89 protein-coding genes, 2 tRNA genes and 3 rRNA genes (2 of these 94 cut by a window edge) are annotated in these 115,343 nt (G+C 43.4%); 42 read left to right on the forward strand and 52 right to left on the reverse strand.

Annotated elements, in window-relative coordinates; genetic code table 11:
• On the reverse strand, positions 1–6,647 hold the 5' portion of the coding sequence (locus SNE25_RS31340; protein WP_321562946.1) for a gliding motility-associated C-terminal domain-containing protein. It extends 5,338 nt beyond the left edge of the window; the window shows 6,647 of its 11,985 coding nt (coding positions 1–6,647); it begins with the start codon at positions 6,645–6,647; the stop codon falls past the left edge of the window.
• A gap of 347 nt (positions 6,648–6,994) precedes the next feature.
• Between SNE25_RS31340 and SNE25_RS31345 the strand changes: the two genes are divergently transcribed.
• Positions 6,995–9,565: an NACHT domain-containing protein gene (locus SNE25_RS31345; protein WP_321562947.1), complete on the forward strand. Its 2,571-nt coding sequence runs from the start codon at positions 6,995–6,997 to the stop codon at positions 9,563–9,565.
• A gap of 17 nt (positions 9,566–9,582) precedes the next feature.
• Here SNE25_RS31345 and SNE25_RS31350 read toward each other — a convergent pair whose 3' ends face one another.
• Positions 9,583–11,331, reverse strand: coding sequence for a c-type cytochrome (locus SNE25_RS31350; RefSeq protein ID WP_321562948.1), 1,749 nt, complete (start codon positions 11,329–11,331; stop codon positions 9,583–9,585).
• Positions 11,332–11,548: 217 nt separating this feature from the next.
• Here SNE25_RS31350 and SNE25_RS31355 point away from each other — a divergent pair, with 217 nt between their 5' ends.
• Positions 11,549–12,868, forward strand: coding sequence for an amino acid permease (locus tag SNE25_RS31355; RefSeq protein WP_321562949.1), 1,320 nt, complete (start codon positions 11,549–11,551; stop codon positions 12,866–12,868).
• Between the two features lie 242 nt (positions 12,869–13,110).
• On the opposite strand, the gene SNE25_RS31360 is transcribed toward SNE25_RS31355, so the two are convergent.
• From SNE25_RS31360 to SNE25_RS31385, 6 genes are all read right to left on the reverse strand, one after another.
• Positions 13,111–15,387: a GH92 family glycosyl hydrolase gene (locus SNE25_RS31360; protein ID WP_321562950.1), complete on the reverse strand. Its 2,277-nt coding sequence runs from the start codon at positions 15,385–15,387 to the stop codon at positions 13,111–13,113.
• A 237-nt stretch (positions 15,388–15,624) separates the two neighbouring features.
• A complete protein-coding gene (locus SNE25_RS31365; RefSeq protein ID WP_321562951.1) occupies positions 15,625–17,805 on the reverse strand; it encodes a hypothetical protein in 2,181 nt (726 codons plus the stop codon).
• A gap of 91 nt (positions 17,806–17,896) precedes the next feature.
• On the reverse strand, positions 17,897–18,652 hold the full coding sequence (locus tag SNE25_RS31370) for a DUF3823 domain-containing protein (protein ID WP_321562952.1): 756 nt from the start codon (positions 18,650–18,652) through the stop codon (positions 17,897–17,899).
• An 11-nt stretch (positions 18,653–18,663) separates the two neighbouring features.
• Positions 18,664–20,589, reverse strand: a complete 1,926-nt coding sequence (locus SNE25_RS31375) for a RagB/SusD family nutrient uptake outer membrane protein (RefSeq protein WP_321562953.1) — start codon at positions 20,587–20,589, stop codon at positions 18,664–18,666.
• 14 nt (positions 20,590–20,603) lie between these two features.
• Positions 20,604–23,777, reverse strand: a complete 3,174-nt coding sequence (locus SNE25_RS31380; protein ID WP_321562954.1) for a SusC/RagA family TonB-linked outer membrane protein — start codon at positions 23,775–23,777, stop codon at positions 20,604–20,606.
• Positions 23,778–24,227: 450 nt separating this feature from the next.
• Positions 24,228–26,813 (reverse strand): Kelch repeat-containing protein, encoded by a 2,586-nt coding sequence (locus tag SNE25_RS31385; protein ID WP_321562955.1) that lies wholly within the window; start codon positions 26,811–26,813, stop codon positions 24,228–24,230.
• A gap of 352 nt (positions 26,814–27,165) precedes the next feature.
• On the opposite strand from SNE25_RS31385, the gene SNE25_RS31390 reads away from it, so the two are divergent.
• From SNE25_RS31390 to SNE25_RS31415, 6 genes are all read left to right on the forward strand, one after another.
• Positions 27,166–28,512 carry a TolC family protein gene (locus SNE25_RS31390; RefSeq protein ID WP_321562956.1) on the forward strand — a complete coding sequence of 449 codons (1,347 nt, stop codon included), beginning with the start codon at positions 27,166–27,168 and terminating at the stop codon, positions 28,510–28,512.
• A 12-nt stretch (positions 28,513–28,524) separates the two neighbouring features.
• Complete coding sequence (locus SNE25_RS31395; protein WP_321562957.1) at positions 28,525–29,811, forward strand: efflux RND transporter periplasmic adaptor subunit; 1,287 nt, start codon at positions 28,525–28,527, stop codon at positions 29,809–29,811.
• A complete protein-coding gene (locus SNE25_RS31400) occupies positions 29,808–30,557 on the forward strand; it encodes an ABC transporter ATP-binding protein (RefSeq protein ID WP_321562958.1) in 750 nt (249 codons plus the stop codon). The genes SNE25_RS31395 and SNE25_RS31400 overlap by 4 nt, the downstream gene beginning before the upstream one ends.
• A gap of 9 nt (positions 30,558–30,566) precedes the next feature.
• On the forward strand, positions 30,567–31,787 hold the full coding sequence (locus tag SNE25_RS31405) for an ABC transporter permease (RefSeq protein ID WP_321562959.1): 1,221 nt from the start codon (positions 30,567–30,569) through the stop codon (positions 31,785–31,787).
• 139 nt (positions 31,788–31,926) lie between these two features.
• The gene (locus SNE25_RS31410; protein ID WP_321562960.1) at positions 31,927–34,722 is read left to right on the forward strand and encodes an outer membrane beta-barrel family protein; all 2,796 of its coding nucleotides are present in this window, start codon (positions 31,927–31,929) and stop codon (positions 34,720–34,722) included.
• A gap of 5 nt (positions 34,723–34,727) precedes the next feature.
• Entirely contained in the window at positions 34,728–35,498 is a 771-nt protein-coding gene (locus tag SNE25_RS31415; RefSeq protein WP_321562961.1) for a GLPGLI family protein, read from the forward strand.
• Positions 35,499–35,607: 109 nt separating this feature from the next.
• Here the strand turns inward: SNE25_RS31415 and SNE25_RS31420 are convergent, their stop codons facing one another.
• From SNE25_RS31420 to SNE25_RS31440, 5 genes are read right to left on the reverse strand one after another with little or no spacing between them, the layout of a single operon-like run.
• Positions 35,608–36,396, reverse strand: a complete 789-nt coding sequence (locus tag SNE25_RS31420) for an SDR family oxidoreductase (RefSeq protein ID WP_321562962.1) — start codon at positions 36,394–36,396, stop codon at positions 35,608–35,610.
• Between the two features lie 29 nt (positions 36,397–36,425).
• Positions 36,426–37,703, reverse strand: a complete 1,278-nt coding sequence (fucP, locus tag SNE25_RS31425; RefSeq protein WP_321562963.1) for an L-fucose:H+ symporter permease — start codon at positions 37,701–37,703, stop codon at positions 36,426–36,428.
• Between the two features lie 39 nt (positions 37,704–37,742).
• A complete protein-coding gene (locus SNE25_RS31430) occupies positions 37,743–38,963 on the reverse strand; it encodes a DUF6786 family protein (RefSeq protein WP_321562964.1) in 1,221 nt (406 codons plus the stop codon).
• 7 nt (positions 38,964–38,970) lie between these two features.
• A complete protein-coding gene (locus SNE25_RS31435) occupies positions 38,971–39,828 on the reverse strand; it encodes a fumarylacetoacetate hydrolase family protein (protein WP_321562965.1) in 858 nt (285 codons plus the stop codon).
• 21 nt (positions 39,829–39,849) lie between these two features.
• Positions 39,850–41,022, reverse strand: coding sequence for a glycoside hydrolase family 172 protein (locus SNE25_RS31440; RefSeq protein WP_321562966.1), 1,173 nt, complete (start codon positions 41,020–41,022; stop codon positions 39,850–39,852).
• A 297-nt stretch (positions 41,023–41,319) separates the two neighbouring features.
• On the opposite strand from SNE25_RS31440, the gene SNE25_RS31445 reads away from it, so the two are divergent.
• From SNE25_RS31445 to SNE25_RS31455, 3 genes are all read left to right on the forward strand, one after another.
• A complete protein-coding gene (locus SNE25_RS31445) occupies positions 41,320–41,904 on the forward strand; it encodes a Crp/Fnr family transcriptional regulator (RefSeq protein ID WP_321562967.1) in 585 nt (194 codons plus the stop codon).
• A 99-nt stretch (positions 41,905–42,003) separates the two neighbouring features.
• Entirely contained in the window at positions 42,004–42,720 is a 717-nt protein-coding gene (locus SNE25_RS31450; RefSeq protein WP_321562968.1) for a pirin family protein, read from the forward strand.
• Between the two features lie 94 nt (positions 42,721–42,814).
• Positions 42,815–43,114: a response regulator gene (locus SNE25_RS31455; RefSeq protein WP_321562969.1), complete on the forward strand. Its 300-nt coding sequence runs from the start codon at positions 42,815–42,817 to the stop codon at positions 43,112–43,114.
• A 1-nt stretch (position 43,115) separates the two neighbouring features.
• Here the strand turns inward: SNE25_RS31455 and SNE25_RS31460 are convergent, their stop codons facing one another.
• Positions 43,116–43,757 carry an HAD family hydrolase gene (locus tag SNE25_RS31460; protein ID WP_321562970.1) on the reverse strand — a complete coding sequence of 214 codons (642 nt, stop codon included), beginning with the start codon at positions 43,755–43,757 and terminating at the stop codon, positions 43,116–43,118.
• 51 nt (positions 43,758–43,808) lie between these two features.
• Between SNE25_RS31460 and SNE25_RS31465 the strand changes: the two genes are divergently transcribed.
• Both SNE25_RS31465 and SNE25_RS31470 read left to right on the forward strand, forming a co-directional pair.
• Complete coding sequence (locus SNE25_RS31465; RefSeq protein ID WP_321562971.1) at positions 43,809–44,558, forward strand: DeoR/GlpR family DNA-binding transcription regulator; 750 nt, start codon at positions 43,809–43,811, stop codon at positions 44,556–44,558.
• A 67-nt stretch (positions 44,559–44,625) separates the two neighbouring features.
• Positions 44,626–45,249 (forward strand): NUDIX hydrolase, encoded by a 624-nt coding sequence (locus SNE25_RS31470; protein WP_321562972.1) that lies wholly within the window; start codon positions 44,626–44,628, stop codon positions 45,247–45,249.
• A 234-nt stretch (positions 45,250–45,483) separates the two neighbouring features.
• On the opposite strand, the gene rrf is transcribed toward SNE25_RS31470, so the two are convergent.
• The 6 genes from rrf to SNE25_RS31500 all read right to left on the reverse strand — a co-directional run bounded on the left by rrf (position 45,484) and on the right by SNE25_RS31500 (position 51,470).
• Positions 45,484–45,595, reverse strand: a 5S ribosomal RNA gene (gene rrf / locus SNE25_RS31475).
• Between the two features lie 197 nt (positions 45,596–45,792).
• Positions 45,793–48,673: ribosomal RNA gene (locus SNE25_RS31480) — 23S ribosomal RNA — on the reverse strand.
• 267 nt (positions 48,674–48,940) lie between these two features.
• Positions 48,941–49,014 (reverse strand) — tRNA-Ala (locus SNE25_RS31485).
• Positions 49,015–49,029: 15 nt separating this feature from the next.
• Positions 49,030–49,104: transfer RNA gene (locus SNE25_RS31490), tRNA-Ile, on the reverse strand.
• Positions 49,105–49,330: 226 nt separating this feature from the next.
• Positions 49,331–50,852 (reverse strand): 16S ribosomal RNA (locus tag SNE25_RS31495).
• Together the 16S, 23S and 5S rRNA genes with 2 tRNA genes alongside form the textbook arrangement of a ribosomal RNA operon.
• A 360-nt stretch (positions 50,853–51,212) precedes the next feature.
• Entirely contained in the window at positions 51,213–51,470 is a 258-nt protein-coding gene (locus SNE25_RS31500; protein ID WP_321562973.1) for a hypothetical protein, read from the reverse strand.
• Between the two features lie 156 nt (positions 51,471–51,626).
• Between SNE25_RS31500 and SNE25_RS31505 the strand changes: the two genes are divergently transcribed.
• Entirely contained in the window at positions 51,627–53,018 is a 1,392-nt protein-coding gene (locus tag SNE25_RS31505; protein WP_321562974.1) for a methyltransferase RsmF C-terminal domain-like protein, read from the forward strand.
• 91 nt (positions 53,019–53,109) lie between these two features.
• Here the strand turns inward: SNE25_RS31505 and SNE25_RS31510 are convergent, their stop codons facing one another.
• From SNE25_RS31510 to SNE25_RS31520, 3 genes are read right to left on the reverse strand one after another with little or no spacing between them, the layout of a single operon-like run.
• On the reverse strand, positions 53,110–53,475 hold the full coding sequence (locus SNE25_RS31510; protein ID WP_321562975.1) for a CoA-binding protein: 366 nt from the start codon (positions 53,473–53,475) through the stop codon (positions 53,110–53,112).
• The gene (locus SNE25_RS31515; protein WP_321562976.1) at positions 53,468–53,953 is read right to left on the reverse strand and encodes a DinB family protein; all 486 of its coding nucleotides are present in this window, start codon (positions 53,951–53,953) and stop codon (positions 53,468–53,470) included. Before SNE25_RS31515 ends, SNE25_RS31510 begins: the two co-directional genes overlap by 8 nt.
• A complete protein-coding gene (locus tag SNE25_RS31520; protein ID WP_321562977.1) occupies positions 53,950–55,500 on the reverse strand; it encodes an NAD(P)/FAD-dependent oxidoreductase in 1,551 nt (516 codons plus the stop codon). The genes SNE25_RS31515 and SNE25_RS31520 overlap by 4 nt, the downstream gene beginning before the upstream one ends.
• 502 nt (positions 55,501–56,002) lie before the next feature.
• Here SNE25_RS31520 and SNE25_RS31525 point away from each other — a divergent pair.
• From SNE25_RS31525 to SNE25_RS31545, 5 genes are all read left to right on the forward strand, one after another.
• Positions 56,003–56,572: an RNA polymerase sigma factor gene (locus tag SNE25_RS31525; RefSeq protein WP_321562978.1), complete on the forward strand. Its 570-nt coding sequence runs from the start codon at positions 56,003–56,005 to the stop codon at positions 56,570–56,572.
• 297 nt (positions 56,573–56,869) lie between these two features.
• Complete coding sequence (locus tag SNE25_RS31530; protein WP_321562979.1) at positions 56,870–57,448, forward strand: LemA family protein; 579 nt, start codon at positions 56,870–56,872, stop codon at positions 57,446–57,448.
• Positions 57,449–57,565: 117 nt separating this feature from the next.
• Positions 57,566–58,000 carry a TPM domain-containing protein gene (locus tag SNE25_RS31535; protein WP_321562980.1) on the forward strand — a complete coding sequence of 145 codons (435 nt, stop codon included), beginning with the start codon at positions 57,566–57,568 and terminating at the stop codon, positions 57,998–58,000.
• A gap of 11 nt (positions 58,001–58,011) precedes the next feature.
• Entirely contained in the window at positions 58,012–58,812 is an 801-nt protein-coding gene (locus SNE25_RS31540) for a TPM domain-containing protein (protein ID WP_321562981.1), read from the forward strand.
• A gap of 155 nt (positions 58,813–58,967) precedes the next feature.
• Complete coding sequence (locus tag SNE25_RS31545) at positions 58,968–59,513, forward strand: NUDIX hydrolase (protein ID WP_321562982.1); 546 nt, start codon at positions 58,968–58,970, stop codon at positions 59,511–59,513.
• Here the strand turns inward: SNE25_RS31545 and SNE25_RS31550 are convergent, their stop codons facing one another.
• Together SNE25_RS31550 and folP are read right to left on the reverse strand one after the other, a co-directional pair.
• On the reverse strand, positions 59,514–59,972 hold the full coding sequence (locus SNE25_RS31550; protein WP_321562983.1) for a nuclear transport factor 2 family protein: 459 nt from the start codon (positions 59,970–59,972) through the stop codon (positions 59,514–59,516). It abuts the gene before it with no gap.
• Positions 59,973–60,149: 177 nt separating this feature from the next.
• Positions 60,150–61,019 carry a dihydropteroate synthase gene (gene folP, locus SNE25_RS31555; RefSeq protein ID WP_321562984.1) on the reverse strand — a complete coding sequence of 290 codons (870 nt, stop codon included), beginning with the start codon at positions 61,017–61,019 and terminating at the stop codon, positions 60,150–60,152.
• Between the two features lie 163 nt (positions 61,020–61,182).
• Between folP and SNE25_RS31560 the strand changes: the two genes are divergently transcribed.
• Genes SNE25_RS31560 through SNE25_RS31575 form a run of 4 tightly spaced genes read left to right on the forward strand, consistent with a single transcriptional unit; the run spans position 61,183 to position 64,403 of the window.
• The gene (locus SNE25_RS31560; RefSeq protein ID WP_321562985.1) at positions 61,183–61,665 is read left to right on the forward strand and encodes a DUF1599 domain-containing protein; all 483 of its coding nucleotides are present in this window, start codon (positions 61,183–61,185) and stop codon (positions 61,663–61,665) included.
• 9 nt (positions 61,666–61,674) lie between these two features.
• Positions 61,675–62,826, forward strand: coding sequence for a BT_3928 family protein (locus SNE25_RS31565; protein ID WP_321562986.1), 1,152 nt, complete (start codon positions 61,675–61,677; stop codon positions 62,824–62,826).
• 1 nt (position 62,827) lies between these two features.
• Positions 62,828–63,886 carry an ABC transporter permease gene (locus SNE25_RS31570; RefSeq protein WP_321562987.1) on the forward strand — a complete coding sequence of 353 codons (1,059 nt, stop codon included), beginning with the start codon at positions 62,828–62,830 and terminating at the stop codon, positions 63,884–63,886.
• Positions 63,887–63,893: 7 nt separating this feature from the next.
• Positions 63,894–64,403, forward strand: a complete 510-nt coding sequence (locus SNE25_RS31575) for a shikimate kinase (RefSeq protein WP_321562988.1) — start codon at positions 63,894–63,896, stop codon at positions 64,401–64,403.
• Here SNE25_RS31575 and SNE25_RS31580 read toward each other — a convergent pair.
• The 10 genes from SNE25_RS31580 to kbl form a co-directional block, all read right to left on the reverse strand.
• Positions 64,390–64,695 (reverse strand): type II toxin-antitoxin system RelE/ParE family toxin, encoded by a 306-nt coding sequence (locus SNE25_RS31580; protein ID WP_321562989.1) that lies wholly within the window; start codon positions 64,693–64,695, stop codon positions 64,390–64,392. The genes SNE25_RS31575 and SNE25_RS31580 overlap by 14 nt on opposite strands.
• Positions 64,688–64,924 carry a hypothetical protein gene (locus tag SNE25_RS31585; protein WP_321562990.1) on the reverse strand — a complete coding sequence of 79 codons (237 nt, stop codon included), beginning with the start codon at positions 64,922–64,924 and terminating at the stop codon, positions 64,688–64,690. The genes SNE25_RS31580 and SNE25_RS31585 overlap by 8 nt, the downstream gene beginning before the upstream one ends.
• Positions 64,925–64,955: 31 nt before the next feature.
• Positions 64,956–65,465 carry a phosphoribosyltransferase family protein gene (locus SNE25_RS31590; protein WP_321562991.1) on the reverse strand — a complete coding sequence of 170 codons (510 nt, stop codon included), beginning with the start codon at positions 65,463–65,465 and terminating at the stop codon, positions 64,956–64,958.
• A 112-nt stretch (positions 65,466–65,577) separates the two neighbouring features.
• On the reverse strand, positions 65,578–65,973 hold the full coding sequence (locus SNE25_RS31595; protein ID WP_321562992.1) for a hypothetical protein: 396 nt from the start codon (positions 65,971–65,973) through the stop codon (positions 65,578–65,580).
• A 122-nt stretch (positions 65,974–66,095) separates the two neighbouring features.
• A complete protein-coding gene (gene rlmD / locus SNE25_RS31600) occupies positions 66,096–67,508 on the reverse strand; it encodes a 23S rRNA (uracil(1939)-C(5))-methyltransferase RlmD (RefSeq protein WP_321562993.1) in 1,413 nt (470 codons plus the stop codon).
• Between the two features lie 494 nt (positions 67,509–68,002).
• On the reverse strand, positions 68,003–69,352 hold the full coding sequence (gene creD, locus SNE25_RS31605) for a cell envelope integrity protein CreD (RefSeq protein ID WP_321562994.1): 1,350 nt from the start codon (positions 69,350–69,352) through the stop codon (positions 68,003–68,005).
• Positions 69,353–69,502: 150 nt separating this feature from the next.
• Positions 69,503–70,084 (reverse strand): TetR/AcrR family transcriptional regulator, encoded by a 582-nt coding sequence (locus SNE25_RS31610; protein WP_321562995.1) that lies wholly within the window; start codon positions 70,082–70,084, stop codon positions 69,503–69,505.
• Between the two features lie 3 nt (positions 70,085–70,087).
• Positions 70,088–70,501, reverse strand: a complete 414-nt coding sequence (locus SNE25_RS31615) for a Rieske (2Fe-2S) protein (RefSeq protein ID WP_321562996.1) — start codon at positions 70,499–70,501, stop codon at positions 70,088–70,090.
• Entirely contained in the window at positions 70,498–71,532 is a 1,035-nt protein-coding gene (pheS, locus tag SNE25_RS31620) for a phenylalanine--tRNA ligase subunit alpha (protein ID WP_321562997.1), read from the reverse strand. The genes SNE25_RS31615 and pheS overlap by 4 nt, the downstream gene beginning before the upstream one ends.
• Positions 71,533–71,651: 119 nt before the next feature.
• The gene (gene kbl / locus SNE25_RS31625) at positions 71,652–72,842 is read right to left on the reverse strand and encodes a glycine C-acetyltransferase (protein WP_321562998.1); all 1,191 of its coding nucleotides are present in this window, start codon (positions 72,840–72,842) and stop codon (positions 71,652–71,654) included.
• A 131-nt stretch (positions 72,843–72,973) separates the two neighbouring features.
• On the opposite strand from kbl, the gene SNE25_RS31630 reads away from it, so the two are divergent.
• The 7 genes from SNE25_RS31630 (at position 72,974) to SNE25_RS31660 (ending at position 86,965) form a co-directional block, all read left to right on the forward strand.
• Positions 72,974–75,454 carry a DUF5686 family protein gene (locus tag SNE25_RS31630; protein WP_321562999.1) on the forward strand — a complete coding sequence of 827 codons (2,481 nt, stop codon included), beginning with the start codon at positions 72,974–72,976 and terminating at the stop codon, positions 75,452–75,454.
• A gap of 282 nt (positions 75,455–75,736) precedes the next feature.
• Entirely contained in the window at positions 75,737–76,696 is a 960-nt protein-coding gene (gene trhO, locus SNE25_RS31635; protein WP_321563000.1) for an oxygen-dependent tRNA uridine(34) hydroxylase TrhO, read from the forward strand.
• Between the two features lie 121 nt (positions 76,697–76,817).
• Entirely contained in the window at positions 76,818–79,706 is a 2,889-nt protein-coding gene (locus tag SNE25_RS31640; RefSeq protein WP_321563001.1) for a triple tyrosine motif-containing protein, read from the forward strand.
• 258 nt (positions 79,707–79,964) lie between these two features.
• Entirely contained in the window at positions 79,965–82,967 is a 3,003-nt protein-coding gene (locus tag SNE25_RS31645) for a SusC/RagA family TonB-linked outer membrane protein (RefSeq protein WP_321563002.1), read from the forward strand.
• 11 nt (positions 82,968–82,978) lie between these two features.
• On the forward strand, positions 82,979–84,514 hold the full coding sequence (locus SNE25_RS31650; protein ID WP_321563003.1) for a RagB/SusD family nutrient uptake outer membrane protein: 1,536 nt from the start codon (positions 82,979–82,981) through the stop codon (positions 84,512–84,514).
• Positions 84,515–84,612: 98 nt separating this feature from the next.
• Positions 84,613–85,965, forward strand: a complete 1,353-nt coding sequence (locus SNE25_RS31655; protein WP_321563004.1) for a glucoamylase family protein — start codon at positions 84,613–84,615, stop codon at positions 85,963–85,965.
• A gap of 202 nt (positions 85,966–86,167) precedes the next feature.
• Positions 86,168–86,965 carry a carboxylesterase family protein gene (locus SNE25_RS31660; protein WP_321563005.1) on the forward strand — a complete coding sequence of 266 codons (798 nt, stop codon included), beginning with the start codon at positions 86,168–86,170 and terminating at the stop codon, positions 86,963–86,965.
• 105 nt (positions 86,966–87,070) lie between these two features.
• On the opposite strand, the gene SNE25_RS31665 is transcribed toward SNE25_RS31660, so the two are convergent.
• The 4 genes from SNE25_RS31665 to SNE25_RS31680 all read right to left on the reverse strand — a co-directional run bounded on the left by SNE25_RS31665 (position 87,071) and on the right by SNE25_RS31680 (position 90,329).
• Positions 87,071–88,060, reverse strand: a complete 990-nt coding sequence (locus tag SNE25_RS31665; RefSeq protein WP_321563006.1) for a hypothetical protein — start codon at positions 88,058–88,060, stop codon at positions 87,071–87,073.
• Positions 88,061–88,146: 86 nt separating this feature from the next.
• Positions 88,147–88,362 carry a DUF2442 domain-containing protein gene (locus tag SNE25_RS31670; RefSeq protein ID WP_321563007.1) on the reverse strand — a complete coding sequence of 72 codons (216 nt, stop codon included), beginning with the start codon at positions 88,360–88,362 and terminating at the stop codon, positions 88,147–88,149.
• Positions 88,363–88,498: 136 nt separating this feature from the next.
• Positions 88,499–89,224, reverse strand: coding sequence for a YebC/PmpR family DNA-binding transcriptional regulator (locus SNE25_RS31675; protein WP_321563008.1), 726 nt, complete (start codon positions 89,222–89,224; stop codon positions 88,499–88,501).
• 154 nt (positions 89,225–89,378) lie between these two features.
• Entirely contained in the window at positions 89,379–90,329 is a 951-nt protein-coding gene (locus tag SNE25_RS31680) for an NAD-dependent epimerase/dehydratase family protein (RefSeq protein ID WP_321563009.1), read from the reverse strand.
• A 209-nt stretch (positions 90,330–90,538) separates the two neighbouring features.
• Here SNE25_RS31680 and SNE25_RS31685 point away from each other — a divergent pair, with 209 nt between their 5' ends.
• From SNE25_RS31685 to SNE25_RS31710, 6 genes are all read left to right on the forward strand, one after another.
• Positions 90,539–91,546, forward strand: coding sequence for an aspartate-semialdehyde dehydrogenase (locus SNE25_RS31685; protein WP_321563010.1), 1,008 nt, complete (start codon positions 90,539–90,541; stop codon positions 91,544–91,546).
• Between the two features lie 176 nt (positions 91,547–91,722).
• Positions 91,723–92,505, forward strand: a complete 783-nt coding sequence (locus SNE25_RS31690; RefSeq protein WP_321563011.1) for a hypothetical protein — start codon at positions 91,723–91,725, stop codon at positions 92,503–92,505.
• 12 nt (positions 92,506–92,517) lie between these two features.
• Positions 92,518–93,432, forward strand: a complete 915-nt coding sequence (locus SNE25_RS31695; RefSeq protein ID WP_321563012.1) for a LysR substrate-binding domain-containing protein — start codon at positions 92,518–92,520, stop codon at positions 93,430–93,432.
• A 336-nt stretch (positions 93,433–93,768) separates the two neighbouring features.
• On the forward strand, positions 93,769–94,323 hold the full coding sequence (locus tag SNE25_RS31700) for a type 1 glutamine amidotransferase domain-containing protein (RefSeq protein ID WP_321563013.1): 555 nt from the start codon (positions 93,769–93,771) through the stop codon (positions 94,321–94,323).
• A 113-nt stretch (positions 94,324–94,436) separates the two neighbouring features.
• Positions 94,437–95,918: a 1-hydroxycarotenoid 3,4-desaturase CrtD gene (crtD, locus tag SNE25_RS31705; RefSeq protein ID WP_321563014.1), complete on the forward strand. Its 1,482-nt coding sequence runs from the start codon at positions 94,437–94,439 to the stop codon at positions 95,916–95,918.
• Between the two features lie 58 nt (positions 95,919–95,976).
• On the forward strand, positions 95,977–97,377 hold the full coding sequence (locus tag SNE25_RS31710; protein WP_321563015.1) for an aminopeptidase P family protein: 1,401 nt from the start codon (positions 95,977–95,979) through the stop codon (positions 97,375–97,377).
• 117 nt (positions 97,378–97,494) lie between these two features.
• On the opposite strand, the gene hemH is transcribed toward SNE25_RS31710, so the two are convergent.
• The 10 genes from hemH to SNE25_RS31760 all read right to left on the reverse strand — a co-directional run bounded on the left by hemH (position 97,495) and on the right by SNE25_RS31760 (position 107,193).
• Positions 97,495–98,514 (reverse strand): ferrochelatase, encoded by a 1,020-nt coding sequence (hemH, locus tag SNE25_RS31715; RefSeq protein ID WP_321563016.1) that lies wholly within the window; start codon positions 98,512–98,514, stop codon positions 97,495–97,497.
• 209 nt (positions 98,515–98,723) lie between these two features.
• Entirely contained in the window at positions 98,724–99,731 is a 1,008-nt protein-coding gene (locus SNE25_RS31720) for an IS110 family RNA-guided transposase (RefSeq protein ID WP_321563017.1), read from the reverse strand.
• A 600-nt stretch (positions 99,732–100,331) separates the two neighbouring features.
• On the reverse strand, positions 100,332–101,033 hold the full coding sequence (locus tag SNE25_RS31725) for a fatty acid desaturase (RefSeq protein WP_321563018.1): 702 nt from the start codon (positions 101,031–101,033) through the stop codon (positions 100,332–100,334).
• Between the two features lie 30 nt (positions 101,034–101,063).
• Positions 101,064–101,915, reverse strand: a complete 852-nt coding sequence (locus SNE25_RS31730; RefSeq protein ID WP_321563019.1) for a 4-hydroxy-3-methylbut-2-enyl diphosphate reductase — start codon at positions 101,913–101,915, stop codon at positions 101,064–101,066.
• A gap of 63 nt (positions 101,916–101,978) precedes the next feature.
• Complete coding sequence (locus SNE25_RS31735; protein WP_321563020.1) at positions 101,979–102,635, reverse strand: carotenoid biosynthesis protein; 657 nt, start codon at positions 102,633–102,635, stop codon at positions 101,979–101,981.
• Positions 102,632–103,720 carry a glycosyltransferase gene (locus SNE25_RS31740; protein ID WP_321563021.1) on the reverse strand — a complete coding sequence of 363 codons (1,089 nt, stop codon included), beginning with the start codon at positions 103,718–103,720 and terminating at the stop codon, positions 102,632–102,634. The genes SNE25_RS31735 and SNE25_RS31740 overlap by 4 nt, the downstream gene beginning before the upstream one ends.
• 3 nt (positions 103,721–103,723) lie before the next feature.
• Complete coding sequence (locus SNE25_RS31745) at positions 103,724–104,350, reverse strand: lysophospholipid acyltransferase family protein (RefSeq protein ID WP_321563022.1); 627 nt, start codon at positions 104,348–104,350, stop codon at positions 103,724–103,726.
• Between the two features lie 36 nt (positions 104,351–104,386).
• The gene (locus SNE25_RS31750) at positions 104,387–105,010 is read right to left on the reverse strand and encodes a lysophospholipid acyltransferase family protein (RefSeq protein ID WP_321563023.1); all 624 of its coding nucleotides are present in this window, start codon (positions 105,008–105,010) and stop codon (positions 104,387–104,389) included.
• Between the two features lie 3 nt (positions 105,011–105,013).
• A complete protein-coding gene (locus tag SNE25_RS31755) occupies positions 105,014–105,823 on the reverse strand; it encodes an alpha/beta fold hydrolase (RefSeq protein ID WP_321563024.1) in 810 nt (269 codons plus the stop codon).
• 119 nt (positions 105,824–105,942) lie between these two features.
• Entirely contained in the window at positions 105,943–107,193 is a 1,251-nt protein-coding gene (locus SNE25_RS31760) for a 3-deoxy-D-manno-octulosonic acid transferase (RefSeq protein WP_321563025.1), read from the reverse strand.
• Positions 107,194–107,434: 241 nt separating this feature from the next.
• Here SNE25_RS31760 and SNE25_RS31765 point away from each other — a divergent pair, with 241 nt between their 5' ends.
• The 4 genes from SNE25_RS31765 to SNE25_RS31780 are packed head-to-tail and all read left to right on the forward strand — an operon-like array spanning position 107,435 to position 111,267.
• Complete coding sequence (locus SNE25_RS31765; RefSeq protein WP_321563026.1) at positions 107,435–108,421, forward strand: UDP-glucuronic acid decarboxylase family protein; 987 nt, start codon at positions 107,435–107,437, stop codon at positions 108,419–108,421.
• Between the two features lie 15 nt (positions 108,422–108,436).
• Complete coding sequence (galE, locus tag SNE25_RS31770) at positions 108,437–109,456, forward strand: UDP-glucose 4-epimerase GalE (RefSeq protein ID WP_321563027.1); 1,020 nt, start codon at positions 108,437–108,439, stop codon at positions 109,454–109,456.
• Between the two features lie 15 nt (positions 109,457–109,471).
• Positions 109,472–110,524, forward strand: coding sequence for a dTDP-glucose 4,6-dehydratase (rfbB, locus tag SNE25_RS31775; protein WP_321563028.1), 1,053 nt, complete (start codon positions 109,472–109,474; stop codon positions 110,522–110,524).
• A gap of 2 nt (positions 110,525–110,526) precedes the next feature.
• Complete coding sequence (locus SNE25_RS31780) at positions 110,527–111,267, forward strand: tyrosine-protein phosphatase (RefSeq protein ID WP_321563029.1); 741 nt, start codon at positions 110,527–110,529, stop codon at positions 111,265–111,267.
• 76 nt (positions 111,268–111,343) lie between these two features.
• Here SNE25_RS31780 and SNE25_RS31785 read toward each other — a convergent pair whose 3' ends face one another.
• The 3 genes from SNE25_RS31785 to SNE25_RS31795 form a co-directional block, all read right to left on the reverse strand.
• Positions 111,344–112,582 (reverse strand): ABC transporter permease, encoded by a 1,239-nt coding sequence (locus SNE25_RS31785; protein WP_321563030.1) that lies wholly within the window; start codon positions 112,580–112,582, stop codon positions 111,344–111,346.
• Between the two features lie 189 nt (positions 112,583–112,771).
• Positions 112,772–113,551, reverse strand: coding sequence for a hypothetical protein (locus tag SNE25_RS31790; RefSeq protein ID WP_321563031.1), 780 nt, complete (start codon positions 113,549–113,551; stop codon positions 112,772–112,774).
• A gap of 318 nt (positions 113,552–113,869) precedes the next feature.
• Complete coding sequence (locus SNE25_RS31795) at positions 113,870–114,217, reverse strand: HesB/IscA family protein (protein ID WP_321563032.1); 348 nt, start codon at positions 114,215–114,217, stop codon at positions 113,870–113,872.
• 92 nt (positions 114,218–114,309) lie between these two features.
• Here SNE25_RS31795 and SNE25_RS31800 point away from each other — a divergent pair, with 92 nt between their 5' ends.
• Positions 114,310–114,840 carry a DUF7935 family protein gene (locus tag SNE25_RS31800; RefSeq protein WP_321563033.1) on the forward strand — a complete coding sequence of 177 codons (531 nt, stop codon included), beginning with the start codon at positions 114,310–114,312 and terminating at the stop codon, positions 114,838–114,840.
• A 5-nt stretch (positions 114,841–114,845) separates the two neighbouring features.
• Positions 114,846–115,343 carry the start of an acyl-CoA mutase large subunit family protein gene (locus SNE25_RS31805; RefSeq protein ID WP_321563034.1) on the forward strand. The gene runs 1,050 nt beyond the window's last position, so the window shows 498 of its 1,548 coding nt (coding positions 1–498); the start codon lies at positions 114,846–114,848; the stop codon falls past the right edge of the window.

Here is a 115,343-nt window from a genome sequence, read left to right on the forward strand (position 1 = left end):
AAGCGGTCGCCATTATAAGTTGTTCCATTATAGGTGGCTACCTGAATTTGTGATAGCAAGCCTACATCGGCCAGTGAGCCCGGGATACCTAACTCAACGGTTACACTGTCACCAGGTATGCCTGTGTTGGCAAAACGCAATGTTTGCTGAGCCGAACCACCCAGTAAGCCTACCGGTACATGTATCTGTGAAAAGCTATTGCTGTTGTTATCTATAGAACCAGCTGCATTGCTGATACCGCATAATAAGCATATACCATTAACCGAGTTCGACTGATCGATAGCCGCGTCGCACGGAACAGGGTTAGGACCAACAACGTTTACATTAATTACACCTGATGCCCTTGAAGTTGATGTAACCCCTGTTGCCGGAATGCTTGATTCGGCATAATAAGTTGTCTGGCTAAATACCGACGGGCTTACAAATGTCGCCCCGGTAAATATGCTGGCGCCACCGGTTGGTGTAGTGTACCATTTAAATACTGCACCCGGGGTAGTTGATGATGCCGTTAAAGTACCGGAAGTACCAGGGTTAACAGTTTGGGTTGGCGGATTAACGGCCACATCAGGTATAATGATCGGCTGTGTAACGGTAATTATTACAGGTGTACGCTGAGCGCTCACGCAACCTGATGCTAATGAACTTTCGGCATAATAAGTTGTGGTAGCTATTAAGGCCGGGGTTGTAAATACAGCGCCGGTGAATATGGCTGTTCCGCCGGTTGGTGTGGTGTACCATTTAAATATGGCGCCAGCGGTGGTTGAACTTGCTGTTAAGGTAGCATTTCCGCCTGTGGTAACCTGGCCACCTGCCGGATTTACGGCAACGGTTGGTGCAACAGGTATCGGATTAACTACCGCGTCGGCTTTTGTACGTGCCGGACTAACGCAGCCGTTAGCCGATGCTTCTACATAATAAGAAGTATTTGCAGTAAGTGTTGTAGTAGTAAACTGTGCGCCTGTAAATATTGGCGAACCACCTGTAGCGGCAGCATACCAGTTATAAACAACACCGCTTTGGGTTGGCGATACGGTAAATGTTGCAGGCGAACCTGAACATACCTGCACCGATGCCTGTGCCAGAACCGGGTTAACCGGCGATGGTGTAACATTTGCAGTTGCGGCTACCCGGTTAGGGTTAGCACATCCGCTTGATGCACGGCTGCTTTCTACATAATAAGTAGTGGTTGCGGTTAATGCCGCGGTAGTAAAGTTTGTACCGGTATGCACGGCAGCTCCGCCGGTTGCCGATGTGTACCATTTATATACTATGCCCGCACGTGCATTGCTTACAGTAAATGTAGCGGTGCTGCCCGAGCAAATATTTACGGTATTGGCAGCCAGTGTTGGTGCCTCAACTTGTTTGGTAGCATAATAAATGTTCAGTGTATTGAAGACTGAAGCTAAAGCCCCGTTAAACCTGATTTCTACCCTGTCAAATGCCGATTTTGGCGCAAACTTCACTAAGGCAGTTTGATTGCCTGCCAGCAGTGTAAGTTTCAGCAGACTGCTGCTTAAGTTAATACGGTCGTTATTATAGGTATTACCATTGTACGATGCTATTTGCAATTGGTTTAAAACACCAACCGTAGCCAGGCTTGCAGGTACAGCTACCTTCACCGTTACAGTATCCCCAACAACTCCGGCATCGCCGAATATTAATTTTTGTGATGCGTTTGAGCCTACCAAACCAATTGGCACACTCAGCTGACTAAAGTTAGTAGTGTCGCTATCGACCGAATTATTCGGGAAATTCACTGCACAACCAACGCAAAGCAGACCGCCGTTCACGTCGTTGGTTTGGGTCGATGCAAAATCGCATGAGGTTGAAAATATCGGATTTACAGTAATCGTTACTGATGTACGGGTAGCGCTTGTACAACCTGCAGTGGTTGAAGCTTCAACATAATACGTTGTGCTTGATGTTAAGGCAGGTGTAGTAAATACAGCGCCTGTATAAATCACAGTACCGCCAGTTGCAGCGGCATACCATTTAAAGGTAACACCTGCTGTAGTTGATGAAGCGGTTAAAGTAGCTGTTTGCCCGGAGGTGATCTGTTTGCCTGCCGGGTTTACAGCAATAGTGGGCGCAACGGGTGTCGGATTAACCGACACATCCGCTTTTGCCCGCGTTGAACTGGTACAGCCCCCTGTTGACGCAGCCTCAACGTAATATGATGTACTGGCAGTTAATGCCGGAGTAGTAAACTGGGCTCCTGTAGATACAGGGGTGCCGCCCGTTGCAGTAGTGTACCAATTAAAGATAACTCCTGCCTGGGTTGATGTTGCCGACAATACAGCAGGCGAGCCTGAACAGGTTTGCACGGTAGGCTGCGTTACCACAGGTGCCGTTGGTGCAGCGGTTACGTTGGCAGTTACTTTGGTACGGGTTGAGTTACCACAAGAGCCCGCGGTAGCTTCTACATAGTAAGACTTAGTAGCGGTTAATGCCGGGGTAACAAAGGTTGCACCGGTAAACAATGCTGTGCCTCCTGTTGCAGCCGCATACCATTTAAAGGTAACACCGCTAACAGCCTGAGCCGTAAATGTAGCAGGCTCTCCCGAACAAACCGTTACTGTTGATGCGTTAACCAGCGGGTTAGCCGGTGCCGGAGTAACCGTAACGGTTGCCGGTGTGCGTATGCTTTGTGCGCAGCCATCGGCGGTGCGGCTGGCTTCGGCATAATAAGTTGAGTTGTTGGTTAAGTTTGGCGTAACAAACGTTGGGCCGGTAGCCAGCAGTGTGCCACCTGTTGCCGATGAATACCATTTTACGGTTACATTAGCCGGAACGGTTGCTGTTAAAGTAGCAGACGAACCCTGACAGGTAATAACGTTTGGCACGCTGATAACCGGTGACGCTACCGATTGATAAGCATCATAAACGTTCACCGCGTTAAGCAAGCCCGCAACACCTGAATTAAAGGTAACCTGTACACCATTAAAGGTATGGGTTGATTTAAATGCTACCCTGAAACGGCTCGTACCGTTCAGCAAAGTAACATTTAGCAGTGAGCCGTTCACCGTAAAGCGGTCGCCGTTATAAGTGGCGCCATTATAGGTGGCTATTTGTATCTGTGATAATAAACCAACGTCAGCCAGTGAACCAGGGATACCTAATTCAACAATTATACTGTCGCCAACAATACCGGTATTAACAAAGTGCAATGTTTGCTGAGCCGAGCCTCCCAGTAAACCTATCGGAACGTGTATTTGAGAAAACGAATTACGGTTGTTATCAACAGAACCTCCCGCGTTACTGATTCCGCATAGTAAACATACGCCGTTAACTGAGTTGGTTTGTGTGGTAGCAGCATCGCAGGCTACAGGGTCAGAACCAATGGCGTTTACATTAACTATACCTGCTGCCCTGGTGGCCGATTTGGCGCCGGTAGCTGTTACCACAGCTTCGGCATAATAAGTTGTATTGGCAAATATGGCCGGCGATTCAAAAGTAGCGCCGGTAAATATTGGTGTTCCGCCCGTTGGCGTGGTGTACCAGTTAAATACCGTTCCAGGAGTAGTTGAACTTGCGGTTATAGTTGCTGTTGTGCCCGCGTTTACCGATTGTGTTGGCGGGGTAACTGCTACATCAGGTATTACTATCGGGTTTACGGTTACCGGAACAGCGGTCCTGTCTGGAGATACGCAGCTGCCCAAAGTAGCTTCTGCATAATAAGTTGTATTGGCCGATAAAGCCGGAGTTGTAAATGTACTGCCTGTAAATACCGGCGTGCCCCCTGTTGGTGCTGTATACCATTTTATAGTAGCATTATTTACAACAGTGGCTTTAAATGTAGCAGTTTGTCCCGCTAAAATGGTTGCACTTGAAGGCGTTACCGCTGGTTTTGCCGGTGGATCGTCAACTATTATTTGCACAGGGGTACGTACAGGGCTTACGCAGCTGCCGTTACGGCTGTACTCTACATAATATGTTGTATTGGCGTTTAGCGCTGGTGTAGTATAAGTTGTACCTGTAGCTAAGGCTGCTCCGCCGGTTGGTGCGGAATACCATTTAAAGGTGCCGTTTGCCGGGTTAGGCGATGTGATGCTCAGTGTTGCCGGGCTGCCTTTGCAAATTTCAGGGGCAGCCGGATTAAATACAGGTTTAGGGTATTGCTGGATGGCATAATAAATCTGTAAAGATGTTAACAACGTTGCCGCGCCCGAGTTCAGGGTAACCTGCACCCGGTCATAATTGCCAACCGCTGGTACATATACCGCATATCGGTTGGTGCCCGACAATAATCTTAAAGTAAGCAACGAATTGTTAAGTGGATAGCTGGCTACCTGGGTAGTGCCATTATAAACAGCGACTGTTATACCGCCCAGTAAGCTAACATCGGCCAAGCCTCCTGGGGTCTGGAATACCATTTTAATGGTATCGCCCTTAAAGCCAGGTTGCTGAAACTGTAGTGTTTGTGAAGCCGATCCGCCTAAAAGGCCAACCGGTACAACTATGTTTGACGCGGTAGTGGTGTCTGCATCCGCGGCAAGGACATCATTATTAATATCACATAACACACATAGCCCGTTAATAACATGTGTTTGCTGGTTGGCAAACGTACATGGCGAATTGTTATCAATAGTAACATTGATGGTTATTGGCGTACGGGCAGCCGACTGGCAACCCGTAGCGTTAACCGCGGCTACATAATAAGTAGTAGTACTAAACAGAGCTGGAGTTTTAAAGGAAGTGCCCGTAAAAACCGCGGTACTTGCCGCGGCCGAGGTATACCAGTTATAAGTAATACCTGTTTGCGCGTTGGTTACATTGATCGTAGCAGTTTGGCCCGCGCCGATAGTTGCGTTATTTACAGCCAGAACCGGTGCTGCAGGTTTGGGCTGTACGGTAACTATTGCTTTAACACGGGTACCGCTTACACAGCCAGTGGCGTTTACAGCCTCGGCATAATAATTTGTATTGGCATGCAGTGCCGGGCTGGTGAAGTTAGTACCTGTGAATAAAACGGTACCGCCCGTTGCAGCGCTGTACCAGTTATAAGTTTGGCCGGCCACAGGGTTAGCAATTTCCAGTACAGCTACATCGCCATCGCAAATAGCTGCGTTTGACGCGGTAAGCGTTGGCACCGCGGGTAACGGACTTATAGTCGCTGTTACTTTGGTACGTGTAGTGCTTACACAGGTACCGCCTGTTGAAGCTTCGGCATAAAAGCTGGTGGTTGCAGTTAATTCTCCAGAATCAAAAGTATTACCGGTAAATAAAGCTGTACCGCCTGTTGCGGCAGCGTACCATTTAACAGTTACACCTGTAACAGGAGTAGCTGCAAATACCGCCGATGATCCGGGACATACGGTAACGCTGGCATTAGCAACCACCGGTGCCGCCGGAATTTGATTAACATTGATTGTTACAGGAGCCCGGTCAGATGCCGTTGCACAGCCCGCGCGGGTAGCCGATACATAATAAGTAGTATTGGCAGTTAAAGCAGGTGTAGTAAAAGTAGCACCCGTTGCTACTACAGAGCCGCCGGTTGCCTGGGAGTACCAGGTAAAAGTAGTGCCGGGAGCATTTGAAGTAGCCGTTAATGCAATAGTACTACCGGCGCATAGTTGTGCGTCGGTTACTGCTACGTTATTAATTCTTATGATAGGTTTAGGAATAATTACTTCAGCCTCATTTAAATTTAAGGTTGATAATACACTGGCAATCCCGCCAAGGCGCAGCTGAACACGGTCAAATACTTTGGTGGGGGCATAGGTAACGGTAAACGTTTGCCTGTTGTTACTCAGGTCAAGTAAACGCAAACGGAGCAGCGAACCGCTTAACTGCTGTGTATCATTATTATCCGTATTACCATTAAAGGTTGATACGGCTATGTTTGTTAAGATCCCGGCATCAAGCAATGCTTTGGGCAGGGATAACGTGAGGCGTACAGAATCGCCTACAACAGATTGGGTTTGAAATATAATGGTTTGCTGTGCAAAGGCACCTAATGCGCCAACACCAGCGTTTAAGGTTGATGCCGTATTAATATTACCATCTATTGCATTTTGAGGATTTACTACCCCGCCTACATTTAAACCCAGGCCAAGCAACGCCGAAGAAATACCATGTAACTCATCATAAGCGGTATTACAAACCGGAGGGCCCGGCGTGGAATAAAAAGCATCGTATACGTATATTGTGCTTAAAGCACCTAAAAGGCCGCCGTTAAGCGTAACCCTTATCCTGTCATAGGCCGTTGCCGGCGAAAAGATAAACTCCAACTGGTTATTGCTGCTGGCAACACTCGCGAGCGTTGGCGCCGTTACCGGCGTACCTGCTACATTACCGTTATAAGGAGTGATGATTACACCTCCAAGCGCGGTTACATCAAGCAGGTTATCACCGGTTCCCAGCTTAATGGTTAACGGTGTATTAGCCGCAACTGCCCCACCCGGAAATATAAGCTCCTGGTATGTAGCGGCCAAAAGACCCACCGGTACGTTTAACGTGGAATGGGATTGCAAATTTGCATCAACAGCATTTGCCTGTTCAGTAACTACACAGCCTATACAAAGCAAACCTGTTGCCCCGCTCTTTTGGGTAGTTGCAAAATGGCGTTGTCCAAAGATTTGGCTTGTAGCACATAATAACAGGCATAACACTATTATGTACCTGCTATAAAAGGTAAAGGTTCTCATGCAAATGTAGTTAAGGTAGGCGTAATTATTATTACACGTTCAAAACTACATAGCACTTTAAGAATATTATTAATACATCTTATTCACTTATTCGGCACTATATAAATTATGTTCATTAATATAATTAATGTTCATTTTGTTCATTAAATATTATTTTAAAACCTATAGCTCTACATTACACGTAAACACACAAAACTATAGCGAAAACCAAGGATTTCGCCAAAATATGATTGCAACATTATCTGATATTAACACCGTATAATAATAATGACCATTATTAATTGTGCAATTAACAACAAAGTATTTGGATTAATTGTGTACAAAAAACAACCTAATTTCTTGAGCCTATGATCTCCTTTTCACCAGTCCAATTTGAAACATTGAAAGCCCGTGTACTTGCCAATGCCAATATCAGAAGCATTACCCCGGGCGACTGCAAGGCTCTTGCACTACAGATCTACAGTAAGACAAAACTAACGGTTAGCGAAACCACTTTAAAACGGGTATACGGATTTGCATATAGTAAATTTAAACCCTCTTTATTCACCATTGATGTTTTAGCCAAATTCTGCGGCTTTGAAGGCTGGGATAATTTTTGTGCCCAGGAGAATGTACCTTCTGCGAAGTCACAAAATGAACATGTTGATTGGAAAACCCTTAGTCATAATGCGGCTAAAATCACGCATTTTACTTTACAGGCTTTAAAAAATCGCTCGGGCATTCCGTTTCATCAAACTATACGCAGAAAATTTATTGATGATCATTTTGATGAGTTTCTGAGGGGTGACTACACCGCCACCGTATTTACCGCGCCTTCGGGCTATGGAAAAACAATTGGACTTTGCCATTGGATAGATGAAAAATTAGAATCAGATACCAATGACATCATCTTATTCTTTAGCAGCAGCGCCCTGATGAACGTTTTTTTAAGCGGTCGTGACCTTAACGACTGGCTGCTGGCCCTGCTGGGCTATTCGCACGAGGAAGATATTGAAGCCTTGTTTGATATCAATAAACGCAATGGCGGTAAGTTTTACCTTATTATTGACGGGTTTGATGAACACATGTTTAAAAACGACCAGTTTGAACTGGTGCTTACCCAGTTAATGGATATTTTCTCCTTTTATCAGTCGCACGAATGGTTTAAGCTGGTTTTAACCATGCGATCGGCCAACTGGATCAATAACAAACATAACATGGAGTTTGGCTTAAAAAACTGGTTCACCGGATTTATAACAGACCATGACTTAACCACCAATGTACCTTTATTTAATATTCAGGAAATCAAACAGTTGTGTCGAAACATCAATCCACTCATTCAGAGTTTTATAGCTATTGATGTAGTTAATAACTTTAACCACCCGTTATACTTTCAATTTTATTACAAACAGCATAAGAATAATTTTTCGCTCAACAATATCGATCATATCTGTATATATGAACTGATTTCCATATTTATACTCAATAAAGTTTATCTGGGGCACTATGCTACCGAAAAGATCTTGTTACTGAAAGGGTTGGTTGATGAAATGGATTTCAAGAGCGGCGTTTATGAGCTCGATAAATTTAAATGCAACGATCTGCTTAAACAATATAGTCATGCCTATAACGAATTATTAAGCATCGGTTTTTTAAGAGAAGTTAATTCAAGCAATGGTTTTCAGTTTAAAACCCTGGTACAATTTGGTAACAATAATTTTTTAGAATTCACGGTAGCCAGAAAGCTCCTTTTAGATAATAACCAGCGGTTTGACCTGCAACTGATCAAATTACTCAATAACGCGTTTAGTGAAAGCAAACATAAATTACCGGTGATAAAATGGTGCGTAATACATGCCATTAAGAACGGGCAGCAGGAAAGTTTTGAGCTTTTGGCACAAACCGGCCTTAACCCCAAAGAAAAATCTGAACTCATCGTTTTTTTAGGCGACCTGCTTCAAAAGATATGCTTCGCGTCAAATAACTCCGAAACCACGGCCAACTATTTTAAACAGGATTGCGGCGATGGCCTGTTTTATTATTTCTTTGGCATGGAACTGATCCATGTTGATTACAAAAAGGCCCTACAAGTTTTATTAAAGTTTGAGCTTTCTGACCACAAAAAGATACTTACCTACACCGCCCTGGCAACTATAGCCATACTTCAGCTGGATGTTAAACAACTGGAAGATTATCTTGCAAAACTCAAAAACTTCCCGCGGCATGATTTTCAGCAGTTTGCTATAAATCCGCTGCACTGCTTAAATGCAATTTATCAGTACTTGAAATATGGCATAATAAGGAAAGATTTTTTTGCCGAGGCAACGCGGTTCTACTTCAATCCACCAAAACAGATTGAAGGTGTGTATGATAAAAAAGCGAATGATCTTACTTACCTGCTGGCTGCTTACTCTACGCTCATTTGTCAGAAGCCATTTAAAACATTACGATTTGTTAACACACTGAATAAGATAGACAAACCTGGCGCCGAAACATCATTTGCCTATAATTTCTTTTTGAAAATAGTCGCGTCTGATGCTTCTTTCGTGCTTGACCGCAAAGCCGTGCTAACAGATAACAGCAATTCTATTTCAATATCCTACAAACAGGAAGAATACCTGTTCACCCCTTTTATGAAGGCGTTGTTTTACAGCCTCAAAATAAAAAACGCCATTATAAATAATGATTATTCATCCATCAGCGGGTATTTGAATTGTTTAAACCAGGTGTCGGACGAGTCTGGAAACAAGCTCCCTAAATTATTTATATATTTTACTATTCTTAACAATGAACAATTGACAAACCTCGATCCTCAACTATACAAACAGGTATCTTATAACCATACCAAATTACTGCGCGAATGCGGCTTAAGCCCCGATATATTTGTAAAGTCAAAAGACGCTCATCCCCTGGAGCTGAAAGTAAAAGTTAACAACTGAACGCGAAATCCGTAAAGCTATTTCCCCCCTGATTCCGCACGGACCTTTTTCACTTCTGACGCCGTAACCAAACTACTGTTATTTCCGAAATTGTTGCGGATATAGGTAAGCACTTTGGCAATTTGATCATCGCTCAGGAAATTATGTTTGGGCATTACACTATTATAGGGTTTATTTTTCACCTTAACCGGACCTTCAAGGCCATTAAGTATAACTCTTATGGCCAGGTCCTTTTCCATGTATTTACCGCCCGTAACCCACTCCGAGCCGCTTAGCGGCGGAAAGAGGTTACCGTCGCCTTTACCATTTTTTTGATGGCAGTTAGCGCAATAGGTAGCATATAACTTTGCACCGCTGCCCAGCATACCGCTCATGAGGTTATTGCGCATTACATCTGGTATTTTAAAGCCGGGCAGTTTTTTCCTTAATTCCATTTTGGACAACTGGGCAGCGGTAAATTTGGTTCTGTCGCCCTGGTAAAATATCCGCCATACCTTCCCTTTTTCTGTTTCGCTTATATATAACGAACCATCGGGACCCATGGAAAGCCCCATGGGCCGGTAAACGGCATCACTTACACTTACTACTGTATTGCGGCCGGCAAAGCCGTCGGCAAAAATTTCCCACTTGCCGGTGGGTACGCCATTTTTAAAAGGCACAAAACAAACAAAAAAGCCAGCCTGCGGATAAGGTGAACGGTTAGTGGACCCGTGAAAGGCTATGAAGGCGCCATTTTTATACCGTTCCGGGAACTGGTTACCGGTATAAAAAAGCAGATCATTAGGCGCCCAATGCGCTTGGAAAGCCATAATGGGCTGCGCATACTTTGCGCCATTCCCAACTTTTTTACCGTCGCCGCCATATTCGGGATTTAACAATTTCTTCTTTTTAAAAGGGTCATAATAATAATAGGGCCAGCCTACATCTGTACCCTGCTTCACCTTTATAAATTCTTCGGCAGGTAGTATGGCACTTTGCCACCCGCTGAATTTTTTAGGAAACTGCAGCCGCAGATCGTCGCGTCCGTGCGCCACAACGTATAAACAACTGTCGGCAGTGTTCCAGTCCATAGCTACCACACTACGCAAGCCGGTGGCGTAACGTATACCATCTTTTTGCTGCTGATTTGGTTTTGCCTCATCAAACTGCCATATACCTCCATAATTTTTAAGCAGCGGACAACCTTTAACACCCATAGAACCAGGTACCCGGTTTTGCACCTGGCAAGCATTTGAAGGGGCGCCGAAAGCCACATACATATGGCCCTTATTGTCAAAAGCAAGCGGTTTGGCATCATGTTCATGGGGTGAGTTTGTATCATGCAGGATCAGCTCCAGCGGCCCGTCCGGAACCAGCGTTTTAGGATTTAGTTTGGTGCGATAAACGTTAACCTCCGAACTGAAATACAGATATCCTTTATGTACACGCATGCCTGTGCCATAACTTCCTTTATCCTCGTAGTCGGCAAACTTTTTTATAATATCGGCCTTGCCATCGTGATTGGTATCGCGCAAGGCGACATTACCCCCTGTAGAATCCGGAAACCGCAGCTTTACATAAACATCGCCATTGCTGTTAACCGCCAGGTGACGGGCACGCCCCTCCAAGCTATCAACCACTGCTACGGCCCTGAAATTGCCGGGCAGAAATAACCCGCCGTTGTTTTTGTCAGCTACCGGGAGCGGGTGTTTTTTTGGGGGAATTGTAAAACCAATAATAAAAAGGGCGGCAACAGCTATCAGAAATATAGGGGTGTATTTTTTCATTACAATCTTAAAAGATGATGTTTTTGAGCAACGATATATCCTGCTATAAAGGATTTTACGCCTTAAATGTTTAAATAAAGACTCTTATTTTTACCAGAAATTGTACCCTGGTAAATTTTGCAAGCTTTTATCCGGCAACTTAAACCCCCGTTTAATTTTGTTTTAATGTGCTTATCCTATAAATATTCTATCTTTCCTGTAAAAATTACTCCATGTTATGCCCGCACCATCCCCAGAAAAAAACAAATTAGGCTTATGGACAAGCACCTCCCTTGTGGTTGGTAACATGATTGGCGCCGGGGTATTTTTAATGCCTGCGGCAATGGCATCTTTTGGCAGCATTGGTTTGCTGGGCTGGGTGTTTTCGGCAATAGGTTCTTATTTTCTGGCAAAAGTTTTCAGTAACCTGAGCAAATTGCTGCCACACGCAACCGGTGGCCCCTACGCCTATACCCGTAGCGGCCTTGGCGATTTTGCCGGTTTCCTGGTAGCCTGGGGATACTATCTGGCGGTTTCATGCGCTAATGCAGCTATTACTATTTCGTTTGTAAGCGCACTGAGCACATTTTTTCCGGTACTGGCGTCAAGCGCTGTTACGGCTATAGCTACAGGTTTGTGTACCATATGGCTGCTTACCTATATTAATACACGTGGGGTGGTTACCGGGGGTAAAGTACAGCTCATTACTACCATATTAAAAATAACCCCGCTGGTGCTGGTAGCTATAGGTGGCTTATTTTTTATACAGGTTAAAAACTTTACACCTTTTAACGGAAGCGGAACGTCTGTGTATGCAGCCTTAACAGCTACTGCTACCATGACCATGTTTGCCTTTATTGGCATTGAGAGCGCCACGGTGCCCGCAGGCAGCGTGGCCGATCCGGAAAAAACCATTCCGCGCGCTACTTTGCTGGGCTTATTGATAGCAACGCTGGTATATGTTTTAAGCAGTTTTAGCGTGATGGGCATTATCCCGGCCGCTTCGCTGCAGCGCTCGGTTACCCCCTTTGCCGATGCCGCCGTGGTAATATATGGCAGCAGTGCGCGCTATTGGGTGAGCGCCGGTATAGCTATTGCCGCGTTTGGTTCCCTAAACGGCTGGACATTATTACAGGGCCAGATGCCCTTTGCCATTGCCAACGATAAATTATTCCCGGCGGCATTTGCCCGGCAAAATAAAAAAGGAGTGCCCTATGTAGGTATTTTGGTGAGCAGCGTTATGGTATCCCTGTTCATGAGCATGAATTATACCAAAGGCCTGGTAGAGCAGTTTAAGTTTCTGCTGTTGTTGTCTTTATTATCCATACTTATCCCCTATCTCTTGTCGGCTGCGGCTTATCTCATTATCAGGGTAAAGCAGAAACAGGTAAACGGTTTAACCGGCGCGGTTACACTGGCAATTTTAGCATTTGGCTATGCCTTATGGACCATCGCCGGCACGGGTAAGGAAGCCGTGTACTACGGTTTTTTACTGCTGATGGGCGGTATCCCGTTTTATGTTTGGCTGGCTTATAAGAAGAATAGCGAAGCGGAGTAAGCGGGTTGCTGGGTCTTATGGGTGCAAAGGAAAACTATGTCATTGCGAGCGCAGCGTGGCGATCTCACAAGATAAGTAACAAACTTTGCCTATGCAACCTGCATGATGAGATTGCTGCGCTCGCAATGACATGATTTTTAAATCAAGAAGCCCGTAAAGTTTAAACTTTACGGGCTTCTTTTTACTCTGTACAGCATAGAGATTGCTTCGTACCTCGCAATGACGCGTGGTATTAACCTCTTCTATTTCTCGTTCGACATAGAATAAGGAACATCAGCAGGGCTGGTGCCGCGTTGTTTGTTTGGCGTGGCCGACATATCAAAATTCAGCTCACCGCCGTTCAGCAATGCTTTGTGACTAAGCCAGTTAAAATCGTATGCTTTACCGTCAACTGTCAGGCTGTTCACATATTTATTGTCGGCACTGTTGTTTGGCGCGTTGATTACTATGGTTTTACCGTTCTCCAGGTTAACAGTTAACTTTTTAAACAGGGGCGCGCCCAATACATACTGATCGCTGGCCGGGGTTACCGGGTAAAAGCCCATGGCCGAAAATATATACCAGGCCGATGTCTGTCCGTTATCTTCATCACCACAATAACCATCCGGAGTGGCTTTGTATAATTTGTTCATGGCTTCACGTGCCCAGTATTGTGTTTTCCAGGGTTCGCCGGCATAATTATACAGGTATATCATGTGCTGAATTGGCTGGTTACCATGCGCATACTGCCCCATGTTGGCTATCTGCATTTCGCGGATCTCGTGAATCACGGTGCCATAATAGCTGTCGTCAAAAACCGGCGGCATCGTAAATACAGAATCAAGTTTGGCTACAAACTGCGGCTTGCCGCCAACCAGGTTTATCAAACCCTGAATATCATGGAATACGCTCCAGCTATAGTGCCAGCTGTTACCTTCGGTAAAGGCATCACCCCATTTGAATGGATTAAAAGGTGTTTCAAATGATCCGTCCTTGTTTTTACCGCGCATCAGTTTGGTTTGCGGATCGAACAGGTTACGGTAGTTCTGGCTGCGTTTTTTATAAACTTCAATTTCTTTTTTGGGCTTACCAAGCGCTTTACCTAACTGGTATATAGCAAAATCGTCATAAGCATATTCCAGTGTACGGGCAGCATTTTCGTTGATCTTAACATCATAAGGTACATAACCCAGTGTATTATAATATTGTACCCCGCGACGACCGGTAGCGTTTGGCCCCTCGTTGTTGGCACCATGTTTCAGTGCTTCATACAATAAGTTAATATCATAACCACGCAGACCTTTCAGATATGCTTCGGACACTACCGATGCAGAGTTATTACCTATCATACAATCGGCATAACCCGGGCTCGACCATTCAGGCAGCCAGCCACCCTCTTTGTATGAATTGATCAGGCCTTCCTGCATCTCTTTGTTCATAGATGGATAAACCAGGTTTAGGAAAGGGTACAGCGCCCGAAAAGTATCCCAGAAACCAGTACCCGCAAAGTAGTAGCCCGGCATTGTTTTACCATTAATAGGGCTGTAATGTACATTCTGTCCGTTAGCGTCAACCTCATACATTCTGTTGGGGAAGAAAAGCATACGGTAAAGACTGGAGTAAAAAGTGCGGGTTTGGTCAATAGTACCGCCTTCGGGGTTTAAACGGCTCAGCGTTTTGTTCCAGGTATCTTTTGCCTTTTGGCAAACCACATCAAAATTGTCATTAGCCAGTTCGCGCTTTAAATTAAGCTCGGCTTGTTCTGTGCTGATGAATGACGAAGCTACACGCAGGTGTACCTGCTCGCCTTTTTTGGTTTTAAAGCTGATAACCGCCCCGGCATGGTCGCCGGTATATTCCAGTGAACCATCGGTTTTCCAGTCGTGCCAGGCCGATGCCAGTTCAAAAGGCTTATCAACATAAATAACAAAATAGTTTTTAAAATTGGCAGGTACCGCGCCACTATTACGGGTGCTGTAGCCAATGATCTTTTGCTCGCCCGGAATTATTTTCACGTATGATCCCTTGTTGAAAGCATCTATCACAATATGTGAGCTGTCGCTTTGCGGGAAAGTAAACCTGAAACTGGCCGCACGTTCGGTTGGCGTAATTTCGGTAGTTACATCATAATCGGCCAGGTAAACGCTGTAATAATAAGGTTTGGCGATCTCGGCTTTATGCGAAAACCAGCTGCCGCGCTGAAGCTCGTTCAGTTTAAGGCTGCCTGTTTCTGGAAATATGGAAAACATGCCATAATCATTCATCCAGGGCGAAGGCTGGTGGGTTTGTTTAAAGCCCACTAATTTATCGGCCTCATAAGTATATTGCCAGCCGTTGCCCATTTTGCCGGTTTGCGGCGTCCAGAAGTTCATGCCCCAGGGCAGTGCCACGGCCGGGTAAGTGTTACCATTTGAAAGGGCAGGTTTTGATGACGTGCCCATCAGCGGGTTAATATAATCAACAGGGCTGGTGGTTTTTTCAACCTGGGCCGATGCGATTAACGGTAAAAAGGCAAATGCCCAAAGAAATACTTTTTTCATTATTACTTATTTGTGTGCTTTTTCTGAACGCTGCTAAAACGTTTCATCAACGATGCAATATACAGGCTGTATGTCAGATTTTATACTTATACCAATTATTTTTACAATCAATTTTCAGAACGCTATTTAATGTGTTTATTATACACGTCGTACAATAAAAAATAACGATCTGTGCAGCCGGAACAGGCACAGATCATTACTAATTTTAATTGCACAAGGGTGCTTCTTTTATACGGCTTACCATTTCAGATCAACCTTTATACCATCGGGGCTATTAGCAAAACCCAGGTACAGCGTATTTGACGATGCATCCCATGATGTTTTCAAGTCGCTTACTGTTTGGCCTGTGCTGTCAGTCACCTTGGTTTCCTTCGGTTGCCCAGGTAATAGCACACGCACACTGTTCAGTGTTTTTGCAGGGCTCTTCGCCACAAACGAATAGCTGCCGTTTTGCGCATGCTCATCATATATCCTTGATGCCGAAGTAAGTACCTGCGGTTGTTTTTTGTTAGGAACACGGTTCACTACATATAATAATGATTGCTCACCGGGGTTTACTACTTTTTCAGCAAGCACAGGTAGTTGCGGATCGAACAGGTCGATAACCGGGCCTTTGATAGTGTATGGCTTACTGTCGGCATTCTCGTCCATCACCGAAACCACGTCATAAGGACCGCGCTCCAGGTACAGGCTGTTCTTGAATGTTAACTCGCCAGCTTTGGCATCCTTTTCATAAGCTTGTTTTACGGTGCTGATATAACTACTGTCCTTATCAGCTTCCAATACATATTCTTTAGGGTTTTGTCTTAACACATAAACAGCGCCTTTGCCTACCTTAAATTTCTGATCGTCGCCGGTTGGGTTGATGCCAAGCAGTTTAAACAGATGCTGCGACGGGGCAGTGAATTTATTGCCCTTGGTGTTCCACCATTCCATTACCGATTGGTACGGATCATCATCGCGACCGCAATAAACCAATATGCCTCCCTGTTTTACCCAGTTGGTCAAATAGGTGTGCACCGCTGCCGATACTGGCTTCATGTTGGAGTAGCTTACCACCAGTACTTTTATATTTTTTAATGATGCTGCATATTCCAGGTTTTCCATGTGTACGGTTTGTACAGGAACGCCGCGTTTTAACAAAGGCAGGGTTTGTCCGTAAAAATTGGAGAATTGAGGATCTTCAAATCCATTATGCGTAGGGAAGCGCTGGAACATCAGCGTATTGCTCATTAATACGCCTACTCCGTTTTCTCCCGATACCTTGTTGGCCGATACCGGCATGCTGTTCAGGGCATTTACCATGATCTGCATCTGGGTAGAGTAGTATTGCGGTATCAATACCTTGGTATCGCTATTGGCTACCTTATATGGATGGGTATAGATACGCTCGGGCCATGGCATTACCTCATAATCGGCAACCATTGGGTATAATAATTTGGCGGTGAAGGTAGCCTGGTAATTGCGTTTATAGTCGCTCCAGTCGCGGGGCCAGTCTTCAATCGGGTCGGTCAGGAAAAATACCTTACGACCGGTTGGGGCAGTCATGGAAACTACAGACCCATATTCAAGGAAAGCGTTTTCAAATACGCGCTCTTTCCTTTGGCCGTTAAAAAATGTAGGTTCACGTGAAGTGCCTGTCCATACCTGGGCTATGTAACCATCAATACCGGGTAACGAAGCCAGACTGGCCTCAGGACTCACAATTTGCCATGACGAATAGTTTACCAGTGAGTGCGTTGCTATAAAAACCTTAATATCCAAACCCTTGCTTTTGCCATAGGCTTTGGCATAGTTGGATACTTCTTTAATGGTTTCGTAATACAGGTGGTATTTTAACTTGCTCGACAGGTAAGTATTCTCTGCCGAAGCATCCTGCGGTTTCCAGGGGAAGCCGTAATATTTTTGCCATTGCGCTTTAAAGCCAGCGCTGTAACCTGCACGCGCCCAAAATTCAGGCTCTTCTAAAAAGATGGTAGTAATACCCGCATTGATCACTTTTTTTACAACCGCGGTTTTCATGTACTCGATAAACGATTTATCGGGCACTACATAAGGCATGTCTCTGCCGTGAAAAATGGTATCGCCTTTCATGGTCACCTGACCTACGCCCAGGTGGTTTATGCCATCCCATTTACCCAAAAAGTAATCTTTGTAATCGCCCCAGGCAATACCGGTCATGAAGTTTACCTGGTATCCGTGGTCGCGCCATGATTGCACGCGTTGCTCGAAGGTTAACCCCGGGCGGTCATTGGCGCCGTAAACTATGGCAATGTCCGATCGTACGTCAATCTCCGGGATCCAGGGACTGCTGGTTTGGAATGCGGTTTTTTCGGGCAGCTTTGCCGGTTTGCCGGTTTGGGCATATCCAGTTAATGATATTGCTGCCAGGCAACAGGAAAATAAAATGTTTTTCATTCGTATATAATTGTGTTTTTAGGCGATGTATTATTTAAACCAGGTGTGCAGCTGACCATGACGGCCCTCTGCACACAGGTATATTAATTTTCTAAGGTACGTTTACTGTTTTAACGTCGGTGTAGTTATAATAGTTAAGGCCGTATGCTACCCTTGCGCCTACACGTAAAAAGTAACTCCTTTTGCCCGGCAACGCACCACCGGTTGTGGTAAGCGTAATAGTTTGGCCAACCAGGTCATTGCCTGCAGTACCATCATAATTAGCTTTTGGCGTATAACGGTTATCATAATTATTGTTGCCTACATATTTGTTTGAATTTACAAACAAGGCCGCATCAGTAATATTTAGCTGGAAGTTAGGGTCACTGGTACCGCGTGTAAATTTAAATTTAGCGGTGATGGTTCCATCGGCATTAATAACCGGTTCGCCTATCCACTGTATCCTTAAAAATGGTTCAACCGAAAAGTTAACGGTGGTCACATCTTTCAGATCAACGGTCTGGCTTTTGTCAACAATGGTTTTACCCGCATCGTCAACCTGAACCAGTGGTACAAAAGGACCTTCGGCCGATATTACATCTTTACCTGCAAACAGTTTGGTATTGGTAAAGGTACCATCCTGGTAGGAGGAAACATAATACGGAGTTGGAGTGCTGCTCCAGCTTATTTCCATCAATTTGATCCTGGTACCCGATCCCTGTTCGGTTTGTATATTCTCGCCTGTGGATGCATCTTTCACCACGCCTTTTAGTGTTACGTTTGGCGCGGTGTAATTATCAACCTTTTTGCATGAGCTGCCCGCGGCAACCAATACACATAATGCTATACTATAAAATAGTTTTTTCATCTCTCTTAAAATTAATAACCCGGATTTTGAATTAAATTCTGACTCTTCTGTATCTCACCCTGCGGGATTTGCTCGTAGTACCAGCGAACATCGAAAGTATAGCGTGAGTTACGCTCATCTAAACGGGCATCAAAAAAGTACTTACCATCATTTGCTGAATAAAATGGCATCAGCGTGCGGTAAATGGTGCTGTTTTGTTCTTTATCAGCAACCCTCCATCTTCTCATATCCCACCAGGTTTTGTTTTCAAAACCAAGCTCTTTTTTCCGTTCGGTGCGTATTACGTTGATATTATTCAGATCGGATGTACCGGCAAGCATAGTAGCGCCAGCCCTTTCCCTGACCAGGTTAATATCGGTAAATGCGTCTTGGATATAGTTTTTGTCATTCTGGCCCAATGAATTTAATTCATAGGCAGCTTCGGCGCGGTTAAGCAAAATCTCAGCATAACGCATCTCAATCCAGGTTTGATCAGAGCGGTTTTCCAGTACTTCGGATGTTGGCTTATCTGGTACCAGGTTTTTACGGATAGAGAAACCAGATACAGAGCAGGTACCATCGCCGGTGAAATAACCGCTTAAGCCGGCAGGGTTCATAGTTGAGCCGTTTGGCAATTTATGAGGCGTTTGGCTTGCATTTGCCGATTGCACAATGTTATCGGTAGGGTAATGCGCGGTTGAACCGGCCGGTAAAAGCGGGCTGATGCCACCTGCTGAACTACCGGTATAAATACCACGGCGTATTTCAACACTTATGCCTTTAAACACATCGCCCGGTAAAATTACGGTTGCCCTTAAGCGTGGCTCGGCATTGGCAAACAGATCCATAGTGTTGGTATACAGATCATATTTACCACCTGTTGTAGTTTTAATGGTACCATCGGCATTTTTAGGGATCCCGTCAAACATCTCCACAAAGTTTAATGTAGGGTTAACTTCAGAAGAATAACCGTTGGCTCCCATCAGCTGGCGTGGTACGTTGTAAGCATCATAACCATGTACCGACTCAGGGTAGTGGTACTGACGCACAAATACATTCTCTGGGCTTGTAGCATCAAAAAACAGGTTAACATAGTTTTGATATTGCGCGGTTTTATCACCTGCAGCCCATGTTTTTTTATACAGGCTGTATTTGCTTTCAAGCAATACGGCAGCATCATAAGCGGCTTTAAAATAAGTAACCGCTTTGGCGGCCGGAATACCGCAAAGCCTGTTACCATTGCCATCAACAAAGCTAATGTTATTGTATTTGGCAATTGAACCGGCATAAAGCATAGCCCTTGATTTAAAACCTGCCGCTACGTATTTGTTGGCACGACCAACCTGGTTAGTTTCGGGCAAATTCGTATAAGCATAGTCAAGATCGGTACCAATAAAGTCATAAATCTTTTCTTCAGATGTACGCGGAATTTTCAGCTCATCAATGCTTTGCTGCGGATATTGTAGTACTTTATCAACAAGGGGCACACCACCGTAGCGTTTTACCAAAGCAAAATAGCTGGCGGCACGCATAAAGCGAGCTTCGCCCAACCAGGCGTTAATCTGTGCCGGTGTAAAGTTAGACGCGTATTTAGGCAATGTTTCTGCAAAATAGTTAGCATCCCTGATAAGCCCATAACAAAGCGACCAGGTTGTAGGTCTGTTATCAAAGGTCAGGCTTTCCTGCATGGCATTATTCTGATCGCGGCTTAAAGCCTCGCCGCTTACGGCGCTGAACGGACTAATGATCCAAAAAAAGTTTAAACCCCGTTGCGGTGAATATCTGAAATCCTCAATAGGCAGTGTACTGTACATACGGGCCATATAGGCCTGTATACCCGCTGCGTTCGAGAAAACATCGTTATCATTAACAATATTTGGCGGCAGCGTATCCAGCTTTTTACATGCCGTTGTCCAGCAAAGTAAAGTAGCTAATATGATATATGTGTATTTTTTCATGATCTGTAGTATTATTATAGTTTAACATTTACACCAATAGAATATATTTTATCCAATGGATATAAATAACCGTAGTTGGCTGATGGATGCTCAGGATCAAGATATTTTAAACCTGTAATGGTTAAAATATTATAACCGTTTGCGAAGATCCTTGCGCCTTTAATGCCTAATCTTTTCGCAATTCCATCAGGCAGGGTATAACCCAGTTCGGCTGATTTTAGCCTTACATAAGCTGCGCTGTGAATGTTTGAAAGCGAGTTGGTATTGGCTGTTGAACCGGTAAGCGCGAAATTACCAGGTGTCCAAACGGTGTTAGGATCATAAGGATCGGCTTTAGGATCAGTAGGGTGGTACCTGTCCAGGAACATGTCCAGCGCGCTGCCACCACCCCATAGCGGAATGTTAAGCTGCTCAATATATGATACGCTGATACCTGCGGCACCCTGCCATACGGTGTTGATATCAAACCCTTTGTATGAACCGCCAAGCGTTAAACCAAAAGTTGTTGTCGGGTTAGAATAGTTATTATTACTTACGTTTTTTGAAATAGGGTGTACATCCTGATCATTAATCACCCCGTCGCCGTTCCAGTCCTGCAAAATATAATCGCCTACAACCGCGTTACGTGATACAAACTGCGGACTGTTCAAGATCTGCTGGTAATTCTGGAACTGCCCGTCGGCCCCGTATCCCCAAAAAATATCGCTGTAACGGTTATCGTTGTTACCGTGCCAGTTATCCTGTGAGTTACCGTACACAGAATGTACTTTGCTGATCCATTTGGTACGGGTGTATCCAAAAGTGCCCTTAACAAAATAATTAAAGCTACCTATATGGTTGCGGTGGTTCAGCTCAATATCAAAACCCTGAGTTTGGTCGCTGTTCAGGTTTTCTTGTGGTAAACCTGCTCCTACCACACCCGGCAAGTTATCAGCCCTGGTATCAAGCAAACCGCTCCTGTCGCGTCTGAAAACATCTACGGTTACGCCCAGTAATCCATTCCATGCTGCAAGGTCAATACCGGCATTGTATGTTTTGGCCACATACCAGAATATATCAGGATTTGGAATACCACGGTTTTGCGCGCCGTTAACAAAGGTGCCGTCAAACACCGAACCCGGAGGGGTTTGGTTGTTATCACCATTAGCTGGATAAGTATAACCGCTTAGGTACTGGTAAGCACTTAGCCCGGCATCATCGCCGAGTTTGGCATAAGATAACCGGAGTTTCAAATCGTCAATAAAGGAAAGTGCCGATGAATTTTTCCAGAAACCTTCCTGCGATATCCTCCATCCTGCTGAAGCGCCAGGGAAAAAGCCCCATCTTTTAGATGGAGAGTTTCGGGAACTGGCGTCATCCCTGAAACTAAACTCAAACAGGTATTTTGATTTGTAATCGTAATTAACACGACCAACGAACGACTTGGTTACATAATCATAAGGCCAGTCGTCATCTACGGTAGCTGTTTGGTTAAGCGCATTACCCGCTCCCAATTGGTCAACCGGTAATGATAGCTGGCGTTGCGCATTAAAGTTATCTCCTTTTTGCTCACCTTCTTCATAAAGGGCCAAAGCGGTAACATTATGCCCGCCCTTGAAAGCCCTGTTATAGTTTAACGACAGCTGCATTAGGCTGGTTGGTTTTTCATAAAACTGCCTGGTTATTGAGCCTGGAGTTTGATTGGCTATAGCGCTATAGGTATTGGAGTTGGCATCATAATTATACTGGTTATATGACCGTTGGTATAATTTATTGCTCGACATGTAGTAGTCATAATTGTACAAACCTTTGGCGCTTAATCCTTGTACAAATGGCACGTTATACGTTGCCGATACCGAAGATTGCAGCCATTTGTTGGCAATAAGTTTATAACCATTAATATCGGCATCTGACATGGCCACCGGGTTTGAGCCGTCAACCTCGCCATTGTTCAGGTAAGCCGGGTTATTATTGGCGTAGATGCTTTGAGTTGGCACCTGGCGCCAGAACGAGCGGATGATCCACCAGGCATCCTGGTAAGGCTGGTTCTTGTCTTCCAGCGTTCCGCTCAGGTTAGCCTCCACAGTAAGGTTTTTATTTACTTTGGTGCTGATGTTTGTACGCAGGTTATATTTTTTGTAGTTCAGGTCGCCGCTTTTAAAAAAACCGTCCTGATCTGTAATACCCATACTCACAAAATAGCTGGTGTTTTCAGTACCGCCAATGGCATTTAGGTTATGCTGTTGTTGCGGGGCGCTGTTAGCAAAAACCGGGGCATACCAGTCGGTACTCTTTTTTGTGCCGTTTCTGTAAGCTTCAAAATCGGCATCGGTATATTTTACCTGTCCACCGTTTACGTTATGCAGCAATTGCTCGTTAACCAGGGTCATGTAATCAAGCGCGCCAACAGGTTTTGGCATGTACGATGGTATTTGCCAGCCGTAGGTGCCAGAGTAATTCAATTCTACTGAGCCTTTTTTACCTTTTTTAGTTGTTACGATAACCACACCATTAGCTGCACGTACACCATAAATGGCCGCTGACGCATCCTTCAGTACAGATATACTTTCAATATCATTAGGGTCAAGGCGCGAAATGTTATCACGGGGTACACCATCAATAACCACCAGCGGGTTACCAAAACCACGGATATCGAAAGTATTGCTGAAAGAGCCAGGCTCAGATGTGTTTTGGGTAATACGTACACCCGCAACTTTACCCGTTAGCATGTTCAGCACGTTCTCGTTTTTGGTGGTTACAATTTCGCTGTTGGTAACTGAGGCAATTGAACCGGTAACGGTTGCCTTTTTTTGCGTACCATAACCTACTACCACCACCTCATTCATGTTGGTTGCGTTGGGCACAAGCGATATCTTGAAGCTTGTTTGGTTACCAACGGCTACCTCCTGCGGCGTATAACCCAGAAAGCTGAACGCAAGGGTTTGGCCGCTCTCTGCATTAAGAGTAAATTTTCCGTTAACATCGGTCACGGTGCCGATGGTGGTGTTTTTGATTTTTACACTTACGCCGGGCAGTGGTTGTCCCTTTTCGTCATTAACCACACCGGTACGGTTACTGCCCTGTGCAATAGCCGAAGTGCATACCAGCAAAAACAAAAGGGCCATGACACCTTGCCGTATCAGCCCCTTAATTTTTGCCGCATAATGGGTACCATGGCACCCACCATAATTGGTAAAAATTTCGTTCATAAATAAAATGATTAAAAAATGGTTTATAATAATTTGCCCAAATGAGTGTTATAATTAAGGAGGCTGGTTAAACCTCTTGCTACAACCTACGCCCCATTTGGCGCAACAATTATAGAGCGGGTGGTATTAAAAGATGGGTTAATAAATGGATTAATACAGTTAAAATTTCATTAACCATAGCTAATTAACCCTGTTTGGCTGCTTTCACCCAAAGCTTATCTACTGACGGTGGAGAACGAAGGATGGTAGTAAACAAAAATGGTTGGCTGTCATGCTGAGTTGTTAATCTGAGGGCTCTGAGGGGGAAATGACGTTGCCAAAGGGGGCTGTCATGCTGAGCTTGTCGAAGTATAGCGGGCGTGTTCGCACCCGCTTGTGGGCGTTCGCACTTTCAAAATGTGGACACTCTGCAAAAAGGAATATCAATTACATTATAGGGAATAAGGACACTTAACGCTGATCTGTTTTATTTGAGCAGATCTTATCAAACGGAACGGCATATTCAATACCCAGAGACTTTTCGTACTCGGCTGTAAACTCGTCATAAGTTTTGCGGGCATACTCAATACCCTTTATGCGCCTCAGGGCTTTGAGCTTATACTTTATAGCCACATCATTAAACGGGTCGATATTTAAAACAACACGCGATATATCAAGCGCTTTCCGGAAATCGCCGCTTTCATATACCTTTTTAACTTCAGGTAATATTATCGGCATCAGCGCCTCTTCATACACCAGCTTAATATCATCGAGCCAGTTTTCGGAGATATACTGCAGCAAACCGCCCCGGGCAATAAGGTCAAAGTGGGTTAATATAGAAACATCGGCCGGTTTATCAGAGATACCGCCTATTTGCTTAATATCATCGGTTACAATAAAATAATCACAAAAAACATTGTCGGCTATCTTAAAACTGTAGGTATCATTTAAAAAGGCAAGCTCAATACCATCTATATCGGCAATAATGTTGCGCAGGTGGTTAATGGTAACCCCCTTAATGTTCTTAGTTTTCGCGACATCCTTATCTGGCCATAAAACAGCCGATATTTTTTTGGACACCACGCCACTCTCATCCTTGCTGTTAAGCAATATCAGGATAAACAATTGCTTTATTTTAGGACTAAACAGGTAAGTAATATCGCGGCTGTTTTTATCGTACACAGTAAACTCGCCCAGCAGATATATGGCATTCGCTTTTTTCTCATCTTCCTTCACCATAACAGGTACAGCAGACGCATCTTCTTCGGCAGGTTGCTGTTCGGGCCCACGGAATTTTCTTCTGAAAACAAAAATGAGCACACCTGCCGAAAGTAAGGACGCCACTACTCCCCATACCAAATATTTATTAACGGCACGTGCTGGTGTAACCGCCTTTTGGGCTTGTTCATACTCTTGCTGGCTCACCGGCGGAAACTCCAGTGCCAGTATCCTGATGGTGGAGTTGGACGGATTTGTAAATTCCTGAATGGTGCAAAAAAACTCCTCCTGCTTAGGGTTGAAAAACAGGTTGATATCGCTCTCTATACGCTCGGATGTAACCGGGATTTTGCCGCTCACTACCTGGTATGAGCCGTCTTTGATAGAAAACTTATATAAACGCAATTGAGTCTTCGGCCTTTCATGCGGGTAGCACAATGCGTAAAAGTGCTTTCCGTCTTTAGAAATGATCAGGTTATTGGTGGGTACAAAGTCCTCCTCATTGGGTTTTATTTCCCAGCATTTTTTTACGGTATGGTTGGTAAGGTTTACCCGGTACAGATCATAAAAATGCTTGCCCCCTACTATCTGGTTGCCCGACTGGTTACCATACCCGCCAAATATATACACCTCATTGTGATCATTGGCCTGGCTGCTCGCCGAAAAGAACCGGGGAGATATCCTGTCGCCGGTAAATGCGACTTTATCCCAGTTATCGGCCTGCCTGTTATACCTGAAAAAGTCATTATGATAAGCAAATGATCCATATCCCCCAAAAAGATAAAAATCAAGCTGATCTTTGTCATAAAATATATTGTGATGGTGCCTTTGTTCTTTAATATTGGCATTCCCAATTACATCCCATTTTAACGTATTCAGATCAAACGATGCAATACAGGGTGATGGTTTCGAGGCCCGTAGTACTTCATACGCATAGCATTTATTCTCCCGGGTATTCACAATGCTTTTACCCAACAGCAATGGTACAGGTACGGTGTTTTGAAAGGCTTTCGCCGATGTATTACCTGTCTTCATATCATAAAGCAATAACGTATCGCTTTTAAATATGAACACTGTCTGATTGTTTGGGTTATAATTAACTCCCGCTACCTGGTTAAAGCTAAATGCCGCTCTTTTTTCCCAAAAGTAAGATCCGTTGATAAGCCAAACCGGGTTATCTACATGTCCGCGTACTTCGCGGGTACTATTATCATGCACAGCGCTGCCCGCCCATTCATTAAGGGCAAAGTGGTAGGTTTTGTAGCCATCGCCAACAGTTAAATTTTTAACCGCCATTTTGGGCACGTCAGAGTAATGCGGGTTTTTGCCAAAAGTAATAATGGGTTTTATTTTAGCATCAAACCCAAAATCACGAGCCTTGTACCATTTACCATTTACAAAAAAACCAACCGTATTGGCTTTAAGGTCAATATCAACTTTTATGTTTATCCAGTTCCGCTTGTTCAGCTGCGACAAACTAAGCGGTATCTTGATCTTATTGCTTTTACTGTCAATATTAAAGTTCAGTGTGGGCGAGCCGTTGTAATTATAAATGTAGGTTAAGCTATAAGAGTTATTCTTCCCATCAATAATATTAAACACATAACCAAGATGTTCATTGTCCCATAACGACAAATCAAAACTCATCAGTAGGTGATCATAAAACGTTGGGACATCCGAACTGAATACCGTATAGGAAGTCCGTTCGCTCATAAGGCTGTCGTTGGAGTTAAACATGAGCCCCTGGGCTTTAACTGTAAGCGCGGGCAGCATAATAAAAAGCAATACAATCTTATATACCTTTAAATTCAGCAATAAAATTCTTCCATTTTTTATCATTGCGGGTGTAAGTTTACAGAAAAACCAACCAGGGGACCGGCAGTTTAAATAACATTGCTAAAATATACTTTTTTTAAGTAACAGCTGGCTAAAGAATTTGCCTGAGCCTGGTTTTTAGTTACAGGTTTCCTGGTTAAATCGTGCTCCATCCTTAATTTGCTGCCCAACTTATACTGACTTCTGTTAGCTCCCTTTCGTTACAGAAATTTTCATCCCGCAAAAATAACGGTAATACAATTATTACAAAGATTGAATGCTTATTAGGGTACTTATTAAAACATTTTCAACGTTCATCATATTTACACTATCAACACAAAGATACACAAGCCATTAGCTGGTATAATATTACGCTATGCGGTTATTTAAAAAACATATTATCCTTTTAACCTTGCTTTTATCAGGTTATTTGAGCCTTTACGGGCAGGATAGCACACTGGTTGGTACCAGCATTAACTGGGACCTGGCAAAATGTATAGATTACGCCAAAAAGAACAATATACAAATTAACGCCCTCCGGCTTTCGCAGCAAACCAGTCAGCAGGAGTATCTATTAGCTAAAGCCGCCCGCCTGCCCGATCTTTCGGGCTCAGCCTCACAAACCGTTGCTCACGGCAATAATTTCAGTAATGGCGATAATGGGAGGCACTCGGGCTTTAACGCTTCGGGTTCGTATGGATTGAGCTCATCGGTAACTTTATACAATGGAAATTTTATCAATAATAATATCCAGCAAAAAAACCTTTCGGTACAATCGGCCAACCTGAGCATCATACAGCAGGAAAATGATATTACTCTGCAAATAACACAGGCGTACCTGTCCGTGCTGCTTGATAAGGAAACCATTGTTTACAATACCGACCTGCTCAATACTACCAAAGCACAGGTAGATCTGCAGCAAAAAAGATATAATGTGGGCAGTGTGGCCCGCAAAGACCTTATACAGTTACAAGCCCAACAGGCCACAGACCAATATTCATTGGTTAGCGCCACCAATACCGAGCGCGGCGACCTTATTACCCTTAAACAATTACTGCTGTTACCCACAGATGTGAAATTCGATATTGCTAAGCCGGATACCATCATTGCACCAACAGATAGCATCTCGGCGTTCCGTGATGCGGAGCAAACTGCCCTGCAAACCCGTCCCGAAGTGAAGAACAGTGAGTTGGGCGTCAAAATAGCTCAATACGATGTGGATAAGGCAAGAGCAGGCTATAAGCCATCTATCACAGCGGGGGCATCGGTTAATTCGGGCTATGCCAATGGGCAAAACAGTTCTTTCGGCAGCCAGATCAATAATAACTTTTACCAGCAGCTGGCGGTTACCCTGGCTATACCCATTTTTACCAAACGTGTGGTAAAAACGCAAGTTGAAGAAGCCAAAATAGCCGTTAAACAGGCACAGCTTGATTTAAAGGATACCCGCGTAACCCTTTCGCAAACGGTTGAACGGGCTTATATTAATGTACAAAATGCCCGCAGCCAATATGATGCCGCAGCCGAAGAATACAAATACAGTAAAGAAAGCTATCGTATTGCCAGTGAGCAGCTAAAGGTAGGTGTGGCCAACACCGTTGATTTTTTATTACAAAAAAACCTGTTTGTACAAGCGCAGCAGTCTTTTGTACAGGCCAAATACAACACACTGTTAACCTTAAAGATCTATGATTTTTACAGAGGGGTACCTATTAAATTATAATCGCCCGATATCATGAAAAAAAGTTATAAAAAGATCGGAATTATTTTAGCCATACTGATAGTATTGGTGCTCATCTGGTTTTTCTTTATCCGGAAGCCCGAACAACCCCTGGCGCTTACTACACAAAAACCCGCCAAAGGCTATATAGCCCAAAGTGTAACCGCCACCGGCAAAATAGAACCAGTGGATACCGTTACGGTGGGTACGCAGGTATCGGGCATCATTAAATTTATATATGCCGATTTTAATTCAAAAGTTAAAAAAGGGCAGCTTATAGCCGAGCTTGATAAATCACTGCTACAAGCTACGCTTGATCAGTATAAAGGCAACCTGCAAAATGCCCAAAGCCAGCTCGTTTTTGCAAAAAATAACTTTAACCGGCAAGATCTGTTATACAAAACAGATGCGATAAGCAAAGCCGATTTTGATACGGCCCTTAATACCCTGAATGCAGCGCAGGCTTCAGTAGCAAGTGCCGCCGCACAGGTACGGTCGGCTACCAAGAATTTATCATACGCCGATATTTATTCGCCTATTGATGGTGTTGTATTAAATCGCAGTATCAGTACCGGGCAAACCGTGGCTGCCAGTTTCAGTACACCTACCCTTTTTGTAATAGCTAAAGACATTACCAAAATGGAAGTAGAAGCAAATGTGGATGAGGCCGATATTGGCGATGTAAAATCCGGGGAACGGGCATCATTTACCGTGGATGCTTTTATAAACGACCAGTTTGCGGGCACTGTTGAAGATATCAGGCTGCATCCATCGGTATCGGCAAATGTGGTTACCTATACTACTATTATTAATGCGCCAAATGATGATATGAAGTTGAAACCGGGTATGACCGCCAATATTATTATTTATACCAAAGAGGTAAATAATGCATTGCTGATACCGGCAAAGGCGTTGAGCTTTGTTCCTGACTCTTCATTAATGAAGCAATATGAAATTGTTGGCAAAATAGGTCGCAAAGGTGCCAGGCAAAAAGCGGCTACAACTGGCGCTACTGATGATAATGCAAAAGCGGCGCACACGGGTAAAAGCCGAAAGGATAGTACAGGCGTAGCCAAACAAACGGCATTTGTTTGGCTGTTACAGGGTAAAAAAATAACCAGAAAAAAAATACAGACCGGCCTGAACGATAATACGCAGGTAGAGGTTTTAGGAGGATTAACTGCTGACGACATGGTAGTTACCGGCGTTACGGGTGGTGACGCCAACACCCAAACAGCGGCTAAACCGGGCGGCAGTCCGTTTATGCCGCAACGAAGAGGAGGAGGCGGAAGAGGGCGATGAGCAAGCGAATATTGGAAATACATGAGCTGAAACGCGAGTTTCAGATGGGCAGTGAAACCGTACGCGCGCTGAAGGGCATATCATTTAATGTAGAAGCCGGTGAATTTGTGACTATTATGGGCAGCAGCGGATCGGGCAAAACTACCCTCCTTAATATATTGGGCTGCCTAGATAAACCTACCATAGGCTCTTATTTGCTCGATGGCGTTGACATCAAACAATTATCGCGCGATGAACTTGCCCAGTTGCGCAACCGTAAAATAGGTTTTGTTTTTCAGGCCTATAACCTGTTGCCACGTACCTCGGCTATTGAAAATGTGGAGCTGCCGCTTTTATATAACAAAGATATCAGCGTAAGCGAACGGCGCGACAGGGCCATTCATGCCCTTGAAGCGGTAAAGCTGGGCGGCCGGTTTGACCATACGCCAAGTCAGCTGTCGGGCGGGCAGCAACAGCGTGTGGCCATAGCAAGGGCCCTGGTAAATGAGCCGGTAATGATTCTGGCCGATGAAGCTACAGGCAACCTGGACAGCCGTACCTCATACGAAATCATGTCGTTAATGCAGGAGCTTAATAGCCAGCAGGGTAAAACAATTGTATTTGTTACGCACGAACCGGATATAGCATCGTTCAGCAGCCGTACTATTCAGCTGCGCGATGGCATTATCCAAAAGGATACACAAAACCTGGAGCCGCGCTCGGCAAAAGAGGTGCTGGCGGGTTTGCCTGTGACTGATGATTATTAAATTACAGCTATGAATATATTAAACCTGATACGGATAGCTTTTAAAGCGTTGCAGCGCAACAAGCTGCGGGCTTTTTTAACCATGCTGGGTATAATCATTGGCGTAGCCGCGGTTATAGCCATGGTGGCTATTGGTCAGGGATCAAAGCAAAGTATACATGACCAGCTATCAAGTATGGGCTCAAACATGATCACCGTTTTGCCCAGCAGTAACCTGAATGGGGGTGTGCGTATAGCCGGATCAAGTTTTCAAACCCTTACTGATAAAGATATAGTGGCCCTTAAGCGGGATGCCCAGTATATTACAGAAATATCGCCATCGGTGCAGGCAAAGGGGCAGGCCATTGAAGGCGCCTTAAACTGGCCTACCACAATGCAGGGGGTAAGCCCGGACTACCTGGATATCCGCAAGCTAACGTTAAAAGATGGCATAGCCTTTACCGAGCAGGATGTGCTTACCTCGGCTAAAGTATGTTTAATTGGGCAAACAGTTATTGACAACCTTTTCCCCAACGGTGAAAACCCCATAGGCAAGGTGATCCGTTTTAATAAGATCCCTTTCCAGGTCATCGGCATACTCAACCCCAAAGGGCAAAACGCCTTCGGCCAAGATCAGGACGATATACTTATTGCCCCCTATACTACCGTTCAAAAAAGGATACTGGCCACCATTTATTATCAGAATATTTATGCATCGGCGGCCAACGAGCAGGTAACCGACGCGGCAACTACCGAAATGACCACCATCTTGCGCGACTCGCACCGCCTGCGCAGTACGGAGGACAATGACTTTACCGTACGTACTCAGGCCGAACTGATCAACACTTTAAGTTCGACAAGCGGCCTGCTTACTGTTTTGCTTACTGTAATAGCCGGTATATCGCTGGTGATAGGTGGCATCGGCATCATGAATATCATGTATGTTTCGGTTACCGAGCGTACGCGTGAAATTGGTTTGCGCATGTCAATAGGGGCACGCGGTAAGGATATTATGCTCCAGTTTTTGATGGAAGCCATACTGATCAGTATTACCGGGGGGATTATTGGCGTGGTTTTGGGTATCGTTTCGTCAAACCTGGTTACTCTTACTTTATCATGGCCAACTATCGTATCCGAGTCATCGGTATTATTATCATTTATTGTTTGCGCGGTTACAGGTATTTTCTTTGGATATTATCCGGCGCAAAAGGCAGCAAGGCTTGATCCCATTGAGGCGCTGCGATACGAATAGCCCATGTTTTTATATTTTGTTAATTATCAATACGTTAATAAAAAATCACTATTTTCAAATGTTAAAATTTTAGTTACAATTGTTAAATCGTTTTGAATACTAAAGTTTTAGTTATACCTTGGTTTTCATAAACAACCTTATGAAAATCACATTTCTTGCAGTAATAATACTTTGTTTAAGTACTGTTTCGGTATTTGCGCAAAATAATTATTCAGTTAAGGGCTCGGTAGCCGATACCGCCTCCAACTCCCAGTTAACCAATACCACTATTATGGTTTTGGCCGCCAAAGATTCCATTCTTCAAAAATTCACAAGAGTAAACAATGGCACATTTTCTGTAAACAATTTAAAAAAGGGCAAGTTCATTTTGCTCGCAACCTATCCGGGTTATGCCGATTATGTGGAGCGCTTTACGCTTGATTCGGCGCATACCAGTCATGATTTTGGGCATATTAAAATGATCCTCAAGTCGCAGCTACTGGCCGAGGTTATTGTGAAAGCCAAAGTAGCCGCCGTTAAAATAAAAGGCGATACCACTGAGTTTAACGCCGCGGCTTTTACCGTACAACCCAACGCAAAGGTAGAAGACCTGTTAAAGGAGCTACCCGGCATACAGGTTGATAAAGACGGCAAAATTACCGCCCAGGGCCAAACCGTAAACAAGGTATTGGTTGATGGTGAGGAGTTTTTTGGCGATGACCCCACCCTGGTTACCAAAAACCTGCGTGCCGATATGGTTGATAAGGTACAGCTTTATGATAAAAAAAGCGACCAGGCTTCCTTTACCGGAATTGATGACGGTGTAAAGGATAAAACCATCAACATTAAATTAAAGGAGGATAAAAAGAACGGTTATTTTGGTAAGGCAGACGCAGAAGGCGGTACCGATAAGTATTACCAAGAACAGCTGATGTTTAACCGTTTCAAGGGCAAGCAAAAATTCTCGGCCTATGGCACTATCGGTAACACCGGTAAAACGGGCTTGGGCTGGCAGGATAATTCAAAATACGGGAGTGCCGGCAACATGGAATTTAGTGATGATGGTGGAGTTTATTTTTATGGCGGTGGCGGCGATGATGGGCTCGACTCATTTAACGGCCAGTACAATGGGCAGGGTATACCGCTGGCCCGTTCCGGTGGTTTGCATTATGACACCAAATGGAACAGCGATAAAGAATCTATCAATACCAATTACAAAATAGGCTCACTGAATGTTGATGGTACACGGAATACGCAAACCCAAAATAACCTGCCGCAAACTTTCTTTAACAGCAACAGCGACCAGAATTTTCATAACCACATCTTCAGGCAAAAACTGGATGCTACTTATCAGCTTAAACCGGATACCTCATCAAACCTTAAAATAAGTATTGATGGTACCACCAAAAGCACCATTGCCGATAATGATTATAACACCACCAGTTTGCGTGCCGATAGCACCATGCTCAATAGCAATAAAAGGAGCATCACCAACAGCGGTACCCAAAAAATATTAAATGCCAGTTTGTTTTATAATAAGAAATTCAGGAAAAAAGGACGCAGCTTTTCGGTAAGTATTAACGAGGCTTACAATGAAAATGAGAATAAAGGTTTCCTGAATTCGGAGATAGATTATTTCAACACTGCAGGTCAGCTGGATAGCATGCAAAAGATCGATCAGTATAAAACCGGCTTAAGCAAAAGCTCTATATTGAATACCAATATTACTTATTCGGAGCCGTTTACCAAATCATTTGCTGTTGTGTTAAATTATGGTCTTAACATCAACAACGGCCGATCAGACAGGCGCTCGTTCAATAAATCGGCCACGGGCCAATATGATGACCTGGATGAAAGCCTCAGCAATAATTTTAAACTCAATCAACTGTCAAACCAATTTGGCGCGGTTTTCAACTACAAAAAAAATAAAACCATCATCAACTTCGGCAGTAAGGTATCAAACGTGAACTTTAAACAGATAGATGAGTTTACCAACAATACACTTACCCGTAACTTTGTTAACTGGTACCCGCAGGCCAGCTTTCAATATAAGTTTTCGCAGCAGCGGTCGTTTTCTGTATACTATAATGGTAATACCTCGCAGCCAAGTATAGACCAGATACAGCCTGTACGCGTAAACACCGACCCATTGAACATTACACTGGGTAACCCCGACCTGAGGCCCTCATTTACCAACCGGATTAGCGCCTATTATAACTCTTATAAGGTGATCAGCGGCCAGTCTATATGGTTTGGTGGTTCCTACTCGCGTACCATTAATCCCATTGTAAATAATGTGACGACCGATTCTACCGGGGCAAGTACTTATCAATCGTCAAACCTTAAGGGCCATCAAACCTCTAATATGAATTTTAATGGCAGCTTTAATCAAAAGATACCTAACGTTGATATTAATGCCGGTATTGGGGCTAGCATGAATGGCAGCAATTATTTTAACCTTACCAACAACCAGCTGAACGAAACCAAGTCATTCACCTACGGCGCCAGTTTGCGGTTTTCAAAGTACAAGCAAAAGAAATATGATTTTTGGACAGGGGCGGGACCTACCTATACCATAAACTCTTCCTCGTTACAAAAAAACATCAATAATAATGGTCGCGGGTTTAATGCTTACGGAGGGTTTAACCTGTACCTGCCGGCCAAGTTCCAGATAGGTTCCGATGCCAACTACCAGTACAATGCTGCCACACAATCTTTTAATCAGGATTTCAGGCGTACCACTTTAAATGCCAGCATTACCAAGTCTTTCATGAAAGATGAAAGCTTGAAATTATCGATATCAGGTAATGACCTGCTGAACCAGAATACCGGCTACAGCCGCACCGGATCGGCAAATATCCTTACCCAGGAACGCTATACCACTATTAAAAGATACTTTATGCTTTCGCTTGTTTGGGACTTTAACCACATGGGCGGCGGCGCACCTAAAAAATAATCACCATGAAATACACCATATTATTGGCCGTTGTGCTCCTGCTAAGCAGCAACTGCTTGTTTGCTCAAAACAAACATTTTACCCAACATGGTACCATCATGTTTGACAAAACGATCAACATGTTCGCCCTGTTTGAAAAACAGATCACCAAGGATAATGAAAGCTTTTTGCGCCCGGCCCTTGATTCGTACAGAAAAAATCAAAAGCAATTTAAGGTGCTGAAAAGCACACTTACTTTTGATAACAACAAAACCTTGTTTACGCCCATTGAACCGGAAAATCCATCAGGTGGCTTTTTCGACACACCAATGGCCAACCAGGTAAATACCATTTTTTCTGATTTAACAGCCGGCTCAGTTATAGATCAGAAAAAGGTTTTTGAGGAAACCTTTTTAGTGAAGGACAGCACCCGCAAAATAAACTGGAAGCTTACCGGCGAAACGCGCGAGATTGCCGGTTATACCTGCCGCCGGGCCAATGCGCTTATCCTTGATTCTATTTATGTGGTAGCTTTTTATACCGAAGAAATACCGGTAACCGGCGGCCCCGAACTATTTAACGGCCTGCCGGGTATGATACTGGGCGTAGCCCTACCCCATGAAAATGTTACCTGGTTTGCCACCAAGGTAACCGACGCGCCGGTTGAAGAAAAAGCGTTAACCCCACCTAAAAAAGGCAAGGCGGTAAACAACAAATCGCTGATGGCCACGCTGACATCAGTAATGAAAAACTGGGGCGAATACGCGCCAAAATATCTTAAGGCCTTTGCGCTTTAGCTATCCCTCTCTGCAACCAACCTGAGCATTATACAAACCAAAAGCCATACACTTCATTGTGTATGGCTTTTAACTTTATGGATATGTAAGATATTTACTCCGTCATCAATCAGGCATTAGCCAACGCCCTGTCCAGGTGCACGTAGCCGCCATCTACATAAATCAGTTGCCCTGTAGTGTGGCTTGATCTTGGTGAAAGCAGGAAAGCAGTAGTATTGGCTATTTCCTCGGCTGTGGTCATGCGGTTGCCCAGAGGTATTTTTGATTCAATCTCTTTTAATTTACCTTCAGGATCTGATAATGTTTTTATCCAGTTGGCGTAAAGCGGTGTCCAGCATTCGGCTACCACAATGGCATTTACACGCACGCCGTATTTCAGTAGTTCCACCGCCCATTCGCGGGTTAAAGCATTACGCCCGCCGTTTGATGCTGCGTAGCCGGAAGTGTGTCCCTGCCCGGTATCTGCGGTCTTTGAGGTGATATTGAGTATAGCGCCTTGGGTTTTTTTAAGCTCTGGTAAAGCATGGTGTGCCATCAGGTAATAATGCACCACATTTTTATGTAATGATGCCATAAAACCTTCATAGTCGCCGCTCTCCAGGCCTACGCCATCATTTACGCCGGCGTTATTCACCAATCCGTCAATACGGCCAAACTGGGCAACAACGGCCTTGATAGCGTTTTCGCTTGCTTTTGGGTCGGTCAATTCGGCTACCACCTGGAAAGCTTTTCCACCTTCGGCCTCAACTGCATGTACTACTTTCAGGTTATCGGCTTCGCCCCGGCCTATAATAACCGGTATGGCGCCCTCTTTTGCCAGTACTTTCACAATCCCTTCGCCAATGCCTTTTGCACCGCCTGTTACTATAATTACCTTATCGGTGAGTTCTAAATTCATGATTATATATTATAATTATTCAATACTTATTAATGGGAAACAGATAGCTTCACCTCTTTTACTTTTAAATTTCTTATCGCAAAATAAAACACAAACAAAAAGCAGGCAGCCGGTACCAGGTAAGCGATCTGTATGTTGGTCATGTCTGACAAGCGCCCCATGATCGGCGGAAAAACGGCCCCACCCACAATGGCCATGATCACCAGCGACGAACCTTCTTTTGTTTTGCCGCCCAAACCACGAATGGCCAATGAGAAAATTGTTGGGAACATGATTGACATAAAAAACTCAACCCCTATTAATGCAAATACCGGGAATTTGCCATGCAGAAAAACCGATAATACAATTAATGCTACATTAGTAATACCAAAAATAGCCAGCAGTTTTACAGGGTTAATAAATGTCATTAAGAAAGTACCGATTGCCCGGCCCGCCAAAAACGCGAGCATGGCGGCTGCTAAATAATTCGCAGCTAATTTTTCGTCCATACCGGCTACCCGTTCCGAAAAACGAATAAAGAAACTACCTACACAAGCCTGTGCGCCTACATAAAAAAACTGTGCTATTACGCCTGCCCTTAAATTTTTCTCTTTAAAAAGAGAGCCCATTCTTTGAAAAATAGATAAGCTTTCATGGTGTTCCATGCCTTCGCCTTCTTCAACAATTACCGGCAAATGGGTACGATACACCAATGCGGCCACTATGAGTACGCCAATACCAATAATAATAAATGGTGTTTGTACAGACGATGCCTCTTTAAGCAGGTAAGTATTCAGCTGGTCGGGCGACATGGCAGCCTCTTGAGCCGTAGTTAATGTTTTGCCCGATAAAATAACCATACCACCAACAAGCGGCGCCAAAGCTGCTGCCAGCCCATTAAATGATTGCGCAAAGTTTATACGCTGTGTTGCCCCCTCCGGATCGCCAATTACGGTGATATAGGGATTGGCGGCGGTCTCCAAAAACGCAGCTCCCGAAAATATGATAAACAACGCGCCCAGGAAAAACGCGTAATTCCTTACTATTGATGCCGGATAAAACAAAAATGCGCCTACAGAAAAAAGTATGAGCCCTAATAATATCCCACCCTTGTATCCGTAGCGTTTCATGAACTGGGCAGCGGGTATTGGTAACAGGAAATAAGCAAAATAAGATGCGGAATCTACCAGTGATGATTGCAGATCGCTCAGCTGACAAGCTTTTTTTAGGTGCGGGATAAGAATGGGATTAAGGTTTAAAGCAAACCCCCATATAAAAAACAGGGAAGTGATGAGGGCTACTGCAAACAGATCTTTATTTTTTGACATTGGGCAATTGTAATTGGTTTATAATTAGGTATAAATAGTTTATTTAAATGTTGTGGTAATATCGTTTATGGAAATGCCCAGGGTTTTAAGTGCTATTTTGTTCAGCGTATCCTTATCGCCGGTAAAATGAAACACACTGTGTTTGTGCGCTAAGCTTTCGCCGGGTTTTAAAAACGCAGCCGGTGATACGCTTTCAATTTCGTAAAAGGGCCCCATCTGACTGCCATTGGCCAATGGCCCATCGTTATAGGCGTTAACCGCATCGCCGGTAAATGGCTCGGTATCAGGTTTCCATTCCTGGTTTAAATAATCGGCTTTGCTATTCAGGTCGAAAAGGGTAATGGTTAATACCTGATTAGCATCATCGTAACTGCCTGTCATATTTTTTGCACGGTTTGGCGGAATACCCAGCTTACCGCGCGATTTTCCATCGGCCTTAAATAATAGTACACCGTTTTTATAGGCTATCCTGTCCTTAGCTATTTCCCCGAAATAATTTGTAGTGGCTATTTTTCCGGTAGCTTTATCCTGGTAAGGTACTACAATTACTGTTTTTGGTGATGGTGTAAACATATCCAGGCTCCATAAACATGGTGCGCCGCTAACCTTATCCCATACCGTGTTACCGCTGTTAATAATAGTATTGGTAGTGCTAAAGCCTACAGATTTTACGGTGCTGCCCGCGTCATCAATGCCCAGCAACTGTTTAATGTCGGCCGGTTCCAGTATTTCAATATCACGCTGTAGCTTGATGTTTAACGTTGTACCCGCGTAGTTTTGCATTTGGGTACTTTTTGTTAAGCTGGCTTTTTTCCCGGTTGATGATGTCAAACTCCAGCTTTCGTTATCAATGGCGGGCGGGGTGTGCCAGTTATCAAATTCCATTTTGGTGCCAGGTTTAAAAAACAGCGAAAACCTGCCACCTTCGGGCCCAAGCCACAGGCGGTCTTCGCCACCATAGGCGTTCATGTGGGCATCCAGCTCTTTGGCATCAAAGGTTTTGTAATTTATCCAGCCAAAACTTTTACCGCCCAGCCCATCGGCTGTTGAGGTAAACACCTTGGCCTGGTATTTTGGTGAAACTATAACCTGACCATTACCATCGCTACTTGTTAAAACAATAACACTGTCCTTCTTCTTTAAAAATTCCAGATCGTGCCCGAACGTGCCTTCGGCAGTGGCGGGGGCCGTCTTGGTATCACATGCGTTTAAACCGGTCATCAATAAAGCAAAAAATAAAAGGTTAACAGTTCTTCTCATACCATCATTATTTATGTTTTGGATTCAGCGCGATGGTATTGACCAATGTGCCAATGCCGTCGATAGAGATCTCTGCAACATCACCCGGCTGCAGGGTAAAGGTAGGCGGTGGTACTAAACAGGTACCTGTCATTAAAAAGCACCCGGCAGGAAAATCACATTCACGATATAAATAACCGGCCAGTTCGGTTAAAGAACGTTTCATGCGCGATATGGTGGTTGCATCCTCGTAAACAGCAACACCATCGCGTTTAATGGTCATTCTTATAGCCGACTCTAAAGCTATAGGCTCCGGTGTTACCAACAGGCACGGCCCCAGCGCGGCGCTCTTTTCATATATTTTTGCCTGCGGCAGATACAGGGCATTTTCGCCTTCAATGCTCCGCGAGCTCATGTCATTACCTATGGTATAACCCTGAATACTGCCTTTTGAATTGATAAAAAGGGTTAGCTCGGGCTCGGGCACATCCCATTCCGAATCTTTACGGATATAAACTTCCGCACCATGACCGGCTACCCTTTGCGCCGTGGCTTTAAAAAACAATTCAGGACGGGGAGCATCGTATACCCTGTCATACAAACTTGCACCGCCAGAAGTTTCTGATTCTTCCATACGGGCATCACGACTTTTAAGATAGGTTACACCAGCGGCCCATACTTCCTGGCTGCCTATCGGGGGCGATATTTGTCCGTTTAAATATTCACTTTTTACCGCATTGTCTATGGGTGTGGTATCGGTAGATATGGCTTGCAGATAGCCCGCCAGGTCATCACGATTGATGAGGCTGTCCCATTCATCGTCAATAATATAAGCAGCATTATGATGTTCCAGCAAAATGCCTTTAGCTATTTTATATAATTTCATCAGGTAGATATATGTTCAAGATTAATTAACTTCCAATTCGTCTTTTGAGGGTAGTTTGGGGAAAGGGCCATGCTCGCCGGTTTGGTACCAGAACACGGTTGAGGCCAAATCGTCCTGCAGGGGCATATATCGCCCGCCACTGCGCCAGCCCAGCGCCTGTATGGTAACCTTTAAACTTTTTTCAAACCGGATAGGGTCGGCAATATGCCAGCGGTATAATCCAAAGCGTTGTGCAATATTATAATGGCCATCGCCGCGTATAACCTGGTGCAAACCGCTGTATGGGCTGCAAAATTCGGTATATTCTGTTTTCTCTTCCTCTTTACCATTGGCGTCTTTATGATGGGTATCAAAATCATATGATCCGCAGAAGTAATCCTCCGTGCCGGTACCATTTATGGTAGGGAACTTGGTATCGCCGTCCATAAAAAACTTGATCTCTCCTTCGCCCCACCAGCCGTTTTTGTTGGATCCGTAGGCCAGGTAAGTGCCCACGTACTGACCTTTGCCTTTAATGCTATCAACCAACACAAAATCTTTTTTGTAAGGCAATGGGTTTACCCTCCTGAACTGGGCGTGAAAATAAGCGGCATCATCGGGCACCTGGGTTAGCGTATAATCAACCTGGTAATACAATACCATATCCTTGTCGTCAATATTTTCCATAGTGATTCGGCATTTTTTGCGGAAAGGCATTGGCCAGTAACAATTAAAGGCGCTGCCGGGGTTAACCGCAACAGCCAGCGACTGCAGGGGCGCGTATTTACCCCAGCCCATACAAAAAAAGTCGCCCACAGGCACTTCAACAGATGGGGTAGTTTCATTGTCCCAGTAAAAGCGGAGTATGGAGTAACGCCAGTTGCCGGTAGGCGTCATCCAGATATGCTGAATAGCGCCCGATCCATCAATTTCGGCAATAGTAAAAGTGGTATGTTTTTTTATAATTACGCTCGGGCTTACCTTCCAGGTTTGTCCAAGATCGCGGGATGCATTTAAACCGGTACCTTCGGTAGCCATTCCGCCTTTTCCTTTTTCGCCTGTAAAATTTTCAGGACTTATCGACCGGGTTTTGGCATCAGACACCCTGTAAATATTACCCAGGTTAACATCTAATCCGTTAAATTTTTGCTGCGCCAGGGCAGGTGATGTTGCAAGAACAAACATCCAGATTACTAAAGCATAATTCTTCATCATAAGGTTATCTATTAATAATTTAAGCATGTATTTATTGGGAATACATACCAGGTTCATAATACTTGCAAATCACTACGGCTTCAGACCTTAGGCATTCACAATCATATCAATAATTTTCAATTTATAAATCCTGCTAAATAAGCATAACATTACCTCTATTTTGGCATATTGTATTAAAAAAAGGTTGATTAAATGGTTATAAAAGCTAATTTACATTTTATTAAAAAAGAAACATGGTTAAAACAGAATAATTGAAAATAGCTGCTTTTATCCGGCAAATAAGATCCATTTTTGTGTATGACATCCAGCCTGATACTTGATAACCTTGCTAAACATATCCATTTAACCAAAGAGGAACAGGATATTTTTATTTCCTACCTGCAGTCAAAAACAATAAAGCGCAAACAGTTTTTACTTACCTATGGCGACATCTGTAAACATTCCATATTTGTTACCGCAGGTTGCTTACGTGGTTATACCGTTGATAAGGGTGGCATAGAACATGTATTGAGCTTTGCCCCGCCCGATTGGTGGATAGCCGACATGTACAGTCTGCTATCGCAAAAGCCAGGTATTTTAAATATCGATGCGCTGGAAGATACCGATGTACTGCTGCTTTCAAAAGCCAACCAGGAAAAACTATATCTGCAAATACCCAAGTTTGAACATTTTTTCAGGATAATAACCGAAAATTCGCTGGTGGCCAGTCAGCAAAGGCTGATAGATGGCCTAAGCCTTACCGCAGAAGAACGTTACAATAATTTCTGTAAACGCTACCCCACCCTGATCGACCATCTGCCGCAAAAACAAATTGCCTCCTATATTGGGATTACCCCTGAATTTTTTAGCCGGATGCGTGCCAACGCTGCACGAAAAAAATAGTACAGGTATTGTAATTCGTGTTAACCTATTTTCTTAACCTACATCAAGTGCCTTCGCCGCTAACTGCGGTAAATTTGTTTATAATAAAAGGTAAACATCATGGCACAAACTATTATACATAAAGCTGAAACCCGCGGTCGCGCTAATCACGGTTGGTTAAACAGCTATCATTCATTCAGTTTTGGGAGCTATTATAATCCCGACAGAATGAATTTTGGTGCATTACGTGTACTTAACGACGATACCGTTGATGCAGGCATGGGCTTTGGCAAACACCCGCATGATAATATGGAGATCATTTCTATACCATTGGAGGGTGATCTGGAACATAAGGACAGCATGAATAATGTAGCTGTTATTAAAAATGGCGATATACAGGCCATGAGCGCGGGCACTGGCATATATCACAGTGAGTACAATAATAATCGCGACAGCCAGGTGAAATTTTTACAGATATGGCTGTACCCAAACAAAAAAAATGTAGAACCCCGTTATGACCAGCTTACTCTTAATTTAGAAGACAGGCATAACAAACTACAACAGGTATTATCGCCAAACCCTAACGATGACGGTGTGTGGATACACCAGGATGCCTGGTTTCACCTCGGCAAATTTGATAAGGGTATTGAAACAGAATACACTATTAAGAAACAGGGCAATGGCGTTTACGCTTTTCTACTAAGCGGCGAAGTTGCAATAAATGATCAGCTGGTTGGCACGCGCGACGCTTTGGGTATCTGGGACACCGATAAAATTACCCTGTCAGCTAAAACCGACGCAGAGTTTTTGCTGATGGAAGTACCAATGGAATTTTAAGTTTTTATTGATGATAGATGAGTTGTTCGGCCCTTCCTTTGCCAAAGGCAGGGAGGGGTGCAGAGCAATGTGATAATTCCCTACGCTAAAAAACATGAGCAAGACACAAATATTAATCATAGGCCGGCATCCGGAAATACTGGAAACCGTAGTACGGCTGGTGAATAACAATCCATCTTGGAAAGCCACTGGCTGCCTTACCGACGAAGAAGCCATAAGCGCTTTTAATGAGCAGCAATTTGCATTAATATTATTAGGTGCGGGTATTGAAGAAGAATCCGAAGTTACGCTGTGTCATCATTTTAAAACCCAGGATCCGGGTATTAAGATAGTACAACATTATGGAGGTGGCAGTGGATTATTGAGCGCTGAGATTTTTGAGGCGTTAAAATAAATTAGATACTACCGGTTACCCAGTTTTTGAGTTCATCAATTGTATAAAACATCCAATCAGGGTTTAACAACTTTAATTCACTTGCGTTGGCGGTACTGGCCCAGGCAGCTGCCACTATGGGAATGCCGACTTCTTTACATGCAATAATATCACTTGGCGCATCGCCTATATATATACTGTTATCCGCGCTCGCGTTTAACCGGATTAAAACATTGCGGATGCCCTTGATTTTGTTAGGGCCTTCTGGTGAGCCGGTTTCCAGGATTTCAAAATACTCCGTAAAGCCAAATTGTTGAAGCGAGATACCTGTACTATGTATACCCTTTCCAGTAACCATGGCCAATTTTACGCCTTTGCTAATTAATAATTCCAAAAGTTCCCTTATCCCCGGAAATGGCTCAGCACAAATGTGGTGCAATTCCTTGTAAAATTTAAGGTATGTATTTACTCCTTCCGCTTCACGATCCGGAATCAACTGGCGAATAGTTCCTTCTTCCGAAGGGCCAAATGTTGCTATTATCTCCTCCGCTGTAATTATGGTTCCTAATAATGGCTCTATACTTTTTTTAAAGGCTGCTATACACAATGGTAACGTATCGGCTATTGTTCCGTCCAGATCGAAAATAATGTTTTTTATTCCCATAGTTGCAAATTTACATCATTTATTTGCATATTTACTGCAAATAAGTGCAAAATGACAAAAGAAGAACGATTTGAGTACATACTTTCGAAGCTCAGATTGAATGATATTGCAGAATACGCACAGTTAAGCACAGAACTTGGCGTATCTGAAGATACAATCAGGCGGGACATTAATGAACTGGCAGAGGCGGGGATGATCACTAAAGTTAAAGGCGGGGCACGGCCTAAAGCTATTATCCCGGCAACTTACCAGGAGCGGGAAGTTTATGCCAGTGCGGATAAACGTATCATTGCCGAAAAAGCCGCTAAACTATTCAAAGATGGGCAAGTGGTTGTATTTGATGGTGGCACTACTCCATTCCTGATAGCGAGTTTTTTGCCGCGCTACATCAATATCACTTTAATTACTCACAGCTACCCAATTGCAAACCTCACTTTTCAATTCCCTAATATTGAACTCGTATTTGCAGGTGGCACTGCTTCTAAACAGTCAAAGATCTCAACCGGTTTTGATGTGTTGAAAAAGTACAATGCTATGCATGCGGATATAAGTATACTTGGTGTACATAGTTTGCACCCCAATTATGGTGTTACAGACCCTGTATTGGCAGAAGCAGAAGTAAAGACGAGAATCAGCGAAATGAGTGATCGGTTGATCGTAGTCCCTACAGCTGAAAAGCTGAATAACATATCAACTATCAAGATATGCAAAACCGAGTCTATCGACCTGCTGATCACAAACCTTAACCCTGATAATCTACTGTTGCAACCTTACCGCAAATTGGGTATACAATTCCTTTAAAAGGTCAATAAAAAAGGCCCAGCAGCGATCCTCATTATTTAATTAAATATACTTTAAAACTCAAACGATGTCATCAACAACTATCTTAAGCTACGCCCAACGTTTAAAATCCATCTCCCATCTGGGTTTAACTTATTCCAATAATGAATATGATACCGAGCGCTACCGTGAGCTGGAACAAATAAGCTTCGAAATGATGCAAATGGCAACCGGGCTCTCATTGGAGCCTTTAACTGTCTACTTCAGTCAGACTAAAGAGTATATTACGCCCAAAGTTGATATACGGGCAGTAATTTTTAACGACCAAAATGAAATTTTACTCGTCAAAGAGAAGGCAGATGGTAAATGGTCGTTACCAGGGGGATGGGCCGACATCGGGCAATCACCAACAGAAGTTGCAGTAAAGGAAGCGCTGGAAGAAACCGGATTTAACGTAAAACCGATAAAATTACTGGCCGTTTTGGACAAACGCTGCCATCCGCATCCTCCACAATTGGATTATGTATACAAAATCTTTATTCAATGTGAAGCAATAACCGCGAGCTACACCGAGGCATTTGATATTTTGGATGTTAAGTTTTTTAACCAGGAAAGCATACCTGTACTTTCTGAAGACAGGGTACTGTCGAGCCAAATTGACTTAATGTTTGAGTATTTACATAATCCAGAAAAGCAAGCCCTGATTGATTAGTCAATCAAACCTGCATAAAGCAAATATACCAGCCACAGCCAACAAAAGTGGTGGCGCTATTTTGTCAGTAGGGAGAATAGGCATATACCTGGTAATCAGGTGTTCACTGGTGTTCATGCTTGTTCACGGGTGTGTGAACATGAACAGGGCAGGGGCGGGGAAAATCTATAAACGCAAAAAAGCCTTAGTGTTGTACTAAGGCTTTTGGTTTTACATCCTTTGCTGGATGATAAGGTTTGGCACCGACCTACTCTCCCACGTTTTACCGCAGTACCATCGGCTCTGGCGGGCTTGACTTCTCTGTTCGGAATGGGAAGAGGTAGACACCGCCGATATAGGCACCTGAATATTTTTAATGTTTTTTAGTTTCGTGGTTCGTGTTACCTGGTTCCGGTTTTTACCCGTAACTGGCAACCGGTTTCCCGATCCTGCCAAACAATGACATATTATTGAAAGAAGTGATTGAGTTAGAGAAAACAACAGCTTTTGTTGTTTTTGTTTTTGCGGGGTACAGTCTTACGACCGTACCCACACTTTTTCTATCTGAAGAAAGCTTCGGGCAATTAGTATTACTCGGCTATGATGTCACCACCTTTATACCTGTAACCTATCAACGTAGTAGTCTCCTACGACCCTCAATGGAAGTCTCATCTTGTGGCTAGTTTCGCACTTAGATGCTTTCAGCGCTTATCTATTCCCAACGTAGCTACTCTGCAGTACACCTGGCGGCATAACAGATTCACCAGAGGTTAGTCCAACCCGGTCCTCTCGTACTAAGGTCAGCCCCACTCAAACTTCCTACGCCCACAACAGATAGGGACCGAACTGTCTCGCGACGTTCTGAACCCAGCTCGCGTGCCACTTTAATGAGCGAACAGCTCAACCCTTGGGACCTTCTCCAGCCCCAGGATGTGACGAGCCGACATCGAGGTGCCAAACCTCCCCGTCGATATGAGCTCTTGGGGGAGATCAGCCTGTTATCCCCAGCGTACCTTTTATCCTTTGAGCGATGGCCCTTCCATGCAGAACCACCGGATCACTATATCCGTCTTTCGACCCTGCTCGGCTTGTCTGCCTCACAGTCAAGCAAGCTTATGCTATTGCACTCCGCGTACGGTTACCAAGCGTACTGAGCTTACCTTTGAAAGCCTCCGTTACCTTTTTGGAGGCGACCACCCCAGTCAAACTACCCGCCAAACAATGTCCCCCGTCTTACAGGGTTAGACACCAAATACAGAAAGGGTGGTATTTCAACGTTGACTAACCAACTCCTAGCGAAGCTGGATCACAGTCTCCCACCTATCCTACACATCCTGTATCCGATATCAATGTTAAGTTGTAGTGAAGGTGCATGGGGTCTTTCCGTCCCGTTGCGGGTAACCGGCGTCTTCACCGATACCACAATTTCACCGAGCTCATGGCTGAGACAGCGCCCAGATCGTTACACCATTCGTGCAGGTCGGAACTTACCCGACAAGGAATTTCGCTACCTTAGGACCGTTATAGTTACGGCCGCCGTTTACTGGGGCTTCGATTCAATGCTTCGCCTTGCGACTAACATCCCCTCTTAACCTTCCAGCACCGGGCAGGTGTCAGGCCTTATACGTCATCTTTCGATTTTGCAAAGCCATGTGTTTTTGTTAAACAGTCGCCTGGGCCTTTTCACTGCGGCTGACATTGCTGCCAGCGCCCCTTCTCCCGAAGTTACAGGGCCATTTTGCCGAGTTCCTTAGCCATGATTCACTCGAGCACCTTAGGATTCTCTCCTCGACTACCTGTGTCGGTTTACGGTACGGGTTTTTATAACCTGAAGCTTAGCGGGTTTTCTTGGAAGTCTGATTACCTGAACTATCTCGTCCCCCGAAGGTTTCAAGTACTATCAGCTTTCAGCAAATTCTGCGTACTTAACTACAGAACCTATACCTACGGCCTTTAACGAACTATTCCGTCAGTTCGCGTCAGTGTCACTACTCCGTCACCGCATCGCAGTTATAAAAAGTACTGGAATATTAACCAGTTGTCCATCGGCTACGCCCTTCGGCTTCACCTTAGGCCCCGACTAACCCTGATCCGATTAGCGTTGATCAGGAAACCTTAGTCTTTCGGTGGGCGGGTTTCTCTCCCGCCTTATCGTTACTTATGCCTACATTTGCTTTTCTATAACCTCCACAGTCGGTTGTCCCTCCTGCTTCTCCGGCATATAGAATGCTCCCCTACCAGATGCATTACTGCAAATCCATAGCTTCGGTATACTGCTTGATGCCCGTTTATTATCCATGCCCGATCGCTCGACTAGTGAGCTGTTACGCACTCTTTAAATGAATGGCTGCTTCCAAGCCAACATCCTAGCTGTCTGTGCAATCGGACCTCGTTAGTTCAACTTAGCAGTAATTTGGGGACCTTAGCTGATGGTCTGGGTTCTTTCCCTCTCGGCCATGGACCTTAGCACCCATAGCCTCACTCCAGCGTATATTATAAAGCATTCGGAGTTTATCTGGATTTGGTAGGATTTGACTCCCCCGCACCCAATTAGTAGCTCTACCTCTTTATAACTCAACCGCCAGGCTGTTCCTAAAAACATTTCGGGGAGTACGAGCTATTTCCCAGTTTGATTAGCCTTTCACCCCTACCCACAAATCATCCGGAAACTTTTCAACGTTTATCGGTTCGGTCCTCCAGTACCTGTTACGGCACCTTCAACCTGTCCATGGGTAGATCACAAGGTTTCGCGTCTACCTCCCCTGACTATACGCCCTATTCAGACTCGCTTTCGCTTCGGATCCGTGTCTTAAACACTTAACCTTGCCAGGGAAGAGTAACTCGTAGGCTCATTATGCAAAAGGCACGCCGTCACACATTACTATGCTCCGACCGCTTGTAAGTACACGGTTTCAGGTTCTATTTCACTCCCCTGTTCGGGGTTCTTTTCACCTTTCCCTCACGGTACTGGTTCACTATCGGTCTCTCAGGAGTATTTAGCCTTACCGGATGGTGCCGGCAAATTCCCACAAGGCGTCTCCGACCTCGCGGTACTCAGGATACCACTATCCTATCATTACTTACCCGTACGCAGCTCTCATGCTCTATGGCCGGGTTTCCCACCCCGTTCCGGTTCATTTTGATATTCATATTGTGGTCCTACAACCCCCATACTGCCGTAACAGTATAGGTTTGGGCTTCTTCCATTTCGCTCGCCACTACTCTGGAAATCACTATTGTTTTCTCTTCCTCTGCTTACTTAGATGTTTCAGTTCAGCAGGTTAGCGCATTTATGCAATTAGCCTTCAGCTAATTAGGTTTCCCCATTCGGAAATCCGCGGATTAAGTCATATTTGCTAATCCCCGCGGCTTATCGCAGCTTATCACGTCCTTCATCGCCTCTGAGAGCCAAGGCATCCCCCGTGTACCCTTTCTTACTTTCTTCTACTCATGCGCCTTTTGCGCCGCATGGTATGTCTTTATTTTAGTTAGTTGTAATTCGGACTTCCTGACTTTCAGACTCGGGGACTTTATGACCGAAGTCATCCGTTTTCCTTTATCTTTCTCTCATTGATCCAAAGTCTACAACGTCCCTATTCTGTTGTTTTCTCTTTTTCAATTACTTCTTCCAATATGTCAAAGAACTTTACCCCATTCCAATTAAATGGTCATTTGCATGATATCCTATCCTTTTCAGGAAACGGAGGGTGTGTGGAGAATAACGGATTCGAACCGTTGACCCCCTGCGTGCAAGGCAGGTGCTCTAGCCAGCTGAGCTAATCCCCCTTAAGATGTTACTTGTAGTCCCGAGCAGATTTGAACTGCTGACCCCTACATTATCAGTGTAGTGCTCTAACCAAGCTGAGCTACAGGACTCTATTGTTGTGTGCAGTCTTTAGTTTGCAGCTTGCTTCTTTGTTAGCTCTTGTTGCCAACTGCTAACTGCATTACTGCCCACTATGAACTGCCAACCGTGTCCCTTGCCTCCTCTTCGGTTACAACCACTGATGGCTTCATCTTTTGGGTTTCTTTTTGTCTTTTTTGATTTAAGAAATAATCATGTAGGTAACTGTTACCTGATACCTTTAGGAAACTGCTCCAGAAAGGAGGTATTCCAGCCACACCTTCCGGTACGGCTACCTTGTTACGACTTAGCCCCAGTTACCGACTTTACCCTAGGACGCTCCTTGCGGTTACGCACTTCAGGCACTTCCAGCTTCCATGGCTTGACGGGCGGTGTGTACAAGGCCCGGGAACGTATTCACCGCGTCATTGCTGATACGCGATTACTAGCGAATCCAACTTCACGGGGTCGAGTTGCAGACCCCGATCCGAACTGTGAACAGCTTTTGGAGATTGGCATCCTGTTGCCAGGTAGCTGCCCTCTGTACTGCCCATTGTAGCACGTGTGTAGCCCCGGACGTAAGGGCCATGATGACTTGACGTCGTCCCCTCCTTCCTCTCTATTTGCATAGGCAGTCTGTTTAGAGTCCCCACCTTGACGTGCTGGCAACTAAACATAGGGGTTGCGCTCGTTGCGGGACTTAACCCAACACCTCACGGCACGAGCTGACGACAGCCATGCAGCACCTAGTTTCGTGTCCCGAAGGACTAAAGCGTCTCTGCTTTATTCACTAACTTTCAAGCCCGGGTAAGGTTCCTCGCGTATCATCGAATTAAACCACATGCTCCTCCGCTTGTGCGGGCCCCCGTCAATTCCTTTGAGTTTCACCCTTGCGGGCGTACTCCCCAGGTGGAATACTTAACGCTTTCGCTTAGACGCTGACCGTATATCGCCAACATCGAGTATTCATCGTTTAGGGCGTGGACTACCAGGGTATCTAATCCTGTTTGATCCCCACGCTTTCGTGCCTCAGTGTCAATGACACCATAGTAAGCTGCCTTCGCAATTGGTGTTCTGTGACATATCTATGCATTTCACCGCTACTTGTCACATTCCGCCTACCTCTAGTGTATTCAAGTTCTTCAGTATCAAAGGCACTGCGACAGTTAAGCTGCCGTCTTTCACCCCTGACTTAAAGAACCACCTACGCACCCTTTAAACCCAATAAATCCGGATAACGCTTGGATCCTCCGTATTACCGCGGCTGCTGGCACGGAGTTAGCCGATCCTTATTCTTACCGTACATTCAACTCTTTACACGTAAAGAGGTTTATTCCGGTACAAAAGCAGTTTACAACCCATAGGGCCGTCTTCCTGCACGCGGCATGGCTGGTTCAGACTTTCGTCCATTGACCAATATTCCTTACTGCTGCCTCCCGTAGGAGTCTGGTCCGTGTCTCAGTACCAGTGTGGGGGGTCATCCTCTCAGATCCCCTAAACATCGTAGCCTTGGTAAGCCGTTACCTTACCAACTAGCTAATGTTCCGCATGCCCATCTTGTTCCTATAAATATTTGATTATAATGCGATGCCACATCATAATGTTATGCGGTCTTAATCTCTCTTTCGAGAGGCTATCCCCCTGAACAAGGTAGGTTACATACGTGTTACGCACCCGTGCGCCACTCTCATGAAAAGCAAGCTTCTCAATCCCGTCCGACTTGCATGTATTAGGCCTGCCGCTAGCGTTCATCCTGAGCCAGGATCAAACTCTCCATTGTAAAATGTTTTGTTTAACTCTGACCCTATTATTAATAATAGAATCTGTATTATGTATCTTTATACAGCTTCCTTTGTTTCTGATAACTTACCGGAGAGGGTTTAGTTTCCCCGATCGTTACGCTACATGATTTTCTATTTCTTAAAAGAACTTTGCGCTTCCCCGTCCCGGTTCCGCTTATTATCTTGGAGTTGTTACACTCCTTAACTTTTCATTTTTGTCCGCCGGAATCGCTCCGGCTTCTCTTGTCTGGTTAATCGCTTCCTTTCGTCCGCTTTCCCCCTTTTTGTTACTCGTTAACCGCTGTTAACTTTCTCTTTTTGCTCTGCCGGAATCGCTCCGGTTTTCCCTTCTCCCTCACTCAGCGTTTCCGCCTTTTTTCTTTCCTTCGTTTCGGGAGTGCAAAGGTAGAAACCTTTTTCTTATTTCCAAAACTTATTTTTTTTATTTTTCTAAGCTTCGTTTTCCCGCCGTTTTCTCTCCCACTCTTCTCCTTCGTTTGCGGGTTGCAAAGATGCGAATCTTTTAGTTGTTTGTCAAGTGAAATTTTCACTTTTTTTAACCTTTTTTTATTCGCTATTTCTTCAAAAAACAACGCCCTTTTTCCTTGAGCGGCCACAAATGTACAGAGAAAACTGCTTACGCTCCAAGAGAAATTTTGAAATAATTAAAACAAATTTGCAACTACCTGTAAACTAACTCCAAAAACGCTTTTCACAGCCCGTATCGCCCGCCCAATAATAGCATTTACCTAATTCGTATATTTGAAATGTATATGAACAACTACCCATTTCCCGAAAACTTCCTGGCTTCATTAAGCGCAGAAAACGGATTTGACGAGCAAAATTTTGTAAATGCCCATCAAAATTCTGATGCTCCTACCACCATCCGGCTTAATCCTTTTAAGCCTTCGGCCATAAAAACTGACGAGCAGGTGCCCTGGTGTGCCGACGGATTTTATTTAAATACCCGTCCGTCGTTCACTTTTGATCCGCTTTTTCATGCCGGATGTTATTATGTACAGGAAGCATCGTCAATGTTTATTGATCATATTGTTAAACATATCAGGCAAAATAATACCGAACCTGTAAAGGTGCTTGACCTTTGCGCTGCCCCCGGCGGCAAAAGTACGCTCCTCAATTCGGCCATCGGGCCTGACGATTTGCTGGTGGCTAATGAAATTATTAAAACACGCGTACCTATATTAACTGATAACCTGAGCCGCTGGGGCCAAAGCAATGTTATAGTAAGCAGTAACGACCCTAAAGACTTTAGCCGCCTGAAAAGCTTTTTTGATATTATTCTGGTAGATGCACCCTGCTCTGGCTCGGGCATGTTCCGGAAAGATCCACAGGCCATGAACGAATGGTCTGAGGCTAATGTTGAGCTATGTCATCAGCGACAGGAGCGCATACTGGCCGACGTATTGCCGGCCTTAAATGAAGACGGATACCTTATATATAGTACATGCTCCTACTCGCACCAGGAAAACGAGGATATTGTTGACTTGCTGTGCCGGGAGTTTGACCTCGAAAGCATCCGCATACCTATATATAAGGAGTGGGGTATTGTAGAAACCCAATCGGCACAGCAAAAAGCATGGGGATACCGGTTTTACCCGGGACAGGTAAAAGGCGAAGGTTTGTTTGCTGCCTGCCTTCAAAAGAAAAACAATACCGGCCAAATGGGCAATTTTAAAAACAACATGCAGCAAAAAATAAGCAGCAGGGAAATTGACCAGGTAAAGACCTATATTAATAACGCCGATAGCTTTTACTATTTTAAAGTGAGCGACGACTGGCTGGCCATAAACCGGGTACATAAAGAAAGTCTTAATATTCTACAGTATCACCTGTATCTTAAAAAATCAGGCGTAAGGGTTGGTCAGCTGATGGGTAAGGATCTGATACCCGATCATGAACTGGCCCTGAGTACTATTATTAATAAGGAAGCGGTGTTACAAACCGAACTGAACTATGATCAGGCCATACAATACCTTCGTCGCGACAATATCGACCTGAACCCAACCGAAAAAGGGTGGAGCCTGATGAACTTTGAGGGCCATGCACTGGGCTGGGCCAAATTGCTACCCAATCGAATCAATAACTATTATCCTAAAGAGATCAGGATTTTGGCCCCCCAGCCCCCTAAAAGGGGAGCTGTCTAAACAGGGCAAAAAAAGAGACACATGTGATGTGTCTCTACATAAATAATACCTTGTAAATCAAAAGTTCCCCCTTCAGGAGGTTAGGGGGCTTCTAATATTGCCCTATAGATAACAGTACCAACGTGCAGGCATTTTCTGTTTCGATACCTTTTTCGTTGGCCATGCGACGCAGCTCGGAGTTTTCAGTACCCGGGTTAAAAATAATGCGCTTTGGATGGGTGTCTAATATATAATTATATAACGATTGCTGATTTTGCGGTCCCACATATAAAGTTATCGTATCAATATCGCCATGTATAGTTTCAGGCTTTTCAATAGGTACACCCGCAACTTCGCCTGTTTTTATACCTACATTTACTATAGTATGTCCTTTACTTACCAGCCTGTTTGATGCCAGGTAAGCATATCTGCTGGTATCGGGCGTGGCGCCCAGTACCAATGTTTTTTTGTCAGCCATTTATTATTCTGTTTAACAGCGCAATCTGGGCCGAGTGGTATATATGATGCTGTATCAATCCGTTGATCAGTTCTTCATAAGTTACGCCGGTTCCTTGTTCGCGGTCTCTTTCGTCGTTAGTAGCCTCACTCCATTGTTCAGGAGGGAAGTTTTGGATAACGCCTACCAAATTTACATTAACCAGTTTCAAATCATCAACATAATTCTGCCATTTTTGTTCGTCGGGGCTGCCGGTTTCGGGCCAGTCGCCGCTGATAGGTATACCTGCGGCTAAGCCGTTCATCCGGTCCATCACTTCTTCTGTCCAGGCAATCATGTGTAAAACTATCTCGGCTATATTATGTACCGAACCGGGCGGCTTTTCATAGGCGGCTTCAAAGCTGATGCCTTCAACAATGTCATAAACCGGCGAACCATACCAGGGATCGCCCGATAATATGTTTTCTAACTGGTGCGAAAGTTCTTTTGAAATGCTCATGATAATATTTTTAAAGTTGCCGATGCACAATTAATACCATCTATAGCAGCAGAAATAATGCCACCTGCGTACCCTGCACCCTCGCCACACGGAAATAATCCCTGCACCTGCGGATGCTGTAAGGTTTCCTTATCCCTTGGCACTTTTACCGGCGATGAGGTGCGCGACTCAACACCCACCAATAAGGCCTCATTTGTATAATAGCCTTTCATTTTTTTACCAAATACGGGTAATGCGCTTTGCAAGCGTCTATGTATCCATAAAGGTAACACTTCTTTTAACTCAATGCTTTTGGTACCAGGCAAATAAGAGTTTACGGGCAAATTATTTGATAAACGCCCCTCTACAAAATCAACCATACGCTGGCCGGGCGCAACCAGGTTACCACCACCGGCCAAAAACGCGGCATGTTCTGCCTGCTGCTGAAAACGCAGCATCAGGAAAGGGTCATTTTCATCCCCAGGTACATCCTCCATATTTATTTGTACCACCGTACCCGAGTTGGCGAAAGGATTATTCCGTTTTGAAGGACTCCAGCCATTCACCACAATTTCGTTGGCTTCGGTAGCGCAGGGGGCAATAATACCACCCGGGCACATGCAAAAAGAAAATACGCCCCGGCCATCTACCTGTTCAACCAGGTTGTAGTATGAGGGGGGCAAATCAGGGCCGCGGTATTCGCAATGGTACTGGGCCCTGTCAATAATTTCCTGCGGATGCTCTATCCGTACCCCCAAGGCAAAAGGTTTGGCTTCTATCAATATGTTTTGGTGATGCAGCATTTCAAAAACATCCCGTGCCGAATGCCCCGTTGCCAGGATCACAGCGTCTGATGTTAATTTTTCACCGGTAGATAGTTTCACTCCTTTTATTTTACCAAACTCTACCAGCAGGGCCGTCACTTTAGTATCAAAAAGTACCTCGCCACCTGCATTCAGTATGGTTTCGCGCATGGCGGTAATAATCTGCGGTAGTTTATTGGTGCCAATGTGCGGCCGGGCATCAATCAGTATATTTCCATCGGCACCATGCGCAACAAACATTTTCAACACCTCGTTAACATCGCCGCGTTTGGTTGAGCGGGTGTACAATTTACCGTCGGAATACGTACCGGCACCGCCCTCGCCAAAGCAATAGTTCGATTCGGGATTTACCAGCCCCTGTTTATTAATATTGGCCAGATCGCGGCGGCGCTGTTTAACATCCTTACCCCGCTCAATAATAACCGGTTTTAACCCCAGCTTAATGCACTGCAATGCCGCAAACAAACCCGCCGGACCGGCACCTACTATAATAACAGGGCGGCCAAACTGCACATCGGGATAATTAATGGCATATATTTCGGGCTCATAAACCTGGTTTAAAAATACCTGCACCTGCATGCGGTACAAAACTTTGCGCCCGCGGGCATCAATAGACCGCTTGATTACTTTTACTGCCGAAATGTTTTTGGGTTGAATATTTAAAGAAGCCGCCGCCAGACGTGTTATGACTGCTTCGTCTTCCTGCTGCCCTGGAGGGCATACTATTTCTGTTTCTTTTATCATGGTAACTGCCGGGTTTTTATCCCGGATGGGAGCAAAGGTAGAAAAAATTGGCCTATCAGCGGCGTTAACTCACCCCGACATCACTCCGCTTGTCGCCCCCCTCTTTGGCTTCGCCATAAATAGGGTAATGGATTAAATAAAGAAAGCGTCATGGCGAGGCATGACGCACCCCCCCCTCAAAATCTCCCCCAAAAGGGGAGACTTTGAAATGTCTTTTTAAGCCCTCTCCTTTGGAGAGGGTTGGGTGAGGCTCATGCCTCGCCATGACGCAATCTTTCCCCAACCCTCTTTGCGCCGCAGGCGTAGGGTGGTCGAGCAAAGCGACGACCGGGTGAGTCAATAAGCAGGTGAGTCAATCCACCAAAAACCGTCCGCAGGTGCACAATGACCGTCCGCTATCGAACAGTTTTAAACACCTATAAAATTTTATTTTACTGAAAATCAACTACTTACAAAATGGCATCTGTATTGGCATAGGCTCAATATAAAATTACAACACAAAATGAATATCGCCGAAGACCGCTTGATGACCATTTGGGAAGGATGTTTGAAAAACGACCGCAAGCAACAGGAACAATTATACAGATTATTAGCCCCACGCATGCTGGCCGTGTGCATGCGTTACGCAACTGACAAAGACGAAGCGCAGGACATACTGCAGGAAGGCTTTATAAAAATGTTCAGAAACATGAACAATTATCGGGGCGATGGTAGCCTGGAGGGCTGGATACGCCGTATTATGGTACATTGCGCCATCTCCCGTTACCGCAAATTAAAACCAATGGTTTTGGTTGAGGATTTTGCCGCCGAAAGCAGCATGCCTATGAGTAAATCATATAACGATAACGGTTTGGAAGCAAAGGACCTGATGAAACTTATTCAAAAGCTGCCTAAAACTTACCGCTCTGTATTTAGCATGTACGCTATTGAAGGTTATTCGCACCAGGAAATAGGCAACTCATTAGGCATGACCGAGCTTTTATCGCGCACTACACTGTACCGTGCACGTAACGTACTAAAAGAAATGATAGCCAAGCTTACTTCCCGTGAGCAGCATTGCCTGGCAGGGTAAAATTTGCCCTGCCTTCTCCCTGGCGGAGAAGGCACTTACATTACCCCTTCACCTTTCCGGTTCGGGTACTATAATGTGTAAACTCACATATAGCCGGTTTATCGCTTATTTCTTAAAGCTTTACATAAATCTTCACGTTTATATTAAGTAGCAACAATAACCGCTTGCAGCTTAAATCTTTTAATTATCTTTAGAGGTGTGTATCTTGACATGTTGTCATAACTATTGGCTGTTGTAACAACGGTACACCTTTTGTAATCTAAAACTGAAAACACATATCAAAAAAAGCATAATTAAATGAAAAAGCTACTCTCAGTAATACTCATTATAACCGCGGCTATGTCATTAAGCTCATGCAGTTATAACAGCATGGTTAAAATGGACGAGAACGTAAAAACCAAGTGGGCCGCCGTGCAGAGCCAGTACCAACGCCGCAGCGATTTGATACCTAACCTCGTTAATACCGTTAAAGGTGCCGCTAATTTTGAAAAGAGCACCCTAACCGCCGTTGTTGAAGCACGTGCCAAGGCAACAGCCGTTCAAGTTGACCCGACCAAGCTAACACCTGAATCTATCAAGGCCTTCCAGGCAGCACAGGGCGAGTTAAGTTCGGCATTGGGCAGGTTGCTGGTTGTTACCGAAAACTATCCTAACTTAAAAACCAACGAAAACTTCCTGGGTTTACAGGCTCAGATTGAAGGTACAGAAAACCGCATACAGGTGGCCCGTCAGGATTTTAATACTTCTGTTCAGGAATTTAATACCAAAATTCGTTCATTCCCGGCCAATATAACAGCAAAAATGTTCGGCTTTAGCGAAAAAGGATACTTCACCGCCGAGCCCGGATCTGATAAAGCACCCAAAGTTCAGTTTTAATGAATGGTTAATGATTTGTTGGATTATTGATTTCAAACACTCATCAGGTCAGCGAAATCAATAATCCAACATCTAAAAACTCACTAAATCATTAATTCAATAATTCACTAATTAAAAATGGCAGTATTTAACGAAGAAGAACAGCAGCGCATTCAGAAAGCCATTGAGGAAGCTGAGAAACGGAGCTCAGGCGAGATCAGGGTATGTATTGAAAAAAAATGCAGCGAGGATGTGCTTGACCGGGCGGCCAAATATTTTTATCAACTTAACATGCACAAAACCAAACTGCGTCATGGCGTGCTTATTTATGTAGCCACTGTCGACAGGAAATTTGCCATTATTGGTGATGCGGGTATCAATAAAGTGGTGCCGGATAATTTTTGGGATAACACCAAGGAAGATATGCTGAAACATTTTAAGTATGGCGATATTGTGGAGGGAATTGTTACTGGCTTAAAAATTGCCGGCGAACAATTGCAAAAGTATTTTCCTCATTCGCAGGATAACGACAACGAATTATCCGATGACATCGCCTTTATGGACGGTGATTAATCTTTAAACTCATGTTCAAAAAAATAATATTGTTCTTTAGCCTGCTGCTATGCGCCTTTGTGGTGTTTGCACAGGATTTTCCGGAACGCTCAACCACGCTGGTTACCGACTATACCCATACGCTATCGGCAGATGATAAGCAAAAGCTGGAAAATAAACTGGTTGCCTTTAATGATTCTACGTCAACCCAAATAGCGGTGGTAATGCTCAAATCGGTAGGCAACTATGACATTAATGAGTATGGCGCTGCGCTGGGCCGCAAATGGGGCATAGGGCAAAAAGGAAAAAACAACGGTATACTGATATTAGTTGCCCTTGGCGACCGTAAACTTACCATACAAACCGGTTATGGCGCCGAAGGCGCCCTGCCTGATATTATTACCCAGCAAATAAGGGTGAATGATATTAACCCGCGTTTTAAACAGGGCGATTACTACGGCGGCCTCAACGCCGGTATCGATCAGATTATTAAATATACCAAAGGTGAGTACAAGGCCGATAAAAAGCCACAGCGAAAAGGCGACAGCCCGGGCGGCAGCATCCTGATCGTATTCATTATTATCGTAGTGATCGTCATCATCGTTTTCCGCAACCGTGGAGGTGGCGGCGGTCGCCAGATTATTGGCAGCCGTGGTGGCGCCAGTCCGTTCTGGTGGTTTTTAGCCGGCAACATGCTTGGTCGGGGCAGTGGCGGAGGCGGCTGGGGCGGCTTTAGCGGTGGCGGCAGAGACAGTGGTGGTGATAGCGGCGGGGGCTTCGGCGGTTTTGGCGGAGGCGACTTTGGCGGTGGCGGCTCCGGCGGCAGCTGGTAAGCCGTTATTAAATTAATGATTTATTGAATTATTGATTAGGCGTTCTTCTAATTAATAATTCAATAATTAATCTCTCCTCAATCGCTAATTCAATAACTCAATAATTACCTCCACCACCTCAATAATTCAATAACTCAGTAATTCAATAATTTAAAATGGATCTTACCTGGAAATTACTTTCATCCACCTATATACATAAAGGCCCCTGGGCCACCCTCCGTACCGACCGCTGTGAAATGCCTGATGGGCGTATTGTAGAAGATTATTACGTATTAGAGTACAGCAATTGGGTTAACGCCGTTGCCATCACCGAAGACAACAAAGTGCTGATGGTAAAGCAATACCGCCATGCCGCGGGCATTATATCGTTAGAAATCCCCGGCGGAGTTATAGATGGCGACGAGTCGCCTATTGAAGGCCTGCGCCGTGAACTGCTGGAAGAAACCGGCTACCGGTTTGATGATTTTGAACTGCTTTGCACTGTTTACGGCAACCCCTCAACTGCTAATAACCAAACTTTTACTTACCTGGCCAAAGGCGGCAAAAAAGTACAGGAGCAATCACTTGACGACCATGAAGAGCTGATAGTAGAGGAATATACCATTCCCGAGGTAAAACAACTGCTGCTGGAAAATAAAGTAGTACAGGCCATGCACTGCGCCGGCCTATTTTATGGTATGGTGAAGCTGGGGGTGATGTAATTACTTCGGGCAATTGTCTTTCCGGCGGGTATCTACAACATAAATAATCTTCCATCCGCCGCCGGTTTTCATTAACTGAAAAACATCAACGCCACAGTGACTGAATTTATCGTCTAAATAAAATTTATATGGTGCCCAAACGCTGGCAAGTTCGCCGTCAATTTTAATATCGGTAATGGATATAAGCTCGTCCCACACACCGTTGTGAGGGGTACCCACTGCTTTTATAAACTCATCAGGGTTATCGGTTTCCAAAACTACCGACCCGTCTTTCTCATTAGCCACCGTCTGAAAAACGATGCCCTTTGCAAAGGTAGAACGCGGCATGGCACTGTCGGACTTGCGCATGGCATCAAACATGGTATTGACTGTTTGCTTTATGGCATCCCTGTCGGTTTGTTGTGCAAACGCCCGGACTGACAACAATAAAACAAAAATGATAAGGAGTAAATTTTTCATGATGATGAGGGGGTTAAATCAGTTTACCCTAATCAATTTACCCAGAACTTTTTAAGCGCGGCAAAATTTATAAATAAGTGTTAAAATTCATCACTTTCGCATATTTTCGGGCGCTTTTTGAACAGATAACAACCATTTTATATCGCTTTTTAACCAGTTTATTGTTAAAAAAAATCTTTAAAAAGTTTTGCCTGAGTTTACCACCGTTTCGTAAATCTTTACGGCCTCCACAGCTTCCTTTACATCATGAACCCTTAAAATATGAGCGCCTTTCATCAGGCTAATGGTGTTCAGCACGGTGGTACCATTAAGGGCTTCGGCAGCGGTAGTGCCCAACAAACCGTAGATCATTCTTTTGCGGGATACACCGGCCAGCATGGGCAAACCGAATATATCAAACTCCTGCAGTCGGTTCATGAGAGCATAGCTATGTTCGGGTTTCTTGGCAAAACCAAAGCCGGGGTCAATGATCACATCATGAATACCCAACTGCTTAAGCTGCTGATATTTACACACAAAATAATCAAGCACCTCGGTAAAAACATCGTCATATTGCGCCAATTGGTTCATATTCTGCGGATTACCTTTCATATGCATTAAAATATACGGCACCTGCAAACGGGCTATAGTTGCAAACATATCCGCATCCAGTTGCCCGCCCGATATATCATTAATAATATACGCCCCGGCCTTAACCGCGGCTTCCGCAACCTGCGCCCTGAAAGTATCAACAGAAAGCACCGCATTAGGAAACGTCGTCACAACAGCCTCTACAACAGGAAGTAACCGATCAGTTTCTTCGGCAATGGAAATATCCGTTGCGCCCGGGCGCGATGAATAAGCGCCGATATCTAAAAAAGTGGCGCCTTCATCCAGCATTTTCCCGGCTTGCTGCAGGGCTTCGTCAACAGCAGGCTTGCGGCTACCCGCATAAAAAGAGTCGGGGGTAAGATTAATGATCCCCATAACTTTCGGGGACGATAAATCAATAAGTTTACCGCCTGCGTTTAGGGTAACTTTTTTATGAAAAAATGTATCTTTAGCCAAGTGAGTTTTAATGTTGCAAGTTTAAATGTTGTAAAGTTAGTTTAACTTTGCAAACATTGGCGAAAACCCAACATTCAAACATTTCAACATTCAAATATTTCAACTTTTGGCTAATACATCAGCAGAATACGACGCAGTAATTAATATATGTAAGGGCCTTTTCATGAAAAAGACCCGCGATTATGGAACCGCCTGGCGTATATTACGTCCGCAATCTATTACAGATCAGATATTTATTAAAGCTCAGCGCATACGCACCCTCGAAGAAAAAAAGATATCAAAAGTAGGCGAAGACATCACCGGAGAATATATTGGGATAGTAAACTACTGCGTAATAGCCATGATGCAGCTGGAATGCAGCGCCGATACCCCTGCCGAACTTGCACCCGATCATGTAGAAGGGCTATTTGATGAAAAGGTAAAGGAAACTAAGGACCTCATGTTTGCCAAAAACCATGACTACGGCGAAGCCTGGCGCGACATGCGTATCAGCTCATTAACCGATCTGATATTGATGAAACTACTGCGTGTTAAGCAAATTGAAGACAACCAGGGCCTTACCGAAGCATCGGAAGGGGTAAAGGCCAATTATCAGGACATGCTGAATTATTCGGTATTTGCCTTAATTAAACTTGGAGTACAATAAACTACTTAAATGAAGAACAGCCTCATTTGGTTTTGCAGAATAACGGTTGGCCTGCTGTTTATTTTTTCGGGCCTGATTAAGGCTAATGACCCCCTGGGTTTCTCTTATAAACTGGAAGAATATTTTGAGGTTTTCCATATCATGTTCTTGAACGGCTTTGCCTTAAGCATAGCTATATTACTGTGCGCGCTCGAAATGCTTTTGGGTTTTGCCTTGCTGATAGGCGTACGTGCCATAAAAGTAGCCTGGGGCCTATTGCTGCTTATCATCTTTTTTGGCTTTTTAACTTTTTACTCGGCCTTTTTTAAAGTGGTGCAAACCTGCGGCTGCTTTGGCGATGCTATTCCGCTTACGCCGTGGCAATCATTCAGTAAGGACATGATTTTACTGGTGCTCGTATTGGTATTATTTGTTAACCGCACCAAAATAAAACCACTGTTTAAACCTAAAGCCGGCGATAAATGGCTTATAGGTGCTGCTATAGTATCAATCGGATTTGGAATTTACACCTATAACTTTATGCCCATTATTGATTTTTTGCCTTACAAGGTAGGAGCCAATATCCTGGACGAAATGAAAATACCTGCCGGTGCACCGCTGGATGTTTTTGAAGTTACCTACAATCTCAAGAACAAAAAAACGGGCGAAACCAAGGTAATGAACGATAAGGAATACCTTAAAACAAACATCTGGAAAGATGCTAACTGGGAGGTTGTGGGCAACCCGGAAAGCGTGCTTGTTAAAAAAGGTTTTGAACCTAAAATACGCGACCTGTCGATACAGGATGGGCAAGGGAATGATTATACTAAAGAGTTGCTCTCCAGTCCGTTTTACAGCCTGGTTATTGTAGCTTATGATCTTGATAAGACTAATAGCGAAGCCATGAACCGCTTAAACGCGCTGGCTATAAACGCTACCGAAAATTATAATATACGCACCATATTGCTTACTTCCAATTCGGCGCAAAGCTCAAATGATTTCGCCAAAACACATAAACTGGTTACGGAAATTTTTTATGCAGATGGCGTTCCACTGAAAAGCATGGTACGGGCCAACCCAGGTGTTTTGCTCATTAAAAACGGCACCATAATTAATAAATGGCATTACCATTCGGTGCCTACTTATGATCAACTGGTAAAAACCTATTTCCAAAAGCAATAACATGATCCGCTACCTCATCCGCAAATTATTTTACGGACTGGCGGTAATGCTGGGTGTTGTGCTGGTGGTTTTTTTCCTGTTCAATATTTTACCTGTTGACCCTGCCCGTATGACCCAGGGCCAGCGTGCTGATGTGCAATCATTGCAGGCCGTACGTAAGGAGTTTGGATTGGACAAGCCGCTTCCCGTGCAATTTGCCTATTATCTTAATGATCTTTCGCCAGTAGGTATCCATTTAAATACTGCCGATGAACAGCAGCGATATCATTATATAAAGCTGTTTGCTGTAAGTAATGCCAAAGTTGTAGCATTAAAATGGCCGTACCTACGCCGCTCGTACCAAACAAGAAAAGATGTGGCAGGCCTGCTTATGGGCGTTATCCCCAATACATTGGTTCTCGCTACTACATCCATGATATTTGCCATTATAATAGGTGTGTTTTTGGGCGTATTGAGCGCCATACATAAAGATAGCTGGATAGATAAGCTAGCCATCAGCTTTTCAACACTGGGCATATCGGCGCCATCATTTTTCGCGGGGATTATTATTGCATGGATATTCGGTTTTGAATTAAGCAAATACACCGGGCTCAATATGTCGGGCAGCTTATATAGTTATGACCCATTTAAAGGCGAAGTGATCACGATCAGGAATTTAATACTGCCTATGATCACTTTGGGGTTACGGCCGCTGGCTATTATTGTACAGCTCACCCGCAATGCCATGCTTGATGTTCTGGGGCAGGATTATATACGCACCGCCAGGGCAAAGGGTCTGGGTAGCAACACCATTATTTACCGGCACGCGCTAAAAAATGCTTTGAATCCCGTTATCACTGCCATTGCCAACTGGTTTGCATCATTATTGGCCGGGTCATTTTTTGTAGAATATATTTTTGGGTATAACGGCCTGGGCAAGGCAACGGTTGACGCGCTGGAACTGTCGGACTTTCCGGTGGTGATGGGCTCTATCCTTTTCATCGCTTTTATTTTTGTGGTGATCAGTATTTTGATCGATATTATTTATGTTTGGATTGATCCGCGGGTAAAATTAAGCTGATATTATTATGAAGTATTTTTTAGTCGGTTTTATGGGCTGTGGTAAAACCACCTGGAGCCGCAAACTGGCTGCCAAATTAGGTTACGAATTTATTGACCTTGACCATGTGCTTGAGGCCAAGGCGGGCATGAGTATTGCCGAATATTTTTCGAGTTTTGGAGAAGACGCGTTCCGCAAACTGGAATCGGATGTATTGAAACAGACCGAATACCCGGAAAACGTGGTAGTATCAACCGGCGGTGGCCTACCCTGCTTTTTTGATCACATGGGATGGATGAACGCAAACGGCAAAACCTTGTACATTAAGTTATCACCCAAAACCCTGGCCGACCGATTGGAAAACAGTAAAACCGTACGCCCGGTACTGCAAGGCAAAAAAGGTGATGAGCTGGTTGAATTTATTACCGGTAAATTGGCCGAGCGCGAAAGTTATTATTTACAGGCCAGCAATATTGTTGAAGGCATTGATATGTCTGTTGAGAAACTGGAGGAGGCTTTGGGGATTACGGCCATTTAGTGTAATCCATATGATTATCTAATATGGCTAATACATAAATTTTATCACCGCTGATCTTATAGAAGACTGATAGTTGTTTACTTAAAACCGCTCTGTGAATATTTTTACCTTTAGAGCTTTGCGGATAAAGCTCTGGAAACACCGCTACTACGTTTTCGAAAATTCGCAATAGATTATAAAATTTATCAACCTCTTTTTGTGTAAACTTATAAAGAAGGTAGTTTTTTATAGTTATGGCGTCTGCATCCGAACGTTTAGTATAAAGAATGCTAAATAAAACGTTTTCAGGCATCTTTTAACTTAGTCCAGAACTCGGAAGATGAAATTACCCGTCCATTTTCCGCATCATCAATACCTTCATTGATATGTTGTTTTTGCTTTTCGGACAGATCCGACCACCAATCCTTATCTGATTTAGCATTTCTCAATCCATCAAGAACCATCAGCATATTTGAATCAGAAAGCTGCTCAATCCAGGCAATCAAATTTGATTTCGTTTTTTTAATTTCAGCTATAGACATGATTGAAAGTATATAATCAAATTTAACGATTCTACCTCAAATAAACAGCGTCTTCTTCGCCAGCTTCGCCGAACACAACGTCTACGTGCTCTTTTATCACGGTGGATAGGGCTACTCCCGCAAAATCTGTAGTAATAGGAAAACTTTTATGGTTACGGTCAATCAGTACAGCGGTACGTAGCTTTTTAAGCGGCACATCCAGAAAAACACCAAAGCCATAGGCCAGGGTTTTACCACTGTTCAGCACATCATCTACCAGGATAACTACCTTATTGTCACAATCCCTTACATCAAAATTAATATTGGCTTGTAAAGTACTGCTTTGTTTTTCAAGCTCGATGGTTAACAGCTTGCTGGAAAAAGGCGCAATATTATCTAAAACTGCTTTGATCCTCTCGGCAATATGGTTACCGCGGGGTAATATGCCTGCTATCAGAATTTCCTGCTCGTCGAAATTATCTTCCAATATCTGGTAAGCAATACGGTCAATTTTTTGTTGTATCTGCTGCTGGTTTAATATCAGGAGTTTCTTTTCAGACATCGGGCGACCTTTGTTTTAACGTTGCAAAGTTCAACGTTGTAATTTTAGTAAATTGATATGGTAAATATACAAGTTAACCTTCCAACATTAAAACGTTTCAATCTTCCAATAACTACTTCTTATACGGAAAATAAACAAAATTGGCCCCCTCGGGTACCACCACAAAAACGCACATATAATCGTTTGGGTTTTTGTAGCTGTTAATGAACCTATCTTTAAGCTCGGGTTTAATAACGCCGCGCTCCTCAAACTCCTCAAGGGTTGATGCGTGTATGCTCCATTCAGAATTAAGATCGTTCCGGTCAAGTATTACTTCGCCCAATTTCAACTCATGCTGGTGCGCTATAAAAATAGGGTAAGAGGAAAGCCCTTCCATCATAATCTCTATGGCTACCTCGTGAATTGACTCGCCAAAAATTTTAAGATCGCGCTCCAAACTCAGCAGCGGACTTTCCGCTGCCTTTTTTGAATTATCATTTCCTTCGTTTAACAGTTCTTCGGGTTGCATATATATTGACCGTTGATTTGTTTTTTGATTATTGATGTTTGTCTGAACCACGATTTAACAGATTCAAGGATTTCAGGATTTTGTCTTGCTCTTTTATCCTTCGTCTTTGCTCTTTAATCCACCTATCCTTGATCTCTCAGTACCAACAACACCACATTTTCTACATGCTGGGTATGCGGGAACATGTCAACCGGCTGGATTTTTACCGTGTCGTATTTTTCTTTTAATACCAGCAAATCACGGGCCTGGGTTGCGGCATTGCAGCTTACATATACAATTTTGGGAGCTTCAATTTCCATCAGGCAGTTCACCACGTCGGGGTGCATACCCGCACGCGGCGGATCGGTGACGATTACATCGGGTTTGCCGTGCTCGGCTACAAAATCGGCTACCAGCACATCTTTCATGTCGCCCGCGTAAAATTTGGTATTGGTAATATTGTTAATGGCCGAATTAATTTTGGCATCTTCAATAGCGGTTGGCACATATTCTACCCCAACAACTTCGCGTACGTGGCCCGCAATAAAGTTGGCTATGGTTCCGGCTCCGGTGTACAGGTCATACACCAGTTCATCGCCTTTAAAGCCCGCAAAATCACGGGCTATCTCATATAAGCGCAGGGCCTGGATACTGTTAGTCTGGTAAAATGATTTTGGCCCGATACGGAATTTTATGCCGTTCATTTCTTCGTGAATGTATTCGGGGCCTTTAAAGGCTACAACATCCTGATCAAATATGGTGTCGTTCTTTTTTTGGTTGATAATGTACAGCAGCGACGTGATCTCCGGAAAACCAGCATCGATGAAGTTCATCAGTTTATCTACCTCTTCCTGGCTCACATAAGCAAAAACTACAATAACCATAACCTCGCCGGTTGACGAGGTCCGTACGATAAGGTTACGCAGGGCGCCCTCATGGTTACGCAGGTTATAAAAAGAATAACCCTGCTCAATAACAAAATCGCGGATGCTGTTACGCAGATCATTTGATGGTTCGGCCTGCAGGTAGCAATGCTTTACATCCAGTATTTTATCAAACCTGCCGGGAATATGGAAACCCAGCGCGTTCATATTAAGCGTTACGTCTTCCTTATTTTCGCCATCGTAAAGCCAGCGTTTATCAGAAAAAGTGTACTCCAATTTATTGCGATAGTAACGATCGGCCGGAGACGGGACGATATCCATCATATCACCTACATCTATTTTAGCGATGCGACCCAGCGCATCGGCCACAGATTTTTGTTTGAATTTTAGTTGGCCTTTGTAATCCATGTGCTGCCATTTACAACCTCCACAGGTACCGAAATGCTCACAAAACGGCTCAACACGATATTCAGATGCTTGCTTCAGTGTGGCTATTTTCCCCTCGCCAAAATTCTTTTTGCTTTTGTAAACCTGCACATCGGCTACATCGCCGGGGATGGCTTTATCAACAAATAATACAAAATCGTCGGTTTTACCTACACCCTTACCTTCTTCGGCAATATCAATGATCCGAACGTCCTCAAAAAACTTCTGTTTAGCAACTTTATTCATCAGGCTGCAAAGTTATGGAAAGAAGCAAGAATTAAGACACAAGAATCAAGAAATTAGAAGTGATGGTCAAATGGCTGGTTTCTGATTTAATAGACAAGACCCGGAAAACGACAAAATTATGTTTAAATCTTATAGCACAAGAATAGCCAGTCGCTCAAAAAGCGATGAGAAAAAAGTAACTACTGGCAGTCATTCAAAAAAACTCAACAAGTATGATACAAAATCATCTGTATCCATGTCGGCTATGTCAAACTGCTCATCAATCAGGTCTGAAAATTCTGTTAGTTCGCGGCTCATGGCTAAAAAATTTACTATGCTAACATAGTAATTAATATACTAAAAACCAAATCGGTATAAAGTATTTTTACATTTAGGTGAGGCTGGTAAATGCAACCTCACCTAAATCCTCTCCAAAGAGAGGACTTTGATTACCTGGAGAATATTATTTATTTAAAGCCCTTCTCCTTTGGAGAAGGGTTGGGATGAGGCTTCTATTATTTATCCCAGTTTATTTTACGGGAGAAATACATCAGGATACCCACAATTATAAACAGTGCTATGCTGCCTATCATCAGCGCCAGGTCTTCCAGCTGAATGATGACAAAAATGAACACGTAGAATACCGCCAGGATAAAGGCAAACAGCAAGGCCGCCATTTTATTCTTCAATAACGAAGCTATGAATACGGATACCAGCGCTATGGTTGATACCGAGGCAATCAGGTAAGCCCAGTTATAGCCCATTTGCTCCGAAAAGGAAAGCAACAGCGAGTAATAAATAATCATGGCCACACCAACCAGCACGTAATTAAATATATGGATCCTTTGCTTGCGGATAACTTCGGTTAAAAACAAGGAAATAAAGGTTAGCATAATGATCAGCAGCGCATATTTACTGGTCCGCATTGTTTTTTGATACTGATCCACAGGCAAACGCAGTTTTATGCCAAATACAGCATCACCCAGTTTTTTATCATTACTGAGCAGGGTATCGTTATTTATCCATTGCTGCGGAAAAGGCCGGTTGTAATACAGCATGTGCCAGCTGGCCGTAAAGCCATTACTATCCATTTTACGTTCATCGGGCAGGTAACGGCCATCAAAACTCGGGCTATTCCAGGTTCCGGTAGCTTCTACCTGAGTGGTTTTGCCTAAATGCAGGAAGCTTAACCCCTGGCTGCCCTTTAAATCAAGATTGTATTCAAATGTGAACTCATTGTTTTGTGTGTCCGATAGATCAATATTGGTTTGAAGTCCACCTCCAAATACAGAATTATTATCAAAAACAGGCTCGGCACTCAACGTTTGACCAGCAGCTTTTATAACGGGATTGTTTTTCAAACCCTTTAAATCGCTTATGCTAAATGTGAGCCGGGCTTTGTTTAGTAATAACTGGTCGGGTGTTAAGGAAAGACTATTCAGATCGGCTTTTGAAAAGTTACCCGATACCTTCACGCTGGAGTTGTAAACGGCAACATCAAATATACCGCGATGCAGTGTTTGCGTGGTTAAACCGGCCTTAATATGCAGGTTATCGGGCAGTACGTACAGGTTTTCAATTACCTCTTTCGTGCTTTCCTTTTGTGTTGCATCAATAAATTTAACCTGATTTTTATAAGGAATAATAAGTACCGGTCCTTTGATTACCTGGCTGCCCGACCACTTGTCAGACACATCATCCATCATCTCATCCTGTCGGTTTGAGCGTTCGGTAATCAGGTTATTAACAAGTGATGAGGGAATAAGCAATACTAAGGTCAATATCCCTATAAAAATTAATTTAATGGTTACCGACTCCTTGAGCCAATCCATTAGTCCGCGTTTTTGTGGTTCTTCCTGAATCATATATTTATCACATAAAGTACTTTGCGATTCAAAGTTTATAATTAAAAAAGAAGGCTTATAAGAAGCCCTTTTTTTAATTAATATAAAGTACTTTGCGGCTCAAAGTTGCAAAGAATATCTGATCAATCCAAATAAATTTCATTCAAAAAATTAAACCGAAATAGCAGCCTTTACCAAATAAGGAAGGATCTCCTTTTGAAAAGAAACAAAATTCTTACGCACGTCTGAGTCGCTTACTGATGTAAAGGCAAAACTGAATACGATGCTTTTGCTGCATTTAATTAAAAACCGCAACCGTTGCTGATAAGTTTCGTGCTGGCGTATGCCGGGAAGCTGTATGAAAGAAGCCATCAGCAACTCTTCCAGCTCATTGGACAAATTCTTTAAAAAATCCTGTGAATTGGTTGATTCGCGTATAAAATCCCAGCCTATAAATTCATTACATACGGTATACGATAAGCGGCAGGTTTTCATGATGAGGTTGTTTAAATAGGCTTCCTCATCAATATCGGGGGCATTATGTTCAACCAGGTCGTCAACGCTGGCTTTAATATAATCCATCAGCAAAATATGCAGTACCGCCTCTTTACTGTCAAAATACTTGTAAATGGTAGCCTTAGCTATTTTAGCTTTTTTTGCAATTTCGTTAACGCTGGTTTTGTGGTAACCGAATTTGCGGAAGAGGTCCTGAGCCGCACGTTTTATACTATCTTTTATTTTATCGGCTTCCATGTATTAATTAACAACTTCAATTGTGAACTGGGTTTGTATTACCTGATATCTGCGCAGTACTTTAGTAGCAGGCGCTTTTACAGGTGAACCATCCTCCAGTGAAAATTTCGACCCGCTGCACGGGTCAACCAATGTAAGGCCGCTATCATCTATATTAACGGCGCATTTTTTTTCGGGCTGGTAACTGCTGCACCTATCGTAAGCTACGTAAGTTCCCCTGATTGTTTTATAGATCACTAACCCGGCGACACCATACCCAGGAATAAATTGAGGGGGTCCCCCGTTACTAAGCTTATTTAGTGGTGGCGAAAAGATCTGACCGGTATAATCTACCGGTATGCTCGGCACTACATCACCAGTCTTTCCGCACGAAAAAAAACAAACTCCTGTTAATATAATGATTATGAGCTTCCTCATAACATTTCTGTTTGGAATTGTTTCAGGAAGCGTACATCGTTCTCTGAAAATAAACGCAGGTCGCGGATAACATATTTCAGGTTGGCTATCCTCTCCATACCCATGCCAAAGGCAAAGCCCGTATATTTTTTACTGTCTATTCCGCAGTTTTCCAAAACGTTCGGGTCAACCATACCACAGCCTAAAATTTCAACCCAACCGCTGTATTTACACATATTACATCCCGAGCCACCGCAAATGGTGCATGACACATCCATTTCGGCCGATGGTTCGGTGAACGGGAAATATGAAGGGCGGAAACGTACTCTGGTACCTTCGCCATATAATTCCTGCACAAAGTGGTAAAGGGTTTGTTTCAGGTCAGAAAACGAAACGTTTTCATCAACATACAAACCTTCAACCTGGTGAAAAAAGCAATGCGCGCGTGCAGATATAGCCTCGTTACGATAAACGCGGCCGGGCATAATGGCACGGAATGGCGGTTTACCATGTTCCATCATGCGTACCTGTACCGATGATGTATGAGTACGTAGAGCTATATCATCCTTACCATTGTTCTTTTTTATAAAGAAAGTATCCTGCATATCGCGGGCAGGGTGTTCTTCCGGAAAGTTCAGGGCCGAAAAATTATGCCAGTCATCCTCAATCTCCGGACCTTCGGCCACCACAAAGCCCAAACGCTTAAATATATCGATGATCTCGTTGCGCACCAATGACAGCGGATGGCGTGAGCCAACAGCAAAATCATCACCGGGCAATGTAAGGTCAAGCGCCTGGTCTTTTGCCTTTGGCCCCGAATCTCCCGTTTCCTTTAACTCGTTATATTTTGCCTCGGCCAGTTGTTTAAACTGGTTAAGCACTTTACCAAAGGTGCGTTTTTCTTCAGGCCCAACGGTTTTAAACTGCTCAAAAAGATCTTTTATAATTCCTTTGGTACCTAAGAATTTGATGCGGAACGTTTCGAGTTCATCGGCGTTGGCCGGCGAAAAAGCGTTTATTTCGGCAGTATATTGGTCAATTTGAGCTTGCATTGTTATTGTGTTATATAAATTACCGGTGTTGAAAACCGCTATTGCCGGCATTATTGTGGTTTTGCAGAATAACCAGATTGAATGTCAACAAGTGTGCAAATATAAAAAAACAGTGGTTATTATTTAATTACAGCTAATTCGTTACCTACTTTAGTAAAAGCGGCAATAGCTTTATCTAAATGATGGATGTCATGTGCCGCCGATATCTGTACCCTGATGCGTGCCTTTCCCTGTGGTACTACCGGGTAATAAAACCCGATTACATAAATACCCTCTTCCAGCATTTTAGCGGCAAACTCCTGGGCAAGCTTGGCATCATACAGCATAACCGGCACAATAGGGTGCACACCCGGTTTGATATCAAAACCGGCTTCGGTCATTTTTTGGCGGAAGTACCGGGTATTGCTTTCCAGCTTATCGCGCAGGGCGGTAGTTTCGCTCAGCATATCCAGCACAGCAATAGAAGCGCCTGTAATAGCAGGGGCAAGGGTATTTGAAAACAGGTAAGGGCGCGAACGTTGGCGTAGCATATCAATAATTTCCTTACGCCCCGAGGTAAACCCGCCCGATGCGCCACCCAATGCTTTACCTAAAGTTCCGGTAATAATGTCTATTTGCCCCATTACGTTGTGATGCTCGTGCGTACCGCGACCGGTTTTACCCATAAAGCCTGAGCAATGACTTTCGTCGATCATCACCAGAGCATTATATTGTTCGGCCAGGGCACAAATTTTATCTAATTGAGCAATGGTTCCGTCCATACTGAACGCGCCGTCGGTTACAATAATACGGTGGCGAAGATCTTTGGTCGCTTTCAGCTTTTCTTCCAGATCGGCCATATCATCATGTTTGTAACGCTGGCGCTGGGCCTTGCATAACCGTACACCGTCGATGATAGAAGCGTGGTTCAATTCATCAGATATGATGGCGTCCTGTTCATTAAACAAAGGCTCAAAAACGCCGCCATTGGCATCAAATGCCGCAGCATATAATATGGTATCCTCCGTGCCTAAAAATTCGGAGATCTTCGCTTCCAGTTGTTTGTGAATATCCTGCGTTCCGCAAATAAAACGCACAGATGATAAACCGTATCCGTGTGTATCCATCACATTTTTAGCAGCTCGTATCACTTTAGGGTTACCGGATAATCCAAGATAATTATTGGCGCAAAAGTTTATTACTTCCTTTCCACCCTGAACAGTGATATCAGCACCCTGTGCCGATGTTATAATGCGTTCTCTTTTATATAGTCCTGCATTCTCAATATCAGCAAGTTCCTGCTGTAAAACTGGCTTTAGCGTGTTGTACATATCATATACTGTTTAAAGGATGCAAAATTAAGCATTAGCCGGCACTTGGTAATATTAATTGAACCTTAATTATTTATTAAGTATGCTTTAAAACATTTTACGGTTAAAAAGCATTAGATTGTTTATAGACTATGACAAGACACATATTATTGATCCTTATTACTTTATGTGCCGCAAATGCATCGGCACAGCAATATTTACTATCAGGCCGTATAACCGATCAAAAAAGCGCTGTTATCCCATTTACGTCGGTATATATCAGAAATTCTACTTATGGAACTACAGCCAATGAAGACGGGATATACCAGTTTAAACTGGCTCCGGGCAACTATAGCGTTATTTACCGTTTTGTTGGTTATAAAGAAAAAACCATACAAGTAACCATTGCCGATCATGATGAAAACCTGAACGTGCAGATGGACGATGAAGTTTATGATTCAACACGGGTGGCCGAGGTGTATCAAAAAAATCGCGACGCAGCCGATACCATCATGAAGCAGGTTATCAAGAAACGCAATTATTATGTAGAAGAAGCTGCGTCATACTCCTGTGCGGTTTATGTAAAGGGTGTACAAAAATTATTAAACGCGCCAAAATCGTTGCTTTCGCCGGAGGTTAGGCGTACGCTTGATCTCGATTCAAACGGTAAAGGCATTTTGTACCAGTCAGAATCATTATCTGACTTTAGCTTTCAGCGGCCCAATAAGATAAGGGAAGTTACTATTGCCAACAGAACAGCTGGACAAAATACGGCCTTTAGCTATAATAAGGCGTCCGATCTGCTGGTGAATTTTTATAAAAATGTGTTCTCAGTAAATGGGTTGAGCACCCGTGCATTTGTTTCGCCGGTTGCATCCTATGCTCTGCTTTTTTACCGGTATAAGCTGTTAGGCACCTCTATGGAAAATGGTCACACCATTCACAAGATACAGGTAATACCACGCCGCCCGCATGGGCAGTACTTCCAGGGAAATATTTATATTGTTGATGGCGAATGGCGAATATATAGCGCCGACCTTTACGTTACCAATAAAACCAGTAACCTTAACCTCGTTGATACCCTGCAAATCCGTCAGCAATATATCCCCATTACCGATAGCGTATGGATGCCAGCCGCAGTGCAGTACAATTTTAAAGGTAAGGTTTTGGGCTTTAAGTTTGGCGGGTATTATAACGCCATTTATAACAACTACAAAATAAACCCAACTTTCCCCGAAAATTATTTTACAGGCGAGATATTAAAGATTGATACTACCGCAAATTCCAAAAAGGAAGACTACTGGACAGCTGTACGCCCCGTGCCTTCTACGCCACTTGAAGCCCGCGACTTCCATAAAAAAGATAGTGTAACAGCATATCAAAAAACCGACGAATACCTGGATACGCTTCAGCATACCAAAAACAGGATCAATTATCCGGGTTATCTCATATTTGGGTATAGCGCCAGTAACCGTAATGACAAAGATTCGCTTTATATATACCCGTTCATCCAAACGTTTTATTACAACACCGTTGAAGGCTTTGGAATTAATGCTAAGGTTAGGTACACGCGCACCATAGATGATTTCCATTCGTTCAGCATAGCGCCGGCGGTACGTTACGGCTTTTCAAATAAACTGTTTAGCGCCAATATATATAGCGAGTACAGGAATGATCCGTTTCATAATGCTAAGTTCTACACGGGTTTTGGCAGTGATGTGCTCGACCTCAACAATGTGGGCACGCGTTCACTTTATTTCAACACACTGAGTACTTTGCTCAGCGAAAACAACTATGTAAAATATTACCGCTCGCAATATGGGCAGATCGGTTATCAGCGTGAGGTGCTTAATGGTGTTTTACTTAATGGTAGCTTTACCTATGCCAGCCGCAGCCAGTTATATAATACCGCGTTCGGGCATATCAAAAATGTAAAAGACCGGGAATATACATCAAACAATCCGCTGGCCCCTCCGGGTACCCCTGCCGATGACCGATCGATTTTATTCCCGCAAAACCAGGCTTTAACATTCAATGCATCGGCCACGCTCACTTTTGATCAACAGTATGAAACCCGGCCTACAGGTAAATTCAATATACCTTCCAAATATCCTACCGTAATGATAAATTACCGCAAGGGCATTAAAAGTGCATTTGGATCTGATGTTGATTATGATTTCGCGTCGGTTGATATTTCGCAATATAACATTCGTGTCGGCTTAACCGGTTTTTCTTCATTTAAACTAACCGCGGGTGGTTTTTTCAATGATAAGAGTCTGTATTATATGGACTATAACCACTTTCTGGGCAACCAGGGTTTAACATTTGACCCTACTTATGTCGGCAGTTTCCATTTTTTACCATTTTATACCTATAGCACAAACGGTGCTTTTCTTGAGGCACATTTCCAGCATAATTTTGCAGGGTCAATTTTTAACCACATCCCAATTCTCAGAAAATTAAAACTGGAAGAGATCATTGGCGCCAATTACCTTACGGTTAAAAACAACCGAAACTATCGCGAATTTTATATAGGCGTGCAGCGCCTCATCTTCAGGGTAGATTATGGTATATCATACGCCGGCAACCAGAAATACATACAAGGCTTCAGGATATTTTATGGTATAAGGTAATTTTAAGGTGAAAGGACAAGGGCTAAAGGTTTTTAACTCCGAACATCGAATGTTGAATGCCGAATATCGACGTGTGCGACATTTAGCATTCACCATTGTTTTTGCCCTTTATCTTTTCACCTAAAACGTTATTCATTCATTATTCGATATTCAGTGTTCAACAGTTTTTGATACCTTTCGCCCTTGTCTTTTTACCTTCATCCTTTCGCCTTTTTACCTTTTCACCTAAAAGCCTTATATTTGCGCCTCATTTAACACTGTTTGCAGCAGTATCAATGGTTTATGGCAATATATAATACACTACTGTACTATTGTTATTCAACAATAGCCGATGCGGAGCAATTTGCTGCCGATCATTTAAAATTTTGTAAAGGCTTAGGCTTAACCGGTCGCATTATTGTGGCCGATGAAGGTCTTAATGGTACCGTTTCGGGCACTCCGGAAGCCTGTAAAACCTATATGAATACCCTCCATGCCGATGTTCGTTTTGCAGGTATTGATTTTAAAGTAGATGAGGTTGATATGCCTTCATTCGTAAAAATACATGTACGCTACAAATCAGAAATAGTGCATTCGGGCCTTCGCAATCCTAACATCATTAACCCTCAGCAGCAAACAGGCAAACACCTGGAGCCAAAGGATTTTCTGGAAATGAAAGACAGGGATGATGTGGTGGTTTTGGATGTACGCTCAAACTATGAGCATTCACTGGGCAAGTTTAAAAACGCGGTAACGCTTGATATTGAAAATTTCAGGGATTTCCCGGCCATGATCAATGAACTAGCCAAATACAAGGACAAAAAGATATTAACCTATTGCACCGGCGGCATCAAATGCGAAAAAGCATCGGCCCTGTTACTGCACGAAGGTTTTACGGATGTTTACCAGCTACACGGCGGAATCATTAAATATGGTAAAGAAGCCGGCGGCCAGGATTTTGAAGGCAAATGTTATGTTTTTGATAATCGCCTTTCTGTTGATGTAAACAGCGTTAACCCGGTGGTAATATCAACCTGCCGCAATTGTGGTAAAACCACTCCTAAAATGATCAATTGTGCCAACCCCGAGTGCAATGAACACTTTACCCAATGCGATGAATGCGGCACCAAAATGGAAGGTGCCTGCAGTGATACCTGCCAAAGTCATCCCCGCAAAAGGGTGTATGATGGCACAGGGTATTATGTAAAAGTACCCCAGCCGGTAAACACAGCTAAAAAAAGCAACCTGCAACTGGCCGATTGATTAATAATTAAAAGAATATTTGTAAAGCTCACCTATATAGTGAGCTTTTTTATTTTACGCAGTTCAAACCGTATTTTCGTAAAATTGGTTAGTTCTTTGTGCTGATCCCGTTTTATAAACCATGCGTAAATCCATCCTGATCTTTATAAGCGTTTTGTGTGTTACTATCTGGCAGGCCCGTGCCGTTGATATCAAAAGCATAGGTGTGCCTTATGTACAAAACTATACCAAAACCATTTACCAGTCGGGCAACCAAAACTGGTCGGTAACACGGGATGAGCATGGCATTATGTATTTTGGCAATGCCGAAGGCCTGCTATCTTTCGACGGAAAATATTGGCAGCAGCACCATCTTCCAAACAGCCTTATTGTACGTTCAGTTTCGGCCGATGGCAAGGGCAAAATTTACACAGGCGCCTTTGGCGAGTTTGGTTACTGGCAGGATAATAAGGGCTTTTTAAAATACCACTCGCTGATAAACCTGATACCAAAAAAATACCGTCCTATTAATGAGGAGATCTGGAAAATATATGTAGATGGCGACAGGGTGCTGTTCCAGTCATTTGGGGCAATATTTATTTACTCCGGGGGAAATATCGATGTAATAAAGGCGCCGAAACCTTACTTTTTTCTATTTAAAGCTGGTAATCGTTTCTTTATTGAACAGGTATCGGCCGGGTTATTTGAACTAAAAAACAACCACCTGAAGTACGTGCAAGGCAGCAATATACTGGGCAACAGCGGCGTGCTATCCATACTGCCTTTCCAAAATAATAAATACATCATAGGCACAGCACAAAACGGCCTGTTTATTTATGACGGCATTACCATAACTCCATGGGCCAATAAAGCCAACGATTTCCTGAAAAGCTACCAGCTCAACAACGGGGCCATTATACCCGGTAAATATTTTGCCTACGGAACTATACTGAACGGCATTGTAATTATAGACACCGCCGGAAATGTAGTACAGCACATTAATAAATCGAGCGGCTTGCAAAACAACACGGTTTTAAGCTTATATACTGACAGCGAACAAAACCTATGGGCGGGTTTGGATAATGGAATAGATCGTATTGAGGTTAACTCGCCCTTGTATTTCTATTTTGATAAAACGGGCAGGTTTGGTACGGTTTACGCCAGTATTATTTTTAATAACAAAATATATCTGGGCACCAATCAGGGTCTTTTTTACAGCGACTGGATAGCCAATAACAACCAGCTATTCCAGTCATTTGATTTTAAGCTCATCCCGGGCTCACAGGGGCAGGTATGGGACCTTTCACTACAGGATGGGCGCCTGCTCTGTGGTCATAACGATGGCACCTACCAGGTTAACGGGGATGGCATTACCAAAATTTCCCCCATAACCGGCGGCTGGACAATCAAAAAGCTCAACCAGGACAAACTCATTCAGGGCACTTATACCGGTTTGGTGGTTTACAATAAGAACGCCCTGGGCAACTGGACCTTCAGCCATAAAATTGAAGGCTTCGGTGAGCCCTCCCGTTATGTGGAGCAGGACAGTAAAGGCCAGATATGGGTAAGCCATGCTTATAAAGGCATCTACAAATTAACCTTGAGCAGCGATCTTAAAAAGGTTATTTCCAGAGTATATTATGATAAGCTATATGGTTTGCCCGGTAGCTATAATGTTAACGTGTTTGATCTGGATAACCGCGTTGTTTTTTCATCAGATTCGGGTTTTTATATTTACGATGATATAACCGACCGCTTCTTCAAATACACGCAGCTTAATAAAAAGCTGGGTACGTTTGCTTCATCGGGTAAAATTATAAAAGCCATAGGTAAAAGGTACTGGTTCATTAATCAGGGCCGGGTTGCACTGGCCGATTTTTCTGTTCCGGGCAAGCCGGGTATTGATACCAACAGGTTTACGATACTTAACGGGCAAATGGTGCAGCATTACGAAACCATTAATCGTATCAACAATTCAACATACCTCATTAGCATCGATGACGGATTTGTAATATTGAATGACGATGATGCCCTTTCGCCCAACCAGGTTAAAATACCCGGAGTGCTGATACGTCGCATTGAAAACGTAACCGATAAAGTATCAGTTATTGGCGAAATGAGCAGTGTTCACAATAATATCGAGATACCTTATATCCAGAATAATATCCGTATCGCTTATTCATTACCTTATTACAAACAGGCTAAAATCAAGTTTCAATATTACTTAGAGGGTTATTCAAGGCAATGGTCAGACTGGACTATGCAAAGCCAGAAAGAGTTTACCAATCTTGACCAGGGAACCTATCATTTTAAGGTACGCGCTAAAATAAATGACCAAAACATATCGGCAATTACTACTTTAACCTTTATCATACTGCCGCCCTGGTATGCCGGTAAGCCCGCCATTATTTTTTATATACTGTTGCTTATTTTAGCCTACTATCTTATCAGGAGGTATTACCGCTTTAAATTAAGACGCCATCAACTGCATTTGCGAGAAAAATTGCAAAAGGAAAAAGAGGACTTTTTAAGGCAGGAAGCTATAGCCAACGAACAGCATATCATCAATATCAGGAACGAACAGCTACAGGCAGACCTGGCTGGAAAAAGCCGTGAACTGGCAAACTCGGCCATGAACCTGGTTTATAAAAATGAATTGCTGCAAAAAATAAGCGAAGAAATTGCCCATCTGAAAGACAATACCGGTAAAAAACTTGCCGACGATCAGTTACGCCGTATACAAAAGGTAATTGATGAAGGGATGAACGATGAGCGCGACTGGAACATATTTGAAAGAAGCTTTAACGAGGCCCATGAAAACTTCTTCAAAAAATTAAAGTCAGACCATCCCGATCTTGTTCCGAATGACCTGAAATTATGCGCCTACCTGCGCATGAATATGAGCAGTAAGGAAATGGCTTCTCTTTTAAATATATCCCTGCGTGGTGTCGAAATACGCCGTTATCGCTTGCGTAAAAAGCTCAATCTGGAGCATGATAAAAACCTGGTGGAGTTTCTCATTGAGCTATAATACTACATCATTACCTCTCATACCCACAATCCAACTTAACATATTATATGTGCCGTATGTAGTATGTATAATATACACCAGCATGTTTTAATAAATTGATAATCAATTTATTAAAAATAAAAAACATAAACTCTGAGAAAGTGTTCTATAAGTGATGTACTAATGTAGAGTTAATATTTTTGATAAAAGCATATTATCTGCTCAGCTTTGTCAAATAATAAACCAATTATTTCAAACACTTACTTATTACTAACCACTATGAAAAGAATCTTTACTATTTCTGTGTTGGTGCTATCCTGTTTATTTTCTGTTAACGTTTCATTCGCTCAAAACGCGCCGGTAAAAGGTAAAGTTACCGATGCTGCAACAGGCGAAGCCCTAATTGGCGTAAGCGTTTCCATTAAAGGAACCACCACAGGAACACAAACCGATGCAAACGGTGCATTTACTTTACAGGCACCACCAACGGCAACATTATTTTTTACCTATATTGGCTATACCAGCCTAACGTTGCCTGTTAATAATCAAACCGAACTCAATGTAAAACTGCAGCCCGAAGCCAAAGAGCTGCAGCAGGTAGTAGTTATTGGTTATGGCACCCAGCGCAAGCGTGATGTAACCGGTTCTGTTGCCAGTGTGAACGGTAGCCTGCTGGCAAAGCAGCCCGTTCAAACCCCTACCCAGGCCTTACAGGGTAAGGTATCCGGCGTGCAGGTATTATCATCCGGTCAGCCAAACTCAGCTCCAATACTGCGTATTCGTGGTACGGGATCTGTACTTGCCGGCGCCAACCCGCTGTATGTGGTTGATGGTGTTTTAACTGATGATATCAGGAATATCAATAACTCCGACATTCTAAGCCTCGATGTATTGAAAGATGCTTCGGCAGCTATTTATGGTGTTCGTGGTGCCAATGGTGTGGTTATTATCACTACCAAAAAAGGTAAAAGCGGTCCAGCCGTAGTTAGTTACGACGCAAATGTAGGTTTCAGGCAGATAGCTAACCCGTTGCTGCTGGCTAACCGGGCACAGTACACGGATTATTTAAAAGACGCTAACCCAACTGCCGATGTAAATGCACCGGTAACTTTCCCCGGCACTACCGACTGGCTAAAGGTTGTTTCGCGCAAGGCCTTTACCACAAATCATAACATATCGGTTGCAGGCGGCGGCGAAACCAACACTTACTTTATCAGTGCTAATTACCTTGACGATCAGGGCGTAATTAAAACCAATGGCTTTCAACGTTTTACCATACGGGCAAATAACGATATTAACATATCTAAAAAATTAAAGTTCAGTGAGCAGATATCATTGAGCCGCGGTGCCGAGCAAACAGTTGATTTGAATGCCATTTACGGTAACATTTACAGGGCCGCGCCAATAATTCCTTCTATTATAGATGGTAAATATGGTAATACTTCGGCATGGGGTAACGTAAGTAACCCCTTGATACAGCTGGAAAAGGCCAACAATTTTACGCTCAATAACAGGGTACAAGGTAACGTTGCTTTAGATTATAAACCTATTAGCTCGCTTACCTTACACTCTGCTTTTAATGCCGATATACGTTTTAATAATCAAAAAAACTACATGTATCAGTTTGCTTCTGATAATACCACTTTTACAGTTGGCGGTGGTAATCAGCGGCAGGATAACAGCTCACTGTTTATTCAAAATGACGACTCATATCAATATACCTGGGATAATACGGCAACGTTTGACAAAACCTTCGGCCAACATCACTTAACGATTTTAGGTGGTATAGTTACCGAAAAATTCAAATCGAACTTTATTAACGGAACCCGCCAGGATGTGCCACCCAACCAGGACCAATGGTATCTGAGCTTGGGTAACCCGGATGTAAATGCAAAAGACGATAACGGTGGCGGTTTGTTTACCAGGCAATCATACGTGGCACGTGTAAATTATGGCTTTGCCGATAAATACCTGGTAAGCGGCTCTTTCAGGCGTGACGGCAGCTCAAAATTCAATCAGCACTGGGGTAACTTTTATACGTTTGGTGCCGGTTGGGTAATTTCAGAAGAATCATTTATGAAAGATAACCACATATTTGATCAGTTGAAACTGCGTGGCAGCTATGGTAAGTTGGGTAACGATAATATTGATCAGGCATTATATATCATTACCGCAACATCAAACCTGCCTTATTATTTCAACAACGGAACATTAAACCTGGGTAGCGTAATACAGGATATTAAAAACACCAACCTTAAATGGGAAACTACCACTCAATATGACATCGGTTTAGACTTTGCCGTTTTAAACAGCCGCTTAACCGGTGAAATAGACTACTACAATAAAAAGGTTAATGATGCGCTTACCAAAATACCGTTGCCAGGTATATTAGGCGACCCTGATAACTCATACATAACCAATGCTGCGTCATACAGTAACAAAGGTTTTGAGCTTGGCTTAAAATGGAATGATAAGATCAATAGCAAGCTATCTTATAACGTAGGGTTCAACATTAGCTATAACAAAAACAACGTAATCGGGTTAAACGGCGGCCAGGCCTTATTTGGCGGGGGCATCAATTCAAAAACGGTAACCCGTACGGATAATGGCCAGCCTATAGGCAGCTTTTATGTGCTGCAGGCAACCGGCGTTTTCCAAAACGCAGCCGAAGTAGCAGCAGCACCTACAAACAGCTTTGAAGCTAATAAAGTTGGAGGCTTAAAATATGCCGACATTGATAATAATGGTGTAATTGATGCAGATGACCGCGTTTATGCCGGCTCTTATCAGCCTAAATATTACGGTGGCTTCAATTTTGGCATTAATTACAACAGTTTTGATCTGAGCGCTGATTTTACAGGCAACTGGGGCAATAAAATATACAACGGTAAAAAGAACTCACGGGGCAGCGAAAATGATAACATTGAAGCCAGCTATGCCAACAGCAGGTTTACTACAGGCAAGCCATCCAATACCGATCCTAACGTAATAACCTCGGCCACACCGCCGTCAACTTACTTTATTGAATCGGGTGCTTACCTGCGTTTAAATAACCTTACGTTTGGCTATACCCTGCCGTCGGCCATGCTTAAACGGGCCAATATTTCAAGGTTGAGGATATTCCTTACCTCACAAAATCTGTTTACCCTGAAACGCTACAGTGGTTCATCGCCTGAGTTATTTAATGACGATGTAAATACAGGTATTACCGAAGCTGGTATTGATAATACCAACTATCCGGTAACGCGCACTTTTGCACTTGGTGTAAACCTTCAATTTTAATCTTCAGCATTATGAAAAAGATATATAATAAAAACTTAAATATCATAGCTGTTTGTTTGCTGATAGTAACAGCTACACTCAGCGCGTGTAAACATTACCTCGAGGTTGCGCCACAGGGAAAAATTACCGATGAACAAATAGCTGCTGACCCAAATCAGGCTAAAAATCTTGTAATAGGCATATACAATGTATTTTACATCGGCGGTTTTGAGCCGGATATAGATAGCTTTCAATTTGTTATCATGACCGACATAGCATCGGACGATGCGGATAAGGGGAGCTCACCGGATGATTATGGTGATGCCAAGCAAATTGATAACCTGCAAACCTCAGCATCAAACGGTGTAGTGAACAACGTATGGGCGGGTCATTACCAGGGTATAGCCCGCGCCAACCAGGCTCTTGATAAGTTACAAAACGCCCAATTTGATGCTGCCACCAAAAACGCACTTATTGGGGAAGCCCGATTTTTGAGAGCCTTCTTTTATTTTAACCTGGTACGTTTATATGGGGGCGTGCCGCTGTTAGATAAATTACCTACAGCAAGTGAGGCTAATCAGGATAAATACCAGACCCGTGCAACTGCAGATGACATTTACAAGTTCATTGTTAGCGATCTGGATTTCGCAGCCGCCAATTTGCCCGATAAGGGAGCTACAGATGTGGGTCGTGCTACAAAAAGTGCTGCACAGGCTTTAGAAGCCAAGGTGTACCTGTATATGAAAAACTACCAGAAAGCTTATGACCTGTCAAAGGTGGTTATGGACGGTGGTAAATATACCCTTGTTAAAGATTACTCGCTGATATGGCGTCAAAAAGCTGTTAACGGCGATGGCGGTAATAACAACTCCGAATCAATCTTTGAAATACAGGCGGGTATCAATAAAGATTGCTCTGCGGGTATAAACTTATACACGGTTTCACAGGGCCCCCGTGCCGGTGGCAAATTTGGCTGGGCCGATCTTGGCTTTGGCTTTAACAACCCATCAGAAAGTTTATTAAAAGAGTACGAAGCGGGCGACGTACGCAAGGCCGCTACGGTAATATCCATACAGGCTCATGGCACTGTATTGTGGGATGGCTTCCGTATTCCAAGCCAGGATTCTGTTCAAAACAGCACCTATAGCTACAAAGCCTACCACAGCCGTACCGCCGAAGATAATTGCGGTGGCAGTACGGATCGCCTACCAAAACAGGTGCGTATTTTACGCTATGCCGATATACTGCTCATTAACGCCGAAGCCGCATTTCAATTAGGTAGAGCAGGCGAAGCCACAACCGATCTGAACATGGTACGCACAAGGGCCAAACTTCCTGCTGCAACAGCTTCATTACAAACAATATGGCATGAACGCCGTATGGAACTGGCCGAAGAACATGACCGTTTCTTCGACATCGTTCGCCAGGATGCAGTACAACCTGGTCGCGCGGCGACAGCATTTGCGGCACATGGCAAAACATGGGCTGCCAAATATGCGCTGTTCCCCATTCCCCAGGCGCAAATTGATTTAAGCGGCGGCAGGTTAAAACAAAATCCGGGATATTAATTATATAGTTAACTGATTGCGTAAGAGGTTACCGCACTGGTAACCTCTTTTAATCCCTTCCCCAATCCCCGAAAAGAGAATCACCCATACATATCTACATGAAAAGAATATTATCAACCCCTTTTTTATTGCTTATTGTTGTTTGCTGTTTTGCTCAAAAATCAAAAAAAAACGATGTAGAGGGCATCAAGCCGGTGGGTATTATTAAAAATCTGACGGATAGCGCTTTGCTTGATGTAGTGCAGCGCCAAACGTTCCGTTATTTCTGGGACTTTGGGCATCCGGTAAGCGGCCTGGCCCGTGAGCGCAGTAATGAATCATTTGACTATGGCAATGAAGTGGTTACCACCGGCGGATCGGGTTTTGGTATCATGGCCCTCATTGTAGCCGATAGCCGCAAGTGGATATCACACGAACAGGCTGTTGACCGTATGGTGAAAATAGTTAACTTTTTATTTAAGGCAAATTCTTTTCACGGCGCTTTTCCGCATTGGCTAAATGGAGAAACCGGTAAGGTTATCCCCTTTGGTCGTAAAGACGACGGAGGTGATATTGTTGAATCGGCCTATCTTTTCCAGGGCCTGCTTTGCGCACGGCAATATTTTACGGCCGATAACCCCAAGGAACAACGTATACGCAACGTAATAAACTGGATGTGGGGCGAAATGGAATGGGATTGGTACACCCGCGATGGTCGGGATGCCTTGTATTGGCATTGGTCGCCAAATAATGGCTGGGCTATGAACTTCCCGATACATGGCTTTAACGAATGCCTCATTACCTATGTATTGGCAGCCTCGGCAAACCGTTACCCGGTAAGCGCCGACGTTTATCACAGGGGCTGGGCCCAAAGCGATTTCTTTAAAAACGGCAAAACATTTTATAATATCAAACTGCCCTTGGGCTTTGATTATGGCGGCCCGCTTTTCTTTTCGCAATATTCATTTTTGGGCTTAAACCCGAAAGGCTTAAAAGATCAGTATGCCGATTATTGGGAACAGAATAAAAACCATACCCTTATTAATCATGCCTATTGTGTTGATAACCCTAAAAAGTTTAAAGGATACGGCGAAAATTGCTGGGGGCTAACCGCCAGCGATAATTTTGAGGGTTACAATGCCCACTCGCCTACCAACGACCTGGGTGTTATAACCCCAACTGCGGCACTATCTGCCTTTCCTTATACACCTGAGTACTCCATGAAGGCTCTGCGCCATTTTTACTATGACCTGGGCGACAAGATCTGGGGTGAGTATGGGTTTGTAGATGCCTTTAGCGAACAACATAACTGGTATGCCAAATCATACCTGGCCATTGACCAGGGCCCGATTGTGGTTATGATAGAAAACTATCGTACCGGGTTACTGTGGAAATTATTTATGGGTTGCCCCGAAATACAGAACGGGCTCAAAAAGTTAGATTTCACAAGTCCGGCGCTGGCTAAAAAATAATACCCCTAACTATCATTTCGAGCGCCAGCGAGAAATCTTCTCTAACTTGATATAACGGATGTGTAAGATTTCTCCTCGTTCCTCGTTGGAAATGACAGAGAAATAGTTAAATGATTATAAATATTTAAACAATGTAAATCAAAAGGCGTTAAATTTGTTTAAATAACACCGCTCCGGCGGATTTAGGATTTAAACATACCAAATGACATTTAAAAAATTTATTATAGGAATGCTAAGTTTACTCTTAGCATTTTCTTTTTCAGCACGGTCGCAAAATGTTTCGTCTTTTGACAGGGGCAGCTTTACTTTAAAAGGCGACACACTACCTTACCGCTTAATGTTTCCAAAACATTTTGATCCTACTAAAAAATATCCCTTGCTGTTCGTACTCCATGGTTCAGGCGAACGTGGAAATAATAACGAATCGCAGCTAAAATATGGCGCGTCGCGTTTATTACAGGATAGTGTACGTGAAAAATATGAAGCCATTATTGTTTTTCCGCAATGCCCTGCCAATGGCTATTGGTCAAACGTACAACAGGAAACCGATCCGGCCACTCAAAAAAGAAAGTTCGTTTTCCAGGTTAATGAGCCGCCCACCTTAGCTATGTACCTGTTAATGGGGCTGGTTGACCAGTTCCTGGACAAACCCTTTGTTGATAAGCACCGCGTTTATGTAGGTGGCCTGAGTATGGGCGGTATGGGCACATTTGAAATTATTGGTCGTGAGCCCAAAATATTTGCTGCTGCTTTTGCCATTTGCGGTGGTGATAACACACTCAATGCGAAGAAATATGCTAAAAAAGTTCCGCTTTGGATATTCCACGGCAGTAAGGACAGTGTGGTACCGGCCGATCATTCTGAAGTGATGGTAGCCGCCATCAAAGAAGCGGGAGGCGACCCAAAATTTACCCTTTACCCCGGCGTTGACCATAACAGCTGGGATTACGCCTTTAAAGAACCTGACTTATTCAGCTGGTTGTTTTCGCATAGTAAATAAATATCTTAGTATGCAGGCCGGAGTCATGCCGAATTTATTTCGGCATCCCACGTGCCAGCCTTTCTGATGGGGTCCTGAAACAAGTTCAGGATGACTTGCAGTATGCTATTCTTCTTTTGGCTTCGGTGGTATATTTTTCATATTAAACCTGGGTTTATACGCAGGTTTCGTTGTTGTTGAATCTGACTCTGCCGAGGGCTCCGATGGCTTATTGCTTTCATCTTCTGCCGGTGCTTTTTCAGCGGGTTTTTCTTCCGGTTCAGCAGGTTTGGGCTTTACCATGCCAGCCTGAAATCTGGGTTTGTAAGCAGGTTTGGCAGCTGGAGTCTCCGTTTCAGGGGTAATTTCCGGGTCGGATTGAACCTCCGGTCTTTCTTCGGCTGCCGGCTCATTTTCTGCCGGCTTGGGTTTTATCATTGCGGCATTAAAGCGGGGCTTAAACCCAAGCTTTGCAGTAGGTTGTTCTGTGGCCGACTTATTTTCCTCGTTTTTTGATTCCTGTTTTTCTTCGGCTGTTGGTGCGTTTTCCACAGGTTTTGGTTTTACCATTGCTGCGTTAAAACGAGGTTTAAATCCAGGCTTTGCAGTAGGTTGTTCAGCAGCGGGTTTTGTTTCCTCGTTTTTAGGTTCGGGGGTCTCCTCCGGTTTAGAGGCGCTTTCAGCGGGCTTTGGCTTTACCATACCGGGATTAAAGCGCGGTTTAAACCCCGGCTTTGGCGCGGTTTGTTCAACCGCTGGAGTAGATTCTTCCGGTTTTGGTTCTTCGGGCTTTGTCTCAACTGGTTTGGCGGCATTAGCTGCCCTGAATTTTGGTGCGAAGCCCAGTTTTGGCGCCGGTGCTGCGGGTTCGGCTAAACTTTCGGTAATGGTTTGCTCGGCCAGTTGGTTTTCTATTACTACTTTCTCTGCTTTTACTTCCGGTGCAGCCGGGAACTGCCTTCTTAACTTATTAAACCAATATTTTTTGGTATGGTCGAAACTTTTTTCCCCCATTTGCTCATAATGAGTTTTAAATTCAGAAAACAGCGACTGCTCACCCTGCTGCAGGGCCACCAGATCAATCTTTTTCTTCTTAAAAAACTCTTCGAAAGTCATAATTTTAGATTTGAGATGTGAAATATGAGATGTGAGACAATTTTCGCCTCAGTATCTCATATTTCACATCTAATATCTCATATCTATTAAAAGGCCACATCAATATCCAGCTGGTTAAAATGGATACCTTTGTCGGTTTGCTTCCAGTCTTCCCGCTCCTCATCGGTAGCATTCATCAGTTTAGGAAACCATTCCAGCGGAAAAGCCTGTTGCTTGCCATCTGGTTTTTCAACAAAAAGCAGACCGTTGGCAAAAGTTACTTTTACCTTCTTCTCTTCTTTACGCGAACTAAATAGTGGCATGGTGGTAATTATTAACCCCGTCATTGAGGTACGAAGTAATCTCTACATAAGCAGTTCAAATATGCTTTTCCATTTGCTCTGTATAGCTTAGAGATTGCTTCGTACCTCGCAATGACGCTTAGTGAAAAAATTAGAATTATTCTGCCATATTGTGATAAACCGCCTGCACGTCGTCGTCCTCTTCCAGTTTATCAATTAGCTTCATGATATCGGCAACCTGCTCTTCGGTAACATCGTGGAACGATTGTGGCACACGCTCCAATTTAGCCGATTTTACTTCAACGCCCAATTCTTCCAGCGCTTTTTGCATCTTACCAAAATCTTCAAAGGCGGTGTGTATTACACCAATATCATTTCCTTCTTCATCCGCCTCCACAAATAAATCTTCTAGTCCTGCATCAATCAGTTCAAATTCCAGTTCTTCCAGATCCTTGTCGCCTGGCACAAATGTAAAAACCGATTTACGGGTAAAAATGAAATCCAGCGAACCTGTTTTACCTAATGACCCGCCTGTTTTAGTAAAGTAACTACGTACATTAGCCACGGTGCGGTTAGTATTATCGGTAGCAGTTTCAACCAATACAGCTACACCATGAGGCGCGTAACCTTCATAAACAAGTTCTTCGTAATCTTTTTCATCGCGGCTTGTAGCCCTTTTTATAGCCGCTTCTACGCGGTCTTTAGGCATGTTTACTGCTTTGGCATTTTGTACCGCAGTTCTTAAACGCGAATTGGTGTTAACGTCACCGCCGCCCGCTTTTACGGCCATTACAATCTCTTTACCTAAACGTGTAAACTGCACGGCCATTTTAGCCCAGCGCTTAAATTTTCTTTCTTTGCGGAATTCAAATGCTCTTCCCATGTTTTCTTAGTTCATTGTTCATGACTGATCGTTCATAGATCAACCCAAGTATTTATAACTTGCTCACCCCAATTAAGGGTAAAGTGGTTAAATATAATATTTGTTTTATATAAGTTTCAAACCCTTAGTTTTTGCTTTACGCTTCGGCCTTAGCTTATATGATATTTTTTAAATTACTCAGCATATCACTGGTCATAGCCGCCAGATCATATTCCAGTTTCCAACCCCAATCCCTTTGCGCGTAACTATCATCAATAGACTTAGGCCAGCTATCGGCAATTGCCTGCCGTGGGTCATTATCTGCATAACTGATCTCAAAACCCGGTATCAGCTTTTTTATTTCGCCTGCCAGCTGGGTTGGTGTAAAGCTTAAACCGGCCAGGTTGTATGATGAGCGTATGGTAATCTGATCTGCCGGGGCGTCCATTAATGATATGGTGGCCCTGATGGCGTCATCCATATACATCATAGGCAAAGCGGTATCGGCCGAAAGAAAACTTTCATACTTTCCTTTTTTCAAAGCTTCGTGAAATATATGTACGGCATAATCGGTGGTACCGCCGCCTGGGTTAGCCCGCCAGCCAATAAGCCCCGGATAACGGATGCTGCGCACATCGAGCCCGTATTTTGTAAAATAATACTCGCACCAGCGTTCGCCGGCCAGTTTGCTGAAACCATAAACAGTATTAGGATCCATCACACAATACTGCGGCGTATGAAACTGCGGCGAATTAGGCCCAAAAACTGCTATAGAACTTGGCCAGAAAACTTTGGCGGTTTTAAACTCCACGGCAAAATCAAGTATATGTATGAGCCCCGTCATATTGAGGTCCCACGCCATTTTTGGTTTTTGTTCGCCTATGGCCGATAATATGGCTGCCAGCAAATAAACCTGTGTAGGGCGGTGTTTATCAAAAATATGATGCAGATTATCTTTATCGAGCACATTTACAAGCTCATACGGACCACTATGGCGTATGGCATAACCGGGGTCATTAATATCAGATGCTATGACATTTTCGGCTCCGTGAATGCCTCGTAAAGCTACAACCAGTTCTGTCCCTATCTGGCCGTTGGCACCAATCACTAAAATCTTTTCGCTCATGTAATTTTGAGTTTAGGCAAAGGTAAAAATTTGAGCGAAATCCGTTATACTTTACTAAAACAAAGGTTTATATACCAAACAGATAGATAATGTGGTTAATAAAACCAAAAAAAATCGCATATTTGGGGTTTAAAGTTTCAACTATACAAAATAAATAAAAATGAGCTGCCGTGAGGTAGCCTGAGTACAATCAAAAACAAATAAACAAAATGAAAGTCGCAGTAGTAGGTGCTACAGGATTAGTAGGCACCAAAATGTTGCAGGTTCTTGCAGAACGCAACTTCCCCGTTACAGAATTAATTCCCGTAGCTTCAGAGAAAAGTATTGGTAAAGAAATTACTTTTAAGGGTAAGCAATTTAAGGTGGTTTCTGTTGAGGATGCGATTAAGATGAAGCCGGACGTAGCAATTTTCTCGGCCGGCGGAAGCACTTCATTACAGCAGGCACCTTTATTCGCAGCTGCCGGTACAACCGTTATTGATAATTCATCAGCATGGCGCATGGACCCTACCAAAAAACTGGTAGTGCCCGAGGTTAATGCCAATGTACTTACCGCTGATGACAAGATCATTGCCAACCCAAATTGCTCAACCATACAAATGGTAGTGGCCTTAAAACCGCTGCACGATAAATACAAAATTAAAAGGGTAGTGGTTTCTACCTATCAGTCAGTAACCGGTACCGGTGTTAAGGCGGTTGATCAGTTATTTAACGAACGCAAAGGTATCGACGGACCAAAGGTTTATCCTTATACTATCGACCTGAATGTAATTCCACAGATTGATGTTTTCACCGAGAATGGTTATACTAAGGAAGAAATGAAAATGATCCTGGAAACCAAAAAGATCATGGGTGATGACTGTATTAAGGTTACCGCTACAACCGTACGTATCCCGGTGATGGGCGGTCACTCAGAATCGGTGAACATTGAGTTTGCCAATGATTTTGACCTTACCGAAGTTCGCGAACTGCTGGCCAAATCGCCGGGCATTGTAGTAGTTGATGATCCTGCAAACCTGCAATATCCAATGCCACTTGACGCGCACGATAAAGATGAAGTTTTTGTGGGCCGTATCCGCCGAGATGAAACCCAGGACAATACTTTGAATTGCTGGATAGTATCAGACAACCTGCGTAAAGGTGCTGCTACCAACGCTGTACAAATTGCAGAATACCTTGCCGCTGCCCAGTTAATTGGCCAGCCGGTTGAAGCATAAGCAGAATAATTTAAATAAGATAATTGATAGGGATGATCAGCTGATTATCCCTATTTTTATTTACAGGCGTAAGCTCTTTTCAAAAAACAGTTTGACGGCTTACCAATTTCTATTACTTTGCACCAACCTATAATTTTATCAGCCGCATTTATCTTTTTTTATGTAACTTGTTTGGAATGAAAACCATTAAGCTGATAGTTATTTTCTGTTGTTGTTTAACTTCGGCTCACCTGTTTGCGCAAAACAGTCCGCAGTCAATTGAGAGCGATCTGCTCCGGATACTCAAAAGAGTAAATTATTACGGCGCACACAAAAAAGACTGGAAGGCTATAGACTCGCTGCAAAAGCAGAATAAGATTTTTGCATTTAAGCTAAAGTATTATACCTCCAAATATCCCGAAACGATTAGCCAGCCTTTTACCTCATTAGTAAAAGAACGTTTGGTTATTGCCACCTCTGCCGATGGTATTTTCCGTACATACTCGTGGAATACACAGCTGGGGACAAAAGGATTTGATATTTATAATGTATTACAATACAAAAATAACGGACAAACCATATCACTTTTAAAAATGGACACCATTGGTAAAAAGGGATATATGCCGCTTTGGTATTCAAAAATCTTCACCTTTACAGCTAACAATAAAACTTATTATTTGACTACATATAATTCGGTTTATTCGCCTGCAAAAGTAGGTCAAGGTCTAAAGGTATTTACCATTGATAAAGGTAAGCTCATTGGCAATCCGCCGTTTATAAAAACTCCAACCGGTGTGTACAGCCAGCTACATTATGATTTTGATGTAAGCTCAATAGCCGACTGGAAATCATACCCGGCCATTTATTTTGACAAGACGGCTCAAACCATTCATACTCCGCTTGTAGATTATAATCATAAAATGACCCATAAATTGATCACCTATAAATTTACTGGCCGCTTTTTTGAAAAGTTAAAATAATAACTTAGCCAAATGATATCCTTTGCCCATCGCGTTTTTATGGAAGTTGCTGCCAACCTTAGTTTTAGCAAGGCCGCGCAGGTGCTGTTTGTAACACAACCCGCTATAAGCAAGCACATTAAAGCACTGGAAGATCAGTATAAAGTTCCTTTGTTTGAGCGTAAAAGCAACAGCATACTGCTTACCGAGGCCGGCAGTAAATTGAACGAGTACCTGCAGCAGGCCACCGAAATTGAACGGAAGATAGAGTATGATCTTTCGGTATTAAGTAACCTATCACAAGCTGCGGGTCATTTGCGATTGGGGGCCAGCACCACTATTGCATTGTATATTTTACCATCTATATTATCGGGTTTTCAGCGTGAGTATGCCAATGTTGATGTGCAGCTGGTAAACCGCAATTCAGAGTATATCCTTAACGCCTTGCTTAATCACGAGGTGGATATCGGCATTATTGAGGTTGATAATAAGCTCACCACTGTATCATACACACCTTTTATGAGCGATGAGGTGATACCGGTGTGTTCGGCTAAAAGTCCGCTGGCGGGTAAATCATTAACTTTAAAACAGCTGGTAAAAACACCAATGGCGGTAAGGGAACGCGGCTCAGGTACGCTCAATGCCGTATTAAAATCATTATCTGCACACCACATTAAACCGGCTGATCTTTCGGTAAAGATCAGGCTTGGGGGTACCGAAGCGCTGAAGAATTTTATCCTGGCCGATCAGTGCCTTGGTTTTATGCCGCGTCCATCCATTGTACGCCAGCTGGCCGAAGGCGACCTGGTGGAAGTTCCGGTTGAAGGATTAAAGATCACCCGAGATTTCTTTTTCATCCGCCGCAAAGGGACGGAGGATTACGGGTTAACCAGCAATTTTATCAATTTTGCGCTGGGGCATATTGGGAGAAAAGCAGATTCGATCTGATTACCTCCACAAAGACTCACCCGACGATCGCTTCGCTGGATCACACTCTACAGCTTCGCCGCAAAGAGTGTTAAGGAAAAAGATATTTATTTTTTCATGCATTTTTTTATTTCACGTCGGTATTGTTATCCCCCGTCCAAAACAAAGTCCCTCTTTACGGCGAAGCTGTAGAGAGTGTGACCGAGCGTAGCGATGGTCGGGTGAGTCCACTCTGAGTCCTGTTCAATATGCTTACTCCAATCCTACTAGTTTCAAATAAATAAAACTATCGGCCAATCTACCTGTAATTATATTATACTTAATTTTTATAATTTAAAATTAAAAAATAATATTATTATGGCAAGTTTAAGTAACAGAAGAGTAGCTATCCTAACCGAAGAAGGATTTGAACAAGTAGAGCTCACAAGCCCTAAAGCAGCACTTCAACAAGCCGGTGCAACGGTAGATGTGGTATCGCCCAAAAGCGGTACCATTAAGGCATGGGATAAAACCAACTGGGGTATTACTGTTAATATAGATAAACAACTAAACGAAGTAAGTCCGGATGATTATGATGCCCTCGTATTGCCCGGTGGTGTATTAAATCCGGATAAACTGAGACAAAATCAAGACGCGGTTGCCTTTGCCGCGGTATTTTTAAGCGAAGGCAAACCCATCGCCGCCATTTGCCATGGCCCGCAATTGCTCATTGAAACCAAGCTGATCAAGGGACGTAGACTTACCTCATACCCGTCACTGCAAACCGACCTCAAAAATGCCGGCGCCGATTGGGTTGATGAACAGGTTGTGGTTGATAATGGACTGGTAACCAGTCGCCGGCCCGATGACCTGGATGCGTTTAACGCTAAAATGATAGAAGAAATTGGTGAGGGGATACATCATGAAGCTTAAATAATTGAATGCCTGGCACTCATAAATTCGGCTTTTTCTAATAAAAAAGCACATATTTGGTACAATCTTAATTGATTGTACCATTTTTGTTACATAGCGATTATCTTTATGATATGGCTGCGAAAAAAGCTTTGATAATTGGTGCCGGGATTGCCGGAATTGCTACGGCAATACGCCTGGCCCTAAAAGGTTACCGGGTTGAGGTTTTCGAAGCTAACTGTTACCCGGGCGGTAAATTGTCTATATTGGAAATGGATGAATTCAGGTTTGATGCCGGCCCCAGTTTATTTACTATGCCCCAGTATGTAGATGAACTGTTTAAACTGGCCGGTAAAAACCCAGAAGATTATTTTAAATACCAAAAGCTTGATACGGTTTGTCGTTATTTTTATGAAGACGGTACGCAACTAACCGCTTATGCCGATGCAAATAAGTTTGCAAATGAAATTAGTAAAGCCACCGGCGAACCAGTTGAAGCAGTAAAGAAACACCAGGCCAACAGCAGTAACATTTATAATATTACTAATCACGTTTTCCTGGAAAGGTCGCTGCATAACATTAAAACTTATTTAAGCAGGGATGCTTTACAGTCCGTTTTTAAATTTGCCCAGATAGATGCCTTCCGAACAATGCACAAGGCCAATGATGCATCTTTTAAAAGCGATTACCTGGTGCAGTTTTATGACCGCTATGCCACCTATAACGGGTCAAACCCCTACACCGCGCCGGCTACGCTTAACGTTATACCGCACCTGGAGCAGCATTATGGTGCTTATTTTCCTGACGATGGCATGTACAGTATTATTACCAGCCTGGTAAAACTGGCCGAATCGTTATGGGTAAATTTTTATTACCAGTCGCCTGTTGATGAAATTGTGTTAAAGAATGACAAGGCCGAAGGCATAAAGGTTAATGATAAACTAATAACAGGCGATCTGGTGGTATCTAATATGGACGTATGGTTTACTTACAGTAAACTATTAAAGGCCCATCCGCGTTTACATCCCAAAAAAACATTGAACCAGGAGCGCAGCAGTTCGGCATTGATATTTTATTGGGGTATAAGAAAACAATTTAAAGAGCTCGACCTGCATAATGTGTTTTTCAGTACCGATTACAAAGCAGAATTTGATCATATCTGGAAAAAGAAGAGCATATTTCATGATCCTACAGTTTACCTTAACATCAGCTCAAAGTACAAACCCGACGACGCGCCAGAGGGTTGCGAGAATTGGTTTGTAATGATCAATGTACCCGCTAATACCGGTCAGGATTGGGATAGCATGATCATTGAAGCACGCTTCAATATATTAAGAAAACTCACCCGCATATTGGGCGAACACGTAAGCGATCTGATATTGTGCGAGAGTATCCTCGACCCCTGGGGCATTGAAAGCAAAACATCATCATACCAGGGTTCGCTTTATGGCACCAGTTCAAACAGTAAGTTTGCCGCCTTTTTAAGGCATCCAAACAAGTCGCCTAAAATTAGTAACCTGTATTTTTGCGGCGGTAGTGTGCACCCTGGCGGTGGTATCCCACTTTGCCTGCTTTCGGCCAAAATTGTGAGCGATTTGGTTGAAGCTAAATCCTGACTACATACTATGACCTTCTGCTAACCTTTTTCTTTTAAAAGAGAGATATATTTGTGATATGAATCTTCAACTTTTTGACAAACAGGTTTACACCGATCGCAGAAATATATTAAAGCAAAAAATTGGTTCAGATGGCATTATCCTTTTGCTGGGCAATGAGGATAGCAGCATGAACTATAAAGACAATCCTTACCCTTTCAGGCAAGACAGCAGCTTTCTTTATTATTTCGGGTTGGACGTGCAGTCGCTGGCTGCTGTTATTGACACCGATACCGGCGAAGAAGTGATTTTTGGGAACGAGCTGAGCATGGATGATATTATCTGGACAGGCACGTTGCCTTCGGTTCAGGAAATAGCCGCTATGGTGGGCGTTACCCAAACCAAACCTTATGATCAGGTAACACATTATGTGCATAAAGCCATAACATCGGGCAGGCGTGTTCATATTTTGCCACCATACCGTCCCGAAAATAAAATAAAACTGGCCGGTTGGCTCAATGTAAGTCTGCAGGATGTAACAGACCATGTATCCCTCAAACTCGTTAAAGCTGTTATAGCACAGCGTGTTATTAAATCGCCGCTGGAGATTCAGGAAATGGAAAAGGCGGTTTCTATCAGTGTTGATATGCAACTGGCCGTTATAAAAAGCACCCGTCCCGGCATTAAGGAATATGAATTAGTGGCTAAAGCTAATGAAGTTGCCATAGCGGCCAATGGCCGTTTGGGTTACGGCGCCATAATAACCACGCATGGGCAAACGCTGCATACCCACTATTACGGCAATACCCTGCATGATGGGCACATGGTTTTAAGCGACATAGGCGCCGAAAATGAAATGCATTATGGCGGCGACCTTACCCGTACCTTCCCGGTTGGACGAAGTTTTACCAACCGCCAGAAAGAATTGTACGAGGTGGTGCTTACCGCTATGGACCATGCCATAAGTATGCTTAAACCGGGAGTAAAGTATAAGGATATTCACCTTGCTGCCTCGCAGAAACTGGTTGAGGGCTTAACACAGGTAAACCTCATGAAGGGCAATGCCGCCGAAGCGGTTGCCGCGGGCGCGCATACCATGTTTTTTCAATGTGGCTTAGGGCACATGCTGGGGATGGATACCCATGATATGGAAGACCTTGGCGAACAATATGTTGGCTACACCGATACATTGAAAAAGGAAACAATATTCGGACTTAAATCGCTACGTTTGGGCCGCGAACTGGAAGCCGGTTATGTGTTAACTGTTGAACCCGGAATTTATATCATCCCCGAGCTGATTGACCGCTGGCAGGCCGAAAAGAAGTATGCCGATTTTATAAACTACGATGTGCTGAATACCTACCGCGATTTCGGCGGTATCCGTATTGAAGATAACTTTTTGATAACTGATACCGGCAGCCATCTGCTGGGTAAATATTTACCTAAGACTTTAAAAGAAATTGAGGGATTGAAAGGGTAAATCATCCACATGTCATTGCGAGGTACGAAGCAATCGCGAACTATGCAAATGGTTCTGTACAGTATGAGATTGCCACGCTATCGCTCGCAATGACATATTTTGTAAAGGCAGAAAATCTTAATTCTCCCTAACCATTTTCTCCAGGGCGTCGATCCAGATGGGCGAATCATTAAGGCTTTCTACCAGCTGTACTTTTTCACCACCGAGGGCTTTAAACTCGTCGCCGTATTCTGTGGTTACTTCATAAACGGTTTCCAGGCAGTCGGCCACAAACGCCGGGCAAAATACCAGCAGGCTTTTCTTGCCCTCTTTGGCCAGTCTGGCAACAATCTCGCTGGTATAAGGCTGTACCCATGGATCACTGCCCAGGCGCGACTGAAAACAAATGGTATATTTTTCTTTAGGGATATTTAATTTCTCCGCTATCAGCTTCGCGGTTTGGTGTGATTGTGCCGAATAGCAAAACTTATTTGCTTCGGTGATGGTCTGGCAGCAATCGCTCGCTTTTAAACAATGCAGATGGGTGTGATCTGCTTTAACAAGCTGCCTTTGTGGCAAGCCATGAAAGCTAAACAGCACGTGGTCATACGTTTGCGGATTATGTTTTAGCGCGTTATCGGCAAAGGTAGCTATCATGCCCTCATTATCATGGAACGAATTAATGAAAGATACATTTGGCTTAGTTGGCCACTGCGACAATAACTCCATCACTTTATCATAAACAGAACCGGTACTGGCCGAGGCATATTGCGGAAACAAAGGTATAACCTGTATATCATCAACTAACGCCGCTTTAAGCCGGTCAAGAGCCGATGCTATGGATGGGTTCTGGTAACGCATGGCCAATTCTACTATGTATTCATCGCCCAGGCGCTGCTGCAATGCTTTTTGTTGTAAAAGACTATAGTGCATTAAAGGCGAACCTGTTTTATCGTCCCAGATGGCGCGGTATAATTTGGCTGATTTTGGCGCCCTGAAAGGAGTAATAACACCCCTAACCAGCAAAGTCCGGGAGATGGGATTGATGTCAATTACCCGCGGATCCATTAAAAACTCATTCAGATAAGTACGCACATCTGCCGTTGAGGGGCTATCGGGCGTACCCAAATTCACCAATAAAACTGCTTTTTTACCCATAACTGTGACTGCAAAAATAAAAAATAAAAGCCCCCTAACTCCCTGAAGGGGGAACAAATTACAAATAAATGATTACAAGAGTGCTGAGGAAGAGATGAGATGACATGACGCACAACATTTCTGCGCCCTGTCATCTCGGAGGTACGAGGAGAGATCCTGTATGCGGGAAATATCAGACCTACAAGATTTCTCCCTTCGATTTCTATGATTTAAGCAACTAATTTCTGATAATTTTTTTCGTAAGGTCTGTTTTGGTTGACGCAGGCGAAAAGGCGTAATATGAGTTTGTTCCTAACGGCATTAATGACACTCATTTTATTCTTTTTTTCCTGCAATACCTTTCGTTGGTAAAAGCGTTTTAGATCTTGGTTATGCTGTATAGCAACTATGGCTGCAAGATGTAGGAGCGTTTTTACTTTTTTGTTGGCCATATGCGATACCCTGGCCTTTTTAACAACCTTACCGGAGTTATCTGTAAAAGGTGCTACGCCTGAATAACAAGCGAACTTTTTAGGGTCGCTAATGTCCTTGAATTCGTTGGTAGTAACAATGACCTGAACGGCAGTTACTTTGCCAATGCCGCTTACTGAGGTTGCCAGTTTGAATATCCGGGTTAATTCTTTGTCCGCTATAATAACTTCTTCTATAGCCCGCTCTGTCCTGGCTATGTCGCTTTCGATCGCCTTTAAGGAATGGCTGCAGGCTTGTAGGTTCTGCTTGCTGGTTTTGCCGGGACTGAAAGACGCATGCTCTTTTAGTGGCACTTTCAATTGTTTTTTAACAGTTATCAACCGTAACCGGGTAGCTGCAAGATGGGCAAGTTGCTGCACAGCTTCGCGCTTAGGCTCCCATAAGCGCAGCCCTTCGCGCTCCTTATAAGCATACCAGGCGATACGCATGGCATCTACCTTGTCATTCTTGCCCCGGATATTCCCTAATGAGTTCTTGATCTGGGTAGCTGCTTGTAAGCAAATGTGTGCCTTCTTTTTATGCAGGCAAGCCAAAGCATGGTTGTTATAAATGCCGGTATGCTCCATGCAGAAAATAGCTTTGCTTAAGCTGAACCCAGGAAGTTTTCCCAACTCCTTGAGAAATGTATTGATTGCTGCCGGAGCGTTAGCAATTTCCTGGTGGAATAGAAACCGGCTGCCTTGCTGAACAGCAAAGTCCAATTCGTTTTTGGACACATCGATACCAATGAAAAATTCAAATTCCATATCTTTACCCTGTTTATGTTAGTAAACAGTTAACATGTTTTAAACTACATCAATTCCTTACTAATGAGCCTCGTAAACTCTAATTTCTATTTGATGCTACAGTTTAAAACAAGCGGTAAAGGAGTAAATCGAACGATAGGCCTACATGCCTGGAAATGACAATAATGCGCCTTTACCGCTGTTAACTTTATCCACAAAATCTAAGGTTATTAACAAAGAAAAAGAAGCAAAAAGAAAGCTTCAACAATAATAATAACCCTTATTATCTTGTTGAAGCTAATCTAAAGGGAAATGACAAGATAAGAAAAGAGTGTCATGCTGAGCTCTGTCGAAGCATGGTAGACAGGCCTCTACGCGATCCTTCGACAAGCTGACTGACAGCCGCTCACAAACTGTCGCTATCGCTCCCACAAGCCGGATGCCTAGGAGAGCGAGGAGGATGATAAGCTGAGATAGATGCAGCCATGCTCCGTAGGAGCTACCTATTTGTAGTAAAAATGGTTAGTTCACCTTTGCCTCGTGGAGGCTACCCGTTCATAAACCTATGTATTGGGGTAGCTCCTACGGAGCATTATTACTTGGGTAATGTTTATTTAAAATTCACTTGTCCAATACTCCCCCTTTAGGGGGCTGGGGGGCCCTCCACAGCATCCACCACGGGGTTCCTGGCGAGTCATGGTGCTCATAGTGGTAACCAAAAAAGTAACAGCTAAAAAATGCGGCCACGTGATTTTTCGCCTGGCTCCGGGCGAAATACTTATTGTCGTGCTCACCTTTATGTGGCTGATAAGTACCGAAATAAAACAACTGCAATGTACTAAGCAGCGATGGCACCACCCAAAACATAATGAGGTTAGGCTGCGGGATCCATATTTTTAAAATATTAAACAAAACAGCCATTACCACAATTTGCCAAACCGAAAGATAATTGCGGATAAACGTTACATACCAGCCCCAGAAGCCACCTTCGTGATAATCGGGGTCGTCATGGGTATGTACATGATCATGGTGCTGATGATGTTTGGTGTACAATTTAGGGTACCAGAATGAGGCATATAAAAAAGTACAAACATAGCCTATAAGGTTATTTGCGGTACGGTTGGGAGAAACAGTGCCGTGCATGGCATCGTGCGCGGTAATGAACAAGCCGGTATACAAATGCATCTGCACCAGCACAAATAAATAAACCAGCGGATTTGCAAAGCTGAAGTGCCACTGCATCAGCACGATGATTGACACAGCCCAGCTGCCAAGTACAAGCAGGGCGATAAGTAAACCAATATTTGAAGGACTTTTTTGCATGTATATGATATAACAGCAAAAAGCGTGCTGTTAAAATTGTTCGAGCGCGGTTTTTACCTCCTGCATCAGCCACATGGGTGTTGAGGTGGCCCCTGCTATGCCTATGGTATCATTAGCCGAAAACATGGTTTTATCCAGCTCACTTGCCGAGGATATGAAATAAGTATTAGGGTTGTTTTTGCGGCACACTTCAAATAGCACTTTCCCGTTTGATGATTTACGGCCCGATACAAAAACTATCTTATCAAACCGGCTTACAAATTTGGGCAAGTCCTTATCACGGTTTGAAACCTGGCGGCAAATGGTATCATTAGCTTTCAGGTTATACCCCCGGGCTATCAGCTCATCCTTTACACTATAAAACTTTTCCATGCTTTTAGTGGTCTGGGTGTACAGGGTGATATTTTGGGGTAATTCAACATCGTCCAGTTCGGCAATGTCCTGAAAAACTACGGCTTCATTATTGGTTTGCCCTTCAAGGCCAATTACCTCGGCATGGCCATGCTTGCCGAATATCAATATCTTCTCGTTAGCATCGTAAGAAGTTTTTATCCTGTTTTGCAGTTTTAAAACAACCGGGCACGACGCATCAATAAGTGTTATATTATTTTCTAGGGCTATGCGGTAAGTGTCGGGAGCCTCGCCGTGCGCACGTATCAACACCTTTTCGTTATGCAGGTCGCCAAGCTGGGCATGTTCAATAATGCGCAGCCCCCTGGCTTTCAACCGTTCAACCTCTTCATCGTTATGCACAATATCGCCCAGGCAATACAGGTAACCCTCTTCAGCCAGTATTTCTTCGGCCATATCTATGGCATATACTACCCCAAAGCAAAAGCCCGAATCCTGATCTATAGTAACCTTTAACTGATACTCTCCCATTGCATTACAAATTTACAGTAAAAATAGCCGTTGATGGTAATGATTATGTGATTTTTTGAACCTTCAGTTTACAAAACCCAGAACCATAAAAAATATAAACTGCATAATGAGCAGTACAGGGGCTACCATACTTTGCGTTTTAAACTTAAACCGGTCAAAGATGAAAAGCATCAGCGCGCCAAGCATAAACCAACAAACATAGTTTTTAACAGGTATACTCCCCCCAATCCAGTGCCAATAGTCAAACTGTGTGGCAATTGGCTCAATCAGCACATCGAGCATTACCAGTATCAGGGCGCCCGTAATGATGCCGAGCAGTTTGTTCCTGATCCTTTGCCGCTGTATTAACACCCCGGTTGAGTAAATCAATAAAAACCAGTTGACACCAATAATTAGCGGGATATTAAACAATTTAACACCCAGGGTTTCGCCATAAACATAATTGCCAAACAGCAGGCCGGTATGTACTCCCGTAAACTCGGCCATAAAACCTATAGCAAATATCAGCAATGCAAAAAGCAAGAATTTACCGTCGACGCGCTCTTGATTATAGATAATTACGGCCGCCATCAGCAGCAGGTGCCAGGGCACTATGTTTAAAAAAATAGCATCAATATAGGGCACCATAAAGCCCGCCAAACCCACTGCATGAAATAATACAATAATTACAACACTTATGCGCTGCGGCATTGTAAGGTAAGCAAACAGCAGCTTTTTCAAATTTTACGCCCTTTCCATACCGTTGTTTTGGTGAGGTATTTTTGTATGGATATTACCGCTATAATCAGCATATTGAGCATTTGTAAAGGGTGCAGGATAATATTGTTTGCAGGGCTTTGGTCAGATAACAGCGAGATCATGAACCGTGTAAGCATAATAAGACCAAGCATAAAAAATATCAGCGGCAAATTAAGGGTCATGAGCACAATCATGGGGCCACCAATAATAAGTACTATATAAACTAAAAAGCCGATGATGCTATAATTAAACGCCGCCAAAAAGTTTTTGCCAAAGCCGTTTATGGCCTCATCATAACTTTTATACATGCGACAGCTTATCATGCCATTGGCCAGCAGGGCTTCACCATCGTATGCTTCGGCTTTTACGAGCCGCATGATCTCTACGTCCTCCACCACTTTGTCTTTAACTGCCTTGTGCCATTGATGCTGATGATAAATAGCCGCGTCGAAAAACATAAACTGGCCGCTTGCCGCTGCTACAGAGGCATTTTTTACAAGGTAAATAAGCCTTACCGGCAGCAGGTTTAATAATATAAAATGCATTAGCGGCACAACAGCCTTTTCGCCAGGACTAATCATTTGCTGATTGGTGAACAAGCTCAGCAGACCCAGCTGGAGTAGATGCATACGGTGTACCGCGCTGTTTATTAAACCAGGTTTTACCTCTTCGTCGGCATCTAAAAATAGTAAATACTTGCCATCGGCTTCTTTGGCCAGCTGATGGCAGGCATGGTTTTTACCTATCCAGCCTTCGGGCAGCCTGGCCCCCTTTATTACCCTGAAATGCGGATGCTTCACCGCAAATGCCGCACAAACAACGTAAGTATCATCGGTTGATTCATCATCAAGTATAATCACTTCATAGTTCTGATAATCCTGTGCATGGATTGACCGCAGCAGTGTTTCTATGTTATCTGCTTCGTTACGGGCCGGTATCAGGATAGATACCCTGTCGGTATATTGCTTACTTACGCGGTGAAGCTTGGGGTTCGATATAAAATTGAACAGGGTAACCGCAAAACGCAGGATGATAAAAAAGAAGGTAATTGATATGGCAATGATCACTTTTTATAATACTATTTCGGTTTGCTGTTGCTTTGCTAAATTATAATATTGCTGATAAACTGCTGTCAGCTCATCTATGTTTTTATAAGTTAAACCAGAGGTTAATGTTTTTAGATAAACGTGCGCACTGGGCTTTTTATATTTAAAATGTTCAATAAATGTTGCGGCCATTAAAATTTGGAAATCTGCACGGGCTCCGTTAATAATCCGCATCAAGCCTTTTTGAAAAATCATGTTATCCGTAAAATTGGAGTGCAATTTACCCTGCGGAAAAATAAGCACCATATTTTGATGGTCATTTAATAACCCAGCAGCATAATCAAGCGAAGCCATCATATCTTTACTGTTTTTATTGACCGAAAAGGCTCCCATATACTTAAAAAAAGACACCTCACGTGCCGTATCCTCCAATATCATCACATGAAATTTCTTGCTCAGCAGCTTACTGTTCAGGTAATACATCAAAAAACCGTCCCACCAGCTAAAGTGGTTGGCCAGCAGCAAAACAGCTTTCTCAGGAGCAATATTAACCGGCGTAAGTTTAACTTCATGGAAATTGCGCGCCACTATCCACAGGATATAATGGTGAAAAAACCAGTGTATGATGATATTCTTTCGCGGACGTATCATGTGCTGCAAGATACTGATTGAAAAACAAAAGCAGGATTAGTGCGGTATATTAACCTGATTTTTTAACGCCTGCTGATGAAAATCATTGATGCGCTGTTTCAGCTCCTCAAATGGCACCTCGCCTGCTGTACCGCAATCAAACAGGTGTATATAGGCGCGCGGCTTCAGGCTTTCAAAATAATCAATCAGCGTACATTGGTAAACTATCTGGCAAGGACCCTTAATTTGTTTAATAAGATGCGCAATGCCTTTTTCAACATGGATATGTGTAATATGGTTAGAGCAAAGCTCGCCCTGCGGAAACACAGTAACCAGGTTTCTGGGGTCATTCAACAAACCGGCCGAATAAGTAAGTGATTCCAGCATGTCGCGCGAGGCTTTTTTCATGGAGAAAGCACCCCAGTATTTAAAATACCAGTGCTTTACAAAATGATCATGCTGCATCATGATATAAAGCCGGCGTTGCAAATTGGTAAAGGCCGAATAGTTGGCAAAAAAACCGTCCCACCAGCTAAAATGATTGGTAAGCAGCAATATGGAATGACCCGGTTTGGGCTCAAAGGGCAATACATTAACCTCCTTAAAACGGCGCCCCATCCACCAGCGCATATAGCGGAAGAACAACTTACTCAGGGTATCATTTCTGCGTGATGGCAACATAATCTATCGTACTAAATATTCGTCAAGCGCTTTAATTACCAGCCAGTGCCCCAGTTCAAGTTCATGAACTTCGGCATTGTCAAGCATGCCTATAAATGGCATTGCCGCCGATTTGGGAAACAACTGATCGTCTTTGCCAAAAATCAGGGTGCAGTTAATTTTATACTGATTTATCCTGGAGGCAACTTTTTCCGCGTTTGGCTTTAGCAAACGTATTAAATTTAAGGTATAATAGGTATCAAGCCGTTTTTGTTCGGTATCAATTTCATTATAGGCAATCTGGTACAGGCTATCATCAATTAAACCGGCTTTTTTTGCGCATTTAAGTACAAAAGGAGCAAGCCATTTGCTCCTGGTAACTATCCGGAACATGAATTTCCCCAAGGGGTTATGCAGTAAAAAATGAAACCCCTTATAAACCGACAGGCCATCGGGAGCCATTAATATCACATCATCAACCAGGTGGGCATATTCCTCCAGTAGTATGAGCGCCAGGTTGGCACCAATGGAATAACCCATTACCGAAAACCGCTGTTCGCCGTAAATTTTAAACCACTCCTGCATGTAGCTGTGCACCATATTTTTGGGCATACCCGCCCTGATCTGCTTATCTGTCCACCCATCGAGCTTGCTTCCGCCATGAAAAAAGTGATCGAAGCCATAAATATGATATTTGGGCAGTATCGACTTTTCGAGCACGTGAAACTGCTTACCCGTCATGCCATAACCATGAAAGGCCAGCAACGGCTTTTGCCCCGTGCCATACTCGTGAAAATGCGCTTTACCCAAACCGGGCAGATGTAAAAAACCCATTACGGCAATATTAAGAAATATTTGCCCCCTTTTTGATGTGCGGATATGCAAATTTCAAATGTGCAGATGGTTTCAAACTTGCACATCTGCACATTTAAAATCTGCACATCTATAATTCTTTAGGGAATTAGGGGGCTTATGTGCTTCATGATCAATTGCGTGGCTCCGGTATGTTCCTGAACGTAATCGCGGATCTTTTTGCTGGTAGTACTATAAAAAGCCTCATCGGTTATCAGGCTATCGGTTATCCCTTTCAGCTGGGCCTCATTACTGATGCAGAAACCGGCCTTTAAGGTTATCAGTTCCCGGGCCTCGTTAAACTTTAAATAATTAGGGCCAAAAATTACCGGCAACCCAAATGCCGCCGCCTCAAGCGTGTTGTGAATACCCACGCCAAAGCCTCCGCCTATATGAGCAATATCGCCATAAGCATATAATGACGACAGCATCCCGATGTTATCTATGATAAGTACACGGAGTGAGTTGTCTGTTTGGTCTTTTGAATTTTGAATTTTGAATTTTGAATTTCCAGCCCATTTAGAATACCTTACAACCGAATTTGCAGGGAAGAGATTAATAAGGTTGTTTATTTTTTCTTCATTTATTTCATGCGGGGCAAAAATGAATTTCCAATCAGGATATAGAGCGGGTAAGGTGGCCAGCAGTTTTTCATCTTCGGGCCAGGTGCTGCCAGCAATAAACACTTTCTGCAGGTTTTTAAATTGGGCAATTCCGGGTACTTGTTTTGGCTGCTGAGCGTTCGCCCATACACGGTCGAACCGGGTATCTCCGCTCACCGTTGTGTTGGTAAGGCCAAGGGTATGCAGTAATTGTCTGGATTGCTCGTCCTGCAAAAAAAAGTGCGAAACAAATGTTAAAATCTTACGATTTATGCCTCCATACCACTTAAAAAACACCTGTTTTGGTCTAAAAATACCCGAAATTATATACAGAGAAACACCTTTTTTATGTAGCTCGCTAAAATAATGATACCAGTATTCGTACTTGGTGAACACGGCTATTTCCGGAGCTATGGTATCAATAAAATGGCGTGCGTTTTTGGCAGTATCTAAAGGCAGATAATAAACGGCATCAGCAAGCGGGGTATTTTTCCTGATCTCATAACCCGATGGTGAAAAAAATGTAACCACGATTTTTTTCCCTGGATGACGCTCCCGCATAGCTTCTAAAATCGGACGCCCTTGTTCGAACTCACCAAGTGACGCAAAATGGAACCAGATACTGCCATTAAAACTGGCAAAGCGTTGTTTTTTGCGGCCGCTTATCCATAGGCTTGCTTTAGCATTAAAGAACGAGGCCAACCAGATGGCGAAGTAATATAATTTGATTCCAATGTTATATAAAAACATCAATTTAAGTATGAATGATTATCTTAGCCGGGCATAAAAGTAATAACAATAATTACAATAAATAATTTATGGTCTGCCCTTATGCCGTATTAACTGAATTGATGGTTTACTGCATTCCCAACTTTACGGATATAAAAAATGTTATTAAAAATAAGGTTATTTTTGACAGACGTAAATTTACTGCCTGCATAAAATAACCGGACACTAACTTTATTGATCACACAGAAAGAAATAATCAAATATGGCAAACCGTAAACGGATATTAATAACCGGAGCAGCCGGCTTCTTAGGTTCGCATTTGTGCGACAGGTTTATTAAGGAAGACTACCATGTAATTGGTATGGACAACCTCATCACCGGTGATCTGCGCAATATCGAACACCTTTTTAAACTGGAAAACTTTGAGTTTTACAACCACGATGTTTCCACCTTTGTGCATGTACCCGGCGAGCTGCAATACATCCTGCACTTCGCCTCGCCGGCAAGCCCTATTGATTATTTAAAAATACCCATACAAACCTTAAAGGTAGGTTCACTGGGCACCCACAATCTGCTGGGCCTGGCCCTTACCAAAGGAGCCCGTATGCTCATTGCCTCCACCTCTGAGGTATATGGCGATCCTAACATCAACCCACAGCCCGAAGAATACTGGGGCAATGTGAACCCGGTTGGCCCGCGCGGGGTGTATGATGAGGCCAAGCGTTTCCAGGAAGCCATTACCATGGCTTACCATACCTTTCATGGCCTGGAAACCCGCATCGTTCGCATATTTAACACCTATGGACCGCGTATGCGCCTGAATGACGGCCGGGTGCTGCCTGCCTTTATCGGCCAGGCTTTAAGGGGCGAACCGCTAACCATGTTTGGCGATGGTTCACAAACCCGTTCCTTCTGCTATGTGGATGACCTGGTAGAAGGCATTTATCGCCTCCTGCACAGCGATTACCCGCAGCCGGTGAACATCGGTAACCCCGACGAGATCACCATCAGGCAGTTTGGTGAAGAGATCATCAGGCTTACCGGTACCGATCAACAACTCATCAGCCTGCCTTTACCGGTTGATGACCCCAAACAGCGACGCCCGGACATTACCAAAGCCAAAAGCATTTTAGGCTGGGAACCAAAGGTTTCCAGAAGCGAGGGACTAAAGATCACTTTAGATTATTTCAAATCCCTGCCCGAAAAGGAAATCAATCATAAGGATTTTGCATACTATAACAAACGATAACATACTCTACTTAAAATGAAAATATTAGTCACAGGCGGCCTTGGTTTTATTGGCTCCCATACTGTTGTTGAATTGGTAAATGCAGGCTATGAGCCTGTTATTGTTGATGACCTGTCAAACTCCGACCCTAAAATATTAGATCAGATAGCCAGGATCATAGGCTATAAACCTGTTTTTCATAAGCTTGACCTGAGCAATGAGCACAGTGTAAAGGAACTGGCCGTTAATGAGCCAGATATTGACGGCATTATTCATTTCGCCGCCTTTAAAGCAGTGGGAGAATCTGTGCAAAAGCCACTAAAATATTATCGGAATAATTTTTATTCCTTAATTAACCTGCTTGAAAGCTATTATGGTAAGCCATTAAATTTTGTTTTTTCATCAAGCTGTACCGTTTATGGGCAACCTGAACATTTACCCGTTACCGAAGCCGCACCGGTACAACCTGCGCAGTCTCCTTATGGTAATACCAAACAAATAGCCGAGGAGATTTTACAGGACATGGTAGCCTCTGGCAGTAACTACAAGGTAATATCATTAAGATATTTTAATCCGGTTGGGGCGCATGAAACTGCCTTAATAGGCGAACTGCCTATCGGTGTACCGCAAAACCTGGTGCCGTTTATTACCCAAACAGCTATTGGCAAACGCCAAAAGATAACTGTATTTGGTAATGATTATAATACACCCGATGGTAGCTGCGTTCGTGATTATATACACGTGGTCGACCTTGCTAAGGCACACGTAGCTGCCCTTAAACTGGCAGAAAAGGATAGCTTTAAAGGGTATGATGTATTTAATATAGGTACCGGCAAAGGCAATACCGTACTGGATGTAATACATGCCTTTGAACGCACAACCGGCGTAAAACTTAATTATGAAATTGGGCCACGCCGTGCGGGAGATGTAGAAAAAGTTTGGGGCGATGTTACCAAATCAACAAATAAATTAGGATGGAAGGCCGAACTGGGTATTGACGCCATGATGGCATCGGCCTGGGAATGGGAAAAATACATAGCTCAAAATCCGCTATAAATAAATACTCATAAAATGCAAAAGATCATTATTACAGGTGGTGCCGGTTTTATAGGGTCGCATGTAGTGCGCCGCTTTGTAAAAAACTATCCGGATTATACCATTATCAATGTAGATAAACTTACGTATGCCGGTAACCTGGCCAATTTAACAGATATTGAAGACGAGCCTAATTATAGGTTTGTAAAAGGCGATATTGTTGATATAGCGTTTATTAACCAGCTATTTGCAGATGAACAACCCGATGCGATCATACACCTGGCGGCCGAATCGCATGTTGACCGTTCAATTGTAAGTCCGCTGGAATTTGTGATGACCAATGTTGTAGGTACCGTTAACCTATTAAATGCCGCCCGTGAAAACTGGAAAGGCCGGTATGACCAAACCCGTTTTTATCACATATCAACCGATGAAGTGTACGGCACCCTGGGCGATACCGGTATGTTTACCGAAGAAACGGCCTATGATCCACATTCGCCATATTCTGCATCAAAAGCCAGCTCTGATCATTTTGTACGGGCCTACCAGGATACATACGGCCTCAATACAGTACTCTCCAACTGCTCAAACAATTATGGCTCCTATCACTTTCCTGAAAAGCTGATACCACTTGCTATTAATAATATTAAACAAAGCAAGCCTGTGCCGGTATATGGCAAAGGCGAAAACATACGTGACTGGCTTTGGGTAGAAGATCATGCCCGTGCCATTGATGTTATTTTCCACAAAGCCAAAGCCGGATCGACCTATAATATCGGCGGCCATAACGAATGGAAGAACATTGACCTTATCAATTTGTTATGTGCCATATTAGATAAGAAATTGAACAGGCCTGCGGGTGAATCGGCCAGGCTGATCACCTTTGTAACAGACAGGGCGGGTCATGATCTGCGGTATGCAATAGATGCCACGAAACTTAAAAACGATTTAGGTTGGGTACCTGGTATAACCTTTGAAGAAGGGCTTGAAAAAACTGTTGACTGGTACCTGGCAAATGAGGAATGGCTTGAAAATGTAACATCAGGCCATTATCAGCAGTATTATAACGAACAGTACGCTAATAGGTAATTATGTTTGGGTTATTTAAAAGGAAACCGGAAAAGAAACACGCGAACTTCAACTATGAATCCATCATGGTTGATATGCACTCGCATGTATTACCCGGTATTGATGATGGCGCCAAAACCCCACAGGACTCTATTGTGCTGATACGTAAAATGATGGAGCTTGGGATAAAAAAAATCATTGCTACCCCACACGTCATGATCGACTTTTATCGCAATACTCCTGAAACTATCAATAACGCGCTTGAAATATTAAAAGCCGAACTGGTAAAGGAAAATATAGATATACCTGTTGAAGCCGCCGCTGAGCATTATTTTGATGAAACCTTTGAAGCCCGGGTAAACGATGGTAAATTAATTACCATGGGTGATAACTATGCACTGTTTGAATTTTCATTTATTAATCAGCCGCCAAACGCCATATCTGTTATACAAACAATGAACGATATGGGGTATAAACCAATCCTGGCCCATCCGGAAAGATATCCTTACATGGATATTGATCAATTTAAAAATCTGCACAACTGGGGTTGTAATTTTCAGCTTAATACCATTTCATTAACCGGATATTATGGCAAAGAAGCAAAACGGCTTGCTGAAAGCCTGATTGATAATCAGCTGATTGATTTTATATCAAGCGATATGCATCATCCCAAACATGCGGCAGCATTTGGCGACGCGTTGCGCACAATCTATATTGAAAAGCTTCTTTTTGATTATCCTTTGAAAAATACTTTATTGTTTTAGAATAAGTATCAAGTAATTAGTATCAGGTATCAAGATTTTAAAAACAATTAAAGTACTCTTGATACCTGATACCGATCTATTCATATCTTAATGCCTCAACCGGATCAAGTTTCGCGGCTTTTTTAGCAGGATAATACCCGGATATAAGACCAATAAAAGTACATAGCAACACCGCGAAAATAAGCCAGCCCCACGGTACTACAAACGTTCCGCTAATTTGAACTGCAATAAGGTTTCCTGCTGCCATACCCAATATCATACCTGCGGCACCGCCTATGAGACATATCACAATAGCTTCAATTAAAAACTGCTTACGTATAACCGCAGGTGTGGCGCCTATTGCCTTCCGTACCCCTATTTCGCGTGTACGCTCAGTAACAGATACCAGCATAATATTCATAAGCCCTATTGCAGCACCAATTAAGGTAATAATACCTACCGCGAAACCCGCTATGGTAATACCCAGTAACTGACTTGAAAGCTCTTGTTGTATAGAGTCGCTCCGTGTTATTTCAAAATTATCTTCATTAGCGATATTCAGCCCTCGAACATTTCTGAACAATGATGTTGCCTCACCTATAGTGGCGTCCAAAGCGCCGGGGCCGCCTACCTTGATAGTGATGGTATAGGATAGGTTTTTTACCGTATCTATCTGCTTAGCTTTAAGTACAGGTATAACACAAAATTTGTCGCCGCCGAAAGAGCTTGATCCTTTTGAAGCAAATACACCAACTATGCGGTATTTATTATCGCCGATAAAAAGCGATTTATTAACAGGATCTTCATTTTTGAAAAGCTTCGATTTTATTTCATCACCTATAATAACCACGTTGGCTCCATGTTCTAGCTCGGACGACGAAAAGTTACGGCCAAAAGATAGCTTTTTACCGGTGGTAGCCAGATAATTTTCGTTTGAACCTGAAATAGAAATATTAGGGTTTGTTTTTTGATTACCGTATTTAGCCACCGCGGTACCCGTAACATCTAAATTTATAGCTGTTAAAACAGGTAATTTAAAGGTTTTTTTAAAGCGTTCGGCCTGGCCATAAGTCACAGGAGGATAAGCTTTATGGTTTCCACCGTTGCCAAAATTCAAACCTTCGCCTCGATTTTGGATGGTGAATGAATTGGCACCCAGATCGGCAAAAGCATCATTTGTAAACTGGCGTATTCCCTCAATAGCTGTTAATATGCCAACAAGGGCCATAATACCAATGGCGATAATTAATGAAGTCAGCGATGTTCTGAGCCTGTTGCCGGCTATTGATTGTAACGCTATTGAAATGTTTTCTTTGTAAGAAGTTTTAACCGGCATGGTATAAAAATAAAAAAACTTTACGGTTTTGACTGTGTACCATACCAATTTGTTACAGTGAAAAATATATAATAATATTATAACGCGAATGCCCCGTTAGTATTCACCTTCAGGGCATTACCTAACATTTATTGCCATGGTTATAGTTCATACAACCATTTTATTCACATTAACAGTTAAATAGTTCTTCTACTTTAAGCGTTTATAAATTTCTATAGATTTTCCTGTAGAATCGGTTATAACCTGCGAATATTCATCATTGCCGTTAAAGGTGATCTTGATAGCAAATTTCTTGTTTAGCAACTGCGCGTGGCTCGACATTTCCTCTTCCTCGCTCAGAATGTCGTCTTTTAAGCTAAAGGTGCCGTAACCAAACCCGTTTTTAAATTTAGTTTGTTCTTTATTAACAGGGTAACGGTGAACGAACATAAAATGCCCGCTTTGGAATATTTTGTATTGAGTTGGGATTTGTTTTACCGTATCTTTTCCAGCCACCGTATAAAATTCGCTCATTTTCCATAAGCCATCCAGAGCCGAAGTATCTGCAGGGGGTAATTTGGTGTAATCTTCGGTCATTTTGTAGGATACGTTGCGCACTCTTAGTATATCCGGAATAACCTGGGTATATCCATTAGCTGTTTTAGTTACCTGCAGATTAAAAGTACCTGTTGAATCGAGCAAACGGCTACTATATATATTGTGCTCAACAATTTTATTAACAGAGTCCAACTTGTAAGATCCCACTCCAAACCCAACAGAAGAATCGGGCGCAAAGGCTCCGTACATAAAATAATTGTCGGTGTATATCTTCATTTGTTTTCTGGCATAAACTGTATCTTTTCCCCCACCACTTGCCATTTGCTTTTCCAGTTTATATACACCTGCCTGAGTTGGCACGTTTTGTTTTGGCGATTTGCAGCTTGCAATTATATAAATAAGTAATGCTGCAACTATGATGATTTTTTTCATTTTTTTAAATTTAATAGTGACTTCGATGTGATTAACTGGCAAGGCTGTTATCAGGCTTGCATACCATCTCATTACCGGGCAGTAAAAAAATGCTCGAGGGAGGGGCGACAAAGGTTATGGGGGTTCCTTTCTCATAAAATAAGTTTTAAAATATTGGTATAATAAATTTAAGCAATTTATATCTGAATATCAATTATTATTAATGTGTGATTATGGTGTATTTTTCCCCTTAATTAATCATTGTAATAAAAGACGAAATTGCTATAAAACAAAAAGGGCAGCCTATGGCTGCCCTTTGCAACAATATTTTATTTGTACTTATACCGAGAACGAAGTTCCACAACCACAAGTACTGGCGGCGTTAGGGTTGTTAAAAGTAAACCCACGCGCATTTAATCCATCCTGAAAATCTATTTGCATCCCTACAAGGTATAAACCGTGAGCCTTATGCATAAATACCCTTATTCCGTCAATGTCATATTCCTGGTCGCCGTCTTTTTTCTGGTCAAAACCTAAAATGTAGTTCATGCCCGAGCAGCCACCACCTTCAACACCAACACGCAAGCCAAAGTCATCACCTATTTCTTGCTGATCTCTCAATTTAAAAAGTTCCTTAACGGCTCCAGGGGTAAAGGATACCGGCGCAATTTCAACAGCAGTACTCATCTTATTTTTATTTAACTATACAAATATAAGGTAAAATGTGGATTTTTGCTGCAACCGGTATTTTATGACCTGTGCTTAACATTTTATAAAACATGCAAACGCTGCCTTATTTACTTGATATTTTAAAATACACCATTGCCGGCATAGGCATTGTTTGGGTAGCACTGTATTTATTTAAGCCATATCTTGAACGGGCTCAACAGGTTCAACTACTCGAGCTAAAAAAAACCATCAGCAATCAAACCCTGCCTTTACGCTTACAGGCCTATGAGCGGGTAGTGTTATTTATTGAAAGGGTTAGCCCGGCTAATATGCTTATCCGCCTCAATGCTTCATCAATGTCGGCAGCCGAACTGCAGCTGATGGTCATTAACGAAATACGCAACGAGTTCCAGCACAATATTACACAGCAAATATATGTAAGTGCACGTGTTTGGAATGTAGTTAAACGGGTAAAGGATGACACGCTAAACTTGATAAGTAACGCCGTGAAGGCGTTGCCCGAGGGCGCATCGGGTATGGAGTTGAGCAAAACCATACTGATTCATTTAAGTCAGCTGGAGCAGGATCCGTATGAAATAGCAACCGGCCTGGTTAGGCAGGATATGGAAGAATTATTTTAAATCCTATGGCCGAAAAGAGATTCACCACCACTTCTGGTATTGAGATTAAGGAGGTATACACCCAACCTTCATCTATGAATGAGCTGCCCGGCGAATTTCCTTTTACGCGCGGTATACAGAAAGACATGTACCGGGGTAAAGCCTGGACCATGCGCCAGTATGCCGGGTTTTCAACAGCCGAAGAGTCAAATAAAAGGTATCATTATCTCTTAGGTCAGGGTACAACGGGCTTATCGGTAGCTTTTGATCTGCCTACACAAATAGGTTATGATTCTGATCACGAACTTGCCGAGGGTGAAGTTGGTAAAGTAGGCGTAGCTATCGACTCCCTGAAAGACATTGAAATCTTGTTTGAAGGTATTGCGCTTAAAGACATTACCACCTCTATGACCATTAATGCAACCGCGCCCATATTGCTTACCATGTACATTGCCCTGGCCAAAAAGCAGGGAGCCGATCTGAAACAAATTTCAGGTACTGTGCAAAACGATATATTAAAGGAG

Source organism: Mucilaginibacter sabulilitoris, from assembly GCF_034262375.1.
Taxonomy (GTDB): Bacteria; Bacteroidota; Bacteroidia; order Sphingobacteriales; family Sphingobacteriaceae; genus Mucilaginibacter; species Mucilaginibacter sabulilitoris.

Excerpts from the sequence above, each read along its gene's own strand:
- SNE25_RS31450 (WP_321562968.1), top strand. The coding sequence starts at position 42,004 with ATGGCACAAACTATTATACATAAAGCTGAAACCCGCGGTCGCGCTAAT.
- SNE25_RS31785 (WP_321563030.1), bottom strand. The coding sequence starts at position 112,582 with ATGCCGGTTAAAACTTCTTACAAAGAAAACATTTCAATAGCGTTACAA.
- SNE25_RS31640 (WP_321563001.1), top strand. The coding sequence starts at position 76,818 with ATGCGTAAATCCATCCTGATCTTTATAAGCGTTTTGTGTGTTACTATC.
- SNE25_RS31765 (WP_321563026.1), top strand. The coding sequence starts at position 107,435 with ATGGCAAACCGTAAACGGATATTAATAACCGGAGCAGCCGGCTTCTTA.
- SNE25_RS31510 (WP_321562975.1), bottom strand. The coding sequence starts at position 53,475 with ATGGCTGACAAAAAAACATTGGTACTGGGCGCCACGCCCGATACCAGC.
- SNE25_RS31710 (WP_321563015.1), top strand. The coding sequence starts at position 95,977 with ATGAATCTTCAACTTTTTGACAAACAGGTTTACACCGATCGCAGAAAT.
- pheS (WP_321562997.1), bottom strand. The coding sequence starts at position 71,532 with ATGCAAGCTCAAATTGACCAATATACTGCCGAAATAAACGCTTTTTCG.
- SNE25_RS31560 (WP_321562985.1), top strand. The coding sequence starts at position 61,183 with ATGAAAAAGACCCGCGATTATGGAACCGCCTGGCGTATATTACGTCCG.
- SNE25_RS31345 (WP_321562947.1), top strand. The coding sequence starts at position 6,995 with ATGATCTCCTTTTCACCAGTCCAATTTGAAACATTGAAAGCCCGTGTA.
- SNE25_RS31435 (WP_321562965.1), bottom strand. The coding sequence starts at position 39,828 with ATGAAATTATATAAAATAGCTAAAGGCATTTTGCTGGAACATCATAAT.
- trhO (WP_321563000.1), top strand. The coding sequence starts at position 75,737 with ATGGCAATATATAATACACTACTGTACTATTGTTATTCAACAATAGCC.
- SNE25_RS31780 (WP_321563029.1), top strand. The coding sequence starts at position 110,527 with ATGTTTGGGTTATTTAAAAGGAAACCGGAAAAGAAACACGCGAACTTC.
- SNE25_RS31390 (WP_321562956.1), top strand. The coding sequence starts at position 27,166 with ATGCGGTTATTTAAAAAACATATTATCCTTTTAACCTTGCTTTTATCA.
- SNE25_RS31745 (WP_321563022.1), bottom strand. The coding sequence starts at position 104,350 with ATGATACGTCCGCGAAAGAATATCATCATACACTGGTTTTTTCACCAT.
- SNE25_RS31665 (WP_321563006.1), bottom strand. The coding sequence starts at position 88,060 with ATGACTTTCGAAGAGTTTTTTAAGAAGAAAAAGATTGATCTGGTGGCC.
- SNE25_RS31550 (WP_321562983.1), bottom strand. The coding sequence starts at position 59,972 with ATGAAAAATTTACTCCTTATCATTTTTGTTTTATTGTTGTCAGTCCGG.
- SNE25_RS31530 (WP_321562979.1), top strand. The coding sequence starts at position 56,870 with ATGAAAAAGCTACTCTCAGTAATACTCATTATAACCGCGGCTATGTCA.
- fucP (WP_321562963.1), bottom strand. The coding sequence starts at position 37,703 with ATGTCAAAAAATAAAGATCTGTTTGCAGTAGCCCTCATCACTTCCCTG.
- SNE25_RS31690 (WP_321563011.1), top strand. The coding sequence starts at position 91,723 with ATGAAAACCATTAAGCTGATAGTTATTTTCTGTTGTTGTTTAACTTCG.
- SNE25_RS31525 (WP_321562978.1), top strand. The coding sequence starts at position 56,003 with ATGAATATCGCCGAAGACCGCTTGATGACCATTTGGGAAGGATGTTTG.
- SNE25_RS31360 (WP_321562950.1), bottom strand. The coding sequence starts at position 15,387 with ATGAAAAAAGTATTTCTTTGGGCATTTGCCTTTTTACCGTTAATCGCA.
- SNE25_RS31445 (WP_321562967.1), top strand. The coding sequence starts at position 41,320 with ATGACATCCAGCCTGATACTTGATAACCTTGCTAAACATATCCATTTA.
- SNE25_RS31610 (WP_321562995.1), bottom strand. The coding sequence starts at position 70,084 with ATGGAAGCCGATAAAATAAAAGATAGTATAAAACGTGCGGCTCAGGAC.
- SNE25_RS31755 (WP_321563024.1), bottom strand. The coding sequence starts at position 105,823 with ATGGGTTTTTTACATCTGCCCGGTTTGGGTAAAGCGCATTTTCACGAG.
- SNE25_RS31720 (WP_321563017.1), bottom strand. The coding sequence starts at position 99,731 with ATGGAATTTGAATTTTTCATTGGTATCGATGTGTCCAAAAACGAATTG.
- SNE25_RS31400 (WP_321562958.1), top strand. The coding sequence starts at position 29,808 with ATGAGCAAGCGAATATTGGAAATACATGAGCTGAAACGCGAGTTTCAG.
- SNE25_RS31585 (WP_321562990.1), bottom strand. The coding sequence starts at position 64,924 with ATGTCTATAGCTGAAATTAAAAAAACGAAATCAAATTTGATTGCCTGG.
- hemH (WP_321563016.1), bottom strand. The coding sequence starts at position 98,514 with ATGGGTAAAAAAGCAGTTTTATTGGTGAATTTGGGTACGCCCGATAGC.
- SNE25_RS31460 (WP_321562970.1), bottom strand. The coding sequence starts at position 43,757 with ATGGGAATAAAAAACATTATTTTCGATCTGGACGGAACAATAGCCGAT.
- SNE25_RS31535 (WP_321562980.1), top strand. The coding sequence starts at position 57,566 with ATGGCAGTATTTAACGAAGAAGAACAGCAGCGCATTCAGAAAGCCATT.
- SNE25_RS31645 (WP_321563002.1), top strand. The coding sequence starts at position 79,965 with ATGAAAAGAATCTTTACTATTTCTGTGTTGGTGCTATCCTGTTTATTT.
- SNE25_RS31790 (WP_321563031.1), bottom strand. The coding sequence starts at position 113,551 with ATGAAAAAAATCATCATAGTTGCAGCATTACTTATTTATATAATTGCA.
- SNE25_RS31405 (WP_321562959.1), top strand. The coding sequence starts at position 30,567 with ATGAATATATTAAACCTGATACGGATAGCTTTTAAAGCGTTGCAGCGC.
- SNE25_RS31395 (WP_321562957.1), top strand. The coding sequence starts at position 28,525 with ATGAAAAAAAGTTATAAAAAGATCGGAATTATTTTAGCCATACTGATA.
- SNE25_RS31575 (WP_321562988.1), top strand. The coding sequence starts at position 63,894 with ATGAAGTATTTTTTAGTCGGTTTTATGGGCTGTGGTAAAACCACCTGG.
- rfbB (WP_321563028.1), top strand. The coding sequence starts at position 109,472 with ATGCAAAAGATCATTATTACAGGTGGTGCCGGTTTTATAGGGTCGCAT.
- creD (WP_321562994.1), bottom strand. The coding sequence starts at position 69,352 with ATGATTCAGGAAGAACCACAAAAACGCGGACTAATGGATTGGCTCAAG.
- SNE25_RS31440 (WP_321562966.1), bottom strand. The coding sequence starts at position 41,022 with ATGATGAAGAATTATGCTTTAGTAATCTGGATGTTTGTTCTTGCAACA.
- SNE25_RS31515 (WP_321562976.1), bottom strand. The coding sequence starts at position 53,953 with ATGAGCATTTCAAAAGAACTTTCGCACCAGTTAGAAAACATATTATCG.
- SNE25_RS31420 (WP_321562962.1), bottom strand. The coding sequence starts at position 36,396 with ATGAATTTAGAACTCACCGATAAGGTAATTATAGTAACAGGCGGTGCA.
- SNE25_RS31580 (WP_321562989.1), bottom strand. The coding sequence starts at position 64,695 with ATGCCTGAAAACGTTTTATTTAGCATTCTTTATACTAAACGTTCGGAT.
- SNE25_RS31415 (WP_321562961.1), top strand. The coding sequence starts at position 34,728 with ATGAAATACACCATATTATTGGCCGTTGTGCTCCTGCTAAGCAGCAAC.
- SNE25_RS31650 (WP_321563003.1), top strand. The coding sequence starts at position 82,979 with ATGAAAAAGATATATAATAAAAACTTAAATATCATAGCTGTTTGTTTG.
- SNE25_RS31695 (WP_321563012.1), top strand. The coding sequence starts at position 92,518 with ATGATATCCTTTGCCCATCGCGTTTTTATGGAAGTTGCTGCCAACCTT.
- SNE25_RS31350 (WP_321562948.1), bottom strand. The coding sequence starts at position 11,331 with ATGAAAAAATACACCCCTATATTTCTGATAGCTGTTGCCGCCCTTTTT.
- SNE25_RS31725 (WP_321563018.1), bottom strand. The coding sequence starts at position 101,033 with ATGCAAAAAAGTCCTTCAAATATTGGTTTACTTATCGCCCTGCTTGTA.
- SNE25_RS31670 (WP_321563007.1), bottom strand. The coding sequence starts at position 88,362 with ATGCCACTATTTAGTTCGCGTAAAGAAGAGAAGAAGGTAAAAGTAACT.
- SNE25_RS31730 (WP_321563019.1), bottom strand. The coding sequence starts at position 101,915 with ATGGGAGAGTATCAGTTAAAGGTTACTATAGATCAGGATTCGGGCTTT.
- SNE25_RS31655 (WP_321563004.1), top strand. The coding sequence starts at position 84,613 with ATGAAAAGAATATTATCAACCCCTTTTTTATTGCTTATTGTTGTTTGC.
- SNE25_RS31410 (WP_321562960.1), top strand. The coding sequence starts at position 31,927 with ATGAAAATCACATTTCTTGCAGTAATAATACTTTGTTTAAGTACTGTT.
- SNE25_RS31465 (WP_321562971.1), top strand. The coding sequence starts at position 43,809 with ATGACAAAAGAAGAACGATTTGAGTACATACTTTCGAAGCTCAGATTG.
- rlmD (WP_321562993.1), bottom strand. The coding sequence starts at position 67,508 with ATGAATAAAGTTGCTAAACAGAAGTTTTTTGAGGACGTTCGGATCATT.
- SNE25_RS31800 (WP_321563033.1), top strand. The coding sequence starts at position 114,310 with ATGCAAACGCTGCCTTATTTACTTGATATTTTAAAATACACCATTGCC.
- SNE25_RS31380 (WP_321562954.1), bottom strand. The coding sequence starts at position 23,777 with ATGAACGAAATTTTTACCAATTATGGTGGGTGCCATGGTACCCATTAT.
- SNE25_RS31700 (WP_321563013.1), top strand. The coding sequence starts at position 93,769 with ATGGCAAGTTTAAGTAACAGAAGAGTAGCTATCCTAACCGAAGAAGGA.
- SNE25_RS31630 (WP_321562999.1), top strand. The coding sequence starts at position 72,974 with ATGACAAGACACATATTATTGATCCTTATTACTTTATGTGCCGCAAAT.
- kbl (WP_321562998.1), bottom strand. The coding sequence starts at position 72,842 with ATGTACAACACGCTAAAGCCAGTTTTACAGCAGGAACTTGCTGATATT.
- galE (WP_321563027.1), top strand. The coding sequence starts at position 108,437 with ATGAAAATATTAGTCACAGGCGGCCTTGGTTTTATTGGCTCCCATACT.
- SNE25_RS31375 (WP_321562953.1), bottom strand. The coding sequence starts at position 20,589 with ATGAAAAAATACACATATATCATATTAGCTACTTTACTTTGCTGGACA.
- SNE25_RS31565 (WP_321562986.1), top strand. The coding sequence starts at position 61,675 with ATGAAGAACAGCCTCATTTGGTTTTGCAGAATAACGGTTGGCCTGCTG.
- SNE25_RS31520 (WP_321562977.1), bottom strand. The coding sequence starts at position 55,500 with ATGATAAAAGAAACAGAAATAGTATGCCCTCCAGGGCAGCAGGAAGAC.
- SNE25_RS31795 (WP_321563032.1), bottom strand. The coding sequence starts at position 114,217 with ATGAGTACTGCTGTTGAAATTGCGCCGGTATCCTTTACCCCTGGAGCC.
- SNE25_RS31545 (WP_321562982.1), top strand. The coding sequence starts at position 58,968 with ATGGATCTTACCTGGAAATTACTTTCATCCACCTATATACATAAAGGC.
- SNE25_RS31570 (WP_321562987.1), top strand. The coding sequence starts at position 62,828 with ATGATCCGCTACCTCATCCGCAAATTATTTTACGGACTGGCGGTAATG.
- SNE25_RS31370 (WP_321562952.1), bottom strand. The coding sequence starts at position 18,652 with ATGAAAAAACTATTTTATAGTATAGCATTATGTGTATTGGTTGCCGCG.
- SNE25_RS31430 (WP_321562964.1), bottom strand. The coding sequence starts at position 38,963 with ATGAGAAGAACTGTTAACCTTTTATTTTTTGCTTTATTGATGACCGGT.
- SNE25_RS31750 (WP_321563023.1), bottom strand. The coding sequence starts at position 105,010 with ATGTTGCCATCACGCAGAAATGATACCCTGAGTAAGTTGTTCTTCCGC.
- SNE25_RS31660 (WP_321563005.1), top strand. The coding sequence starts at position 86,168 with ATGACATTTAAAAAATTTATTATAGGAATGCTAAGTTTACTCTTAGCA.
- SNE25_RS31685 (WP_321563010.1), top strand. The coding sequence starts at position 90,539 with ATGAAAGTCGCAGTAGTAGGTGCTACAGGATTAGTAGGCACCAAAATG.
- SNE25_RS31680 (WP_321563009.1), bottom strand. The coding sequence starts at position 90,329 with ATGAGCGAAAAGATTTTAGTGATTGGTGCCAACGGCCAGATAGGGACA.
- crtD (WP_321563014.1), top strand. The coding sequence starts at position 94,437 with ATGGCTGCGAAAAAAGCTTTGATAATTGGTGCCGGGATTGCCGGAATT.
- SNE25_RS31595 (WP_321562992.1), bottom strand. The coding sequence starts at position 65,973 with ATGCAACCCGAAGAACTGTTAAACGAAGGAAATGATAATTCAAAAAAG.
- SNE25_RS31365 (WP_321562951.1), bottom strand. The coding sequence starts at position 17,805 with ATGAAAAACATTTTATTTTCCTGTTGCCTGGCAGCAATATCATTAACT.
- SNE25_RS31355 (WP_321562949.1), top strand. The coding sequence starts at position 11,549 with ATGCCCGCACCATCCCCAGAAAAAAACAAATTAGGCTTATGGACAAGC.
- SNE25_RS31590 (WP_321562991.1), bottom strand. The coding sequence starts at position 65,465 with ATGTCTGAAAAGAAACTCCTGATATTAAACCAGCAGCAGATACAACAA.
- SNE25_RS31760 (WP_321563025.1), bottom strand. The coding sequence starts at position 107,193 with ATGTTTTTATATAACATTGGAATCAAATTATATTACTTCGCCATCTGG.
- SNE25_RS31675 (WP_321563008.1), bottom strand. The coding sequence starts at position 89,224 with ATGGGAAGAGCATTTGAATTCCGCAAAGAAAGAAAATTTAAGCGCTGG.
- SNE25_RS31505 (WP_321562974.1), top strand. The coding sequence starts at position 51,627 with ATGAACAACTACCCATTTCCCGAAAACTTCCTGGCTTCATTAAGCGCA.
- SNE25_RS31470 (WP_321562972.1), top strand. The coding sequence starts at position 44,626 with ATGTCATCAACAACTATCTTAAGCTACGCCCAACGTTTAAAATCCATC.
- SNE25_RS31385 (WP_321562955.1), bottom strand. The coding sequence starts at position 26,813 with ATGATAAAAAATGGAAGAATTTTATTGCTGAATTTAAAGGTATATAAG.
- SNE25_RS31540 (WP_321562981.1), top strand. The coding sequence starts at position 58,012 with ATGTTCAAAAAAATAATATTGTTCTTTAGCCTGCTGCTATGCGCCTTT.
- SNE25_RS31455 (WP_321562969.1), top strand. The coding sequence starts at position 42,815 with ATGAGCAAGACACAAATATTAATCATAGGCCGGCATCCGGAAATACTG.
- SNE25_RS31615 (WP_321562996.1), bottom strand. The coding sequence starts at position 70,501 with ATGAGGAAGCTCATAATCATTATATTAACAGGAGTTTGTTTTTTTTCG.